We start from the raw sequence: 110,296 nt of genomic DNA, 5'->3' as shown, positions 1-110,296 counted from the left end.
GGCGGCAGATGCCGCGCCCCTCGTTCTTGGCCCGATAGAGCGCCGCATCGGCGTGGCTCAGGAGCGCGCGCTGATCCTGCGCATCCTCGGGATAGACCGCGATGCCGATGCTGGTGGCGATCACCGGGCCGGAGGCCGCCGGCACCGCCGCCAGGGTGGCCAGGATCCGCTCGGCCAGCCGCTCCGCGGCTCCCTCTGCATGAGGCGTCAGGATGGCGAACTCGTCACCCCCCAGCCGCGCCATCAGCTGCGTGCTGTCGAGTAGGCCGCCGACCCGGAGCGCGAGGTCACGCAGCATCGCGTCCCCGGCCGCATGCCCGAACAGGTCGTTGACCTCCTTGAAGCGGTCGAGGTCGAGGCAGAGAACGGCGAGGCGGGTGCCGTGCGCGTCCGCGGCGCGCATCTCCCGCTCCAGGCGCGTGTGGAAGCTCGTGCGGTTGGCGAGCCCGGTGAGCGCGTCGTGATGGGCGAGATAGTGGATCTCGCTCTCGGCGCGGCGCCGGGCACGCAGGTCGCGCACCGCCACGGCGTGGTGCGGCTGGCGCCCGTACTCGGCCACCGGGCGCATGATCACCTCTACCGGGATCGTGCCGCCGCCCGTCTGGATGAGCTCGGCCTCGATGGGCTGGTCGGTGGAGCCAGCCCCGGCGACGAGGCCCGGCAGGTAGGCGGCGAGGCTCATGCCCACCAGGGCCGCCGTCTCGGTGGCGGCGAGGCGGGCGAAGGCCTCGTTGGCGCTGACGATCTGGCCGCCCCGGCACACGACGAGGCCCTCCACGGCGGCGTTGGCGAGGCTGCGCAGGCGTTCGCGCTCGAACTCGGCGCGCTTGCGCTCCCGCAGGTCGAGCACGAGGGCGGCCCCGGCCAGCAGCAGGATCAGGCAGCTCGCGAGCGCCACGGCGGCGGCGAGCCACTCCGTCCGGATCGCGCTCGCCGGGATCCCAACGGCGGGGTCGGGCAGGACGGTCACCGCGCCCATGCCGGTGAAATGATGCCCGCAGATCGCCAGGATCAGCAGCCCGGCGCCGAGGCTTCGGCCCCGGAACGTGGCCGCCGACAGGCCGATCACCAGGGACACCGCCCCCAGCGCCGCGCCGACCGCCACCGAGATCGTCACCACCGCTGGGTTCCAGACCAGATGCCCCGAGACCTGATAGGCGGCCATGCCGGTGTAGTGCATCGCCGCGATGCCGCCGCCCACCACGGCACCGCCGATCGCGGCCCGCACCCGGCCGCCGATGGTGGCCAGCGCGAAGCCGAGCCCGGTGATCGCCACGGCATCGGCATAGGAGAGGAGCGTCAGCCCGACGCCGTATCCCGACGGCAGCCCCGGCGCGTAGGCGAGCATCGCCAGGAAGTGCGTCGCCCAGATCCCGGAGCCCCCGGCCACCGCCGCCACCGCGAGCCACGTGTAGTGGCTCCGGCCCCCGGCGCGGCCGGCATGCGCGAGCAGCTCCAGCGCCGTCGTGCTCGCCAGCGTGCAGACCAGCGCCGCCAGGGCCACCAGCCAAGGATTATGTTCCCCGACGAAACAGCCGATCACGGTCAGCATGGGGGCAACCTGAAATCGTTATTGGGTGACCTGACAAGAACGACTACCAGAGATAATTTAATATTCGGCCAACAGCTTAGGATTACCAACACCTGAAGATTATCTGGGCAAATACGAACCCAAGCTCGGTTCCGGCGGTCGAGGCCGCGGGACCGCGCCCGCGCGGCCCGTGCGCCGGGTACGAAGCTGGGCTATGGCGGTTCCCGCCGTCGCAACCGGGCGGAGTGATGGGGGAGTTCGGCGATGGCGCACTGGCTGTTCAAATCCGAGCCCGCCACGTGGTCGTGGGCGCAGCAGGTCGCGGCCGGCGAGGCGGGGACATACTGGAACGGCGTGCGCAACCACCTCGCCAAGAAGCAGCTCATGGCGATGCAGGTCGGCGAGCAGGGCTTCTTCTACCACTCGAACGAGGGCAAGGCGGTGGTCGGCATCGTGGAGGTGATCCGGCCCTACTATCCCGACCACACCGACGAGACCGGCCGTTTCGGCATGGTCGACGTGAAGGCCGTGCAGGCGATGCCGCACCCTGTGACGCTCGACGCCATCAAGGCCGATCCGGCGCTCGCCGGCATGGTCCTGGTCAACAATTCCCGCCTGTCGGTTCAGCCGGTGACCGAGGCCGAATGGGCCCGGGTCTGCGCTCTGGGCGGCCTCGGCTGAGAGGAGCTGAGCCTCGGGCCGGTCACGCGGCCCGGTTGAGCGGGCTCCGGGCCGGCGACACGGCCTCGTCGACATCGACCGGCGGCAGCGTGTCCATGACGCGGGAGGCCGGCAGCGTCACCACCACCTCGGTGCCCTCGCGGGGCCTGGAGGACAGCTGGAACTGCCCGCCATGCAGCTCCACCAGCCCCTTCACGATCGGCAGGCCGAGGCCCGAGCCCTGCTCGGCGGTCTTGATCGCCAGCGAGCCGCGGCCGAACGAGGACAGGACCGTGCCGAGCTCGTCCTCTGGGATGCCCGGGCCGCTGTCCTTCACCGACACGTACTGCCCGCCCGAGGCGGTCCAGCCGACCTTGAGCCAGATCTCGCCCCCCGGCGGCGTGAACTTCACGGCGTTCGACAGCAGGTTGAGGACGATCTGGCGCAGCGCCCGCTCGTCGGCCCAGAGTCGCGGCAGCGCGTCGTCGACGAGGTCGTGGAAGGTCTGGTTCTTGGCCTTGGCCCGAAGGGTCATCATGTGGCGGCACTCCTCCACCACATGGGCGAGCTGCACCGGCTCCTCGTTGAGTTCGTAGCGCCCGGCCTCGATGCGCGACAGGTCGAGGATCTCGTTGATCAAATTCAGGAGATGCATCCCGCTGTCGTGGATGTCGTTCGAATACTCCCGGTAGGAGGGCGCCGTGTGGGTGCCGAACACCTCGTTCTTCATCACCTCCGAAAAGCCCAGGATGGCGTTGAGCGGGGTGCGCAGCTCGTGGCTCATGGTGGCCAGGAACCGGGACTTGGCGAGGTTCGCCTCCTCGGCCCGGCGGCGGGCCTCGTCGGAATTCGCCTTGGCCTGCTCCAGCTCGCCGAACACCGCGTCCTTCTCGGCGCGTGAGCGCAGGGCGCCCACCGTCGAGGCGTAGAGGCGGCGAGACAGGCCGAGGAAGAAGAGCTGGGCGCCCCCGGCCATCACCACGAGCAGGAGCGCATCCATCCCCCGCGAGAAGGCGGCGAGCGACGCGGTGGCGAGCGCGAGCGGGACCAGGGCGGCGATCGCCGCCAGCGGCACCGTCGCGGCCAGCATGGTGGTGACCGCCGACGCGATGACGAGGCCGAACAGCGCGAAGGTCCATCCCCCGGTCGCGCCGAGCCCGATCATCGCCGACCACGAGAGGCTCTGCAGCACCTCGCCGGTCAGGAAGCGGCGGCGCCAGCGGGCAAGCGGGATCGTCGCCGGTTCGGCATGGAGGAAACGCCGGCTCAAGGTCGTATTGAGCGTGATCATGAGGAACACGCCGAGCGCCCAGATGGCGGCTACCGGCGGTCCGATCCAGAACGTCGCCGCCGTGGCGAGCGCCACGGCGAACAGGACCAGCGGGATGCCCGCCCCGGCCCGGTACTGGGCGTAGTGGCGCAGAAGCTCGTAGTCGAAGGCCCGCTCCAGGCCGGTCTGCGAGGTCAGCTTCTCGCGGGCCGAGCGGATCTCGCGGGCGACTCCGAGGCGGCGCGCCGCCTCCTCCGTCGAGGGACCGCGACCGCGCTGGACCATCTCGACGGTGAGATCGGGCATGCGCGTCTTGAAACTCGGCTCGAATCCGACGGAGGGCGACGACGGCTGAATAACGACCGCACGAGAATGCGGCGGATGTGTTAAGAAGCGGCTGCCGACACCGGTCGGATCTTAAGCATCGAGACCGTTCGGCGCCCGGATCGAAGTGCGGTATCGCACATCGTATGCATCGGTTCGGCCGCTAGGATTCGATCCGCGATTACGGTGTCCGAGCGCACCTCACGAAACGCCCCGCCGTGCCCTCGTGGCCGAGGCAGACTCCCCGGAGCGGCGGGTCGTTCGAGATGCGCCGGGCGAAGCCGTGCGCCGCGATCCGGACGTCCGGGCTCCGCGCGTCGAAGAGGGCCGCCGATCATGCCGAAGCTCACCGTCAACGGCGTCACGCACGCGATCGACGCCGACCCGGACATGCCGCTGCTCTGGGTGTTGCGCGACCGGCTCGACGCCACCGGCACCAAGTACGGCTGCGGCATCGCGCAATGCGGCGCCTGCACGGTCCATCTCGACGGCCAGCCGGTCCGGTCCTGCCAGACCCGCCTCGGCGATGTCGGCGCCGCGCACGTGACGACCATCGAGGGCGTCTCGGGCCGGGTGGCCGAGGCGGTCCAGGCAGCGTGGCGCAAGCTCGACGTGGTCCAGTGCGGCTACTGCCAGTCCGGCCAGATCATGTCGGCGATCGGCCTGCTGTCGGGCAACGCCAAGCCCAGCGACGCCGACATCGACGGCGCCATGGACGGCAACATCTGCCGCTGCGGCACCTACCAGCGCATCCGCGCCGCGATTCACGAAGCCGCGCGCAGCCTCGCCTGATCCGCCTCGGCGCCTCACCTTTCCCGCGGTCCTGACCGGAGCTTCGCCGCCATGCTGTACGCCCGTCGACCGAATCCCCTGCCCGCGCGACCCAGCCGTCGCGGCCTGCTCGCCGGCGCCGGTGCCCTCGTGGTCGCGTTCCGGCTCGACCCGAAATCCGCCCGCGCCGCCGCCGGCCCGAACCTCGCCGACGTCAAGGCGCAGCCCAATGCCTTCGTGCGCATCGCTCCGGACGATACCGTCACGGTGGTGATCAAGCACCTCGACATGGGCCAGGGGAACACGACCGGGCTCGCCACGATCCTGGCCGACGAGCTCGGCGCCGACTGGAAGAACGTCCGCACCGAATTCGCGCCCGCGGACGCGACGCTCTACAACAACAGCCTGATGGGCCCGATCCAGGGCACCGGCGGCTCCACCGCGGTGGCCAATTCCTGGTTCCAGCTGCGCAAGGCCGGCGCCGCCGCCCGCGAGATGCTGATGGCCGAGGCCGCCTTCCGCTGGAAGGTGCCGGTCTCGGAGATCACCGTGGCCGAAAGCGTGGTGCGCCACGCGCCGTCGGGCCGGCAGGCCCGGTTCGGCGAGCTGGCGGCCTCCGCCGCCGCCCTACCGGTCCCCTCCGATCCGAAACTCAAGGATCCGAGCGAGTGGCGGCTGATCGGCCAGACGGTGCCGCGCCTCGACTCGGTCGCCAAGACCAACGGCACGGCGGTCTATTCCCTCGATATCCGCCGCCCCAATCAGGTCACCGCCGTGGTGGCTCGCGCCCCACGCTTCGGCGCCACCGTGAGGAGCTTCGACGCCGCGCAGGCCCGCAAGGTCGCGGGCGTGCTCGACGTGGTCCAGGTCCCCACGGGCGTGGCGGTGATCGCCCGCGACACGTGGTCGGCCATGAAGGGACGCGAGGCGCTCGCCGTCACCTGGGACGACAGCACCGCCGAGATGCGCTCGTCGGAGGCGATCCTCGCCGAGTACCGGGAGCGTGCGAAGGGGCCCGGCCTCACGGCGTCCGAGCGCGGCGATCCGCAGGCCGCGCTCAAGGGCGCCGCCAAGGTGATCGAGGCCGAGTTCACCTTCCCGTACCTCGCCCACGCGGCGATGGAGCCGCTGAACGCCACGATCGAGCGGGCGGCCGACGGCGGCTACGACGTCTACGCGGGCTTCCAGTTCCAGACCGTCGAGCAGGCGACCATGGCGGCGATCCTGGGGGTGACGCCCGACCGGGTGCGCCTCCACTGCAACTGGGCCGGCGGTTCCTTCGGCCGCCGGGCGACGCCCACCGCCGACTATCTCGCGGAGTCGGCGACCGTCCTGAAGGCCTACGGCGAGAAGGCCCCCGTGCACCTCGTCTGGACCCGCGAGGACGACATGGCCGGCGGCTACTACCGCCCGACGGTGCTGCACAAGGTCCGTGCCGGCATCGACGACAAGGGCGCGGTGGTCGGCTGGGATCACGTCATGGTCGGCAAGTCGATCATGATCGGCTCACCCTTCGAGGCGATGATCGTCAAGAACGGCATCGACGCCACCACCGTGGAGGGCGCTTCCGACACGCCCTACGCGCTGCCGGCCTATCGGTTCGGCGTCCACAACGCCCGCGAGGGCGTGCCGGTCCTGTGGTGGCGCTCGGTGGGCCACACCCACACCGCCCACGTGATGGAGGTGATGATCGACGAACTGGCCCATGCCGCGAACGTCGATCCGGTGGCCTACCGGCTGTCGCTCCTGGCACAGGCGCCCCGGCTCGCCGGCGTGCTGCGGCTCGCCGCCGACAAGGCCGGCTGGGGCGCCAAGCCCCAAGATCAGGGGCGCGGTCTCGGGGTCGCGGTCCACGAATCCTTCGGCTCCTATGTCGGCATGGTGGCCGACGTCACCGCGCAGGATGCCGGGATCCGGGTGAACCGGATCGTGGCGGCGGTGGATGTCGGTGTCCCGGTCAACCCGGACGTGATCCGCGCGCAGGTCGAAGGCGCGGTGGGCTTCGCCCTCTCTTCGGTGCTGCGCAACCGCATCACCCTGAAGGACGGGCAGGTGCAGGAGCACAATTTCGACGCCTACGAGCCCACCCGGATGAGCGAGATGCCTAAGGTCGAGGTGCATATCGTGCCGAGCCAAATCGCGCCGACCGGAATCGGCGAGCCGGGCGTCCCGGTCCTTGCGCCCGCCATCGCCAACGCGGTCTTCGCGGCCACCGGCCGGCGCCTGCGCTCGCTGCCCCTGGACCTCTCCGGGATGAAGGGGGCGTGACGAATCGCACGTCCCGCCCGCGCCGATCGGCGTAGGAAGGACAGGCCTTCCCCCCAAGGCAGAGACTCCACTGAAGACGGCGCGGCGCGACACCGCGCCGTTTCTTTTTTCTGCCGTCCCACCCCATGTCCGGGCCATGCCCGCCTTCGACGACACCGCCGCCCGCCTGCGGGCTTGCCGCCTCTGCCGGGATACCCCGCTCTACGGCCCGCCTCTCCCCCACGAGCCCCGGCCGATCGTGCAGGGCAGCAGCGGCGCGCGCCTCTGCATCGCCAGCCAGGCCCCCGGGACTCGGGCCCACCGCACGGGGAGACCGTTCACGGACCCGTCGGGGGTGCGGCTGCGCGGCTGGCTCTGTCTCGACGAAGCGCAATTCTACGATGCCGCCAAGGTCGCGATCGTGCCGATGGGCTCGTGCTTTCCCGGTCTCGACGCCAAGGGTGGCGACCGGCCGCCGCGCCGGGAATGCGCCGAGCGCTGGCGGGCGGAGCTCTTCTCAGGTCTGCCCAATCTCGACCTGCTCCTGGTGATCGGCCAGTACGCGCAAGGCTGGCACCTGGGGAAGATGGCGGGCGGCCTCACCGGCACGGTGCGGCGCTGGCGCGAGATCCTGTCCGAGCCGCGCCGTCCCCGGGTCCTGCCCCTGCCCCATCCGTCCTGGCGCAACACCGGCTGGCTCAAGCGCGAACCCTGGTTCGAGGCGGAGCTGCTGCCGGTGCTGCGAGACGAGGTGGCGCGGGTGCTGGCGGGGTGACCTGGTCGCGTCGGCATTGACTCGCGGACGTTCCGCGTGGTCGCTGCCCCCAGCTCCAAGGACGCCCCGATGACCGAGATTGCCGACTCCCGCGACCGCCTGATCGTGGCCCTCGACGTGCCCAGCGTACCCGAGGCCGAGGCGCTGATCGACCGGATCGGCGACGCCGCCACCTTCTACAAGATCGGCTACCGGCTGGGTTACGCGGGCGGCTTGGCGCTGGCCGAGCGTCTGGCGGCACGGGGGCTCAAGGTCTTCCTCGACCTGAAGCTCCACGACATCGGCAACACCGTCGAGGAAGGAGTGCGCTCGGCCTCGGGCTCGGGCGCCACCTTCCTCACCGTGCACGCCTATCCGCAGACCATGCGGGCGGCGGTTCGCGGGCGGGGTGCGGGCCTGAAGATCCTCGCCGTGACGGTGCTGACCTCCTACGACGATTCCGACGCCGCGGAGGCCGGCTACGCCCTGCCGGTGGCGGAGCTGGTCGCCAAGCGCGCCGCCCAGGCCGCCGAGATCGGCGTCGACGGCCTGGTCTGCTCCGCGGCCGAGGCGGCCGCGGTCCGGCGCATCGTCGGGCCGGACCGGCTGATCGTCACCCCGGGGATCCGGCCCGCCGGCGCGGAGGCCGGGGACCAGAAGCGGGTCATGACCCCCGGCGAGGCCCGCAAGGCCGGGATCGACCATGTCGTGGTCGGGCGCCCGATCACCGGCGCCGCGGATCCGCGGGCCGTGGCGCAGGCGATCGTGGCCGAACTGTCCTGACATCCGTCCGGCATTGCCTTCGCGCGGATCGGATCCACTTCGCTCTCCAACGGAGGAGGCGCACGATGGCGAAGGGGTACTGGATCGCGCGGGTCGATGTTCGCGACGCGGAGGCCTACAAGGACTACGTCGCGGCCAACGGCGCCGCCTTCGCCAAGTACGGCGGGCGGTTCATCGTGCGCGGCGGCGCCTACGAGGCGGTGATGGGGCAGGCCCGGTCCCGCAACGTGGTGATCGAGTTCCCGAGCTACGCCGACGCCCTCGCCTGCTGGAACTCCGATCTTTATCAGGCCGCCAAGGCCAAGCAGCGCGGCGGGGTCGAGGCCGAGATCCTGGTGATCGAGGGCTATGATGGCCCGCAACCGAGCGCCTCGGAGCCGCCGCCGGAGGCCGGTCCGGCCTCCGAGTAGGTCGCGTTCGCCGGACCGGAGAGCTCGGTCGATCCGGGGCGGAACGCGGCGACGCAGCAGCAAACCCTCTAGATCCTCCTCCCCGGCGCGAGGCTCCGCAGCAGGAACGCCGTCATGGCCTCCATGGGCGGAACGGGCTGGAGGGGAGACTTTCCCACCAGAAGCGGGTGGGTGTAGCGGGCGATGGCGGTGTGGATGCAGGCCGCCGCCAGCCCGGGGTCCTCGGCCTCGAACTCGCCGGACGCCACCCCGTCGCGGACGATACGCTCGAACCCGGCCGTGATCCGGGCGACGTGGTGGCGGCAGACATCCCAGCTCTCGGCCATTGCGGCCTCGATCATCTCGTGGATGCGGGGAAACGTCTCACAGCGCCGGGTGCAGTCGCGGTGCAGGGCGTCGATCGCCGCCACGAGGCGCTCTGTGGCGCTGAGACCCTGTCGATCGGCGATGCCGGAAATCACCGCCTCGCCCTCGCCGATCAGCCGCTCCAGCACCGCCTCGTTGATCGCCTTCTTCGAATCGAAGAAGCGGTAGACGTTGGCCGGGCTCATCTTCAGCGTCCGCGCGATGTCCGCCACGGTCGTCTTCTGGTAGCCGATCTCGCGGAAATACGCGTCCGCCGTCGCGAGGATCCGGCTCCGCGTATCGGGCGCGCTCTCCTCCGCGGTCAGGTGGGTCGTGTCATCGGGGGACATGGATACTCACTAGGCCATGCGGGCGCGGGGCGTCAAAGACGGCAGTCCGGCGCCGGTTCCCCTGCGGCCGGTGCGTGCGGCGGGAACCGGGCCCGGCCGCACCCATTGCCCCGGCATCCGGCCGCTTTGAGCGCGGCGCGGCGGCGAGAGACGCGCGATGACCTTGACCGGGACCCGAGCCCTGATCACCGGGGCCGATTCCGGCATCGGGCAAGCGAGCGCGGAGCTGTTCGCCCGCGAGGGCGCGGACGTGGCGATCACCTACCACACCGACGAGGCGGGCATCCGCGAGACCGCCGCCCGGGTGGAGGCGGCCGGGCGCCGGGTCCTGGTGCTCCAATTCGATGTCGGCGACCCGCCGGCGGTGAACGCCGCGTTCGATCGGATCGGCAGTGAGTTCGGCACCCTCGACATCCTGGTGGCCAATGCCGGGCAGGCCATGAGCGGCATGCCGGTCGCTGAGATGGACGACGCCCTGCTGGAGCGGATCCTGCGGGTGAACCAGATGGGGCCGCTCTTCTGCGCACGTCCCTTCATCAGGATGCGCAAGGCGCAAGGCGGCAACGGCAAGATCGTGTTCGTCTCCTCCGTGGCCCAGCACCTGCCAACCCCGGAGAGCGCCCCCTACGGCATGTCGAAGGCGGGGCTCGGATCCCTGTGCCGCTCCCTGTCGCGGGAACTCGCCGAGGACCGGATCAACGTCAACAGCGTCGGCCCCGGCCTGATCGAGACACCCATGACCGCCAAGCGCTTCGAGAAGACGGAGGTGATCGAGCAGTCCCTGGAGCGGATCCCGTGGCACCGGGCCGGTCAGCCTGAGGAGATCGCCCGGGCGATCCTGTATCTCGCCTCGGACGCCTCCGACTATGTCACCGGCCACACCCTGGTGGTCGATGGCGGCCTGACGATGCAATGGGGCGGGGCCTGGACGGCGAAGCGGCGCCGGACACGCATCCGGCGCCGCTTCGCGGGTCACGGGCTGGGCGGTTGCCGCGGGCGGTTTACGATCCGAACTGCGAGCCCAGCCGCTCGAGGTACTCGGCCAAGTCGACGCCGCCGATCCGCTTGCCGTAGTCGAAGCGCATGCCCTGGCGGATGTCGATGCTGGCATCCCGCGTCGTCAGGGTGAAGGGCCGGACGCACACCCAGGCCCCGTCACGGCGGTGCTCGAAGTAGCCGAGGATCTCGTGCTTGGCCATAATCTGTCCTCCGGAACCGTGTTCGGAAACATAACGGTCCCGCTGCCTCCCGGTTCGCGCCGCGCGACTGTTTTTCGCGTTCGGCTCCGCGCCGATCGAGTGTTCGTGATCCGGGCATCGGCGGAGGTGGGTCGGCCTGATCTCCTCTGAGCTTGGCTATTACAATTCGAATGTTGGGTGCGCGGCGGCTCCGCTCAGCGCCAGAGGTCGAGGATCTCGGCGGTGGTCATCGTCTCGACCTGGTGGCTGTACCGCATCCGGTACATCAGCAGCATCGCGTCGTGGGCCTCGTCGCAGGAGCTGCAGAGGGCGTCCGTGGCCAGCACGATCCGGTAGCCGAGATCGACGCCGCCGAGCACCGCCGCGAGCACGCAGACATCCGTCTCGGCCCCGGTGACGATCAGGGTGTCGACGCCCCGTGCCTGGAGACGCGCGTCGAGATCCGTCTCGAGCCAGGGCGAGTAGACGCTCTTGTCGATGACCTCAGCGGGCGGGACGAGCCGGGCGAGGTCCGGGACGAGATCGATCATCTCCGGGGTGAGACGCTCCCGGGTCATGTCGGCCCAGCGCTCCGAATAGGTCGCCCAGGTGCCGCGTCCCTCGCCCGGCCGCGCGGCCGGGATGAAGCGGGTGAAGATGGTCCGATCGGGATGGGCGTCGGCGAGGCGGCACACATGCGGCAGGACCCGCGGCATCCACGGGGTCTGCCAGTCGGTGGACTCGGCGAACATGCGCTGCATGTCGACGCAGAGGTGGACGCAACCTCGGCGCAGCGCCTCGGTGGGGTGCCCGCCTCCCTGCTTGTGGCTGCCGGTCGGACGAACGCTTCCTGATCCCATGACCGCGCAATCACGCAGAGCCGACGTTGTTCCTGCGGCCCCGGGGTCCGGTCCGGGCGATGCGGGCGAACGCACGGGCGGGCGCCTGCCTCGGCGGGTCCGGGAGCCGGGTCATGACGAAGCCGCTGCCGATCACGACCCGATCGACAGCGGCTCCCAAGCGGATGCGCTCCGGCACCGAACCGGAGTCCCGGTCCGGCGCGGCGGAGCCTAGCGGTCGGCCTTCGCGCCGGCCGTGGTCAGGGACAGGTAGCGCTCGGTGGTCGGCCGGATCAGGTTCCGCACCGTCTCCGCCATGGTCTGCTCCTCCTTGAGCGACTGCTGGAATGCCGTCAGATGCGCCTGCTGGCCGGCCGCATCGCCGATGACGAGCAGCGATTCGTAGGCCGCGATCTCGAAATTCTCGAACGCGTGATTGGCGTAGGTGTTCTTCAGGATCTCGTCCTGGGCCGGCGTGTGACCCAGGGCCATCATGTTCCCGACGAAGCCCAGGAAGCCTTCCTTGAGGGCCGAGGGGCTCTCGGCGAGGCTCTGAAGCGCTTCCTCCAGGCGCTGGCGCTGTCCGTGCGTCTCCTCGATGTGGCGGCGCAAGGCCTGCTCCATCTCCGGATACCGCTCCAGGCGCTCGACCTGCCGCTCCATGATCTGCAGGGCCTGCATCTCGAGGGCATGAGTATTCTTCAGGGCCGTGACGTAGATCTCGCGCGCGTCCATGGCCATGGTTTTCACCTCTGCTGGGTTGCGGGCTCGATGGCCCATTCAACCCGGGAACGCAGGCGCTGTACGGCCAAGTTCCGGTCGGAAGGTCGCAGGCCTGGCGGGACGAGCCGGCGCGGGAGGCTGTGCGCACGGCGCTCGCGGAGCGCCGAACACATGAACCCATGTCACGTCAACGGGACGGCGGTGGTGGCTTCGCTGCTACACTCTCCGGTTGCCCCGCCTCCGGGAGAACTATCCGTTCTGATCGCCGGGCATCCGAGTGGCCTGCATCGCGTTGACCCGACGGGGATGCAGGTTGGATCCCGGAGGAATCGATGGAGAAGGACCGCGAGCTGTCGAAGGAGCCGCCGATCTCCGACGGGCAGAGCTACCGCCCGCGCGACGAGACCATTGCCCAGACGGGGCGCGGCCTGCCCAACGACACGGGCGAGCCGGTGGAGGTCGACGAGGCCGAGGCCGATCGGATCGAGAAGAAGATCCGCGAGCTGTAGGCCTTTCTTCCCCCGTCCCATCCCGGGCGCCGCGGTCAGTGCAGGATGCCGTCGGGTCCGGAACGCTGACGATCCGCCAAGTGCTTGCCGATTTCGAGCAGCAGGGTCTCCGTCAGTGCGATGATGTGCGCGTCGCCGAGATGCGAGACGGCATTGTGCAGGGACAGGCACAGGTCGGCCGTCCTGTTCAGGGCGTCTCCGATCTCGGTCCCGTCCCGGCGCGCGAAGGCAAGGCCGGCGGACTTGCTGTCCGAGATCTCGACGACGACACCCCGGCCCGTCGTGGGCCGGCCGCCCTCGTCGAGGTAGAAATGCCCGCGCGTGAACAGCCAGCGGAGTTGCCCCTCCTTCGAGCAAACGCGATATTCCGCCGTGTAGGAGCCGCCCGATCGGACGCAGTCGAGGATGACGTGCGACATCGGCCCCCGATCATCCGGATGAACGGCTTCCAGGATCTCGGACAGGCTGACGCCCGCCTGGGACCGGGCGGGACTGATGTTGAACAGCAGGGCCGCGACTGGGTCCGCCTGCGCACGATCGTTGATGATGTCCCACATTCAGAAGCCGACACCGCCCGATGCTTGAAGAGCCGAGATCAGGGCCGCTTCCGAAACGGCGTCGTCCGAAATTTCCATCTGGGATATATACCTGATATCAATATATCAATTAAGCGTTGTGATTTCTGATGTCGGCTGTCTACTGGTGTCGACTATACGAGAAAACGGCGGCCGAATAGGTCCTGTCGGATCTGCGGCGCATCGGGCGCGACGGTCGCCTGACCGGAGCGTCCCGATAGCGGGATGGCGGTCCTCCGGGAGGGTACGGGATCGGCGCGCGGGAACGGTCAGGCCCTGCCCATTCCGGGCCCTATCCGCGTTCAAGCCGGCGCATGTCGGCCGAGTCCGGCCTGGGTGTCGGGCCAGGCGCCGCCGGTATCGGATCCGAGGGGATGGCCGCCCGCACGCGCATCCTGGCTTGCGAGGAGCGGATCAGGCTGCGCGCAGCGCCTCGATCTCGGCGACCACCTCGGCGGCCCGGGCCTGGAGCGTGCCGAGCAGGGGCCCGATCTCGTCGCCGGCCCGGCAGCCCGCTTCCACCGCCCGGCACGTCTCGGCGAAGGCCGTGAAACCGACCATGCTGGCTGCCGACACCATCGCGTGCGCATCCAGCATGAGCCGCTCGCGGCTGGCCTCCGGCGCCGCCCCCCCGAACCGCTGGACAAGCTCCTTGGCGAGCATTGCCAGGAGGTGGCGCATCCGTTCGCGGCCGACCATCTCGGTCATCTCATCCAGGACGGTGCGGTCGATCGTGCGGCCGAAGCGCGGCGGCTCCGCGGGGCGGGCCGCCCAGCGATCGATCGCCGCCAGAAGCGCCTGTGTCTGGAACGGCTTGCCCACATGGTCGTCCAGGCCCGCCGCGCGCAGCTCGGCGATCTGCTGCGGCAGGACGTTCGCGGTCATGGCCACGATCGGCACCCGGCTCGCCGGGCCCTCCAGCGCCCGGATCCGCCGGGTCGCCGCGAGGCCGTCCATCATGGGCATCTGCACGTCCATGAGGACGAGATCGTAAGGCCGCGCCTGAACGGCCGCCACCGCCGCGGCTCCGTCGGCGACGACATCCACCCTGTGGCCGGCCCTCTCCAGGATCGTGCGGGCGAGGTCCTGGTTGAGCGGCACGTCCTCCGCCAGCAGGAGATGCCGGCCCGTCGGGTGAGCGCTCACGGCAGCCTGGGCGTCGATCCGAACTTCCGGAGCGGCGGTGGCGAGCGTTACCTCGAACCAGAAGGTCGAGCCGCATCCCACCGCGCTCTCGACGCCGATCGTTCCGCCCATCAGCGCGACGAGGGATTTCGAGATCGCCAGGCCCAGGCCGGTGCCGCCGTACTCGCGGCTGATGGAGCCGTCGACCTGCGAGAAGCGTCGGAACAGGCGGTCGCACTTGTCCGCCGGGATACCGATGCCGGTGTCGCGGACCTCGAAGCGCAGCGTCCGGGCGCCGGGGGCCGCCAGGATGGCGAGATCGATGCGCCCCGCCGGGGTGAACTTCACGGCGTTGTTGAGCAGGTTGAGGAGGATCTGGCGGAGCCGGTCCTCGTCGCCCTCGATCCAGTCCGGCAGGCCGGGCCCGCGGGCGACGGCGAGGTCGAGCCCCTTGCGCTCCGCCGACGGGCGCACGATCGACACCGCGTTGTCGATGAGCGCTTCGAGGGCGAAGGGCCGGGGCACGATCTCGATCTGCCCGGCCTCGACCTTCGAGAAATCCAGGACGTCGTTGACCACCGTCAGGAGCGCGGCCCCCGCGGTGCGAATGCGGTCGGCGTGCTTGCGCGCCACCGGGCCGAGATCCGCCTCGTCGAGCAACAGGTCGGCGTAGCCGATCACCCCGTTCAGCGGCGTGCGGATCTCGTGGCTCATGGCAGCCAGGAATTCGCTCTTGGCCGCGCTCGCCCGCTCGGCGTCCAAGCGCGCGGAATCCGCCGCGGCCTTGGCGGCAAGGAGGGCCGTCTCGGCGCTCTTGCGGGCGGTGACGTCGAGGTTGAGGCCCATCATCCGCCGGGCGCGCCCGTCCGGTCCGGGAGCGCCGCGCCCGACGCTGTTGATCCAGCGCACGCCGCCGTCCGGGGCGGGGACCCGGAACTCGATCGAGAAGGTCTCCCCCGCCTCCGCGGCCGCCGCGGCGATCCGGAGCGCGCGCTCGCCGTCCTCCCGGTCGATCAGGGTGAGCCAGGTCTGCGCGTCGAGCGCGTAGTCCCGGTCGGTCTCGATCCCGTGCAGGCGCGCGCTCTCGGCCGACCAGTCGATCCGGCCGCTGTCGAGGTCGAGGTGCCACGTCCCTGCCTTGGCGGCCTGCTGGGCGAGGTGCAGCAGGCTGCTCGCCTCCTCCACCTCGCGCCGGGCGGCCACGATCTCGTCGATGTCGAGGGCGGTGCCGAGCATGCCCACCATGGTCTCCCCCTGCCAGATCGGCAGGAGCACGAGCTTGTGCCAGCGGTAGATCCCGTCGTGCCGTTGCAGCCGCCCCTCGACCTCGTAGGCGGTCCGCCGCTCGCGCGCCACGCACCACAGGCGCTCCATCCGCTCCGCGTCCTCGGGATGGTTGCGGGCGATCCGGGCGGCGCGCGACGAGCCGATCGGGCCGTAATAATCCTCGAAGCGCCGGTTGACGTAGGTCGCCTCGCCGGTCTCGATGGCGGCAATCCAGACGAGCTGCGGGAGCGCGTCCGCCAGGGCGCGGTAGCGGGCCTCGCTGAATCGGAGGGCCTCCTCCGCGGCTTTGCGGGCGCTCACGTCGCGCAGCGTGGCGACGTAGCCGTCCGGGGCGCCGGTCGCCCTGTCGTGGGTCAGGCTGAACGAGATCTCCAGCCACACCCAGTGGCCGTCCCGGTGCCGGTAGCGCTGGCAGGTCAGGGCGCGTGCCGTACGCCCGCCGGTCAGGTCGTCGAGGACGCGGCGATACGCGGCCACGTCATCGGCATGAACGAAGTCGAGGGGCTGCGTGCCGACAAGGTCGCCCGGATCGTAGCCGAGGACGGCCCGCACGGCCGGCGAGACGTAGCGGCGGCAGGTGGTCAGGTCGGACCAGATGATGATGTCGGTGGCGTTCTCGGCGAGCAGCCGGTAGCGGCGCTCGCTCTCCTCCATCGCCTGCTCGGCGATCCGGTGCAGCGTCACGTCGCTGAAGGTCAGGACCGACCCGCCATCCGCCAGCGCCGAGCGGCGGACCTCCAGGGTGACGCCGCCGGGCAGGCGCCAGTCGAAGACCGGCGGGCCGGCGGGCATGTCGCGGCCGATCATCCCGAGCCGCAGGTCGGATTCTGCCGTGGCGAAGTCTCCCCGCGCGCGCTGGTAGGCCTGGATCTCCGGGAAGGCGACCCCCTCGCGCAGGACGTCGTCCGGCAGATCGAGCAGCTCCGCGGCGCTCCGGTTGAACACGCGCACGCGCTGCCCGGCATCGAGCACCACCAGGCCCTGATCCATGTTGTCCAGGGTCCCGTGCAGGAGCGTGTCGGTCTCGTGTGCGCGCTGCTCGGACCGCACGAGATCGGTCACATCGAGCAGCATGCCGTGCAGTGCTAGCAGCCTGCCGTCGGGGCCTAACTCGGGAACGCCCTGGATGATCACGTTGAGGACGGCCCCGTCCGGGCGCACGATGCGGCTTCGCGCTTGGTACGGAACCGGAGCTTTGCGTCCGTCCAGGACGGCCTCGATGCGGGCGAGCACGGCCGGGCGATCGTCCGGGTGGTAGCAGGCGACATGCTCCTCGAGGGCGAGGCCCCGCTCCGCGGGAGACTCGCCCAGCACGCGGCCCAGGCTCGCCGAGCGGACCACGCGGCGCGTGAGCGGGTCGATGCGCCACTGACCGAACCCGGTGGCGACGCCCCATGACGCCCGGTCGCCGTCGACCGGGCCCGACGCGGAGCCTGGAAACGCGAGCGGTGGACATGCGTCTGTGTGCATCTGCGCGAACGGATCCGACTGGTCTTGCGCGAGACGCGCCCGGAGCACCACCGGTACTCCCCGGCCACAGCCTTCTCAGCCGACGGTTGCGGATTTCTTGCCGACCGCGTGCGACCTTCGCGCCTCACGCCCCAGCGGTGGCCGCAGACCGGATTTTCCGGTCGATGGTGCGACGCAACGATTTGCCTTCCAGGGATCAAACCTTTATAAACTCATGGATCTTCCTTAAAAGTAATACAGGTCGAGTATGGCGATTCTGCGATATGTATTGCTTGGATTTTCGGCTTTGGCGTTGGCCCTGGTGATGGTGTTCTGGACCATCAGCGGCCAGGCCAGCGATTTCGTCGTGTTTTTGACGGCGGCATTTCTGATCGCAAATATCGTATATATCTTATTATCAAGGCCGAATATTAAAGTAAGCTCGATATTCGACCGTGCGGCGTCAGGACTTGCTTTCGCTTCGCTCGAACTGCAGCATCACGCCAAGGCGGCCAAGATCCGGGAGGCGGAGGCGGAGCGGATCCGAGCGGAGGAGGCCGAGCATCGTCGGCACAAGTTGAAGGCCGCCGAGGAATTCATGACCTATCTCCGGCAGAATCCCCTCGCCCGCATCAAGCACCCTCCGGAGGCCCGGCCTATTGCCCTGCGCCACGATCCGAACGGAATCGCGTTCCCGGCCTTGGAGATGGCGCGTTCACCGCAAGCCGATGGCAACGGCCGGCTCCGCGGTGAGGCCGCCCTGCGGGACGATGCCGGCGCCGCGCCGACCCCGGGGGCCGCGACTCTGCTCGAAGGCCAGCACACGAGATAGGCGCGGCACTCGCACGGGCGGGGGCGTCGGAGATGCAGAGGCTTGGCATTCGTCTGGGCGTCGAGACGCTGACCTCGCGTGGCCTTGAAGCGCGCCGCTAGGCCCGCGATGACGGTGCGGGTTAGGCCGACGGCGGGGCGGCCGGAAACGGTATCGGACCAAGGATCGGGAGCCTTGCCCCAGCGCGGCGGCCCGACTGGGTGCCGTACCGGCGCGGTTTTCGCCGCCGAGCCGGTCGGCACTCCGGCGGATGGTGCATCGCCCGGCATCCGAGCGGGTCCGACCGGCGCGGAGGGTCAGTCCTTTCGCAGGAGGGCCAACGGGGCATCCGACCCGCCGAGACCGAGATCCGACAGTTCATAGGAAACCTGCACGAAGCCGTCTGCATCCGCCAGTAGCGCCCGCCGACGCCGAGGCTCACGCCGGGCGTCAGGTCGTAGGAGATGACACCCTCGGCGAAGTAGCCGTCCCCCGGCCCCGCTGCGGCAGCGGATTGATCTCCGGCCGGAACCAGTGGCGGTCGACACCGTCCAGCGCCGCCACGGGCAGATAGGCGCCTTCCAGGCTCACTCGGAGCCGGTCGAACCGCGCTTCGCCGATCAGTCCGACGCGGAGCGCGTTCCATCGTGCAGTCTCGCCCAGACCTTTGATCTGAGCCGGGACGGCGTCTCCACCCGCGCAGATGTCGCCTCCGCCCGCCTGCCGGCAGCCGTAGTCGTTGAGCAATGCGGCGTCGTACTGATAGCCGAGGAAGCCGCCGAGCTTGAATCCGCTGCCGTGCAGCACGTGGTAGCCGAAATCGACGACGCCGTAGCTGATGTCGCCGTCCTTGATCGGCGAGAGCGTCTTCGAATAGGGCCTCATAGCGGGCGGGAAGTCCTCGTCCGAGAGGCGCCCGGCCGTTATGCCGCCCGCTCCGAGGAAGCCCTTGGCAAATAGGCCTGTGGGCGTGTGCTCCACCCGCGCGAAGCTCTCGCCGGCATGAGCCTCGGACCCATCATAGATCAGGCGGGAATTGACTTGGCCCGGCACGCGAGAGCTGCCGAGGGTGTAGCGCGGGCCGCCGGAGCTGTAGAAATAGCGCAGGCCGCCCTCGAGGGCCCAGGCGTACGGATCGTCTGGGACGGCCGGCGGCAGGTCCGGCAATCCGGCTCCGAACCGATAGTTGAGGCCGACGCGGGTGAGGAAACCGTCCGCCGCGATGCGGGCGCCGGCGCGATGCCCGGGCGGCACGTAATCGATCGATGGCGCGAGAACCGAGGGGCTGCCGAGATCGTAGTACAGGCCCTCGACCTTGGCCGAGAGAGTCCGGCTGAACGCGTGCTCAATGCCGGCACCGGCCACGTAGCCGACCCGGAGATCGCCTTGGCGGCCGTCGAACGTTGGCCAGTTGAAAAGCGACATGTTCGTGTCGACGCGGTCATTGCCGACCGCGAGACCGCCGGTGCCGTAGACCAACGTCCAGCCAAAGCCGAAGCCCACCTTCCCGCGCAGTGTCGCGAACTGATCCAGGCACGCGCCCGGCTCTGTGGAACCATCTGGGCGGCCGGCGGCTTCTTCGGCGAGGTCGTAGGAGGATCCACTCCAGTCGCGGCCTCATGGGAAACGCCTGCCTCCCCAGGCGGCGAGAGAGGACATATTCTGTGCGTACAACGATCATCACCGCCGCCCTGCTCGCCGCCCTCGGCGTCGCCGCGATGCCGGCTTCCGCCGCTCCGATCGGACCCGGCGCGGCCGTCGCGGCACCGGCCGACATGATCTCGACCGTCCAGATGGACCGGATGGAGCGTCACATGATGCGGCGTCGCATGGAGCGCCGGATGATGCGCCACCGCATGGAGCGTCACATGATGCGCCATGAGATGCGGCGCGAGATGCGCCACCGCATGATGCGCCGGGAGATGATGCACCGCATGTGATTCCGAAGCGTGTGCGGCCGGCTCGCCCGGCCGGCACTGCGTGCGGCCCGGCGCGGATGATCCCGCGGCCGGGCCTTTTGCCGCGTCCCCAGCCCGGCGCTGCGTCATCGCGGTGGCCGGTCGGATGCCGCCGGATCGAACCATCCGGCGCGCGGGGCGTTTCAAGCCACCGATCAGGAGCTTCTCGCAGAGGCTTCGCTGTGCCGGCCCGCGCAGACGGAGGCCGCCCGATGAGCGGGCGTGTCGCGGGACGCTGGTAAGGAGGACAGTACGATGAAGGCGTTTCTGGCAGTGGCCGCGGTGGGTCTCGGAGTCCTGGGTGTGATCGGCCCGGTCTCGGCACAGCCGCGCCCCGACTACGACGATTACGGCTACCGCGATCGCGGGTACCGGGACCGCGGCGATTACGACGATCGGGGCCGCGGCTACCGGGGTCGCGACGATTACCGCGGTCGCGCCGCCTACGGTTTCGACGAGCGCGAGTACCTGCGCTGCAACCCGGACGTCCGCCGCGCCGTCGCCAACGGCCAGATGGAATCCGGTGCCGCGCATTACCGGGTGTTCGGCCGTCGCGAGGGTCGCCGGCTCAGCTGCTGAGCAGCCCGGGCGCGCCGGTCCCGCGCGGCGCGCCTTTCGCGACCGCGCCCGGTCGCGCAGCCGGTTGAGGACCCGCGCCGTCGAGCCGGTCGGCTCTGTGGGGCGGTCACCGGTCTCGCGGGCTGCGCACGGTCACATCGCGACCGGCCGCAGCCTAGCCAAATTGGATGAGGTCGGCCGCCGGGACGCGTCGGCCGCCGAGGCACTATGCTCCCCGTCCGCGTCGCGGCGTGCAGGGGAGAATCGATGTTCGACTTCAGCCAGCTCCGGTGCTTCGCCGCGGTGGCGGAGGAGCTGCATTTCGGGCGCGCCGCCGCCCGGCTGAACATGACGCAGCCGCCCCTGTCGCGGCAGATCCAGGTGCTGGAGCGCATCCTCGACGTTCAGCTTCTGGAACGCACCAGCCGCTCCGTCCGGCTGACCGCGGCGGGGCGCAGCTTCCTGCCCGAGGCGCAGCGCATCCTACGCCTCGCCGAGACTGCGACCCATCTCACCCGCCAGGTCGCGGCTGGGCGGGCGGGGGTGCTGAAGCTCGGCTTCACGGCGGCCTCGGCCTACGACTTCCTGCCGCGTTTGATCACAGCGCTCCGGCGGGCGCTGCCGGACGTAACACTCTCCCTGCGCGAGATGGTGAGCAAGGATCAGATCGAGGAACTGCTCGCCGGGCGCATCGACGCCGCTTTGGTGCGGCCGCCCGTGACACATCCGGAGCTGATCGCCATCCGGGCCCTGGCCGAGCCGCTCAAGGTCGCTCTGCCGGCGGACAACCCCCTGGCAGCCCGGAACGAGCTCGCGCCCCGCGATCTCGGCAGCGAGCCGCTGATCGCCTACGCGCCGAACGAAGCCCGCTACTTCCACGACCTCGTCCAGGATCTTTTCGCCGAGGCCGAGATCCAGCCCCGGATCGTGCAGCAGCTGACGCAGATCCACGCGATCCTGGCCCTCGTCCGGGCCGGCCTCGGGATTGCCCTGGTGCCGGCGGCGGCCGAGCGCCTGCGCTTCGAAGGCGTCGTGTTCCGTCCCTTGGCGCTCCCCGCTCCGCGCCCGGCGGAGCTGCTCCTGGCCTGGCGGCGGGCCGCGGACGATCCGCTGATCGCCCGGCTGGTCTCGATCCTCACTGAGCTGACGCCGGGCTGAACCGATGCGCGTGGTGCATCAATTGATCCAGTTTTTGGCTTTGACCCGGGGCGGGAAGGCTGCACGTATGGCGGCGAGCAGCCCGTAGGGAGGGATCGCGATGGACAGCCTCACCAACCGGTTCAAGGCGGCGCTCGGCGCCGGGCGCCAGCAGATCGGCCTCTGGTGCAGCCTCGCGAGCCCCATCTCCACCGAGGTGGTCGCGGGGGCCGGGTTCGACTGGCTGCTCCTCGACATGGAGCACTCGGCCAACGACCTCCGGGACATCTACGCCCAGCTCCAGGCGATGATGGAGGGTACCACCCACCCGATGGTGCGGGTGCCGAGCGACGATCCCATCACCATCAAGCGCATCCTCGACGCCGGCGCGCAGTCGCTGATGATCCCCAATATCGACGATGCCGAGCAGGCCCGGCGGGTGGTCGCGGCGACGCGCTACGCTCCCCGCGGCATCCGCGGCTTCTCGCAGGCGCCTCGCGCCGCCCGGTTCGGCCGCATCCCGGACTACCACACCCGCTGCGAGGCCGAGATCTTCGTGGCGGTGCAGGTCGAATCGCGCCGCGCCCTCGACAATCTGGACGCGATCGCCGCCGTCGAGGGCGTGGACGGCGTCTTCATCGGCCCCGGCGACCTGTCCACCAGCCTCGGCTATGTCGGCCAGCAGGGCCACCCGGAGGTGGTCCGCACCATCGAGGAGGCGGTCGCCCGGATCGTGAAGGCCGGCAAGCATGCGGGCATCCTCACCCCGAGCGACGAGCTGGCCCGCCGCTACATCGCCGCCGGCACCCGCTTCACGGCGGTCGGCTCCGACATGGGCCTGCTCGCGCGCAACGCCGAGGCGCTCGCCGGCCGCTTCCGCGCCTGAGCGCCGCAGTCCGGACTGAGGCTATGAACATCGGCTACCTCGTCCAGGCCTCGGGTTCGTTGGACACGGCCATGGTCTTCGTCGGGCTGAACGCGCTGGTGGCGATGGTGGCCTACCTGTTCGTCGTCGGAGATATTCGACGGGTCGAATTGCGCGCGGCCTGAGATTGGTCCGCAAGGCTGGGACGGGGCCGGCGGCAACATCAGGAGGAAACATCCGATGCAGGCCGAGATCGAAGCCCTGACCTGTCCGCGCCCGGCCGGCGACGAGCCGCGCACGATCCGCCTGAGCGCGCGCGACAACGTCGCGATCGTGGTCAACGCCTTCGGGCTGCCGGCCGGCACGGTCTTCCCGGACGGGCTGGAACTCGTCGAGTTCGTGCCGCAGGGCCACAAGGTCGCGCTCACCGACATCCCGGAGGGCGGCGAGGTCCGCCGCTACGGCGAGGTGGTGGGCATCGCCACCCAGGCGATCCGGCGGGGCGCCTGGGTGGAGGAATCCCGCGTCGCGACCCCGCTCGCCCCCGCCCTCGACGCCCTGGAGCTCGCCACCCGCGTGCCGGTCCCCCTGCCCCCGCTGGACGGCTACACCTTCGAGGGCTACCGCAACCCGGACGGGTCGGTGGGCACCAAGAACATCCTGGCGATCTCGATCAGCGTGCAATGCGTCGCCGGCACCCTCGACGTGGCGATCCGGCGGATCAAGCAGGAGCTGCTGCCGCGCTATCCCAACGTCGACGACGTGGTCGGCCTGACCCACGCCTACGGCTGCGGCGTCGCCATCAACGCCCCCGAGGCGGTGGTGCCGATCCGCACCCTCCAGAGCCTCGCGCAGAACCCGAATTTCGGCGGCGCGGTCATGGTCGTCGGGCTGGGCTGCGAGAAGCTCGTCTCGGAGCGGCTCCTGCCCGACAGCGGCGCGGCCGGCGACGGCGTGGTGCGGCTGCAGGACGAGCGCCACCGCGGTTTCTCGGCGATGATCGACAGCATCCTGGCGATGGCGGAGGCGCGCCTGGCGGTGCTGAACCGCCGCCGCCGCGAGACCTGCCCGGCCTCCGCGCTGGTGGTCGGCCTGCAATGCGGCGGCAGCGACGCCTTCTCGGGGGTGACCGCCAACCCGGCGCTCGGCTTCGCGGCCGATCTCCTCGTGCGCTGCGGCGCCACGGTGCTGTTCTCGGAGGTGACGGAGGTGCGCGACGCGATCCACCTCCTGACCCCGCGGGCGAAGACCCCCGAGGTCGCCCGGGCGCTGATCCGCGAGATGGCGTGGTACGACGCCTATCTCGCCAAGGGCGAGGCCGACCGCCGCGCCAATCCCTCGCCGGGCAACAAGAAGGGCGGGCTCAACAACATCGTCGAGAAGGCGCTGGGCTCGGTGGCCAAGTCCGGCACGAGCGCGATCTCCGGGGTTCTGGCCCCGGGCGAGCGCGTGCGCGAGACGGGGCTGATCTTCGCCGCGACCCCGGCCAGCGACTTCGTCTGCGGCACCCTGCAGCTCGCCTCCGGCATCACCCTGCAGGTGTTCTCCACCGGCCGCGGCACGCCCTACGGGCTTGCCCAGGCCCCGGTGATCAAGGTCGCCACCCGCACGGAGCTGGCCGAGCGCTGGTCGGACCTGATCGACCTCGATGCCGGCCGCATCGCCACAGGCGCGGCCACGATCGAGGACGTGGGCTGGGAGCTGTTCCACCTGATCCTCGACGTGGCGAGCGGGCGCAAGCGCCCCTGGTCCGACCAGTGGGGGCTGTTCAACGATCTGACCCTCTTCAACCCCGCCCCGATCACCTGAGGCCGGCAGCCGCCGCGGAGACAGGCGTCCCGCGGCGTCGTCACCCTGGCCGGACTCTGCTAGGCAGCGGCTCTGCCATGCCGTTGCCGATTCCCTCCCTCCGGACCGTTCTCTTCCGCCTGCACTGGGCGCTTGGGCTTACCGCCGGTCTCATCCTCGCCTTGATGGGCCTCACAGGGGCGCTCATGAGCTACGAGGAGGCCGTCACCGCCTTGGCCAACCGCGATCGGCTGGCGGTAAGTGCGGCCGAGCGTCAGGCACTTCCTCCCACGGCCCTGGCTGCCCGCATCGGCGCGCAGGCGGGCGGACGGAAGGTCGAAGCGCTGACCCTGTCGACCGATCCGGGCACGAGCGTCCATGTCCGCTTCGCCCGCGATCCGGAGACCCGCGCGCGGCCGCCCTCGGTCTATGCCGACCCTTACGACGGCACGGTGCTCGGCCTGGTGCGGCTGGAGGCGGCCTTCGCGACCGTGCGGGAGCTGCACCGCTGGCTGCTGATCCCGGGCGGCTCCAAGGGCTGGGGCCGCACGATCACGGGCGCCTGCGTGTGGGTGCTCCTGGCCTTCCTGGCGACCGGCCTGTACCTGCGCTGGCCCCAGGTTCACCGCTGGCGGATCTGGCTGAAGCCGAGCCTGTCACGGCCGGGTCGGGCGCGCTGGTGGTCGCTGCACGCGGTGGCGGGGACGTGGCTCGTGCCGGTCTATCTCGTGACCGCGCTCACGGGCCTGACCTGGTCCTATCCGTGGTTCAAGGACGGTATCACGGGGCTGCTGGCGGGCAGCCCTGAGGCGGCGAAGCCCGCGCGCGCGCCGGGCCGCCAAGAGGGCCGTGGGCGGCCTGCCGACGAGGATGCTACGGCGTCCGGGCCGTCCCTCGACCGCGCCTGGGCGGCCTTCCGCGCCGACGAGGGCCGCGAGGCCGGATCCGTGACCCTGGTCGTCCCCGGGGCCGACGCGAAGGCGATCCGCATCCGCTGGCTTCCGCGGGGCGTCGACGCGCCGAGCGCCCGCAACGAGGCGCGCTACGACGCCGCCACCGGCGCCCTGGTGTCGGCCGAGCACGCCGCCGACCTGCCCCTCGGGCGGCGCCTCGTCGAGAACATCCTGGAGGTGCATCGCGGCCGCTTCTTCGGCGACCTCTTCGCCCTGCTGTTCTGCCTCGCGGCGCTGGCCATGCCGGGCTTCGCGGCCACCGGCCTGACCCTCTACGTCCTGCGCCGCCGCGCGGGCGCCCGCCGGAGGATCGCCGAGGCCCCAGGCGTAACGGTCAGCTCGGTGAACCCCTGAGCGCCAGTCCGAGATGGGGTTTCCGACCCTCGGCCTCATCCTGAGGTGCCCGCGTCAGCGGGCCTCGAAGGAGGATTCTAGGGATCGCGGCGCTGTCTTGAGGCCGCCTTCGAGGCCTCCGCTGCCCTCCGGCACCTCAGGATGAGGGTGAGGTTGGGAGGTCGGTCTCCTCGCGGTGCGTGCGACCGCCCTGGTGCGCTCAAGCCGGCTCCGAGCCGAGCCCGCCGCCTGTCGCGGGATGCGGCCCGCCTGGCTCAGAGCCGGGTGGTGACTGTGGCCAGCACCGAGAGCGGCGCGCCGGGCTGGTTGTTGAACGGGTTGAAGGACTGCTCGATGGAGCGGCGTTCGGTCAGGTGGCGCGCGTTGATCGAGAACCGGGCGTGCTCGTTGAAATCGTAGAACACGGCCGCGTCGAGCCGCGCGGAGCCGCTGCTGACCGGTGATCAGCGAGTCGTTGGCGTTGTCACGCCCGGTCACGACCGGCCGGCCCGCATGAGGGGGGATTGCGGACCGGCCGGCGTACCGCGCGCCGTGGCCGACGCGCGATCGGGGAATGGGTCGTCTTCGGCTCTGCGGATCGCAGATTGGCCACCGCCGACTCCGCGCTATCGCGTCTTCCGGTGGCGAAGCATCAACCGGACCGGGCGCGGATCAGCGGGCCGCAGACGAGCCCGCACACGTCGGGTGCGGCAGGCGGCCGTCGAGCCCCGCATCCAGCAACGCGTGGAGCTGGGTGACGGCCGCGGCAACGTCGTAATCGGGCAGCGCGGCGCGGCCGACCACGATCCCCCGCATCAGCGGCGCGAGTAGCGCGTAGAGCGCCGCCGGGTCGCAATCCGGGGCGGTGGCGAGCGCTGACAGCGTCGCCACGAACCAGTCCCGGGTCTCGGCCTCCGTCCGCGCCGTCATGGCGGCGATGGCGGGATTGCGCGTCGATTCCGACCAGATCTCCACGCGCAGGATCGCGGCCTCGCGGGTGATCGACACGAAATAGCGCGCGATGAGACCCAGCAGCGCCGCGCGCCGATTACCGCTGCCCTCCATCTCGGCCACGAGGTGAGTCCCACGCTCGCGCTCACGCTCCACCAGCCCGAGGACCAGCGCCTCCTTGGATTCGAAGTAGCGATAGAAGTTTCCGGGACTCATCGCGGCCTCGCGGGCGAGGTCCTGCATGGTCGTGCGATGGAAGCCGTTGCGCGCGAAGCAGGCCTCGGCGGCATCGAGGATGTGCTCGCGCCGAGCGGACTGGCCGTCGCGCGCAGCCGCGGTGCTGTCGGTCGGGACCGTCACCGCGTGGGCTGCGCCGCGGAGGCGACCGGCACGATGCGGCTCTGATCCTTCATGGCGCCGGTGACCGCGCAGGATTGCGGCCCCTGATGCAGGTCCGCGCAGAGCCGGGCCTGCCAGCCCTCCGGACCGGCCCCGGTCCAGCCGATCAGCGCCAGCCAGGCGAGCGCCAGCACGGCGCCGAAGGTCAGGTTGGCGGGCGTGCAGACCGCGCGGACGAGGGCGAGAACGCCTGGACCGCGAGCGCCGAAACGCTCCGCATCGAGATCGGACCAGCGGCCTTCGAACGTGATAGCCATCGCGCGCTCCTGCTTTCCCGATGGTTGTAATGAACGTTCATTCTCGTGTCAATGAACGTTCATTCTCATCGGGGCCGGAAGCGGGCACGGCGATGGAACGCGGTTAGCGCTCTGAGCACTTCGTGAGACGCGGGCGTGATCCAGGCCGGGACGATAGCGCCGTTCAGGGTGTCGCCGGTACCGTCTGCAGCGGATGGGGCGGATGAGATGGTCCTTTCCGGGTACCTCGATCCATCCCCCTCGTCCTGAGGTGCTGCGCGGCAGCCTCGAAGGAGACCTCAAAGGGGCGCGGGGCTGACTGGAGGTCTCCCTCGAGGCCTCCGCTGCGCGCCGGTACCTCAGGACGAGAGGCGGCCGGAGTGTGTTGGAACCGGCTCGTCTCCGGTCTGCCGCGGCAAACTCTTGGCCTCGGCGCATCCGGAGCCCTGCCCCGGACGCGCGAGGCCGACGGCCTCAGCCCTGCACGGCCGGCTTGAGGGCGCCGGTCCGATCATGGAAGTCCGGACCGTTGACGGTCCGGGCCACGTGGCCGGCCCGGATCAGGTAATCGCCGAAATGCTCACCGGGCTTGCGGCCCTTCGCATAGTCGGCAAACAGCGGGTCGAGGGTGTCGCGGATCTCGGAGGCCGCCACGTCCTCCTTGTAGAGCTTACCCAGACGCGAGCCATCGAAGGCGGCACCGAGATAGAGGTGGTAGCGCTCGGGGCCGCGGCCCACGAGACCGATCTCTGCGATGAACGGCCGGGCGCAGCCGTTCGGGCAGCCGGTGGATCGGATCGTGATCTCCTCGTCGGCCAGCCCGTGGGCGGCGAGGCTCTCCTCCAGCTCGGTCATCAGCTCCGGCAGGTAGCGCTCGCTCTCGGCGAGCGCCAAGCCGCAGGTCGGCAGCGCCACGCAGGCCATCGAATTGCGCCGAAGCGCGCTTGCGCCCCGGGTCAGGCCGTACTCGTCGACGATCGCGTCGATCTCTGCGCGCTTCTCGGCCGGGACGTTGGCGATGATCACGTTCTGGTTGCCGGTGAGGCGAAAGTCGCCCTGGTGCACCTCGGCGACGCGCCGAAGCCCCGAGAGGAACTGCGGACCGCCCGCGATGTCCTTGATTCGGCCCGAGGGTATGTAGAGGGTCAGGTGGTGGCGCCCGTCCTCGCCCTCGACCCAGCCATAGCGGTCACCGTTGCTGGTGAACGCGAAGGGCTTCGGATCGGCCAGCTTCTTGCCGACGCGCTTCTCCACCTCGGCCCGGAAGGCCTCCAGCCCGTAGCGCTCGATCGTGTACTTGAGCCGGGCGTTCTTCCGGTTCTTGCGGTTGCCCCAGTCGCGCTGGACCGTCATCACGGCCTCGGCGGTCTTGAGGGCGTCCTCGGGCTTCACGAAACACATCACGTCCGCGGTGCGCGGGAAGGTGTCGGTCTCGCCATGGGTCATGCCCATGCCGCCGCCGACCGTGACGTTCCAGCCGGTCACCTGGTTCTTCTTGTCGAGGATCGCGATGAAGCCGAGGTCGTGGGCGAAGATGTCGACCTCGTTGGAGGGCGGCACTGCCACGACGGTCTTGAACTTCCGCGGCAGGTAGGTCCTGCCGTAGATCGGCTCGACCTCCAGCCCGTCCTCGCCGCCGACCACGCGCTCGCCGTCGAGCCAGATCTCCCGCCAAGCGCTGGTCTTCGGCAGCAGCGTGTCGGAGATCTCCTTGGCGAGCTGGTAGGCGGCCTTGTGGGCGCCGACCTGGGCCGGGTTCGTCGCCGCCATGACGTTGCGGTTGACGTCGCCGCAGGCCGCGATCGTGTCGAGGAGCGCCGAGTCGATGGCGGCCATCGTGCGCTTCAGGTTCGACTTGATCACGCCGTGGTACTGGAAGGTCTGGCGCGTCGTGGCCCGCAGCGCGCCGCCCGCATAGGTGCGGGCGATGTCGTCGAGGATCAGCCACTGCTTCGGGGTGATGACGCCGCCGGCGATTCGCAGGCGGATCATGAAGCTGTAGGCCTTGTCGAGCTTCTTCTTGGTCCGCTCGGGCCGCAGGTCGCGGTCATCCTGCAGGTACATCCCGTGGAACTTCACGAGCTGCCCGTCATCCTCCGAGATTGCTCCTGTGGCGTGCTTCAGGAGACCGTCCGCCAGGGTGCCGCGGAGATAGCCGCTGGCGATCTTGATGTGCTCGTTGGCGGCGAGCTGGGCTGCGCGGGCGGCCTCCGCATCGGTGATCGGCCGGTCGACGGGCGGGGTTTCGTAGACGCGCTTGGCCGGGGTGGCGGCCGGAGCCGGGGTCTCGGCGGCGTCGCGGGGGCTGTGGTCGTCCATAGGGTGAATCCGTCTATCTGAACGCATCTCCCGCCCCTGGGCGAAGGGGCCGGGCGGAGCGACGCGGGTGCCGGTGCAGGACTGGAACCGGATTCGCGGCCGCCCCCTCCCCCGCACGGGAGAGGGGACCCGCGTCCCACCTGTCTCTGCCGCATCTCGTTGAAGGCCCCCGCGGAGCGGGGATCAGTGTGTCCTTAGTAAACGTCCTGCTGGTAGCGGTGGCTGCGCTCCAGCGCCGCGACCTGCGCCTCGGCGTCGGCGGCGCTCAGGCCCTTGGCGGTCTCGTAGGCCTTCACCAGCGCGGCGCGCACGTCCTTGGCCATGGCTTTGGCATCGCCGCAGACGTAGAAGTGCGCGCCCCCGTCGAGCCAGGAGACCAGCTCCTCGGCGTTCTGGGTGATGCGATCCTGCACGTAGATCTTCTCCGGCTGGTCCCGCGAGAAGGCCACGTCGATCTTCGTGAGCGACCGATCCTCCAGGGCGTCCTGCCACTCGAGCTGGTACAGGAAGTCGTGGGTGAAGTGCCGGTCGCCGAAGAACAGCCACGACCGCCCGGGCGCCTCGACGGCCCGGCGCTCCTGCACGAAGGCGCGGAACGGCGCGACGCCGGTACCCGGCCCGACCATGATGATGTCGGTAGCCGGATCCTGCGGCAGGCGGAAATGCCGGTTCGGCTTCAGCCGTACCCGCAGCTTGGCGCCGTCGCGGATGCGGTCGGCCACGTGGACGGAGGCGACACCCGAGCGGGCGCGGCCGTGGGTCTCGTAGCGCACCGCCGCGATGGCGAGGTGGACCTCGTCGCCCACCTCCTTGCGCGAGGAGGCGATCGAGTAGGCCCGCGGCGGCAGCGGCCGGGTGATCGTGTTGACGTGCTCGGCCGTGAGCTTGGCCGGGTAGGTCTCCAGCAGGTCGATCAGGTGCCGGCCCTCGATCCAGGCCTTGGCCTCGCCGCTGTCGATGAGCTTGCGCGCCTCCGCGTGTCCGGTGGCCTTCGCGAAGCGCTCGACGGTGGCGGCCGACAGCGTGGTGATGTCCCGCTCGGCCAGCAGCGCCTTGCGCAGGGCCTCGTCGCCCGAAAGCCCCGCAGCCTTCAGGATCTCGTCCACGAGCTGCGGATCGTTCTCGGGGAAGATCTCGAGCGAATCACCCGGCTCGTAGGCCGGGGCCCCGTCCTCGAAGGCCAGCGCGAGATGGATCGTCTCCTTGTCGGAGCGCGAGGAGTTGAGGTTCACGTGCTCGACGACCTCGACCACCACGGGCTCGCGGCTCGGCTCGGCCTCGTCGTCCTCGCCGGCACTGGCGCGGGCGAAGTCCACCGCCACCACGTTGTCGGATGTTTCCGCCGGTGCAAGCGCCTTCAGCGCGCCCTTGATCCAGTCGGCGGCGGGCTTCTCGAAGTCGAGGTCGAGGTCGGCGCGCTCGGCGGCGCGCTTGCCCCCGAGCGCCTCGAAGCGCGCGTCGAGCGCCTTCCCGATGGCGCAGAACTCCGCGTAGGACGTGTCGCCGAGCGCCAGGACGGCGAACTCGACGCCGTCGAGGCGCGGCGCGCCGTCCCCCATCAGCTCGCCATAGGCCCGGACGGCCCGGGCCGGCGGCTCGCCCTCGCCCCAGGTGGCCGCGATGGCGATGAGCTTGCCGGCCCGGGGCAGGGTCGACACGTCGAGGTCGGCGAAGTCCACGACCTTCGGCTTGAAGCCCTGCTTGCGCGCCAGCTTGGCGACGTTGCCGGCGAGCGCCTCGGAGTTCCCGGACTCGCTGGCGTAGACCACCGTCAGCGGCGCGGCGGCCTTGGGTGGGGCGGCCGGCACGGCGGCCGGCTGGCCGCCCGCGGCATCGAGACCGGCCAGGAAGCCCGCCAGCCACGCGCGCTGCGTGGGACTGGCGGTGCCGAGCACTGCGTCGAGACTGGCGCGCTCGCCGTCCCCGAACGGGGCGGTGCGCGGAAGGAGATTTTGGCGTGACATCAGGAGACCATGTCGTGGCCTGCGAGGCCGGTGTCAATCGAGAAACGTTCTTTTTGCAGAACGGGCGGAGTTTAGGACATCACATTCGTTGCGCTGCGAAAGAAGAGAAGATCATTCTCCAACCACGGCGAGGACCGGCCCCGTCCCGGGCAGATGGCGCCCGTTCTTCGGCGGGGCCGGCAGCGGCAGGGCGGTGGTGGATTTCACCTTCTCCATGGCGAAGCGGGAGGTGACATTCTTGAGGGGAAGCACCGCGATGAGGTGCTTGTAGAAGCTGTCGTAGGCCTGCATGTCGGCGACGACGACCCGCAGCATGTAGTCCACGTCGCCGGCCATCCGGTAGAATTCCAGCACCTCCGGCATGGCCGAGACGGTGGCGGCGAAGCGCTGCAGCCACTCCTGAGAGTGGTCGGCCGTCTCGATGGAGACGAACACGGTCAGCCCGAGGCCGAGCTTGACCGGATCGAGCACCGCCACCCGCCGGTCGATGACGCCGTCGGCCTCCAGCTTCTGGATGCGCTTCCAGCACGGGGTCTGCGACAGGCCCACGCGCTCGCCGATCGCCGCGATCGAGAGCGTCGCGTCGGTCTGCAGCAGGGCGAGAATCTTCAGATCGATCGCGTCCAAAGCTGTCTCCGTGGGCTTCTTCCGCGCGGGCCGGCGCGGAGGCGATATAGGCGCTACACGATAACTTTAAGAAGAATTTTTTACCCGGCGCATCGTCCGCCCCTGTCGGGCACTGTGCGCGGCCGCACGCCGAACCACGCCCTCACCCCCGACAAGCGCGCCGAAGCGCCTTGACTTCGTTCGGTATAGCGAACATTTCGACCGCTCGACAACAGGGTGCGGGCCTGCCCGTGCCATTTCCACCACGCAACCCGGGACATGTCGCGATGACCCGTCCGGACCGACAGACGGCCGAATCCCTCGCGGAACGGCTGTCCGGGCTCGATCTTTCAGGCCGCCTCCACCTGATCGCCGACGCGATCCCGGGGCGCCTCGTCTTCACCACGAGTCTCGGCGTCGAGGATCAGGCGCTCACCCATGCGCTGGCCATGGCAGGACTGGCGAAGGGCCGCGTCGAGATCGTCACTCTCGATACCGGCCGCCTCTTCGCCGAGACCTACGACACCTGGACCGAGACCGAATCGGCCTACGGCATCCGGATCACCGCTTACGCGCCCGAGCGTGCGGCCGTGGAGGATTTCGTGCGCACGGAGGGCATCAACGGCTTCCGGCGCTCGGTGGCCGCCCGGCAGGCCTGCTGCGGCTTCCGCAAGGTCGAGCCGCTGGGCCGCGCGCTCGCCGGAGCGAGCGGCTGGCTCACCGGCCTGCGGGCCGGCCAGTCGGAGAACCGCGCCGAGACACCGCTCGCCGCGTTCGACGCCGGCCGCGGCCTGATCAAGCTCAACCCGCTGGCCGACTGGTCCCGGGCGCAGGTCGACCGCTTCGTGCGCGACAACTTCGTTCCCTACAACGTTCTGCACGACCGCGGCTTCCCGTCGATCGGCTGCGCCCCCTGCACCCGCGCGGTGAAGCTCGGCGAGCCGGAGCGGGCCGGCCGCTGGTGGTGGGAGCAGGAAGAGAAGAAGGAATGCGGCCTGCATGTCGGGCGCCCGACGGCGTCGGTGCAGCCGGGCCAGGAGCCCGACGCCTTCGAGACCACCCCGAATCAGACATCCCGCCAGCCGGAGTTCGCCCGATGAGCGCCGCCCTCGCCGCCGCCGTGCAGCCGAGCGCCCCCGCCGACCGCCTCAGCCACCTTAAGCGGCTGGAGGCCGAGGCCATCCACATCTTCCGGGAGACGGTCGCCGAGACCGAGAATCCGGTGATGCTCTACTCGATTGGCAAGGATTCGTCCGTCCTGCTGCACTTGGCGCTCAAAGCCTTCGCGCCCGGCCGGCTGCCGTTCCCGTTGCTCCACGTCGACACCACGTGGAAGTTCCGCGAGATGATCGCCTTCCGCGACGCCCGCGCGAAGGCGCTCGGCCTCGACCTTCTGGTCCACACCAACCCGGACGGTCTCGCCCGCGGCATCGGGCCGGTGAGCCACGGCTCCGAGGTCCACACCGACGTGATGAAGACCCAGGCGCTGCGCCAAGCGCTGGACAAGCACAAGTTCGACGCGGCCTTCGGGGGCGCCCGCCGAGACGAGGAGGCGAGCCGCGCCAAGGAGCGGATCATCTCGCTCCGCACCGCGCAGCACCGCTGGGACCCCAAGCGCCAGCGCGCCGAGCCCTGGCACCTCTACAATCTCAGGAAGAAGCGCGGCGAGTCCCTGCGGGTCTTCCCGCTGTCGAACTGGACCGAGCTCGACATCTGGCTCTACATCGAGCAGGAAAACATTCCGATCGTGCCGCTCTACTTCGCCAAGGAGCGGCCGGTCGTCGAGCGCGACGGTCAGCTCATCATGGTCGACGACGAGCGCCTGCCGCTCGCGCCGGGCGAGACCCCGCAGCAGCGCCTCGTCCGCTTCCGCACGCTCGGCTGCTACCCGCTCACCGGCGCGGTGGAGAGCGACGCCACGACGCTCCCCGAGATCATCGGCGAGACGCTCGCCGCCCGCACCTCGGAGCGCCAGGGCCGGGTGATCGACAAGGACGGGGCCGGCGCCATGGAGCGCAAGAAGCAGGAGGGCTATTTCTGATGACGCTCCACCAGGCTCCCACGGCCTTCACCGACCGGGCCTCCGGCTACGCGGCGTTCCTGACCGCCCACCGCAACAAGGCGGTGCTGCGCTTCATCGCCTGCGGCTCGGTGGATGACGGCAAGTCGACCCTGATCGGGCGACTCCTTCACGACACCAAGCAGATCTTCGACGACCAGATTTCGGCGCTCCAGCGCGATTCGCGCAGGCACGGGACGCAGGGTCAGGAGATGGATCTCGCGCTCCTCGTCGACGGCCTCCAAGCCGAGCGCGAGCAGGGCATCACTATCGACGTCGCCTACCGGTTCTTCTCCACCGACAAGCGTTCCTTCATCGTGGCCGACACGCCCGGCCATGAGCAGTACACACGCAACATGGCCACCGGCGCCTCGACGGCCGACGTGGCGGTGATCCTGGTGGACGCCCGCCAGGGCCTGACCCGGCAGACCCGGCGCCACGCGCTGCTGGTCTCCAATCTCGGGATCCGCCGGGTGGTGCTGGCGGTGAACAAGATGGACCTCGTCGGCTGGGCGCAGGGCACCTTCGACGGCATCGTGGCGGGTTTTTCGGACTTTGCCCGCGGGTTGAATTTCTCCGAGGTCAAGGCGATCCCGCTCTCGGCCAAGAACGGCGACAACGTCGTGGAGCCGGGCATCGCGGCGCCCTGGTACACGGGCGGCCCACTACTCTCCTACCTGGAGACCGTGCCGGTCCACGCCGAGGCGCTGAACGCGCCGTTCCGGATGGCGGTGCAGTGGGTCAACCGGCCGAATTCCGAGTTCCGCGGCTACAGCGGCCGGATCGCGAGCGGCCGAGTCCGCCCGGGCGATCCCGTGACGGTCCAGCCCTCCGGCCGGACCTCCACGGTGGCGCGGATCTACACTGCCGATGGCGACCTGCCGGAGGCCGGCGAGGACGAGTCCGTCACCCTTGTGCTGGCCGACCAGATCGACGCCTCCCGCGGCCAAGTGATCGTGGCGACGGAGGCCCCGATGCGGGTCGCCGAAGCGCTCGACGCCCGCCTGTTCTGGGCGGCCGAGGCCGATCTGGTGCCGGGGGCGAGCCTGTTGGCCAAAATCGGCACCGCCACGGTCACGGCGACCGTGGAGCGAATCGCCTCGCGCATCGATCCCGAGACCGGCAAACCGGGTCCAGCCGAGCGCCTGTCGGCCAACGACATCGCCGACGTGTCCCTGCGCCTCGACCGGCCGGTAGCGGTGGACGCCTACGCGGAGAATCGCGAGACCGGCAGCCTGATCCTGATCGACCGCGAGACCACCGACACGGCGGCGCTCGGGCTGATCCTGGCGAAGGCGGAGGCCGTGAGGGCGGCGTCCGATGCGAAGCCTGCGGAGGGATCCGGCTTCCTCGCGCGCCTCGGCCGCCTGTTCGGGCGCTGAGGCCGGCCCGAATGCGCGACGCGCTCCCTCTCCCGCACAGGAGAGGGGGCCCGCGTCCGATCCCCGGATCGCGCGCGGTGCGCGTCGACCGGACTCCGGTCAGACCAGCCGGAAGCGCAGCTCCCCGAGCCCTTCCAGCTCGGACACCACCTCGTCGCCGGGCTTCAGCCAGGCCCGGTCCTTGCGCGGGATCTTCTCACCGAAGATCACTCCCTGCGGCGTGCCGGTGTAAAAGATGTCTCCCGGCTTGAGGGTCATCACCTTCGAGGCGAAGCTGATCAACTGCCGGCAGTTGAAGATCATGTCATTGGTGCTCCAGTTCTGGCGCACCTGTCCGTTCACCAGCGTCTTGAGCTTCAGGTCGTTCGGGTCCTTCACCCGGTCGGCGGTGACGAGGTAGGGGCCGAGCGGCGCGAACCCGTCCGAGGTCTTGCCGATCATGAACTGCGAGGTCAGGGTCTGGAGGTCCCGGGCACTGAAATCGTTGCCCGTGCAGTAGCCGGCTACGTAGTCGAGGGCGTCCGCCTCGGACACGTTCCGGCACTCCCGGCCGAACACCATCACCAGCTCGGTCTCGTAGTCGAATTCCCGCGCCGCCTGGGTCGGCAGCGTGATCGTGCCGCCGTGATGGTTCAGGGCGTTGTTGTACTTGTTGAACAGCGGCGGATCCTTGGGGACCGGCGTGCCGGTCTCCTCCGCGTGGCGGCGGTAGTTGAACCCCATCATGATGATCTTCTCGGGCCGCGTGACCACCGGTCCGTAGGCGATGCCGGATTCCTCCAGCATAAAGCGCCCGTCGGGGGCGGCCTCGACCGCATCGATCAGCGCCCGCAGCGCCGGGCCTCGGCCGTTCTGGAGGAGGTCGTCCATGTCGGCCGGGACCGGCATCCCGAGCGTCCGGCCGGCGGCGGCGACGTCGAGCACGCCGCCCTTCGTCATCACGCCGAGGGCGTAGCCATCGCCGCGGCGCATGTTGATCAGCACCATGTCGCGGGGCATGCCGAACGGCGCGGGCGCGCCTGCCGGGGCGGTCTTCGGCGCCGTCGTCCGTTCTTCGGCGGCCCGGGCCGGTGCCGCGGCGGCGGCGAGGCCCGCGGCCGTGGCGGTCAGGAATTCGCGTCGGCTGCCCATGCTGCATCTCCTCCGGTCGGCCCGTCTCGCGCGGACGTGATCCGGTCGGGACCCTGCACGGCCGCCGCCGTCGCCGCCAGGGTCTGGCCGGTGCGGCGCGTGACGGCTCAGGCGGCCTGTGAGGCGCTGCCGAGGCCCCAGGCCTGGGCCAGCAGCGCGTAGGAGTCGCGCCGTGCCGCCTGATCGGGGATCGCCGAGACGATCATCAGCTCGTCGGCCTGCGTCCGCGCGACCATCTCGGAGAGGCGCGCCCGCAGGGTCTCCGGGCCGCCCACATGAAGCCGGTCGCGGCCGCGCTCGATCTGCATCCGCTCGGATTCGGAATACGGGTAGGCCAGCGCCTCGGCGAGGCTCGGCAGTGGCCGGTACTCGCCCCGCTCCCGCCGCAGCGTCGAGAGGCGCGCGCTCGCGGCCAGCCGCTCGGCCTCGGCATCCGTCGGCGCGCAGATCGCCGCTACCGCCAGAATCGCGTGGGGCGTCTCACCGAGCCGCGTCGGCCGGAACCGGCGGCGGTAGTCGAGCATCGGTGCCTCGGCCGGCATCCCGGAGAAGTGCTGCGCGAAGCCGAAGCCGCAGCCGATCTCGCCGGCGAGCCGGGCGCTGTAATCGGAGGAGCCGAGCAGGAAGATCGGCGGCAGCGGGACGTCCGCCGGGCTCGCCGTGATCCGGGCGAACGGGTGCCCCTCCGGGAAGCCGCCATCCCAGAACAGAAGCTCCTGCAGGCGGTCGAGGAAGTCGTCGCCCCCGCCCTCCCCCGGGGCCTCGCGGCGGCGCAGGGCCCGCGCGGTGAGGCCATCCGTGCCGGGCGCCCGCCCGAGACCCAGATCGATCCGCCCCGGGAAGAGCGCCTCCAGCACCCGGAAGCGCTCGGCCACCATCAGCGGCGGGTGGTTCGGCAGCATGATCCCGCCCGAGCCGACCCGCAGGTTGCGGGTCGCGGCGGCGATCTGGCCGATCATGATCTCGGGAGCCGGGCTCGCCACGTTGGGCAGCGCGTGGTGCTCGGCCAGCCAGTAGCGCCGGTAGCCGAGACCGTCGACGTGGCGGGCGAGCGCCAGGGTGTCGTGCAGCGCCTGTGCCGGTGTCGAATCGGCGCTGACGAAGGAGAGGTCGAGGACGGAGAGTGGGGTCATGGGCAGGATCTGGTATCGCGGCGCCGGCAAAGCGAGGGCGATGGCGTGGGTGAGACCTGCGCCGCTCGCCGGACACGAGACCCTGCTCCGTGCCGCGCACCGCCTTGCCGGCCCAGCGTCCCGGGCCTAGGGTCCGCCGCGCCGCAAGACGGGCGGCGCACGGGTGGCCCCTGCCCCCGCAGATCTGGAGCACCGCACGCCATGGCCTTCCTCGCCGACGTCCTCTCGCGGGTGAAGCCGTCCGCGACCATCGTGATGACCCAGAAGGCCCGGGACCTGAAGGCGTCCGGCGTCGACGTCATCAGCCTGTCGGTGGGCGAGCCGGATTTCGACACGCCCGAGCACATCAAGCAGGCGGCGATCGCCGCGATCCACCGGAACGAGACCCGCTATCCGCCGGTCTCCGGCATCGTGCCCCTGCGCGAGGCGATCGTGCGCAAGTTCAAGCGCGAGAACGGGCTCGACTACAAGGTCTCGCAGACCATCGTGGGTACCGGCGGCAAGCAGGTGCTGTACAACGCGTTCCTCGCCACCCTGAATCCGGGCGACGAGGTGGTGATCCCCCGCCCCTACTGGGTGTCGTACCCGGAGATGGTCGGGCTGTGCGGCGGCACGCCGGTCTTCGCCGACACCGACATGGAACACGGTTTCAAGCTCCAGCCCGAGGAGCTCGACCGGGTGCTGACCCCGAAGACCAAGTGGATCGTCCTCAACTCGCCGTCGAACCCGTCGGGCGCCGCCTATTCCCGCGACGAGATGAAGGCGCTCACCGACGTGCTGCTGCGCTATCCCGATGTGCACATCCTCACCGACGACATCTACGAGCACCTGACCTACGGCGACTTCGAATTCGTCACCCCGGCCCAGGTCGAGCCTGCCCTGATCGAGCGGACGCTGACCATGAACGGCGTCTCGAAGGGCTATGCCATGACCGGCTGGCGCATCGGCTATGCGGCCGGGCCGGAGAAGCTCATCAAGGCGATGGACTTCGTCCAGGGCCAGCAGACCTCCGGGGCGACGACCATCGCGCAATGGGCCGCGGTGGCCGCCCTCGACGGGCCGCAGGACCACTTGGCGAGGTTCCGCGCGGCGTTTCAGGGCCGGCGTGACCTCGTCGTGTCGATGCTCAACCAGACCAACGGCCTGACCTGCCCGACGCCCGAGGGCGCGTTCTACGTCTACCCGTCCTGCGCGGCGCTGATCGGCAAGAAGACCGAGGCCGGCAAGACCATCGAGACGGACGAGGATTTCGTCATGGAGCTGCTCCAGGCCGAGGGCGTGGCCGCGGTGCACGGCTCGGCCTTCGGGCTCGGCCCGAACCTGCGCATCTCCTACGCGACCGCGAACGCGGTGCTGGAGGAGGCCTGCCGGCGCATCCAGCGGTTCTGCGGCTCGCTGCGGTAGGAGCCCTGGTTCAGGGTTTCGGACGCGTCCCGGGCTTCCGGTGCGCTGATACGCTTCGCCGCGGGTATGGTGCGAGGCTGATGGCCGCGGAAGTTGCAGAAACGAGCTTGGCTCTGTTGCCGGCTCGGCTGCCACCCTCTACACGGGCTGTCCCCAGCGGCCGATGCGCCTGAAGGTTTCGCGAGCCCGCTCGGGCCTGCATGGTAGCGGGGCCGGCAGTGACGGGGTGGTCCGGACCAGTTCTCTGGGCCATTCCTGTGAGGCTCAGTGGGCCGAGTTGCTGCAGGAGTGTCGGGAGCGCGGGGAACAGGAACCGCGGGTCCGGCGCAAGGCCCACATCGATTTCGCCTCTTCCCGCCCCGCCTCTTCGGATGCGCAGACCTGCCCCGTTCCGGGACAGGTCCGACCGCGGCGGTTGCGGCTTCGTTCACGCTCCCGCGCGATGATGCGACAGGGCCGGGGATCCGGTTCCGCGCAACCGCGTTTTCTCGGGCCTGACGACCATGCGAGCCCTGCTCACCGGCGGCATCAAGGCGATCCTCGGCATCGCCGCGCTCTCCACCGCCGCCCATTGGACCCTGCGCGTGCAGCGTGAGTCCGCGACACCCGTCGCTGCGGCGGCGAGCTTTCCCGATCCGACCGTGACGGGCTCCATCGAGCCGCACCGGGTTGAGCGCCAGGTTGATCGCCAGACCGAGCGCCAAGTCGCGGCCGCGAGCGCGCCGGTCCCGGCAGCGGCCCCGGCGGCTCTGCGCGCCTCTTCGGGTCTCGACCAATCCCACCTCGCCGCCCTGATCGCGGGCGCGACACCGCCCAAACCCAAGGTCGCCAAGACGGCGACCAAGACCGCGTCCGCCGAGAAGGGCGCGCCCAAGCGCTGAGCCTCACGGTTCGTGAGGCGTGCCGGCTGCATGGTTCCTCTGCGCCGGACCGGATACCGCAGCGACGTCGGGCATGACAGGAATACAGGCCTTCACCGAGATTGGGCAGGCATGAGCACCCGGGTCGCGACGTCCGCCACCGATGATCTCGTCGCCACGCGCGCCGCTCCGGAACCGGATCTCGCTCGCCGCAGCCGGATGGTCGGCATCGCCCTGATGTGCGGCGCGGTGGCGTTCTTCGCGAGCCTTGATGCCTGTGGCAAGACGCTGGCGCGGGCCGGCGTCGACCCGCTCGTCACCACCTTCATGCGCTACGCGGCGAGCGTCGCGATGATCTCGCTGTTCATCAATCCCATACGCACGCCGGGGGTGGTGAAGAGCCGGCGGCTGCCGTTGCAGATCGCGCGCTCGCTTCTGCTCTTCGCCTCCACGGCGCTGAACTTCCTGGCCCTGCGCTACCTGCAGCTCGCTGAGACGATCTCGATCCAGTTCGCCGCGCCGCTGACGGTGGCGCTGCTCGCCGGGCCGTTGCTGGGCGAGTGGTCGTCGCGGGCGCGGCTGGCGGCGATCGGTGTGGGCTTCCTGGGCGTGCTGGTGATCGTGCGTCCCGGCGTCGGCGGGATGCACCCGGCCGCGCTCCTCTGCGTGGCCAACGTGATCGTCTACGCCTTCTACGCGATCATCACGCGCAAGCTCGCAGCCTACGACTCCACCGCCACGACCATGTTCTACACGGGGCTCGCGGGCCTCGCCCTGATGGCCCCGCTCCTGCCCTGGATCTGGACGAGCCCGACCAGCCTGACCCACTGGGCGCTGCTGTTCGGGGTCGGGCTGTTCGGGACCCTCGGCCACTGGCTCTTGGTGATGGCGCATGCCCGCGCGCCCGCCAATGTGCTGGCGCCGTTCATCTACACGCAGCTCCTCTGGTCCGTGACGCTGGGCTTCCTGCTGTTCGGCGATGTGCCGAGTCGCTGGACCGTGGCGGGCGCCATGATCGTCGTCGGCTCAGGCCTGTACCTCCTGGCTCAGGAGACCATCCGCCGGGACGCGCGGCCGTCCGCCTGAGGCGGCCGGCCCGTCCGGATCAGCGGCCCAGGCGCTCCTGCCGCTCCATGCGCTCCTCGCGCCGGTTCTCACGGGCACGCCGGGCGGGATCCGGATCGGTGCCGAGCACGCCGCCGACCGTGCCGGTGGCCGCGCCCACCGCGCCGCCGACGACGCCGCCCACGGGACCGGCCGCGGCCGTGCCGTCCTCGACGCCGCGCTGGGCGCCGCGGACCGTGCCCTGGGCCTGGGCTTGGCTCGCCAGCGCGAGCGGCGCGAGGGTCAGGGTGGCGATCAGAAGTCTCATCATGGTCAGCTCCCGGAAATGGATCGGGTTCGACCCGGCGCCGCTGCCGGGGGGTATCCACCAACGGTCCGGGCGCCGAAAAGTCTCATCCGGACTCACGGGCGCGTGATCCGCTCTGCCGCTGGCCTCGGGCCGGAGCCGCTGATAGAGAACGCGTCATGCACGCTTCGCGCGCCCTGCGCGGCTTCGGCCGCCCGATTCGAATTACCGGCCCGGCCTCCGCCTGAGGGCCCGCTCCGGCGCGGCCGCGCGGAGGTCCGGGATCCTCCTGCCGCCTGACCCGATTCCGCCGGCCTCATCCCGCCGGCCCGACCGCCGATGCGAGATCCGATGACCACCCCCGAGACCGCGCCCGCCCGCGACTATTCCAAGACCCTGTTCCTGCCGCAGACCGAATTCCCGATGCGCGCCGGCCTGCCGGTCCGCGAGCCGCTCTTCATCGAGCGCTGGAAGCAGATCGACCTCTACGGGAAGCTGCGCGCCCGCGGTCAGGGTCGGCCGAAATTCGTCCTGCACGACGGGCCGCCCTACGCCAACGGCAACATCCACATCGGCACGGCGCTCAACAAGATCCTCAAGGACGTGGTGGTGCGGTCGCAGACCGCCCTCGGCTTCGACGCCAACTACGTTCCGGGCTGGGACTGCCACGGCCTGCCGATCGAGTGGAAGATCGAGGAGCAGTACCGCGCCAAGGGCCGCAACAAGGACGACGTGCCGGTGATCGAGTTCCGGCAGGAATGCCGGACCTTCGCGGCTCACTGGCTCGACGTCCAGCGCGAGGAGTTCAAGCGCCTCGGCGTCACCGGCGACTGGGACCATCCCTACGCCACCATGGCCTTCCCGGCCGAGGCCGTGATCGCCGACGAGCTGATGAAGTTCTCGATGAGCGGCCAGCTCTATCGCGGCTCGAAGCCGGTGATGTGGTCGGTGGTCGAGAAGACCGCGCTGGCCGAGGCGGAGGTCGAGTACGAGGAGCACGTCAGCGACACGGTGTTCGTGGCCTTCCCGATCCGCTCCGGCGCCGAGGGCGACCTCGCGGCGGCCCGGGTGGTGATCTGGACGACAACCCCCTGGACGATCCCCGGCAACCGCGCCGTCGCGTATTCCAAGAAGATCGCCTACGGCCTGTACCGGGTCACGGAGGCGCCTGCCGACAACTGGGCGACGCCCGGCCAGACTTACGTGCTCGCCGACAGCCTCGCTGCGACCGTGTTCAAGGCCGCCCGCGTCGAGGCGTTCGCGCGCGTGGGCGACGTGCGTCCGGAGGCGCTCGCCGGTCTCACCCTGGCGCATCCCCTGGCCAAGCTCGGCTACGGCTTCGCCGTGCCGATGCTTGAAGGCGACCACGTCACGGACGAATCCGGCACCGGCTTCGTCCACACGGCGCCGAGCCACGGCCGCGAGGATTTCGAGCTCTGGATGGCGAGCGGCCGGCTGCTGCGGGAGCGCGGCATCGACACGACCATCCCCTACACGGTGGATGCCGACAGCGTGCTCACCGCGGCGGCCCCGGGCTTCACCGGCACCCGCGTGCTCACCGCGAAGGGCGAGAAGGGCGATGCCAACAAGGCGGTCATCGCCGCCCTGACCGAGGCCGGGGCGCTGATCGCCCGCGGCGTGCTGCGCCACCAGTACCCGCATTCCTGGCGCTCCAAGAAGCCGGTGATCTTCCGCAACACGCCGCAATGGTTCATCGCCATGGACAAGCCGGCGGAGACCCTGGGCAACCGGACGCTCCGCGAGGTCGCGCTCAAGGGCATCGACGATACGCAGTGGGTGCCGCCGCAGGGCAAGAACCGCATCACCGGCATGGTCGCCAACCGGCCGGACTGGGTGGTCTCGCGCCAGCGCGCCTGGGGCGTGCCGATCACCGTCTTCGTCCACCGCGAGACCGCCGAGATCCTCAAGGACGAGCGGGTCAACGCCCGCATCCGCGACGCCTTCGCGACCGAGGGCGCCGACGCGTGGTTCCGCGACGACGCCGCGCAGCGCTTCCTGGCGCCCGACCACGACCCGGCGTCCTACGAGAAGGTCACCGACGTCCTCGACGTCTGGTTCGATTCAGGCTCGACCCACGCCTTCGTGCTGGACGATCCGGAGGCCTTCCCGGGGCTGGCCGGCGTCACGCGCGTCCGCGACGGCGGCCAGGACCGGGTCATGTACCTGGAGGGCTCCGACCAGCACCGCGGCTGGTTCCAGTCCTCGCTGCTCGAATCCGCCGGGACCCGCGGCCGGGCGCCCTACGACATCGTCCTGACCCACGGCTTCGTGCTCGACGGCAAGGGCCTGAAGATGTCGAAGTCGAAGGGCAACGTCGTCGCGCCGCAGAGCGTCATCAAGGATTCGGGCGCCGACATCCTGCGCCTGTGGGTCGCCGCCTCCGACTACACCGACGACCTGCGCATCGGACCGGAGATCATCAAGACCTTCGCGGAGACCTACCGGAAGCTGCGCAACTCCCTGCGCTGGATGCTGGGCTCCCTGGCCCACCGGGTCCAGGGCGACGACGTGGCGTACGCCGACATGCCCGAGCTGGAGCGGCTGATCCTGCACCGGCTCGCCGAGCTCGACGGCGAGATCCGCGAGGCCTACGCGGCCTTCGACACCAAGCGGGTGGTGGCGCTGCTCAACGGCTTCATGACCGGTGACCTGTCGTCCTTCTACTTCGACGTGCGCAAGGACGCCCTGTACTGCGACCCGATCTCCTCAATCCGCCGCCGGGCGGCGCTCCAGGTGATCGACGAGGCCTTCCGGCGGGTGGCGATCTGGCTCGCCCCGGTGCTGGCCTTCACGGCCGAGGAGGCGTGGCTCGACCGCTACCCGTCCGAGGACGGCTCGGTGCATCTCCAGACCCTGCCGGAGACCCCGACGGACTGGCTCGACGCCGCCCTCGCGGAGCGCTGGCACAAGATCCGGCGGGTCCGGCGGGTGGTCACCGGCGCCCTGGAGATCGAGCGCGCGGCCAAGCGCATCGGCGCGAGCCTAGAGGCGGCGCCGACGGTCTACGTCGCGGACCCGGAACTGCTCGCGGCGCTCGAGGGCTGCGACTTCGCCGATACCTGCATCACCTCCGACATCACGGTGGCGGCGGGCGAGGGACCGGCGGAGGCCTTCCGGCTCGACGAGGTGCGCGGCGTCGCCGTCGTGCCGAGCCCGGCAGAGGGCCGCAAATGCGCCCGCTCCTGGCGGGTCAGCCCGACCATCGGCAGCGATCCGGATTACCCGGACGTGACCCCCCGCGACGCCCAGGCCCTGCGCGAGTGGGACGCGGCGCATCCGGAGGCGAGCGCGGCGTGAGAGCGTCCCGCACCTTCTTCGGTGTCGCGATTTCCTCTCCCCGCGTGCCGGGAGAGGGGGCAACGCTCCCCATCCGCCGGCCCAGTCCATGACCCCCGCCCGTGCCGGCCTCCTGGCCCTCCTCCTCACGCTGATCTTCGACCAAGCTTCCAAGCTCGGCCTGTATTTCGGCACCGACCTCGTGCTCACACAGCCCTGGCGGCTGGCGCCCTTCGCCGACTTCGTGGTGGTCTGGAACCGGGGCGTCTCGTACGGCCTGTTCCAGCAGGAGAGCGGGCTCGGGCGCTGGTTCCTGGTGATCCTGTCGCTCGCTGCGGCGCTGGGCCTCGGGATCTGGATGCGTCGAGCGGGCTCGCGGCTCCTCGCGGTGGCGCTGGGCCTCATCGTGGGCGGCGCACTGGGCAATGCCATCGACCGGGCCGTCTACGGCGCGGTCTTCGACTTCGTCCACCTGCATGCGGGCCGTTGGTCCTGGTACGTGTTCAACGTGGCCGACGCCGCGATCGTGGCGGGCGTGATCGGCCTGATCCTCGACAGCCTCTCCCCGGCCGCACGGAGAGGACAGAAGGATCCCGTGCAGGGCGACCCGGCGCCGCGCCTGTGATCCGCGCAACACACAGGTACACCTGCATTCCCGCCCTGGCACGACGTGGTCAAGGCGCCATACGATCGCCGGAAACCGGCCTCAGGCCGGGACCTGTCGGATCGGACCGCGCCGCGGCGATCCCTGAACCGGACATTCCGTCCGGAACCCGTGAGGCAGCATGACCGGGCATCGCAGGCTTCGTCTCCTCCTTCCCGCCGCGGTCGCGCTGGCGCCGATGCTGGCGTGCGGCGCACAGGCACAGGAGCGCGGCGAGTTCATGCGCGATGCCCTGTCGGGTATCGGCCTCCTGGAGAAGCGCCAGGATCCGATCGACTATCATGAGCGCCCGCCGCTGGTGATGCCGCCCAAGCTCGACGGCAAGGCCCTGCCCCAGCCCCGGGCCCGTTCCACCAGCACCGCCTGGCCGAAGGATCCCGAAGTCGCCGAGCGCGAGCGCGCCGCCGCCGAGCGCCGCCGGCCCAAGGGCAGCCAGGCGCGGGGGCGCTACGACGACAACAACGCCACGCTCTCGGTGGACGAGATGCGCAGCGGCCGCCGCGCCGGCGCGAACGTGACCACCGAGGCCGAGCGCAAGCCCGGCGAGCACAACCGCGACGACAGTCTGCTCAGCCCGTTCGATCTCCTGAAGGGCAAGAGCGCCAATGCCGAGCCCTCCGACGTCGAGCCGAGCCGCGACGTCCTCACGGATCCGCCCACCGGTTACCGGCAATCGCCGAAGAAGCTGGCGCGCCCACCGTCGAGCGACCCGATCAACAATGCCAGCCGCGAGCACGAGGAGGCCGATCCCGGGGCCTATCTCCGCCAGCGGGCACAGCAGTAGCGGGGGCGCCGTGTCGCCGTTGCAACGGCGGCCCGGCATGGCAACATGAGATGTTCGTCCCGGTACGGCTCTTGCCCGCCGGTGACCAGGACGGTTCCGATCTGCGCGTGTGTCCCGACATGAGGCGCATGGATGCGGGGCCGGCAGAAGGAAAGCGGAATGCACCTGTTCAGGAAGGCGACGCCCCCCCTCTTCCCGCTGCGTCCGGGCTCGCCCTTCGGCGGCAGCGCCGGCCGGGGCGAGGCCGCGCCGTTCGGGCGTTCCGAGGCGGGCGGACCGGAGGTGACGGCCTTCACCCTCGACAACGGTCTCGACGTGGTGGTCGTCCCGGACCACCGGGCCCCCGTTGCGACCCACATGATCTGGTACCGCAACGGGTCCGCCGATGATCCGCTCGGCCAGTCGGGCATCGCCCACTTCCTCGAGCACCTGATGTTCAAGGGCACCGAGAAGCACCCGGTGGGCGCCTTCTCGAAGGCGGTGTCGGGCCTCGGCGGCCAGGAGAACGCCTTCACCAGCTACGACTACACCGCCTACTTCCAGCGGGTGGCCCGTGACCATCTCGGCACGATGATGGAATTCGAGGCCGACCGCATGAGCGGCCTCGTCCTCGACGATGCCGTCGTCGCCCCCGAGCGCGACGTGGTGCTGGAGGAGCGGCGCATGCGGGTCGAGACCGACCCGTCGGCCCAGCTCTCCGAGGCGATGGCGGCCTCGCTGTTCGTGCACCACCCCTACGGCATCCCGATCATCGGCTGGATGCATGAGATCGAGGGGCTGAACCGCGAGCACGCGCTGGCCTACTACAAGCGCTTTTACACGCCGGAGAACGCCATCCTGGTGGTGGCCGGCGACGTCACCCCGGACGAAGTCCGCCGTCTCGCCGAGAACACCTACGGCCGCGTCGCGCCCCAGGGCGCCCGGCCCGAGCGCCTGCGGGCGCGGGAGCCGGAGCCGAAGGCGCTCCGCCGCGTCGCCGTGGCCGACCCGAAGGTGGAGCAGCCGACTCTGCAGCGGCTCTACCTCACCCCCTCCTGCATCACCGCCCGCGACGGTGGCTGCCACGATCTGGAGTTGCTCGCCGAGGTGCTGGGCGGTGGCTCGACCTCGTACCTCTACCGCAAGCTGGTTCTGGAGACCGGCCTCGCGGTAAATGCCGGCGCCTGGTACATGGGCTCGGCGATCGACGACACCCGCTTCTCCGTCTACGCGGTGCCCGCCGAGGGCGTGGCCCTGGAGAAGCTTGAGGAGGCCGTCGACAGGATCCTGCGCCGCGCCCCCGCGGAGGCTCTGGACGCCGAGGCGATCGAACGAGCCAAGACCCGCCTCGTCGCCGAGACGGTCTACTCCTCCGACAGTCAGTCGTCGCTGGCGCGCATCTACGGCTCGGCGCTCGCGATCGGCGAGACCATCGAGGAGGTCCGCCGCTGGCCGACCGATATCGAGGCGGTGACGCAGGATCGCCTCAAGACGGCTGCCGAGCGCTGGCTGACGCCGGCCCGCTCGGTCACCGGCTACCTGACCAAGGCGCAGGATTCCGACGCCCCGGTCGCGATGGCCGCCGAGTAGCCCGGGCGCTTCCCGACGGCCCGGTTCCGGGTTCATGATCGGGAGGCGCGCCGAAAGGGAGCCTTGGCCCGCTCCGCCGTCGCCCGTGACAAGAAAAGAGGTTCCCATGAGCTTGGCCGAGAATCTGGTCGAGACCACTGCTCCCACCGTCAGCTCGCCTACGACGGCGCTGTCGGTGTCGACCGCCGCCGGTATCGAGGCGTGGCACGTCGAATCCCCGGTGGTGCCGATGATCGCCCTGGCCTTCACCTTCGAGGGCGGTGCGGCCCAGGATCCGGCCGGCAAGGCCGGTTGCGCGCAGATGCTGGCGCGGCTCCTCGACGAGGGCGCCGGAGACCTTCCGTCCGACGTGTTCCAAGAGCGGCTCGCCGCCCGGGCCATCGAGCTGTCGTTCCATGCCGGGCCCGATGCGATCGGCGGCTCGCTCAAGATGCTGGTCAAGCATGCCGACGAGGGCATCGCGCTCCTCGCCCTCGCGCTGGCCAAGCCCCGCTTCGATCCGGACGCGATCGAGCGGGTGCGGGGCCAGGTCATCGCGGGCCTGCGCTACCAGCAGAACGATCCGGGTGTCCTGGCCTCGCGCCGCTTCTTCAAGGAGGCGTTTGCCGGCCACCCCTACGCCCGGCCCTCCTCCGGCACCGTGGAGAGCGTCGCGGCGATCACCCGCGACGACCTGCTGGAGATGCATGCCCGCATCATCGGACGTGGCCGGATCAAGGTCGCCGCCGTCGGCGCCATCGGGGCCGAGCAACTCGCCGAAGGCCTGAACCGCGCCTTCGGGGCGCTCCCCGAGGCCGGCGCGCTGAAGGCGGTGCCGCGCACGGAGGTTCAGGATCTCGGCCGGCGCGTCGTCGTCGACCTCGACGTGCCGCAATCGGTGATCCGCTTCGGCATGGCGGGCGTGCCGTGGCGCGACCCGGACTTCATCCCCGCCTACGTGCTGAACCACATCCTGGGCGGCGGCGCCTTCACGTCGCGCCTGTTCCAAGAGGTGCGCGAGAAGCGCGGCCTCGCCTACTCGGTGGGGACTTCGCTGGTCAGCCACCGATCGGCCGCGATGACCTGGGGCTACACCGCCACCAAGAACGAGCGCGTCGGCGAGGCGCTGTCGGTGATCGGCGACGAGATCGGCCGGCTCATCGCCGACGGGCCGGACGACGACGAGCTGCAGAAGGCCAAGGATTACCTGACCGGCTCCTACGCGCTCGGCTTCGACACCTCGACCAAGATCGCGCACCAGCTGGTGCAGATCGCCTTCGAGGAGCTGGGCATGGATTACATCGCCCGGCGCAACGCCATGGTCTCGGCCGTGACCCAGGCCGATATCCGCCGCGCCGCCGCCCGCACCTTCGCGGATGGCAAGATGCTGGTGGTCGCCGCCGGCCGGCCGGTCGGGCTCTGAGCCTTCGACTCAGGCTGTTCGGGCGACCGGTCGCGCACTTATCCGATCCAAACCCCTCATCCTGATGCGGGCGCCTCAGGATGAGGCCGCGCATGGAAGAAGCCGTTTCCGGCCCGATCCCGATCGGCCTGGAAGGCTCTTCGCTCGCAACGGCGGCGGGGATCCCTACCTGAGGCGCATCGGCGCCAACCCCCGGACCGACATGCAGCTCACCGGCATCCATCACCTCACCGCGGTGACCGCCCGCGCGGCGGAGAACGTCGCGTTCTACACCGGCACGCTGGGCCTGCGCCTCGTGAAGAGGACGGTGAACCAGGACGACGTCTCGGCCTACCACCTGTTCTACGCGGATGGTCTGGCGAGTCCCGGCACCGACCTCACCTTCTTCGACTGGCCGGCGCCCCGGGAGCGGCGCGGCTCGAACAGCATCACCCGCACCCATCTGCGCGTGCCCGGGGAGGGCGCGGTGGCGTGGTGGCACGCGCGCCTGCGGGAGGCCGGGATCGTCGAGGCCGAGCCCGTCCTGCGTGACGGGCGCCTCTCCCTGGATTTCGAGGATCCGGAGGGTCAGCGCCTCGCCTTGGTGGATGATGGCGGGACTGGGCCGGAGCATCCCTGGGCCGGCTCGCCGGTGCCGGCGGCCTATCAGATCCGCGGCCTGGGGCCGATCCGGCTCTCGGTGCCGGCGCCGGCCCGTACGGCGGCCGTGCTGACTGAGGTGCTCGGCATGCACCGGGCCCGTGCCTTCGAGACGAGCGACGGCCCGGTGGAGGTCTACGCCATGGGCACCGGCGGCCCGGCCGCCGAGGTTCAGCTCCTGGCCGACACGGCCGCACCCGCCCGGCAGGGTGCCGGCGCCGTCCACCACGTCGCCTTCCGCATCCCGGACGCGGATTACGGTGCCTGGGCCGACCGGCTGACGGCCGCCCGGGTCCCGACCAGCGGTCCGGTCGACCGCTACTACTTCCGCAGCCTCTACTTCCGCGAGCCCAACGGAATCCTGTTCGAGATCGCAACCGACGGGCCCGGCTTCACCGCCGACGAGCCGCTGGAGACCCTCGGCGAGCGCCTCGCCCTGCCGCCGTTCCTGGAGCCCCGCCGGGCCGAGATCGAAGCTGGCCTGAAGCCGCTTAGGCCCGACAGCGCCGCCTGAGCTGGCTCCGCGGGAGGCCTGGTCCCCGGCAACCCTCCCATGTCCGCGACGCGGCTGCAGGCGTTGCGCTGGGACGCTAAATATTCGAACGATTCCAGGCCGTTCACTTCTTTCGCGGGTGTGATCCCGGCGCGCCTTGACGGGTGTGCTGCAACTGCGAAAGAAGCGGCACGCGTGTGTTGATCATCCGGATCCGGGCGGGCCCTCTCGCCGAGGGTCCACCCCCGCCCGGGCGGGGCGGCGGGGATCCGCCGAACCATGCCGTCCGAATCGTCGGGGGCATGAGCCGAGCATCAGAGGATTCGAGGACTGATCCGTCGATGAGCAAGTTCTACGAGGAGCGCGTTCTCTCGGTCCACCACTGGACCGACAACCTGTTCTCGTTCCGCACGACCCGCGATCCGTCGTTCCGGTTCCGCAACGGCGAGTTCACCATGATCGGCCTCGAGGTCGACGGCCGGCCGCTGCTGCGCGCCTACTCGGTGGTCTCGGCCAATTACGAGGAGGAGCTGGAGTTCTTCTCGATCAAGGTCCAGGACGGCCCGCTGACCTCCAAGCTCCAGCACCTCAAGGTCGGCGACCCGATCATCGTCGGCAAGAAGCCCACCGGCACGCTGGTGCTCGACAACCTGCTGCCTGGCAAGAACCTCTACCTGCTCGGCACCGGCACGGGGCTCGCGCCGTTCCTGTCGATCATCAAGGATCCGGAGACCTACGACCGGTTCGAAAAGGTCGTGCTGGTCCATGGCTGCCGGCAGGTGCAGGAACTCGCCTACGGCGAGACCATCACCGAGACGCTGCCCAAGCACGAGTTCCTGGGCGAAATGATCTCAAGCCAGCTCATCTACTACCCGACCGTGACCCGCGAGCCGTTCCGCAACCGCGGCCGGATCACCGACCTGATGGTCTCGGGCAAGCTGTTCGAGGATATCGGCCTGCCGCCGATGTCGATCGAGAACGACCGCTTCATGCTCTGCGGCAGCCCCGACATGATCCGCGACACTCGCGAGCTTCTGTCCTCGCGCGGCTATGAGGAGGGCAACCACGGCGAGGCCGGTCACTACGTGATCGAGAAGGCCTTCGTGGAGAAGTAGGCTTTTTGGGCTGCGGCTTTCAGCCCGGTGCGGTCCCCGCACCGGGTGTTTTGCGCCATCGCGGTCGTCGCCTTTGCAAGCGAAGGTGCCGATCGTCGGCTACTCGCCGCCCTGAGACACGTTGCTGCGCTCGTGATGACGGCGCGGGCAGCACCGGCCTCATCGTTCAACCGGGAACCGCTCCGTACGATCCGCCCGTCACGCGGCGCCCGCCCTACTGCGGCACCCCCTGCATCCCGTCCGCGAACGGGCCACCGCCCGCGCTGAACAGCTTGCGCAGGAAGCCCGGGGCGATGGCCGAGAGCGGGTTCACGCTCACGTCCGGCGAGGTGAGCTTGCCGACGACGCGGAAATTGACCGCGAACAGCCCCTCGTTGTGCCCTCCACCGAGGAGCGGCCCGAGCAGCGGCAGCTGTGAGGCCACGTTGTTCAGCCCGTAGAGCGGCACGAAGGTGCCGTTCATGTCGGTGCGCTCTCGGCCGGTATCGAGCCAGCCCGACAGGGTGAAGCCCATGGCGGCGTTGGAGATCGCCGCATCACTGAAATCGACCCGGGTCCCGGTGCGCACGAAATTGGCCCGCATCCGGTCGAAGGTCACGTCGCCCGCCGCCCGGCCCGGGGCGACCCGGCGCCCCCGCGCCGCGTCCGTATCCGCCGGCTCCGGCCCCTGCGCCATGATGCTCGACAGAGCCGGCTCGTTGCGCAGCGTGAAGTCGCGGATCTGTACGACGCCGGATTGTGGCCCGTCATTGAGACCGATGCCGGCATTGAGCCGTCCCCCATGCATCCGCCGGTATACGTCGACGAAGCGCAGGGTCGCGCCGGCATCGGCCGCATCCACGGCGAGGGTGGGCACGCCGCGCTCCCCGCGGGTGACGGAGGCGGCGAATGGCGCAGACCGGAAGCGCCCGGTGATGTTGGCGGCGCGCAGGGTTTTGCCGTGCATCGAGAGGCGCAGGCTGGCGTTGGTCAGCGCCTCGTCGTTGAAGCCCGTGACGATCGGCACTTGGATATCGGCGTCGATATCCTTCGGGTTCGTCTCCCGGGCCTCCCGGCCGCCCTTGGCATCCGGCGCGCCCAGGGATTTCAGGAACGGCCGCGCATCCACCACCGCGCCTCGGACCACGACCTTGTAGCCGCTGCCGGTCCGGTCGAGGCTGACCCGCAGATCGTCGCCGGGCGAGAGCTTGACGTTCGTCAGGTCCGCACGCTCCAGGCCACCCTCCGGGGTGATCGTCACGCTTCCGCGGGCGGCGGCCGGGGCCGCGTCGAGGGCGAAGTCGCGCAGCTCCAGGGCTTGGCCGCTATCCACGAGGGTGAAGGTGAGCCGCCCGGGCCTGCCGGCGGGCTTCGTCAGCCCCGGCAGCAACCCGTCGATCCCGGCCTTGGCGAGGTCCGCCTCGACGCGGATCGGCGGCTTGCCGGATCCCGGCCGGCCGATCGGCACCACTGCGCGGACCGGGATCGTTCCGGTGAGCTGCGGCGCGGTGGGCAGGCCCTTCCGGCCCCGGACCGCGTCGTCGAGCAGGAGGTTGACCACCGCCTCGCCCGGCTGGCCGACCTTGGGCTGGCGCAGGTCCACGGAGACGGGCGCGCCCGCGACCCGGCCGTCGCCCTTCAGCCCGAAGGCACCGCGATCGTACGACAGGGAGAACTTGCCGGCTTCCAGCCGGTCCTTGCCCATCACCTTGTCCACCGACAGGTCGGCCAGCGTGCCGGTCAGGGTCACGGGCAGGTCCGGCAAGTCGGGGATGTGCTTGAGGTCGAGGGGGAAGTCGACGCGCAGGTCGGCGTTGCCCTTGATCGTGGCCGGGTCGAGATCGACGCTCATCACGCTCTTGAACAGCTTCGCCTGGAGCACGGACGCCATCCCGTCCGCGCCGCCGGAGAGCCGCATGCCGATCTGCGCGACCACCCGGTCCGGGGTGATCTGCGGGATGACGAAGCTGCCGTCCGAGATCGCGAGCCCGCGCCCGTCCGGCCCGTGCACCTCGGCCGTCACGTTGCGCACCGTGGTCGAGCGCCCGGTGATCACCCCGACGACGTTGCCCTTCGTCACCGGCGGCGCGTCGGCGTTGACGTCGATGGCGGCGTCCGAGACGTGGAAGTCGATACGGACTGCGTCGTCGGGGGCGGGATCGCCCCGGGTCGCGGCGGCCAGCACGGTGCCGGACATCTTCACCCGGATGTCGACGGAATCGACCCGCCCGTGCCGGAGCTGGTCCACCAGATAGGTGCGGGCCGGCGGCGCGATATGCTCCGGCCAGAGGCGCAGCCCGGTCCGGACCTCGCCGTCATGGCCGACGATGTGGAGATTGAGGCCGCCCTCGTCGGCCGTGGTGCCGATCGTCCCGGTGATCGTCCCCGTCACGCCCGGGGCGGACAGGTTGAGCGCGTCGATGACGATGCCGCCGTCGCGGCCCGAGAGCTGCGCGTCCATCGCGTCGATCTTCACCGGCGCATCGTGCGGCGTCGCCCCGCGCAAGACGGCGTCGCGGCTCGCCAGCGTCGCGGTCCAGGCCGTCTGCGCATCCGGGGGGCTGCCCTTCCACGCGCCCGTCAGGTGCACGGCGTTGCCGGCCCCTCGGTAGTCCAGGCCGGTGAGCGCCATCACGCGGCCGGCCTCGTCCCAGTCCACGGCGGCGTCGAGACTCTCGACGGTGACCGGGTTGAAGTCCTTCTCCTCGATCAGGAACGTGCCGTCGCCGGTGTGGAGCTTGGCGCTCATCGTCTTGATGCGACCGGCCGCCAGGCTGACATCGGCGCGGGCCGAGACCTTCAGGTCCGTGGTCAGCGGCAGGCCCGACTGGCCCGACAGCAGCAGGAGGTCGGTCACCGGCAGGTCGTCCAGGGTCATGACGCCCGAGCGTTCCTGCCCGTCACCACCATCGCGCAGCGAGCCGCCGAAGCGCCATTCTCCGTGCGGCCCGTCGAGCCGCAGCTCGAAATTGCGGGTCCCGTTGACCGGATCGCGCCCGAACAGGCCGTTGACCCGGGCGAAGACCGCGCGCTCGTGGCCATCCTCGTCGATCAGCCGCAGGCGCGCATCCGTGATGCGGGCGCGGTCGAGGGCGCCGACCACGCCGCTCGAATCGAGGACGACGCCGAAGATCGACGCGATGGCGGCCGAGAGCGGCGAGACGCTGCCCCGGATTCCGTCAACGCTCGGCGGCGTATGCGGCGCGATGTCGACGGGGTGATTGGCCTCCGAGGCCGCGAAGGCGATGGAGCCGTCCCGGTGCAGCAGCGCGGTGGTCTGCGTCTCGCGGAACTCGATGGAGCGGGGCTGGAGGTTGAGGCGCAGGAGCCCCCAGAGGTCGAGGCTGACCAGCGCCAGGGGCGCGCGCACCACCAAGTCGCCCTGCGGATTGCGGATGTCGAGGCCCGAGAAGCGCAGTCTCAGCGCGTTCTCGCGGTCGAGTTCGAGGCTGCTGCCGCGGATGCCGATGCTCCAGCCGGGCCCGATCCGCTCGGCCACCGCGGCGGCGACGCGGCGCGAGAGGCCGTCGATCTGCAGCGGCCCGTTCGACAGGCGCAGGGCCACGAGGCCGAGCCCGGCGCCGAGGAGCAGCACCAGGGCGAGGGCGCTCACGAGGCAGAAGCCCCCGACGCGTCGCGCCTTCCCCCGAGGCCTGCATGCCGACGTTGTCTCGTCCGCCATCGGGACCCTTGTTCCGGGGGCTCTGCGCGCGGGCCGTCAGGCGCCGCGGCCGGTGGATCGAAGCGCGCCCGCGCTTTACAGCGGCCGCGACTCCGGTTTTGGCTCGGACGTGCCCGGTGCAACTTTGTGCTGCCCGGCACGCAATCGATTGCACATCATCAATCGGCCGAAAGGAAGGCACGATGTCCTTGTCCGAGGGTGACTTCGCCCCCGATTTCGACCTGCCCGCCTCTGCGGGAGGGCGCGTCGGCCTGTCGGCGCTCAGGGGTCACAAAATCGTGCTCTATTTCTACCCGAAGGACGACACGAGCGGCTGCACCCTGGAGGCACAGGACTTCAATGGTCTCCTGCCGGCCTTCGCGGAGGCCGACACGAAGGTCATCGGTCTCTCGCCCGACCCGGTGAAGAGCCATGACAAGTTCTGCGGCAAATATGGTCTCTCCTTCCCGCTGGCCTCGGACGAGGACAAGAGCGTGCTCGAGGCCTACGGCGTCTGGGTCGAGAAAAGCATGTACGGGCGCAAGTACATGGGCGTGGAGCGCACCACCGTGCTGGTCGACCGCGAGGGACGCATCGCGAAGATCTGGCCGAAGGTGAAGGTGCCGGGCCATGCCGAGGCGGTGCTCGAAGCGGCGCGCGCGCTCCCCTGACCGGACCGACTTGCATCGCGGACCCGCGACGGATCTTTAACCTTACTGAGGACTGAATACGGCTCCCGCGAAGCCGTCCCGATGCACGCTCCGAAGATCCTCACGCGTTTCATCCCGCGCCGGCCCACGCCCTGGCTCGCCGCCGGCTTCGCCCTCGCGCTCCTCTGGGCGCTCGGGGCCTCCTACCTGGTCGTGTTCCACGACGACGTGCTCGCCGGGTTCGTGGCTCGCCAGGGCGCCATGCGGGACGCCTACGAGACGCGGCTCGCCGAGCTGCGGGACCTGCTGGACCGCGACCGGCGCGACCTGGCCGGGACCGCGGAGAGCTTGGCCGACCGGGTCTCGGCGGCGTTGGAGCGTCAGGCCGAGCTGGAGCGGCGCACGGCGGCCCTGGCGGCTCTCGAACGGCAGGGCCTGACCGATTCGATCGCCACCGGCGCGCTGCCGCCGCGCCCCGATGCGGTTCAGGACGAGGCCGGCGACGGGCTCCTCCTGCGCCCATCGGACGGGGCCGCCCCGTTCCGGTCCGCCACCCGGCCCCTCCCCCGCCGGAGCGCACGCGATGCCGAGACCGGGCTGATCCGCCTGGAGGCGCGCCTCGACGGCCTGCAGGCCGCCCAGGGCGAGCGCCTCGCCCGTCTGGCCGCCCGGGCCGGGGACGAAGTCCGGCGGCTGCGCGGCCTGATCGGCCGCACCGGTCTCGACCTCGGGCGATTCGAGGCCCCGACACCGTCCGCGGGCGTCGGTGGACCGCTGGTTCCGCTCGCCCCCCGTACACTGGACGGAAGCGGGTTCGACGCCGGCCTGGCGCTGGCTCGCCGGGCGCTCGGCGACGGCGAGCGCCTGCGCCGGCTCGCCGCGGCGCTGCCGCTGGGCCGGCCGATCCGGGGCGAGGCGGCCGTGTCGAGTCCATTTGGCGCGCGCCTCGACCCGTTCACCCGCGGGCTCGCCCTGCACACGGGCCTCGACCTGAAAGCGGATTACGGTGAGCCCGCCCGCGCCACCGCACCCGGTCGGGTGATCGCCGCGGAGCCCGCAGGCGGCTATGGCAACATGGTCGAGATCGACCACGGCCACGGCCTGACCACCCGGTTCGGCCATCTCGCCCGTATCGCCGTGCGCCCGGGCCAGCGTGTTGCGGCGGGCGACGTGATCGGCTCCGTCGGCTCGACCGGACGCTCTACGGGGGCGCATCTGCACTACGAGACCCGCATCGACGGCGAGCCGATCGACCCGCAGCGCTTCCTGGATGCCGGCGCGGTGCTGGCGACGGCGCAGCTCGGAGCCGACTGAGCCCGTCGCGGCGATCCTCCGGCCTGTGCTATCATCGAATCGCGATCGGAGGCCGGCATGGCATGGGCCGCGAAGCGCGACGCGTCCATGAGCGTCGCCGAATACAGGCGCTGGGCGGAGACGCGTCCGGAGCACGAGCGCTGGGAGCTGCTCGACGGCGCGCCGGTGCTCATGCCGCCGCCGCGGGAGCGGCATCAGCGGATCGGCATGAATCCAGCGGGACGGCTCGATTCCCTGGCAGGGCCGCGGGGGGCGGTCCTGCCGATCGTCCATTCCGACGAGGCGCGAGTCGAGGTCTGCGGCGCGGAGGGGACGACTGGGGCGTGGCGGCATTCCGGTTCGACGGTTCCGTGACGCTCCCGGAGCTTGATGGCGCCGTGCCGGTGGGCGACATCTATCGCGGTCTCACCTTCTGAGCCGCACCCGATCGCAACGGCCGGCTGTCCCGGCCCGGCAGAGCATCAAGGCATCGACTTGCCCCATTTCGAAGACTTCTACGCGGCCAAGCTGCGCGGCTCCCTCGGTGTGACGGACGCGGAATCGGTGCTTGACCTGCGCGGTGCCAATCGGGCCACCGCCGAGGCCTCGCTGAAGGACATGCTGGAGCGCAGCCGCTTCGCCAAGGGCAAGACCGTGGCGATCCGCCTCGATCCGCCGCCGGAGGGCGGCGGCGAGACCCTGTTCCAGCCGGCCGGGCGCCTGCTCCTCGACGCGAAACGGCGCGGCCTGATCGAGCGCCTGCAGACCCTCCCGGCCCAGGACGGGCTCGGCTTCTACGTGGCGCTCGCCGGCCGGACCGAGCGGACACCGATGTAGCGGTAGCCGGATCGTTGTGCCGGCAAGGGATCGAGTCCGGGCCGCTGGGCGTTGGCCGGTCCCGCTTGCCTGGATCCTGCCTGTGACGAACATCGAAGCCCACGCCTCCCGGGGTCGCCCATGAGGCAGCTCCCGGGCGGACGCAACACGATCGAGCGCATCGCCCGCCTCGGCTACGGCGCGCGCGGGGCGGTCTACATCGTGGTGGGCGCCTTGGCGCTGCTCGCGGCTCTCGGGCATGGGGGGCGGGCCGGCGACAGCAAGGATGCCCTGCGCTTCGTGCTCGCCGGGCCGTTCGGTGTGGTTCTGGTGGGGCTCATCGCGCTGGGCCTGCTCGGCTTCGCGCTCTGGCGCCTCGTCGAGGGGATCACGGATGCGGACCGGCGTGGTACCTCGGCCAAGGGGCTGGCGGTGCGCGGTGCCCACCTGATCAGTGCGGTGCTCTATCTCGGTCTCGCCGCGAGCGCCGCCTCGCTCAGCCTCGGCCTCGGGATGAGTGGCGGCGACGGCATGCACGACGGGACGGCTTGGCTTCTGGCCAAGCCCTTCGGCCGCTGGCTCGTGGCGCTCGGCGGCCTCGCGATCGTCGGAGGCGGATTCGGCTTCATCGGCAAGGCGTGGCGCGGTGACGTCACCGACCGGCTCGCCCTGGATGCCACGGCGCGCGAGCGCTGGGCCGGCCCGATCGGCCGCTTCGGCTACGCGGCGCGGGGCTTGGCGTTTCTGATCATCGGCGGGTTCCTCGTTGCGGCGGCGTGGCACCAGCGCTCCTCCGATGCCAAGGGGCTGGCCGAGGCCTTCGCGCTGCTGCGCGCCCAGCCCTATGGCTCGATTCTCCTCGGCCTCGTTGCGGCGGGCCACGCGGCCTTCGGAGCCTTCGGATTGATCCAGGCCCGCTACCGGCGCATCGACGCCCCGGATATCGACCGGGTCGACGACGCGGCGGGCGCCGCGGCCCGCGCACTGACCTGACAAGATTCGTTTGTAATCCGTCGCCCGCGCCCCAAGTAAAGGAGACCCTCCGCGCAATCCTGTGCCCTGGGCGACATTGCGGAGGTGACGATGGCACGGACCCTGATAACCGGTCGGGCCCAGACGGTGACGACCGAAGATTTCAACGAGCGCGTCCGGCTGCTGCTCGTCGACAAGGTTTATCCGCTCAAGGCGCGAGCCTACCAGAAGAATTTCAAGACCGGCTTCTCGGGCGCGATCGTGAAGTAGGGGACTGTCGGTCGCACGTCCGTGTGGCGCGCGGCGGCTGCCTCGCGTTGACAGGGCGGGTGCCGCGGCGGATACCCCCGCCACCCCATCCGGCACCCGATGCAGCAGCGCCTCTACAAGACCGCGGTGATGGTGGCCCACGACCTCGCGGCGACCGCTGCCGCCGTGGTGCTCACCTTCCTGTTCCGTTTTCAGGGCGGCATGCTCGCCGAGCGCCTGCACGCCCTGCCCCTGCTGCTGCCGCCGTTCCTGGTCTTCGCGGGACTCGTCTACGGCCACTTCCGGCTTTACCGGACCAAGTGGCGCTTCGCATCGCTGCAGGATCTCGCCGGGATCGTACGCGCGGCCAGCGTGCTGGCGCTGGCGCTGCTGGTGATCGACTGGGTCCTGGTCTCGTCCGACCTGTACGGGTTCTATTTCTTCGGCAAGATCGCGATCCTGCTCTACTGGGTCCTGCAGATCTTCTTCCTGGGCGGCACGCGTCTCGCCTTCCGCTACCTCAAGGACACCCGATCCCGGCAATCGAGCGCCCGGGCCGCCACCGTTCCGACCCTGCTGCTCGGGCGCGGGGCCGACATGGACGTGCTGATCCGGGCGATCGAGGCGGGATCGGTGAAGAAGCTGGCGCCCCGGGGCATCCTCTCGCCCCGGGCAGACGAGCGCGGCCAGTTCATGCGCGGCGTGCCCGTGCTCGGGGGCTTCCCGGATCTCGAACGGGTGGTGGCCGACCTCGGTACCCGGGGCGAGCCGGTGCGGCGGCTGGTCGCCGCGCCGAGCGCCCTCGTCCCGGAGGCCGCGCCCGACGACCTCATCGCCCGCGCCCGACGGCTCGGCCTGCCGCTGGCCCGTGTGGCCGGCCTCGGGGAGGGCGCGCAGGGGCCGGAACTGGCGCCCCTGGAAATCGAGGACCTGCTGCTGCGCCCGACGGTCGCCATCGACCGGGCGCGGCTGGAGGCGTTCCTCACCGGCCGCCGGGTGGTGGTGACGGGCGGCGGCGGCTCGATCGGCTCCGAGATCTGCCTGCGGGCCGTGGCCTTCGGGGCCGCCGCGGTTCTGGTGCTCGAATCCTCCGAGCCGGCGCTCCACGGCATCCTCAGCCATCCCGCGATCCTGGCCGCGGAGGCCGCGGTGACCGGCGTCCTGGCGGACATCCGCGACCGGGAGCGGACGCATCAGGTGATCATCGCGTTCAGGCCGGATTTCGTGCTGCATGCCGCCGCGCTGAAGCAGGTGCCCTACCTGGAGCGGGACTGGCAGGAGGGCATCAAGACCAACGTGTTCGGCTCGATCAACGTCGCCGAGGCGGCGGTGGCGGCGGGCGCCCGGGCCCTGGTGATGATCTCCACCGACAAGGCGATCGAGCCGGTCTCGCAGCTCGGCGTCACGAAGCGCTTCGCCGAGATGGTTGCTCAAGCCCTCGACGCCGAGCAATCCACCAGGCCGGACCACCCCACACGGCTGATCGCCGTGCGCTTCGGCAACGTGCTCGGCTCCGTGGGCTCCGTGGTGCCGGTGTTCAAGGCGCAGATCGCCCGCGGCGGCCCGGTCACGGTCACGCATCCCGATATGGTCCGCTACTTCATGACCGTGCGCGAGGCCTGCGACCTCGTGCTCACGGCCGCCTCGCACGCCGACGGCGAGGGGCGCGCCGTCGCGGAGTCCGAGCGTGCCGCGGTCTACGTGCTCAAGATGGGCCAGCCTGTGCGGATCGCGGATCTCGCCGAGCGGATGATCCGGTTGGCGGGGTTCGAGCCCGGCACCGAGATCGAGGTCGCCTTCACGGGCGCCCGGCCGGGGGAGCGGCTCAACGAGATCCTGTTCGCCCGCGAGGAGCCGCGCGTGGCCCTGCCGGGCATCGACGGGGTGATGGCGGCCCGGCCGGTCTTCGCCGACCGGGTGCGGCTCGATGGCTGGGTGTCGCAGCTGCGGTCCGTCGTGGCGGCGGGCGACCGGGGGGCCGCCGAGGCGGTATTCGAGGCGGCGGTGCCGCATTTCCGGGAGCGCGCGGCGCAGCGGGCGGAGCGCGTGCCGGCGGCGGCCGATGGGGCTACGGCCGAGGGGCCGCCGCTTGCCAGAGTAACACCCGCGGTCATTGGCTGATGCGTTCGGCCGTCCCGGTCGACGGCCTGCGTCATCCCATCCATCCCCCATCCTGAAGTGCTGCGACGCAGTCTCGAAGGAGCCATCCAGAGAGCGCCGCGATCCCTGGAGGTCTCCTTCGAGGCCTCCGCTGCGCTCCGGCACCTCGGGATGAGCGGTGGATGGAAAGGCCGGTCCGGTGAACTCACGCTCCGTTGCGTGCCAGTCGCGCCAGCCCATCCCGGGTCGATCCGGCCGGCCGCCAGCCGAGCGCCGCGAGGCCGTCGGCGCGGGCCACCAGCCCCTCCGCGATGCGGGTGAACTGGGCCTCCCGCCCGGTCATGCGGCAGGCCAGCTTGAGCAGCCCGGCCGGCACCGGCATCAGCCCCGGGCCGCGGCCGAGTCCCTGGCGCAAGGCCGCGATCATCTCGGGCAGGCTCAGCGGGTCCGGATCGGCCGCGATGAGGGCCCGATTCAACGGGGCTGGTGCCCGCAGCACCGCATCCACGGCGCCTGACAGGCTCTCCAGCGCGATCAGCGATCGCCGCGCGGCGAGGCCGCCCAGCGGCAGCGGATAGGGGCTGCGGGCGAGCCGCAGGAGTGCGGCCATGTTGCCCTTCACCCCCGCCCCGTAGACCAGCACCGGGCGGAGCGCGACCCAATCGAGCCCGGTCTCGGCCAGCGCCCGCTCAGCCTCCAGCTTGGAGCGGCCGTAGGCATCGGTGGGCCGGGCGGGATCGCCCTCCCCGACCACGCCCGGTGCGCTCGCGCCGACCTGGGCGCGGATCGAGGACAGGAACACGAATCGGCGCACCTTCGCCCGGGCCGCCGCCTCCGCGAGCTTACGCGTCGCCTCGGTGTTGAGGGTGCGGTAATCGTCCTCGGGGGCGCCCGACATCGCGTGGGCGAGGCCGGCCGAATGCACCACCGCGTCGACGCCGGCCAGCGCGGCCGCCATGTTGATCGGGCGGGTCAGGTCGCCGACCACCGCGCTCGCGGCCCCCTCGGGAAGGGCCGTCGGGCGGCGCAGCAGCACCCGGACCCGGAAGCCGCGGGCCGTGAGATCGGCGAGCAGGTGGCGGCCGATGAATCCGGTCGCCCCGGTGAGCGCGATGAGTCCGGTCACGGCTGAGCGGCACCTTCGGCTGGGGCCCGCGCCGGGGCGCGGGCGAAGCGGCGGAGCAGGGCGGCGACCAGGGCGAGCCCGGCTGCCAGGGCCGCGAGGGTGACCGGCCAGGACGGCCAAAGCAAGGTCGCGGCGGCGAGCGCCGCCAGCGCGCAGTTCACCCCGAACACCCGCGTCACGATGCCCGGGACGCTCAGGCCGTTGAGGGTGGCTCGTTGGTAGTAGTGCCCCCGATGCGCCTCCCAGACCCGCTCGCCCCGGGCGGCGCGGGCGATGAGCGTCAGGCTGGCATCGGCGAGGTAGACGAGCGGCAGCAGCAGGGCGGCCGCGAAGCCGCCCGCCAGGGCGAGCTGGCAGAGCAGCCAAGCGGTGACGAGCCCGATCGGCAGCGAGCCGACATCTCCGAGAAAGAGTCTCGCGACCGGACGGTTGAACGGCGCGAAGCCCAGCACTGCCCCCAGGAGGCAGGCCGCCACCAGCGCCGGCAGCGGCGGCAGGGAACCGGCGAGGCCGAGCAGCATCAGGGCGCTGGCCACCGGAACGGTCTCGGCCACCGTCATCCAGTCGAGCCCGTCCATGAAGTTCGTCAGGTTCACGAACCACACGCCGGCGAGCAGGGCGAGGCCGCGCTCGAGCCAGAGAGGGGTCCCGGGCAGGAGCCGCCCGTCGAGGTGCCAGACCAGCAGGCCGACCGCCACGGCGTGCACGGCGAATCGGAACGCGGCCGGCAGGGGGCGCACGTCGTCCACGGCGCCGAGCACCGCCAGGGCCAGCGTGCAGCCGGCGAGCCAGAGCCAGTCCGGCCGGCCGCCGATCTCGGGGGCCGCGATGAGAAGGCCCGAGACCGTGACCACCGCCGTCACCACGGCGATCCCACCCCCCTGGGGTGTCGGCACGGTGTGGCTGGAGCGGGCGTTCGGCCGAGCCAGGGCGTAGCGCTGCAGGAACGGGCGCAGGCGCAGGATCAGCCCGGCCGACAGGGCCGCGGCGAACGGGACGGCGAGGAGGATGATCGTAGACAGCGCGGACGGCATCGCGCCGTCCTACGCGATCCCGCGGGTGATCGTGAGGGGGATCAGCCGGGGGGGCGCCGCGTACCTGCCGCGACACCCCGGATGCGGGACCCGGACCGCCGGCTCAGTAGACCTGCGCTCCCTCATGGGGGCGATCCGACGCGCCGTTCCGACGGTCCAGGCTCTTCTCCACGACCTTGGCGAGCCCGACCATGATCTGGTCGATGGCGTAGTCCTTCGGCGTGTAGACGGCGCGCACGCCCATGTTCTTGAGGACCAGTTCGTCCTCGGGCGAGATGATGCCGCCGACCACGACGGGAACGTGATCGAGCCCTGCCTCCCGCATCTTGGCCCGGACCTCGCGCACCAGCGGCACGTGGCTCCCCGACAGGATCGACAGGCCGACCACGTGGGCGCCGGTCTCCTTCGCCTTGGCGACGATCTCGGCCGGCGTCTGGCGGATGCCGTCGTAGGTAACGTCGAAGCCGACATCCCGGGCGCGGAGCGCGATCTGCTCGGCGCCGTTGGAATGTCCGTCGAGGCCGGGCTTGCCGACCACGAGCTTCGGCGTCTCGCCCAACCGCTCGCCGAGATCGGCGATCAGGAGCTTGGCTTCCTCGGCCGCCCCGCTGGAGACCGTCTCCACGGTGACGCCGGTGGGTGCCCGGTACTCGCCGAAGACCGCGCGCAGGCGCGCGCCCCACTCGCCGGTGGTGACCCCGGCCTTCGCGGCCGCGATCGAGGGCGGCATGATATTGGCGCCGGAACGCGCCGCCTGCTCGAGGGCGTCAAGGGCCTGGCCCACGGCGTTCTCGTCGCGGCGGCCGCGCCACTCGCGGATCCGGCTCTGCGCCTCCATCTCGACGGTCTCGGAGACGGAGAAGATCGCCCCCTCCCCGGCGGTGAGCGGTGACGGCTCGCCCTGCTGCCACTTGTTGACGCCGACGACGATCTGCTCGCCGGCCTCGATGGCCGAGATCCGCCGGGCATTGGACTCCACCAGCGCGCGCTTGAGCGCGCCGGTCTCGACGGCGGCGACCGCGCCGCCGATGCCGCCGATCCGCTCCAGCTCGGCGCGGGTCTGCGCCTTCAGCTCCTCGACCTTGGCCTCAATCACGTGGCTGCCGTCGAAGATGTCGTCGTATTCGAGCAGGTCGGTCTCGAAGGCCAGGATCTGCTGCATGCGCATGGACCATTGCTGGTCCCACGGCCGCGGCAGGCCGAGCGCCTCGTTCCAGGCCGGGAGCTGCACCGCGCGGGCGCGGGCGCGCTTCGAGAGCGTCACGGCCAGCATCTCGATCAGGATGCGGTGGACGTTGTTCTCGGGCTGCTGCTCGGTGAGCCCCAGGGAATTCACCTGCACGCCGTAGCGGAAGATGCGCTTCTTCGGATCGTCGATGCCGTAGCGCTCCCGGGCGATCTCGTCCCAGAGCTCGGAGAACGCCCGCATCTTGCAGATCTCGGTGACGAACCGGAGCCCCGCATTCACGAAGAACGAGATCCGGCCGAACACCTCGGGGAAGCTCGCGGCGTCGAATTCGGGATCCTCGCGCACGGTGTCGAGCACCGCGATGGCGATGGCCAGCGCATAGGACAGCTCCTGGACCGGCGTCGCCCCCGCCTCCTGCAGGTGATAGGAGCAGACGTTCATCGGGTTCCACTTCGGCACGTTCTTGGTCGTGAACAGGATCACGTCCTTGGTGAGCCGGAGGGACGGCGCGGGCGGGAACACGTAGGTGCCGCGCGACAGGTACTCCTTGATGATGTCGTTCTGGGTCGTGCCCTGGAGGGCGGCGATCGGCGCGCCCTGCTCCTCGGCCACCGCGAGATAGAGCGCCAGCAGCCAGGGGGCCGTGGCGTTGATCGTCATCGAGGTGTTCATCTGGGCGAGCGGAATGTCCTGGAACAGGGTCCGCATGTCGCCGAGATGCGCGATCGAGACGCCGACCTTACCGACCTCGCCGCGGGACAGCTCGTGATCGGGATCGTAGCCCGTCTGGGTCGGCAGGTCGAAAGCGACCGAAAGACCGGTCTGGCCCTTGGCGAGGTTGCCCCGATAGAGCTTGTTGGACTCCGCCGCGGTCGAGTGCCCCGCATAGGTGCGGATGATCCACGGCTTGTCGCGGCTAGACTTGTCGCTCTTGGTCTCCGCGACGCTCGCGCCCATCCCTCGCCTCCATATGATCTTTCTATCCGCGCGCCGGGCGCAGCCTTGCGGGCACCGTAGCGAAGGCTTGGGCACGCGTCATCCGGGACAGAAGTGCAAGGGGGCCCTGGTGGGCCTCAAGCGGCGTTTAAAAAACTTGCCCGCCGGGACAGCCCGATTTGACGGAGGCGCCGATCCAGCCCGGCGCCCGCGTGCCAGCTCCGCTCACCGAAGGAGGCCTACATGAGGCCGGTCCGAAATCCTGCCTGGCCCCCTGGTATAAAGTCTACCGAGACTACGCCCGCGGAGTCGAGAAAGGTCTCGTGATCGACACCCGCAGGGCGGCCGCCGAATAATACTTGGTCTGCCGGAAAGGCGAATTTGAATACGCGGGCGCCGGCCGAGTGCGAGCGGCTTTTTCATGCCGGGAACGATCGGGTTTCGACTTTCGGCCCACTTGGACGGCTCGATCATCGCCGCTATAGCGCGGAAGAGAACCGCGGCCGTGAGAACCACGCGGGACGAGAGGAGAGCGAGATGGCTGCGAGCACTGCGGTCCCCACGAACGGGGAGGTCAAGGACCTCTACGAGATGGGCGAAATCCCGCCGCTGGGTCATGTGCCGGCCAAGATGTATGCCTGGGCGATCCGGCGCGAGCGCCACGGACCCCCGGAACAGTCCCACCAGCTCGAAGTGCTGCCGGTCTGGGAGATCGGCGACGACGAGGTGCTGGTCTACGTCATGGCGGCGGGCGTCAACTACAACGGCGTCTGGGCCGGCCTCGGCGAGCCGATCTCGCCGTTCGACGTGCACAAGGGCGAGTATCACATCGCCGGTTCGGACGCGTCCGGTATCGTCTGGAAGGTCGGCGCCAAGGTGAAGCGCTGGAAGGTCGGCGACGAAGTCATCGTCCACTGCAACCAGGATGACGGCGACGATGAGGAGTGCAACGGCGGCGACCCGATGTTCTCGCCGACCCAGCGGATCTGGGGCTACGAGACCGGGGACGGTTCCTTCGCGCAGTTCTGCCGGGTGCAGTCGCGCCAGCTGATGCACCGCCCGAAGCACCTCACCTGGGAGGAGGCTGCCTGCTACACGCTCACCCTCGCCACCGCCTACCGCATGCTGTTCGGCCACGCGCCGCACACGGTCCGGCCGGGCCAGAATGTGCTGATCTGGGGCGCCTCGGGCGGTCTCGGCGTGTTCGGCGTGCAGCTCTGCGCGGCCTCCGGCGCCAACGCCATCGCGGTGATCTCGGACGAGTCGAAGCGCGACTACGTGATGAGCCTCGGTGCCAAGGGCGTCATCAACCGCAAGGACTACAATTGCTGGGGGCAACTCCCGAAGGTGAACAGCCCTGAGTTCCACGCCTGGACCAAGGAGGCGCGGAAGTTCGGCAAGGCGATCTGGGACATCACCGGCAAGCAGGACGTCGACATCGTCTTCGAGCATCCCGGCGAGGCGACCTTCCCGGTCTCGGCGCTGGTGGTAAAGCGCGGCGGCATGGTGGTGTTCTGCGCCGGCACGACCGGCTTCAACATCACCTTCGACGCCCGCTACGTCTGGATGCGGCAGAAGCGCATCCAGGGCTCGCACTTCGCCCACCTCAAGCAGGCCTCGGCGGCGAACCAGTTCGTGCTCGACCAGCGCATCGACCCGTGTATGAGCGAGGTGTTCCCCTGGGACAAGATTCCCCAGGCCCACACCAAGATGTGGAAGAACCAGCATCCGCCGGGCAACATGGCCTGCCTGGTCAACTCCCCGCGCGCCGGCCTGCGCACGGTCGAGGACGTGATCGAGGCCGGCCCGCTGAAGCGGTAAGGCGCTCGGTCGGGCCGGCCCCACCGCTCTCGCGCGGGGCCGGTCCGATCGGTTAAGCTCGGGGCGTCCCGCGCCGACTCCGCGACGAGTTCGATGCGCCGGGACGCGCGCGGATGACGGGCCTGCGAGATCCTGACCGGACCCGGCCCCGATCCGAACCGGGGGCTCAGGATTTGAACGGCGACGACGAGGCTTACGTCTACGACGAGGCGACGGGCGAGTGGCTCCCGCCCGGGGCGGCGGGCGCGGCTCCCGAGAAGGCGGCGGTCCGCGACGCAGCCGGCAACGTCCTCGCCGACGGCGATTCGGTGACGCTGATCAAGGACCTGAAGGTCAAGGGCGCGAACCAGACCCTGAAGCAGGGCACGGTCATCCGGTCGATCCGGCTCACGGACGACCCGGAGGAGATCGACTGCCGCCACGACACCATCAAGGGCTTGGTCCTGCGCACCGAGTTCGTGCGGAAGCGCTGATCCGAGGGTGCGGCGGCGCTGTGCCCTACCGGCGCCGCGTCTCGTCCTGCGGCAGGTGGCGGCCGTAGGCCTCCTGCTTCTCGGCGCGCTCCCGGATCAGGTCGGCATAGGCCTGCCGCATCTCGGGAGAGACGCTGACGCTCTTGCCCTTCGAGGGCTTGCGCTTGGGCGCCTTCTTGAAGGTGTTGCTGCTGTCGCTCATGCCGGGCTCCGCGTCGGACCATGGCGGCATCGCATGGCCGCAAGGCCGAATCGGGCGCCCGGCCGCCGCCGGAGGCCGGACCCCTGCCCTGTAGCGCATCGCGCGCGCAGGTGCACGGCGGCACGACAGCGCTCAAAGCCGAGCGGGGCTTTCATCTGGCTTGCGATAGAGGGCTCTGCCAGGATCGGTCCCGCAGGTCGGGGGGCGTAATGGATTCGCGTGAGTCGTCGCCGAGCGGGTTCTCGCGGGGATCGCCTCCCTACGGCCGGCGCACGGCCCTCCTCGTCGCCCTTCTCGTCACAGCCGGGGGCGCGCGCGCCCAGGATCGTCCGGTGCCGCCCCGCCCCGGCGCGAAGGAGCCACCGGCCGCCGAAGCGCCCGCCGATCCCGCCTTCGCGGGCACCAAGACGGCCTTCGAGGCGCTGCCCGAGGCGGAGCGCAAGGCGATCCAGGACGCGCTGGTCTGGACCGGCGATTTCAACGCCATGGCCTCGGGCGCGTTCGGGCGCCGGACCTTCGAGGCGCTGGCGGCCTACCGGGCCCGGACCGGCGGAGCCGATCCCCTCGATCCCCACGGGCGGGCGGCGCTGCTGGCCGCCGGTGCGGCGGCCAAGGCGGCGGCGCGCTTCCGGGTTGCCGCCGATCCCGGTACCGGCGCCGTGATCGGCGTGCCCGAGCGCCTGCTCGCAAAACGCACCGCCCTCCCCTCGGGGACCCGCTGGCAGAGCCAGGACGGGCGCGTGACCCTGGAGACCCGTGCGTTTCCGCCGGGGAGCGAAACCCTCGATGCCCTGTACGAGAAGGCCACGGCGCCGCTTCCCAGCCGCAAGGTCACCTACAAGCTGAGGCGGCCGGATACCCTGGTGGTCACCGCCGAGACAGGGGCCGGGCTGTCCTACACCCGGTACAATGCCGGGCCCCAGGGCGTGCGCGGTTTCCTGATCGGCTACGACCGGCAATCGGCGCCGGAGGTCAACCGCTTGGTGATCGCGATCGCAAATGCCTTCGAGCCTTTTCCCGCGCCCGCCCCGCCCCCGCCTGCGGCCGCAGCGCCGCCCGAAGCGGACGCCCCGGTCGCGGAATCCGCCGTCGCATCCGCGTCGGTTGCGGGGACCGGTCTTGCCGTGGCGCCGGGCCGCGTCCTCACGGCCGCGGCCGCGCTGGAGGGCTGCGGCGCGCCGCGGATCGGCGGCGCGCCGGCCCGGATGCTCGCCGGCGATCCGTCCGGGCTGGCGCTCTTGGAGGCGCCCGGCGCCCCTGCCCCCGTCCGGCCCCCTGCGCGGACCGAGCCGGTCACGGCCGAGGACGGCCTGATCGCCCTGGCGCCGGGCGGTGAGGGCGTTTCGGCCGCCCCGGTGAGCGCAGTGTCGGATGGTGTGGTCGGGCCGCTTCAGCTTGGATCGGCCGGCGCGCCCGTGCTCGATCGATCCGGGCGGATTGTCGGGCTCGTCGCCCGTTACCCGACGATGCCGCGCCTGATCGCCGGCGTCGTGCCGCCGCTTCGCGTGCCGCTGGTGCCGGCGGAGGCGGTCTCGGCCTTCCTCGCCGCACAGCGCGTCGCCGACGCGAAGCCGCTGTGGGATGGCGGCCCCGGGGCGGTCGCGCCGGCCATCGTGAGGATCCTATGCCGATAGAGCGCGCCGGCGAGATGGAGGCCGGTTCATCGGCGCCCGCGCGGGCCTGAAGCCGTGCCCGACGGCGACGCGATCGAGCACGGCGCGAACGGTCGGCGACGGTTACAGCCGGCCGGTGACCAGAAGCACGATCAGCACGATGAGCAGGATTCCGCCCAGGCCGAAGCCGGGGCCACGATACGCACCGCCGCCGTAGAAGCCGCCGCCGCCGAAGGCCAGGATGATCAGGATGATAAGCAGGATGGTGACGAGGGACATGGATCGGCTCTCCGAACGGTCGCGCTGGTGCGAGCGTGACCGTTCAAACGCTGCGACAATCCGTTCCGTTCAACGCAAAGCCACGCTTTTGCGCGGAAAGTGCCGGATGACCGCCCGGGCCTCAGGCGTGCCAGTCCGGTAGCGCGCCCTCCGGCTCCGTGAGCCAGTTCGGCACCGGTAACCCGCGCTCGGCGAGGAAGGCCGGGTTGAACAGCTTCGAGGCGTAGCGCGCCGCCCCGTCGCACAGGATCGTCACCACCGTGTGGCCGGGCCCCAGCTCCCGGGCCAGCCGAACCGCCCCGGCGACGTTGATGCCGGACGAGCCGCCGAGCGACAGCCCCTCCTCCCGCATCAGGCCGAAGACGGTGTCGAGGGCCTCGCGGTCGGGGATACGGAAGGCGCGGTCGGGCGTGAAGCCCTCGAGATTCTTCGTGATGCGGCCCTGGCCGATTCCCTCCGTGATCGAGGAGCCCTCGGCCTTCAGCGTGCCGGTGGTGTAGTGCGCGTAGAGGGCCGAGCCCTCCGGATCGGAGAGCGCGATCCGCACCTGCGGGTTCCGGGCGCGCAGGGCCGCGGCGGTGCCTGCCAGGGTGCCGCCGGTTCCGGCCGCGCAGACGAAGCCGTCGACCCGGCCCCCGGTCTGGTCCCAGATCTCGGGGCCGGTCCCCTCCACGTGGGCCTGCCGGTTGGCGACGTTGTCGAACTGGTCGGCGAAGAAGGCGCCTTCCGGCTGCGTGGCGGCGAGCTTCTCCGCCAGCCGCCGGGCCACGTGGACGTAGTTGTTGGGATTGGCGAAGGGCACGGCCGGAACCTCGACCAGCCGGGCGCCGGCGAGCCGCAGGGTCTGCTTCTTCTCCTCGGACTGGGTGACCGGGATGACGATCAGCGTCCGGTAGCCGCGCACGGAGGCCACCAGGGCGAGGCCGATGCCGGTATTGCCGGCGGTGCCTTCCACGATGGTGCCGCCCGGCCGGATCAGGCCGCGCGCCTCCGCGTCCCGCACGATCGAGAGCGCGGCGCGGTCCTTCACGGACAGACCGGGGTTCAGGAACTCGGCCTTGCCGAGAATCTCGCAGCCAGTCTCCTCGGAGGCCCGGCGCAGCCGGATCAGCGGCGTTCGGCCGATGGCGGACAGGACATCCGGGAGGACGGTGCGATTCGATGCGGTCATGAGCGAGAGCCTAGGCGGGTGCGCGGCGGCTGACGAGCCTTACCCGAACACGTGCCCGCCGTTGATCCGCAGGCCCACCGGGTGTCCGGGGGCGTAGCGGACGCCGTCGAAATCCTCCACGGCCAGCACGCGCCCCTCGGCGTCGACCACCTCGATCCGCTGGCGCCCCTGGCTGCGGTACGAACTGCGCACGATGCCGGAGAGGTGTGCGGCTTCGGGCTCGGCGAGCTGCAGCTGCCAGGGCCGCACGTAGAGCTTGACCGGACCGATGATCCCGGCGGGCGCGACCACCGGCGCCTCCCGGCCCCGCACCAGAACCCGACCCCCCTCGGCGATGGCCTCGACCTCGACGGAATCGCCGAGGAACTTCGTGACCGTGGCGGAGGCCGGGTGCTCCTGCACCTCGTCCGGCGTGCCGACCTGCTCCAGCCGGCCGCGGTCCAGCACCGCCACGCGGTCGGACAGTTCCAGCGCCTCGTCCTGGTCGTGGGTCACGAAGATCGTGGTCTGGCCGGTGCGGTCGTGGATCTCGCGCAGCCAGCGGCGGAGATCCTTGCGGACCTGGGCGTCGAGCGCCCCGAAGGGCTCGTCGAGAAGCAGGACCCGCGGCTCGACGGCGAGCGCCCGGGCCAGCGCCACGCGCTGGCGCTGGCCGCCCGAGAGCTGCGACGGGTAGCGATCGCCGAAGCCCGAGAGCCGGATCAGGTCGAGCAGGTCGCCGACCCGGCGGCGGATCTCGGCCTTGGCCGGCCGGTCCGCCCGGCGCCGCGCGTTCAGCCCGTAGGCGATGTTGTCGGCGACGCTCATGTGCTTGAACAGGGCGTAGTGCTGGAACACGAAGCCCACGGCTCGCTCCTGCACGGCGAGCCTGGTCGCATCGTCGTCCCCGAACAGGATGCGGCCCCGATCCGGTGCGTCGAGCCCGGCGATGATGCGCAACAGCGTCGTCTTGCCGGAGCCCGAAGGCCCCAGCAGGCCGATCAACTCGCCCGCCCGCACGTCGAGGGAGAGGTCGTGCAGCACCGCCGCCGTATCGAAGGTCTTGGAAACTGCCTCGACGCGGATTGCCGTGGAGGGCCGCTCAGTGAGCCCGGCCGCCCGCGAGGTCGCCTGCGAAGCGCCATTCGAGGACGGATTTGAGGACGAGGGTGATGAGGGCAAGGACGGCGAGGAGCGAAGCGACCGCGAAGGCGGCGACGAAATTGTACTCATTGTAGAGGATCTCCACGTGGAGCGGGATGGTGTTGGTCAGGCCGCGGATGTGGCCCGACACCACCGACACCGCCCCGAACTCGCCCATCGCCCGGGCATTGCAGAGGAGCACGCTGTAGAGCAGGCCCCAGCGGATGTTGGGCAGCGTCACCGTGCGGAACGCGTGCAGGCCCGAGGCGCCCAGCGTCAGCGCCGCCTCCTCCTCGGCGGTGCCCTGCTCCTGCATCAGCGGGATCAGCTCGCGGGCGACGAACGGGAAGGTCACGAACACCGTCGCCAGCACGATCCCCGGCAGCGCGAACAGGATCTGGACGCCGTGGTCGATGAGCCAGGTGCCGAACAGGCCCTGGGAGCCGAACAGCAGCACGTAGATCATCCCCGAGACCACCGGCGAGACCGAGAACGGCAGGTCGATGAGGGTGATCAGCAGCGACTTGCCGGGGAACTCGAACTTGGCGATCGCCCAGGAGGCCGCCAGCCCGAACACCACGTTGAACGGCACCGCGATCGCCGCCACCGTCAGCGTCAGGCGGATCGCGCTCCAGGCGTCGGGCTCCCGGAACGCGTCCAGGAAGGCGTCGATTCCCTTCGAGAAGGCCTGGATGAACACCGCGAACAGCGGCAGAACCAGGAACAGCGCCAGGAAGGCCACGGCGATCCCGATCAGGACGGCGCGGACGACGGCGCCCTCCGAGGCGACCGGTCCCGGCTTGGCGGCCGGCACGAAGGCGGGCGAGAAGATCTCAGACATAGCCGAACCGCCGCCGTGACCAGGCCTGGATGAGGTTGATGGCGAGCAGCGTCAGGAACGAGATCCCGAGCATGATCGTGGCGATGGCGGCCGCGCCGCCGTAGTCGAACTCGGAGAGCTTGATGACGATCAGCAGCGGCGCGATCTCCGACACGTAGGGCAGGTTACCGGCGATGAAGATGATCGAGCCGTACTCGCCGACCCCCCGGGCGAAGGCCAGCGCGAAGCCGGTGAGCACCGCCGGGATCAGGGGCGGCAGCACCACCTTGGTCAGGGTCGCGAGGCGGCTGGCCCCGAGCGTGGCGGAGGCCTCCTCGATCTCCTTGTCGATCTCGGCGATCAGCGGCTGCACGGTCCGCACCGCGAAGGGCAGACCGATGAACACCATGGCGATAAAGATGCCCACCGGCGTGTAGGCCGCCTGGATGCCGAGGCGGGCGAGCGGCGCGCCCAGCAGCCCGTCCGGGGCGTAGAGCGAGGCCAGCGCGATGCCGGCGACCGCCGTGGGCAGCGCGAAGGGCAGATCGACGGCGGCGTCGACGAGCTTGCGGCCCGGGAAGCGGTAGCGGGTCAGGACCCAGGCCACCAGGAAGCCGAAGGCCGAGGCGACGAGCGCCGCGATGGCCGAGACGCCGAAGCTGATCCGCAGGGCGCTCGCCACCCGCGGATCGGTGGCGACCTCCCAGATGCCCGACAGGCCGAGTCCCGACGCCTTCACCACCAGCCCGGCCAGCGGCAGCAGGACGATCAGGCCGAGGCAGGTCAGCGTGTAGCCGAAGCTGATCCCGAAGCCCGGGATCACGCTCGGTCGGCGGAAGGTGCGCCTGCGGCGCGGCGTCTCGACCATGGTTCTACACCTCAGCGGCCGGCGCGGCTCAGGCGGTCGAACAGGCCGCCGGCATCGAAGTTCCGCTTCTGGATCGCGTCCCAGGAGCCCTGCAGATCCTCGATCTTGAACAGCTTGATGTCGGGGAGCTGCGCGAGGTCGGCCTGCGCGGCCGCCTCCCGGCGGATCGGGCGGTAATGGTGCTTGGCGAAGATCGCCTGGGCGCGGTCGGTGTAGAGAAAATCGAGATAGGCCTGCGCGGCCTTCGTCGTTCCTTTGCGTTCGGCATTGGCGACCACAAGGGCCGCCGGCGGCTCCGCGTAGATTGAGGTGGGCGGCGAGACGATGTCGAACTTGTCGGCGCCGAATTCCTGAAGCACGAGGTAGGCCTCGTTCTCCCAGGTGGGGAGCACGTCGCCGAGTCCGCGCTGCGCGAAGGTCACCGTCGAGCCGCGGGCCCCGGTGTCGAGCACCGGCACGTTCTTATAGACCTGCCCGACGAAGGCGTCGGCCTTGGCGGCATCCTTGTCCTGGCCGTAGGCGTAGCCCCAGGCGGCCAGGAAGTTCCAGCGCCCCCCTGCCGAGGTCTTCGGGTTCGGGGTGATCACCTTCACGTCGGGCTTGATCAGGTCGGCCCAGTCCTTGATGCCCTTCGGATTGCCCTTGCGGACGAGGAACACCACCGTCGAGGTATAGGGTACGCCCTCGTTCGGCAGCTTGCTGCGCCAATCCTCCGGGATCTTGCGGGTGAGCTTGGCGATGGCGTCGATGTCGGAGGGGATGCCGAGCGTGACCACATCGGCGTCGACGCCGTCGATCACCGTCCGCGCCTGCGCACCCGAGCCCCCGTGCGAGGCCCGCACCATGATCGCTTCGCCGGTCTTGGCCTTCCATTCCTCTGCGAAGGCCGCGTTGATCTCCCGGTAGAGTTCGCGGGTCGGATCATACGAGACATTGAGGAGCGCGGTCTCGGCCGTTGCCGGCAGCACGCAGCCCCACAGGCCGGCACCGGCCAGCAGAGACAGCCCGATCGCCCGGGCCATTCGGCCGCGACCTGCAGCGTTCTTCATCACGTCCGATCCCCAGCAATCCGCGGTTGCGACGCAGGGGCTGGCGCCCCCTTGGATCCGGGAAATCGTTCGTTTTATCGAACGAAGTCAAGCCTCAGGCGCTGGATCGCGTGGCGCAGCAGCGGGTGCAGGATCGACAGAATCCGCTGGAACGCAAGTTATGTCAGGGGTGTAGCGCGTGAGAATGCATGGATCTTCTCCCGGGCTGCTCCGGCGTAGAAGAAACTCAGCACCTTCGAGGGTTTCTCAGAACGAACAATCTTCTGTGTGCTGGCGCACATATTCGGACGCGACGGCGTTGCCATGAGACCACTTGGCTGGCGGCAGTTCGCTCCGGCGGTGACCGGCCCGTCGCTCTCTGAGAGCGCACCGGTTCCGCGTCGAAGCGGCAGGGGCTCGGTCTGGTCGCTCCTCGCGGCTCGGCTCAGCGTTTCTGCTTCGCGAGTTGGGCAGCCAGGGCTTCGATGCGCGGGTTGGCCGGCGCCGACAGCGTATCGGCGTAGAGCGCGCGCAGGTTCTGGCCGAGGTGGCGACGGATGTCGGCGCTCAGGGGCGGTGTGCCCGTCGCCGGTTCGGCCCCGGAGGGACGCTCTGGATGCGGTTTCGACATGACCGGAACACCCTCGCATCGACCTGCAGAGAGCCTTGCAAGGTTTAGTTAACGAGTCGTCACCGCGTTCAATGCAGGGCCCGCATTCCCATACTCGGCGGTTGCTGGACCGGTCGATAAAGCCCATGACGATTCACAGCGACATCCGGGACCGCGATTCCCGCCTCCTGCACCACGCCGAGTCCGGCGCGCCGGGCTGAACCTGCTGTTCGTGATCCAGGCCGGGCTGCCGCGGGGCATCCGATACGGGCGACGACACCGCGGCTGGTTCGACACATCCAACGCGCACCCTCATCCTGAGGTGCCCGCGTCGGAGAGGCCTTCAGGGATCGCAGGGGTGACCGGAGGCCACCCTCGAGGCCTCCGCTGCGCTCCGGCGCCTCAGGATGAGGGTGCGGGTTCGAGGGCACCGAGAGGACCGGAAAACGCTGTCCTCATACGCGGGTGGAGCCGAAAGGTCCCGCTCAGCGGTAGCCGTACCGGCTCTTGGCGGCGGCCAGCAGGTGCAGGGCTTCGCCGGACTTGCCGGCCGAACATTCCGCGGCGGCGTGGGCGAGGTCGGCGTTGAAGCGATCGCCCACCGGCTTGTTGAGGTTGCCGGTCGCCACGTCGCTGTCGACGATCGCCTTGGTCCGCGCGATCTCCGGGCCGCAGCCGCTGCCCGTGGGCAGGGCCATCGGGGCCGGGACGACGGGCGAGGGCTCCGCGACCGCGGGCGCGGCGGCGCGCTGCTGGCAGGCGCCGAGCGCCGCGACGGCGAGGACGGCGAGGCTGAGGCGCATCGGAAGACGGGACGCGGGCACGGCGATCATCCTGTTGGGGCGCACGGGCTGCGCCGCCGGGGTTTTGAGCCGAGCTTGGCAGTGGGTCAATCGCCGCCGCGGCATGCCGACGGAGCGCAGGACGCGGGGCGGCGGACGCAGAGACTGCGTGATTCCGATAGCGTCTCAAAGGTTTGGCGCGCGCTGCTGCCATCAGGAATTAGCAGCGCGCTCCGATTCGTGACGGCCTCTACTTCGCCTTGTCGGCGAGCGCCTTCAGGCCGGAATCGTAGATCCCCTGGATTGCGTCGGTGGCGACCGTATCCGGCGCGCCCTTGGCGTTGAAGGTCCCGGTCCAGGTCACCTTCGAACCCGACCCGTCGGGGGCGACCGACAGCGTCGACTTGTAGTCGGAGACCGGCAGGGGGCTCTCCAGGATCGTGTAGGTGTAGCTCATCACCTTGTCGTCGCGGGAGACCTGCTCCTCCTTGATGGTGCCGCCGCCCTTCAGGCTGAGGGTGCGGACCTTCATGCCGTCCTTTTCGGACAGGGCGCATTTCTCCACCGCCGGGTGCCAGTCGCCGATGCCGCAGAACTCGCCGATCGTCTGCCAGACCTTGGCCGGGGGCGCGGCGATGTTGGCCGAGCGCGTGACCTCCAGAGCGTAGCCCGGCACGGTGGCCGCGGCGAGCGCCAGGGCGGCGAGAGGAAGGGACCGGCAGAAAGCGAAGGGCATCTCGGGGGTGTCTCCATCCGTCTAAGATCGCAGCGTCGGCTGCGCGGGCTCTGTGGCCGCGGGGGAGCTAGGCCGAGAGGCGCTGTTCGGCAATGGGTTGCGACCGCGGAGCGTGACGTCCGCGCTCAGACGACGCGATCCATGATCGTCTGAGCGTAGGGGTTCGGGGTGGCGCTAATCAGCCGGTACACGCGGGACCGCCTACCAGCTGTCCATCTCGTCCGCGTCGGCCGGATAGCCGTAGCCCGCGGCCGGCGCGTAGGCCGGCCGAGCGGCGGGCCGGTAATAGGCCGGCAGTGAGCGCCGACCCATCTGGTCGCTGTCCGCCAGCAGGTCGTCCGACCCGTAGGGGCGGCGGTGACGGGCGACGCGGAAGCCGCGTTGTCCGCGCTCCGCCACCGGGGCATCCGCGCCCTCGATCACCACGCGGGTGCGGCCCATGCCCTCGGCCTTGACCAGGTTGAACAGGGTCGCGGCGTTGCGCACCGACAGGCGCACGCAGCCATGCGAGGCCGCCCGCCCGAGGCTGCGGACGTGGTTGGTGCCGTGAATGGCGTGGCCCTGGCCCGTGAAGAACATCGCGAAGGGCATGGGCGCGTCGTCCCACTCCTTCGAGAAATGCGTCCGCTCCATCCGGAACGGGCGGTAGGACCCGGACGGGGTGTCGTAGCTCTCGACGCCCGTGGAGACGGGCCAGGAATAGCGGGGCTGCCCGTCGACCGAGACCTCCATGCGCTGCGCGCCCTTGTCGACGCTGACGAGCACGTCCGCGCTGGCCGCGCCCGGAGCGGCGGCCCACAGGAGGATGCCGGACAGGACCGAGATCAGACCGATACGCATGCATGACTCCGACTGGGAAACCGCGACGGTTTTCGACAGGCTAAGCCGGTGACGACAGCGCGGTTCCGGCCGGTCCCGGCGCTGCGTAGTCACGCTTTGCTGAGCGGTCGCCCGGGGCGCCGTGACGCGTCGCGCAGAAGATCTGCCGCGAGACGCCGGGACTTCGGCACGAACGATGCCCTCGACAACCGCCGGTTGACAGCTGCCCGGGCCCGGGCGCTTCCTCCCGGCCGCAACCGGTTCGGAGTTCCCATGGCCCTCGACCCCACCCTCGCCGCCGAGATCGAGGCCTCCGTGGCGGAGGGCTTTTCCGATCAGGTCGCCCACACGCAGGCGCTGGTCCGGTTCGCCTCCCTGCGGGGCGAGGAGCATGCCTGCCAGGACTACGTGTTCGAGCAGTTCCGCGCTCGCGGCTACGCCACCGAGCGCTTCGCCATGGACCGCGCCGCCATCGCGGCGCATCCGGGGGGCTCGAAGATCGATGAGGCCCATCATTCGGATGCGCCGATCGTCGTCTGCCATCATCGGCCGAACACCGAGACCGGACGCTCCCTGATCCTGCAGGCCCATGTCGACGTGGTGCCGCCGGGGCCCCTCGACCTCTGGACCCATCGGCCCTTCGATCCGGTGATCGAGGGCGACTGGATGTACGGCCGCGGCGCCGGCGACATGAAGGCCGGGCATGCCGCCAACCTGTTCGCCCTCGACGCGCTGGCTCGCCTCGGCCTGCAGCCGGCGGCCTCCGTGACGGTGCAGTCCGTGGTCGAGGAGGAATCCACCGGCAACGGCGCCCTGATGACCCATCTGCGGGGCTACCGGGCTGACGCCGTTCTGATCCCGGAGCCCGAGGACGAGAAGCTCGTGCGCGCCAATACCGGCGTGCTCTGGTTCACCGTGGAGGTCCGGGGGGTGCCGGTCCACGTGCGCGAGATGGGGACCGGCGCCAACGCCATCGACGCCACCTACCGGGTGATCGGGGCGCTGCGCGCGGTCGAGGCCCGCTGGAACGCCGAGAAGGCCGCGCATCGCCACTTCGAGGGTGAGGACCACCCGATTAACCTCAATATCGGCCGGATCGAGGGCGGCGACTGGGCCTCGTCGGTCCCGGCCTGGTGCCGGATCCACTGCCGCATCGCGATCTACCCGGGCGTTTCGGCCGCGCAGGCCGCCGCCGAGATCGAGGCCGCCGTCTCCGACTTCGCGCGGCGCGACCCGTTCCTCGCCAACAGTCCGCCGCGGGTGGTGTTCAACGGCTTCTTCGCCGAGGGCTACGTGCTGGAGGAGGGCTCGGAGGCCGAGGCCGTGCTCGGCCGCGCCCACGAGCGGGCGGTCGGCTCACCGCTCCAGAGCTTCATGACGGCGGGCTATCTCGATACCCGCGTGCACGCCCTCTACGACCGGGTGCCGGCCCTCTGCTACGGCCCGACCTCCCAGAACATCCACGGCTTCGACGAGCGGGTGAGCCTCGCCTCGGTGAAGCGCTGCACCACCGCCATGGCGCTGTTCGTGGCCGAGTGGTGCGGTACGGAGCGCAAGGTCGCCTGATCCGCCGCCTTCGTCCTTGCAAGCGGGGCGAAGCAACCCGGGGCGGGTCGCGACTCAGGGGATCAGCCGGTCCGCGCGGAGCTGGCCGAACAGGTCGAAGAAGGCGTCGTCGGTGGGCTGATAGGCGGTGAAGCCGAGGCGGCGGCTCTTGCTCATGTCGGTGACGACCTCGATCGGCCGGCCGAGATCGGCATCCGTGTGCCAGGCCGAGGCCAGCTTGGTGAGATCCGGCTCGGCGAGGCCGTGGCGCCGCGCGATCTCCGCCCATGCCGAACCGTCCTGCGCCATCCGGGGTTCGAGGGGCCGGTGCGTGCCGTCGAACGGCACCGCCTCGATCCCGAACCAGTCGGCGATCCGGCCCCACATCCAGCTCCAGCGGAAGACATCGCCGTTGACGACGTTGAACGCCTCGTTTGCGGCCCTCGGCTCGGTGGAGGCCCAGAGCAGGTGACGGGCGAGAAGCCGCGCGTCGGTCATGTCGGTGAGACCGTGCCACTGCGCGGCCGAGCCCGGGAACAGGAAGGGCCGCCCGAGTTCCCGGCACAGGGTGGCGTAGCAGGCGAGCGTCGTGCCCATGTTCATGGCGTTGCCCACCGCCTTGCCGATGATCGTGTGCGGGCGGTGGACGCTCCAGGTGAAGCCGTCCCGATCGCTCGCGGCGACGACCGCGTCCTCCTGAGCGTAGTAGAAATTCTCGATGTCGAGCCGGCCCTGGTCCTCGCGGAAGGGCGTCTGCGGCAGGGTTCCTTTGCCGTAGGCCTCGAACGGCCCGAGATAGTGCTTCAGCCCGGTCACCAGGGCGACGTGGCGGACGCTGCCCTTCGGGCGGAGCGCATCGAGCAGGTTCTCGACCATGGCCTGGTTGACGCGGATCATCTCCGCCTCGGTAGGGCGCCGCTGCCAGGTCGCGAGGACCACGTGGGTCGGGGTGAGGTCGGCGAGCGCGCGCTCGAGGGAGGCCGGATCCTGCAGGTCACCGGCGACCGGCGCGACGCCGTCCTGCGCCACCGGACGACGCGCGAGGCCGGCGACCCGCCAGCCCTCTTGGTGGAGCAGCGCCGCGGTGGCGCTGCCGACGATCCCGCTGGCGCCGACGATCAAGGCGGTGTTCGACATGGAAGCCCTCGCACCCGGTGCCCGGCCCATCGCCGGGTCCGGGGCAGATGCGGCGCACGCACCTCGCTTCAAGGCCCGGCCGCGCCGGTCTTCCCTGCGCGCGGCTCAGGCGACCCGGTCGATCGCCGCGCCGAGGACGTCCACGATCTCGCCGATCTGGCCGCGCTCGATGATCAGCGGCGGCGACAGCGCGATGATGTCGCCGGTGACCCGGATAAGGAGGCCGCGGTCGAAGCAGTCGACGAACACCTCGTAGGCGCGCTTGCCCGGCGCGTCCGACCGCGGTGCCAGCTCGATGCCGGCGATAAGCCCGATGGTGCGGATGTCGATGACGTTTTTGCGCCCGCGCAGGTCGTGCATCGCCGACGCCCAATCGTCGGCGACGTCGGCGGCGCGGGTCAGCAGCCCCTCCTCCCGGTAGATGTCGAGGGTCGCGATGCCGGCCGCGCAGGCGATCGGGTGGCCGGAGTAGGTGTAGCCGTGGAACAGCTCGATCCCGTCCGGGCCCTGCATCAGCGCGTCGTGCACCGCGCGGCTCGCGAAGACCGCGCCCATCGGCACCGTGCCGTTGGTTAGGCCCTTGGCGCTGGTCACGAGGTCCGGGACAACGCCGAAATAATCCGTGGCGAAGGGCGCGCCGAGGCGGCCGAAGCCCGAGATCACCTCGTCGAAGATCAGCAGGATGCCGTGCTTCGTGCAGATCTCGCGCAGGCGCTCCAGGTAGCCCTTCGGCGGGATCAGCACGCCGGTCGAGCCCGCCACCGGCTCGACGATGCAGGCCGCGATGGTCTCGGCCCCGTGGAGCGCCACCAGCCGCTCCAGATCCTCGGCGAGCTCCGCCCCGTGCTCGGGCTGGCCCTTCACGAAGGCGTTGCGGGCCGGATCGTGGGTGTGGCGGAGGTGGTCTGTGCCGTTGAGCTGCGGGAAGACCCGCCGGTTCGACACGATGCCGCCCACCGACAGGCCGCCGAAGCCGACGCCGTGGTAGCCGCGCTCGCGGCCGATCAGCCGGGTGCGGGTCCCCTGCCCGATCGCCCGCTGGTAGGCGAGCGCGATCTTGAGAGCGGTGTCGACCGATTCTGAGCCGGAATTGGTGAAAAACACCCGGTCGAGGCGCTTGTCGGGGCCGCCCGGCGCGACCTCGGCGAGCCGCTCGGCGAATTCGAAGGCGATGGGGTGGCCCATCTGGAAGGTGGGGGCGAAGTCGAGCGTCGCCAGCTGGCGCTCCACGGCCGCGGTGATCCCCCGGCGGCCATGCCCGGCGTTGACGCACCAGAGGCCCGCAGTGCCGTCGAGGACCGCGCGGCCGTCGTCGGCCGTGTAGTGCATGCCCTTCGCGGAGACGAGCAGGCGCGGGGCCGCCTTGAACTGGCGGTTGGCGGTGAACGGCATCCAGAAGGCGTCCATCGCGGGCGCATTGCGGAGCGGATGGTCGGTCATGGCGGCAGTTCTCCGGAGTCGGGCGACCGGATCAGGGGACACCTTCGCCGAACGGGCAACAAGTCCTTTTCTGGTCGCCGCCAACCCCTTGCAGAATCAAGGTCGCGAGCGGCACCGTTGCGGGATCCGCAACACCTGAAACGGGACTCCGTGGGATGAGCATCGATGTCGGCGCGCGGCTGCGCTTCGTGCGGGCGCGCCACGGCCTGTCGCAGCGGACGCTGGCCAAGCGGGCCGGGGTGACCAACTCGGCGATTTCGCTGATCGAGGCGAACCGGGTGAACCCGTCGGTGGGTGCCCTGAAACGCATCCTCGACGGCGTTCCGATCGGCATGGCCGAGTTCTTCGCCCTGGAGCCGGAGCCGGAGCGCAAGGCGTTCTTCGCCGCCGACGAGCTCACCGAGATCGGCCGCCGGGCCGCCAAGGGGGCGATCTCGTATCGTCAGGTCGGCGACAGCCTGTTCGGGCGCAAGCTCCAGATCCTCAAGGAGCGCTACGAGCCGGGCGCCGATACCGGCCGGGTGCCGCTGTCGCACGAGGGCGAGGAGGGCGGCATCGTGCTCAGCGGCCGCCTGGAGGTCACGGTGGACGCGGAGCGCCGGATCCTCGGCCCCGGCGACGCCTACAGCTTCGACAGCCGCCGCCCGCACCGCTTCCGCTGCGTCGGGCCAAACCCCTGCGAGGTGGTGAGCGCCTGCACGCCGCCGAGTTTCTGAGGCCGCGTGCAGGCTTTATCGCGGGGGTGGCTGGCGTCGACCGGGTCCCCCAGCCCATCCCCCTCATCCTGAGGTGCGGCGTGAGCAGCCTCGAAGGAGCCCTCCAGCTGGCCGCGCGATCCCTGGAGCCCTCCTTCGAGGTCCGCTGACGCGGGCACCTCAGGATGAGGCTGTGACCGGGGTAGAGCCGGCGGATTGTCGTACCCGCTACCCGAAACCGTAAAGCCGCCGCGGATTGTCGACGAAGACGAGCTTGCGCCGGCCTTCGTCCGGAACCCAGTCGGCCATCAGGTCGAGAAGGGTCGTGGTCCGGGGCGGTCCGTCCCAGGCGGCCACATGCGGCCAATCCGAGCCCCAGACGCAGCGCTCGGGAGCGGCGTCGTTGAGCGCCCGGGCGAAGGGAATCGTGTCCGCGTAGGGCGGACCCGTTACGGAATCCCGGAAGGCGCCCGACAGCTTCACCCAGTTGCCGTCGGCGACGAGGCCGAGCAGCGCCTGGAAACCCGGATGGTCCACGCCGGCCGAGGTCGGCATGTGGCCCATATGGTCGAAGACCAGCGGCACCGGCAGCCGCGACAACCGGCCGGCGATCGGCTGCAGTTCCCGGGCATCGAGCAGGAACTGGAGATGCCAGCCCATCTCGCGGGCCAGCGCCCCGTAGGATTCCACTTGGTCGAGGCCGACCCCGCCGCCGAACAGGACATTGAGGCGCAGGCCGACCACCCCGGCCTCTTTCAGGGCGGCAAGTTCCGTGTCGGGCAGGCCCAGCGGGATCACCGCGATGCCGCGTAGGCGCTGCCGGTTGGCGCGCAGCGTCTCCACCATCAGCCGGTTGTCGGTCCCGTGGACGCTCACCTGGACCAGCACGCCGTTGGCCATGCCGGTCCCGTCGAGCATCGCGAGATACCGGTCGGCAGGGGCGGCCGGGGGCGTGTAGCTGCGGTCCGGCACCAGCGGGTAGTCCGGCGGCAAGCCGATGACGTGGGCATGCGTGTCGACCGCGCCGGCCGGCACGGCGTAGCGGGTCGGGCCGCCGGGATGCGGGTCCGGGGCGGGGCAGTCTCGAATCTCGGGCATGATCAGGAATCCGCGTGCAGAACCTTGCCGCGCGTCTCGGGCAGCGCGAACGCCGCCAGGAAGAAGATCCCGTAGGCAACGGCCGCGAAGATCGCGATGGCGGAAGCGAGGCCGGCGCGCTCCGCGAGGTAGCCGACGAGGGCCGGGAACAGGGCGCCGATGCCCCGGCCGAAATTGTAGCAGAACCCCTGGCCCGAGCCGCGCAGGCGGGTCGGGTACAGCTCGGTCAGGAAGGCGCCCATCCCCGAGAAGTAGCCCGAGGCGAAGAAGCCGAGGGGGAACCCCAGCAGCCAGAGCACCTCGTTCGAGAGCGGAAGCTGCGTGTAGGCGACGATGACCGCGATGGCGCCCAGCGAGAAGATCAGGAACAGCGGCCGCCGCCCGAGCCGATCGGCAAGCCAGGCCCCCACGAGGTAGCCGGCGAACGAGCCGATGATCAGCGCCGAGAGGTAGCCAGTGGAGGAGACGATCGACAGGTGGCGCTCGGTGGTGAGGAAGCGCGGCACCCAGGTGGTGATCGCGTAGTAGCCTCCCTGGCAGCCCGCCGCCGCCAGGGAGGCGAGCAGCGTCGTCTTCAGGATCGGCCCGGAGAAGATCTCCCAGATCTGCGGCCGGTCGCCGGCGGCGGCCGCCCGGGCGCGGGTTTCGGCGGCGACCTGCGGTTCCTCGACGTAGCGGCGCAGGTAGAAGACCAGCAGCGCCGGCAGGGCGCCCACCGCGAACATCCAGCGCCACGCGGTCTCCGGCGGCAGCAGCGAGAACAGCACCGCCTGCGACAGGACCGCCAGCCCCCAGCCGATCGCCCAGCCCGACTGGACGGAGCCGACGGCGCGGCCGCGGAACTCGGCCCGGATCGTCTCGCCGATCAGCACGGCGCCAGCCGCCCACTCGCCGCCGAAGCCGAGGCCGAGGATCGCCCGGGCGACGAGAAGCTGCTCGAAGTTCTGCACGAAGGCGCAGAGCAGCGAGAACAGCGAGAACCAGAGGATCGTGATCTGGAGTGTCAGCACCCGGCCGATCCGGTCGGCGATGAAGCCCGCGAGCCAGCCGCCCAGCGCGGAGGCCAGCAGCGTCACCGTGGCGGCGAGACCGGCCGTGCCGGAATCCACGTGCCACAGGCTCATGATCGTCCCGATCACGAGCGGGTAGATCATGAAATCCATGCCGTCGAGGCACCACCCCGCGGCGCAGGCCCAGAAGGTGTGCCGCTCCGGCGGCGTCATCGAGCGGTAGAAGGCTGTGAGGCTGGCGTCGTGGATCTCGACCGCGTCCACGCCCGCAGGCCCCTGTCCGGTTGCCGTACTCATCACTACCTCCCGTCGTCGATACCAGTATCAGCGTCCTAGGCTGAGCTGTCCAACGCTGCGAAGGGCTAGGCAAGGAAAAGGCCGCCCGAAGGCGGCCTGTCCCGGTCTTTTCGATGCCGGAGGGCGCTCAGTAGCACCGCTCGACCAGCACCCGGCGGTAGCCGTAGGGCGTCCAGCGGACCCGCGGGACCGTGTAGCAGCCATAGCCGTAGCCGTAATCGCCGTAGCCGTAGCCGACCGGCGCGTAGTAGCCGCCGTAGCCGTAGCCCGGATAACCGTATCCGTAGGCGCCGTAGAGGCTGCCGGCCGCGAGACCCAGGCCGACGCCAAGACCCAGGCCGCCGAGGCCGTAGCCGTAGCCGCCGCGCCAGCCATAGCCGCGACCGTAGAAGCCACGGCCGTAGCCGAAGCCGCCCGGACGGAAGCCGGCGCCCCGGAAGCCGCCGAAGCCGCCGTGAAAGCCGCCACCGCGGAAACCACCGAACCCGCCGCCATGGAATCCGCCGCCATGGAACCCGCCGCCGCCGAAGCCGCGGGCATCCGCGCTGGCCGGCGCCAGCGCCAGGGCACCCGCCGCCAGCAGGGCCGAGCCGAGCACTGCACCCTTCATCGCACCATCTCCGTGGATAAAACCGCCCTCTGGCGCAAGAAACGCCCGAGGCTTTGAAACAGTTCAGGCGCGGCCCGCGGCGCGCCGCCGCTGGCCCGCGCCCGCAAGCCTCAGGCTGGCTCCGGACTCGAAAATCGCCGCTTTCCAAGGCGAGAGGCGCCGCGACCGCCCCTCGCCGCCACCTTGAGCGGCATGAACGAGTGATGATGATGCGCCCGGCTCACGCCCTGTTGATCGCGCTCTTTACGCTGGCTCTCCCAACCTGCGCCGCGGGGGCGCCGGCCGGTCCGCAGCCCTGCCGTGCCGTCGAGGCCCAGGGCGAGACCTTCACCGTCTGCACGATCGACCTGCGGCGGCAGCGACTGCGGCTGTTCTGGCTCCAGCAGGACGGGCGACCCTACGGCTCCCTCGGCACGCTGGCCGAAGCGCAGGGCAGCCGTCTCAGCTTCGCGATGAATGCCGGCATGTACGACAAGGATCAGACCCCGGTGGGCCTCTACGTCGAGGACGGGCGCGAGATGAAGCGGGTCTCCACGGCGGACGGCCCGGGCAACTTCCACCTCAAGCCCAACGGCGTCTTCTGGGTGAAGGGCGAGCGAGCGGGCGTCCTCGATACCGCGCGCTATCTCCGGGCGAAGATCCGCCCGGACTACGCCACGCAATCCGGTCCGATGCTGGTGATCGACGGCCAGATCCACCCGAAGATCGCGGCCGACGGTCCGAGCCAGAAGATCCGCAACGGCGTCGGCGTGACGGAGGACGGGCACGTGGCGCTCTTCGCCATTTCCGAGCGCCCTGTGACGTTCGGGGCCTTCGCCCGGCTGTTCCGGGACGATCTCGGCTGCCGCAACGCCCTGTTCCTGGACGGGTCGGTCTCGAGCCTCTACGCGCCGAATCTCGGCCGCTCGGACATCAGCCGGCCCCTCGGACCCCTGGTCGGGGCTGAGCCGCGCTGACGCGCCCGCTCACCGCTGCCCGAAGGCCGTGCCCTTGAACAGGTCCTTGAACTCCCGCGGCTGGGAGCGCCAGTACTGCTTGGGTGCCCGCGCCGAGGCGCCGAGCTCGGCGGCCGCGTGCCAGGGCCAGCGCGGATCGTACAGCATGGCACGGGCGAGCGAGATCGCGTCCGCCCGGCCCTCCTGCAGGATCGTCTCCGCTTGGCGGGGTTCCGTGATCAGGCCCACCGCGATGGTGGTGAGCCCGGTCTCGGCCTTGATCCGCTCGGCATAGGGTACCTGATAGCCCGGCCCGAGCTTGATCGCCTGTTTCGGCGAGACGCCGCCCGTGGAGACGTGGATGGCCGGCGAGCCCGCCCGCTTGAGGGCCCGGGCCAGTTCCACGGTCTCGTCGAGATCCCATCCGTCCTCGACCCAATCGGTGGCCGAGACGCGGAGCCAGACGGGGCTGCCCGCCGGGACAACGTCGCGCACCGCGTCGTAGACCTCCAGGGGGAAGCGCATGCGGTTCTCGAGGCTGCCGCCGTAGGCGTCGGTGCGCTTGTTGGCGATCGGCGACAGGAACTGGTGCAGCAGGTAGCCATGGGCGCCGTGCAGTTCCACGGCCTCGATGCCGAGCCGAACCGCGCGCTTGGCGGTGGCCACGAACTGGTCGCGGACGCGCTTCAGGTCGGCGGCGTCGAGGGCGTGGGGCGGGACCTCGCCCTCCCCGTGGGCGACCGCCGACGGGGCCTCCGTGCGCCAGCCGTAGGGATGCTCCGGCGGGATTTGCTGGCCGCCGGCCCAGGGCGCCTCGCTCGACGCCTTGCGGCCGGCATGGGCGATCTGGATGCAGATCGGGATCGGCGTGTATTCGCGCACGGCGTCGAGCACGCGGGCCAGCGCCCGCTCACAGCCGTCGTTGTAGAGGCCGAGGTCCCAGGCGGTGATCCGCGCCTCGGGAGAAACCGCCGTGGCCTCCAGCGTCAGGAGGCCGGCCCCCGAGGCGGCGAGCTGCCCGAGATGCATCATGTGCCAGTCGGTGGCCTCGCCGTCGCGGGCCGAATACTGGCACATCGGCGCGATCAGGATCCGGTTCTCGAGCGTGAGCGCGTCGAGCGTCAGCTTTTCGAACAGGCGTGCGGATGTGACTTCGGTCATGGGCGGCTCCGGATGCGTGCCACCAATGTGGCGCAGGACGGACCCGGCGGCCAGCGCGGCAGGGCGGGGCCGCCATGTTGCACCACCATGCTGCACTGCCGCGCCGGGCGGGCATGCGGGAACCCGTCGGTCGGCCGGTCCGTTTTCCGGCCTGTCACCGCTGCTTGGCGCCCGACGCGAGCCGCCTGAGGGGGCGAGATCGCCCGAGGTCCTGATCATGATGCTCACGAGACTTGCCGCCCCGTTCATCCTGGCCGCCGGCTGCGCCGCTCTCGCGGCCCCGTCCTACGCCCAGCCGGCCGCCTTCGGCGGACCGAAGATGCTGATCCACGGCAATTATTGCGGTCCGGGCAACAACGCTCCGCTCCCGCCGATCGATGCCCTGGACGCAGCCTGCGCCCGCCACGATGCCTGCACGCCGCAGGGCGGCCTGCCGTCCCAGGCCTGCAACCTGCGCCTCCAGCGGGAGGCGACGCTGATCTCCCGCGATCCGCGCCAACCCGGGGACGTGCGCTCGCTCGCCGGCCTCGTCGCGGCCACCGCGACCCTGATCCCCTCCGAGCCGAACGCGCAGCGCCTGCCGGCTTCGGTCTCCACGGATCCGGCCCCGGGCGCCTACGCGCCGGCTCTGTCGCGGCCCGTGCCGGCCGTCGATATGGACGACGAACAGGGCGACGCCGACGTCGAGTAGGCGGTGCGCCCTCTCGGCGCTGGCCGGCCGCAGCCGGCCCGCTAGAGCATCGTCCCGAAAGGCGGCTGCCGGCTTTCGGGTAGGACGACACGCCAGAGCGCGCTGCGTCTCATAGGAACAGCAGCGCGCTCTTCATCTGAATCGTCGCATCACGGTTTCGGAAAACCGGATCTCACCTTTTGCGCACCCTGCGCTAGTCCGCACCGATCCCCCGCTCCTTCAGGCTCTCGCCGATCTCGTCGAGGGCCGCGGCATCGTCGATCGTCGCCGGCATGGTCCAGGGCTCGTGGTCGGCGATGCGCTTCATGGTGGCGCGCAGGATCTTGCCCGAGCGGGTCTTGGGCAGGCGGGGCACGGTGAGGGCCAGCTTGAACGCCGCCACCGGGCCGATCTCGTCGCGGACCTTGGCGACGAGCTCCCGCTCGATCGCCTCGGTAAGTCGGTCGACGCCGGCCTTGAGCACCACGAAACCGCAGGGCACTTCCCCCTTCAACGCGTCGCGGATGCCGATGACCGCGCATTCCGCCACGTCCGGATGGGCGGACAGCACCGCCTCCATGCCGCCGGTGGACAGACGATGGCCCGCGACGTTGATGATGTCGTCGGTCCGCCCCAGAACCGTGATGTAGCCGTCCTGATCGATCACCCCCGCATCCGAGGTGTCGTAGTAGCCCGGAAACGTGGTGAGGTAGCTCGACCGCATGCGCGCGTCCGAGCCCCAGAGCGTCGGCAGGCAGCCGGGCGGCAGCGGCAGGCGGATCGCGATGGTGCCCATCGTTCCGGCCGGGACGGGCTTGCCGCCCTCGTCCAGCACCTCGACCCGGTAACCCGGCATCGGCACGCAGGTGCTGCCGTGCTTCACCGGCAGGAGGCCGAGCCCCAGCGGGTTGCCCGCGATGGGCCAGCCGGTCTCGGTCTGCCACCAATGATCGATCACCGGCCGGTTCAGCACCCGCTCGGCCCAGGCGACCGAGTCCGGGTCGGCGCGCTCCCCGGCCAGGAACAGGCTGCGGAAGGTCGAGAGATCGTAATCGGCGATCCGGGCGCCCGCGGAATCCTCCTTCTTGATCGCCCGCAGGGCCGTCGGCGCCGTGAACAGGCACACCACCCCGTACTCGGAGACGACCCGCCAGAAGGCGCCGGCGTCGGGCGTGCCCACCGGCTTGCCCTCGTACAGAACCGTGGTGCAGCCATGCAGCAGCGGCGCGTACACGATGTAGGAATGGCCGACGACCCAGCCGATGTCGGAGGCGCAGAAATAGGGCTCGCCGGACTGGACGCCGTACAGGTTTGGCATCGACCAGGCGAGGGCCACGAGGTAGCCGCCCGTGTCGCGGACCACGCCCTTCGGCTTTCCCGTCGTGCCCGAGGTGTAGAGGATGTAGAGCGGGTCGGTGGCGGCGACCGGCACGCAGGCCGCCCGCTGCCCCGCCGCCCTGGCGGAAGCGACGGCCTCGGCCCAGTCGCGATCGCGGCCCGGCACCATCGCGGCGGCGGCTTGCGGGCGCTGGAGGATCAGGCAGGATTCGGGCTTGTGGCTGGAGGCCGCGATGGCCGCGTCGAGGAGCGGCTTGTAGGCGACCACCCGGTTCGGCTCGATCCCGCAGGAGGCCGCCAGCACCACCTTCGGGGCGGCGTCCTCGATCCGCACCGCCAGCTCGTTGGCGGCGAAGCCGCCGAACACGACGGAATGGACGGCGCCGAGCCGGGCGCAGGCCAGCATCCCGAACAGGGCCTCGGGCACCATCGGCATGTACAGGATCACCCGGTCGCCCTTGCCGACGCCGAGCCCGGCGAGCACGGCGGCGAGCACCGCCACCTCGTCGCGCAGATCCCGGTAGGTGATGCCGCGCTTCGTGCCGGTGACGGGGGAATCGTAGCGGATCGCGACCTGATCGGCCCGCGCCCCGTCGGCGTGGCGGTCGACGGCGTTGTGGCAGGCGTTGAGCGATCCGTCCGGGAACCAGCGGCCGTAGGGACCGGATTCCGGCGCGAAGGCCCGCTGCGGCGCCTGCGCCCAGTCGAGGGCCCGGGCTGCGTCGAGCCAGAACGCTTCCGGATCGCGGCTGGCTGCCTCGTAGATGCCGGGATAGCGGCCGGGAAGGCTGGCGTTCGTCATCGGTTGGGCGTTCCCTCGGGGCCGCTCTCCGGCGGCAGGGGCAGATTAGCCCATTCTCGCGCCCAGGGGAGACGGGGCCGTCACGCCCGGTGGCGATTGTCTTCGTAAGACGGACCGCGCCGGCCAGGGCGCGCCGCCGTCCGCGCGGATCGCAAGAAAGCCGCCGCCCCGGGGCTCCCGGGGCGGCGGCTTCCGTCATGCTGGGTTTGTTGGCTGTGGGACGGATCCGAGGGTCAGTGCAGCGTGGCGCCGTTTGCCTGGAGCCTGTTGATTTCGTCCTTGAGAAGGAGTTTCCGTCGCTTCAGCTCGGCAATATGGAGGTCGTTTGCCGAAGGCCTGTGGATCGCTTCCTGAATCTCACGCTCGAGGGCTTCGTGCTTCCGGGCGAGTTGGTTCAGATGCGTCTGCAGCGACATGAGCCGAATCTCCTGTCATCGTTTCGACATGTCGAGATTGGCACAGGACGCCGGACCTGTCGAAACGTTTTCTGCGGCTAAGTCTCACGAATGCTTACCGCGCCGGCTTGTCCGGCGCCTGGGCGTGACGCATGCTCTCGGGCAATGAACGGTCTTCGGATCCGCAGGTGACGATGGCGGAAGAGTCGGGTGAGAGCGGGCAGTCGGACCTCCTGGCCGAGCTGGCTCGGCTGCGCGAGGAGCACCGGGACCTGGACAGCGCCATCGAGGCGCTGGAGCGCAGCGTCGCTGGGGACCAGCTCCAGATCCAGCGCCTGAAGAAGCGCAAGCTCACGCTGCGCGACCGCATCTTCCATATCGAGGATGCGCTCACGCCGGATATCATCGCCTGATGCCGGTGGACGTCCCCGGGCGGTGCCTTGCAGCCGGCCCGCACCGCCTGTAAGCGGCCTCTTTTGCCGGGATCAACGATGACGTCGCCTCCGGTCGCGATCATCATGGGCAGCCAGTCCGACTGGGCGACCATGCGGCACGCCGCCGAGACGCTCGACGCGCTCGGCGTGCCCTACGACGCGCGCATCGTGTCGGCCCACCGCACCCCCGACCGCCTGGTGGCCTTCGCCAAGGGCGCGGTGGCGGCCGGCCTCAAGGTCGTGATCGCGGGCGCGGGCGGCGCCGCGCATCTGCCCGGCATGGCGGCGGCGATGACCCGCCTGCCGGTCTTCGGCGTCCCGGTAGAATCCAAGGCCCTCTCCGGCCAGGACAGCCTGCTCTCCATCGTCCAGATGCCGGCCGGCATCCCGGTGGGAACCCTGGCGATCGGCCGGGCCGGGGCGGTCAACGCGGCGCTCCTCGCCGCTTCGGTTCTGGCGCTCTCCGACCCGCAGCTGGCGGAGCGCCTCGATGCGTGGCGCGCGGCCCAGACCGCGTCGGTGGCCGAGCGGCCGGAGACGGAAGCACAATCGTGACGGACAAGACTCTCGGCCCCGGCTCCACCCTCGGCATCGTCGGCGGGGGGCAGCTCGGGCGCATGATCGCGCTCGCGGCCGCCAATTACGGCCTCAAGGTGCATGTCTACGCGCCCGACCAGGACAGCCCCGCCTTCGACGTGGCTGCCCGGACCACCTGCGCGGCCTACGACGACGCCGAGGCGCTCGCGGCCTTCGCGCGGAGCGTCGATGTCGTCACCTACGAGTTCGAGAACATCCCGCACGCCACTGCCGACATCCTGGCCCGGCACGCCCCCCTGCACCCGAACGCGCGGGCGCTCTCCACCACGCAGGACCGCCTGTCCGAGAAGGAGTTCGTCAACGGGCTGGGCATCCCGACCGCGCCGTTCCGGGCGGTGGACACGCCCGACGACCTCGACCGGGCGATCGAGGCGATCGGCCTGCCGGCGGTGCTCAAGACCCGCCGCTTCGGCTACGACGGCAAGGGCCAGCGCATGCTCCGCGAGCGGGCCGAGGGTGACCGCAACGCCCTGTTCGCCGAATTCGGCGGCGCGCCGCTGATCCTGGAGGGATTCGTGCCGTTCGACCGCGAGGTCTCGGTGGTCGGCGCCCGCGCCCGCGACGGCAGCTTCGCGGCCTTCGACCTGTGCGAGAACGAGCACCGCGACCACATCCTGGCGCTGACGCGCGTGCCGGCCCCCGGCGTGGCGCCCGAGACGGCCCGCGCCGCCCTCGACATCGCCAAGAGCATCGCCGACGCGCTCGACTATGTCGGCGTGCTCGCCGTGGAGATGTTCCTGGTGCGCGCGGACGGCGCCGAGCGCCTCGTGGTCAACGAGATTGCGCCCCGGGTCCACAATTCCGGCCACTGGACCATCGAGGGGGCGCTGACTTCCCAATTCGCCCAGCATGTCCGCGCCGTCTGCGGCTGGCCGCTGGGCGATCCCGCCCGGGTGGGCGACCTGCCGGTGGAGATGCGCAACCTGATCGGAGCCCAGGCCGACGACTGGCACGCGCTGCTCGCCGAGCCCGGCGCCCATCTGCACCTCTACGGCAAGGGCGAGGCGCGGCCCGGCCGCAAGATGGGGCACGTCACCCGGTTGGGCACCGCCCCGGCCGGCGCCTGAGGCTTCCAGGGCACACCTGCGCCGCCGCGTGCCGAGGCAAGGCCCCGGCGCGGCGCCGGGATACCGTCGAGCCATACCTTCGCCACATCCCGCCGCTTCCACCACGTCGTGGTCGGTGCCGAATGCGGTCGATCGATTCCGTCCGCGCCGTCCTTGTCCTGCCGGGACGGGCGACAGGCCGGGTCGCGACGGGGCGCTTCTTAAGCCGGCCTTCACCGTGATGCGCGACGGTGCCCCGGATCGGGTGTGCCCGGCGCGCGGCGCGGGCTCTTGGAAGTGAGGGGCGGGGCGGGCACGCAGGCTGCGGGCCGCGCTTCGGGGAGAGTGGGGCGATGATCGTACGCAACGGGCTGGTTCGGACGACGGCACTGGTCGGCGTGGCCGTGATCGCGGCCGCGGGTCTTGCCGGCTGCGAGACCGTGGGGAGCGCGGCCGGCCCGCGGCAATACGCGGTGCTGGAGACGGACACCACGGGCGCCACGAACGTCAACATCGCCTCGCTGACCGAGGTCGTGCAGCGCAACCCGAACGACGCGGCGGCCTACAACACCCGCGGCGCCGCCTACGCCCGCGCCGGCCAGTTCAGTGACGCCATCGCCGACTTCACCAAGGCGATCCAGATCGACCCGAACTCGGCCTCGGCCTACAACAACCGGGCGCTCGCCAGCCGTCAAGTCGGCCGCGACGGCGCCGCGCTGCAGGATTTCACCAAGGCGATCGGCATCGATCCGAATTACGGCCCGGCCTATATCGGTCGCGCCAATGTCGAGCGTGCGCAGGGCAACCTCGACCAAGCGTTGAACGATCTCAACGTCGCGATCCGGCTGATGCCCGAATCGGCCGAGGCCTACCATGCCCGCGGCCTCGTGCGGCAGAAGCAGGGTCAGGAGACCCAGGCGATCGCCGATTTCGACGCCGCCATCGACCGCAACCCCTTCGTGGCCGCGCCCTATGCGGCCCGTGGCCAGAGCCTGATCGCCACCAACCAGTACGCGAAGGCGATCGAGGACTACAACGCGGCGCTCAACGTCAACAACAAGGACGCGACCTCCTGGGCCTATCGCGGCCTGGCCTACGAGAAGCAGGGCCAGCGCAAGGAGGCGATGGAGAATTACCAGCGCGCCTCGACGATCGACCCGAACAATTCCGTCGCCCGGGCCGGCCTCGGCCGTGTGCAGGGCGGGGTGGGCTCGCTGTTCAACTGATCCCGGTCATCCCGCCCTCGCCCTCATCCTGAGGCGCCGGCGCGCAGCGGAGGCCTCGAAGGAAGCCTCCGGCCGGCCGCACGATCCCTGGAGCCCTCCTTCGAGGCTGCTTCGCAGCACCTCAGGATGAGGGCGTGGGTTGGAAAGAGGTCTCCTGCCTTCAGGCTGCCAGCAGCCCGTTCTCGTCCTGCGTGATCCGCCGCAGGTGATGGGCGGTGTCGCCGAACTGGTACTCGATCATGGCGAGCCGCTTGAAGTGGTGGGCGCCGAGATACTCCATGGTCATGCCGATGCCGCCGTGGAGCTGAACCGCCTCCTGGCCGACATATCGGCAGGCCTTGTTGATCTGCACCTTCACGGCCGACAGGGCCGCCGCGCGCGCCGTCGCATCCGCCGTGTCCACCATCATGGCGGCGTAGAGCGCCATCGAGCGGGCCTGTTCCAGCTGGATCAGCATGTCCACGGCCCGGTGCTGGAGCGCCTGGAACGAGCCGACGCTGACGCCGAACTGCTTGCGGGTCTTGAGGTACTCCACGGTCAACTTGTGGAGCGCGTCCATGGAGCCGACCGCCTCGGCGGCCAGCGCCGCGATGCCGTGCTCCACCACCCGCTCCAGGAGCGGCAGGCCGCCTTCCGGATCGCCCAGCGCCGCGTCGGCCGGGAGCTGCACCTCCGAGAAGGACACTTCCGCGGCTCGGCCGCCATCCTGGGTCGGATAGGCCTCGATCGCGACGCCGGCTGCGTCGGCCGGGACCAAGAAGAGGCCGATCCCGCTCGGGTCGCGCCGCTCCCCGGACAGGCGGGCGGAGACCACAATCAGCCCGGCCGCGTCGGCGTTGGGCACGACGCTTTTGGCCCCGCTCAGCACGAAGCCGTCACCGGAGCGCCGGGCCGTGGTGGCCACGTCCGCGAGGTCGTAGCGGGATTGGCGCTCGGTGTGGGCGAGGGTCAGGCGCAGGTCGCCGGCGACGAGGCCCGGGACGAGCCGCTCCTTCTGCGCCGCGCTGCCGCCGAGCCGCAGGGCGGTCGAGCCGAGAACGAGGCTTGCCAGCAACGGCTCGACCACGAGGTTGCGGCCCACCGCCTCCATCACCAGCATAGTCTCGACCGGACCGCCGCCGAGCCCGCCCTCCTCCTCAGAGAAGGGCAGGCCGGTGACGCCGAGCTCCGCGAAGGCCGCCCAGCCCTCTGCGGGGAAGCCGAGCGGCGCCTTCAGTCGCGCCTGCCGGCTCTCCAGCGACGGGTACAGATCGGCGGCGAGCCGCTCGACGCTGTCGCGCAGGAGCGACTGGTCCTCGTTCAGGTCGAAATCCATGGTGGTGTCCTCAGGTCTTTCCCTCCCCCCTCTGCGGGGGAGGGTGGCCCCTGCGTCGGCAGGGGTCGGGAGAGGGGAACCCGGCTTCCGGAGAGGGCGCGGCCTTCACGCGGCGCGGAGCCTTGTTCTGCACCGTCGCTCCCCTCTCCCGACCCCCCTTCGGGGGCCACCCTCCCCCGCAGAGGGGGGAGGGAAGGTGCGACCGGGATCGCTACGCCTTTCATACGCGCGTCAGCCCCGGGATCGTCTCACAACCCCAGAATGCCCTTGGCGATGACGTTGTGCTGAATCTCGTTCGAGCCGCCGTAGATCGAGACCTTGCGGTTGTTGAAGTAACTCGGTGCCGCCGCATCGACCCAGTCAAAGCCCCCCGGCAGGTTGTTGGCCCCTGCCCCGCGCGCCGGAGCCGCGAGCGCGAACGGCCCGGCGAGTTGCACCAAGAGCTCGGTCGCCGCCTGCTGGAGCTGCGAGCCGCGGATCTTGAGGAGCGAGGAGGCGGGGTCGGGCTCCACCGAATCCGCCCGGCCCTGCTTGGCCGCCACCCGCATCTGGGTGATCTCCAGGGCCTTCAGCTCGATCTCCACCTCCGCGACCCGGGCGCGGAAGTCGCGGTCGTCCCACATCGTGCCGGACCCGGCCGGCATCTCGCGGGCGAGGCGCTTGATGCGGGCGATCCGCTCCTTGGTGAGCCCGATCCGGGCGATGCCGGTGCGCTCGTTGGCGAGCAGGAACTTGGCGTAGTCCCAGCCCCGGTTCTCCTCGCCCACGAGATTCTCGACGGGCACGCGGACCGAGTCGAAGAAGACCTCGTTGACCTCGTGCCGGCCCTCCAGGGTGATAATCGGGCGCACGGTGATGCCCGGACTCTTCATGTCGATCAGCAGGAACGAGATACCGCGCTGCTTCTTGGCCTCGAAGTCGGTGCGGACGAGGCAGAAGATCCAGTCGGCATGCTGGCCGAGCGTGGTCCAGGTCTTCTGGCCGTCGACGACGTAGTGGTCGCCGTCGCGCACCGCCTTGGTCTTCAGCGAGGCGAGGTCGGATCCGGCGCCGGGTTCGGAGAAGCCCTGGCACCACCAATCGTCGAGGTTGGCCGCGCGCGGGAGGAAGCGTTCCTTCTGGTCCTGCCGGCCGAAGGTCGCCAGCACCGGGCCGAACATGTAGCAGTTGAACTGCTGCGGCAGCGGCACCGCCGCCTGGAACAGCTCCTCCGTGTAGATGTAGCGCTGGATCGGCGTCCAATCCCGGCCGCCCCATTCCTGGGGCCAGTGCGGCACCGCCCAGCCCTTGGCATTGAGGATCCGCTGGCTGGTGACGTAATCGTCCTTGGTGAGGCTTCGGCCTTCCGAGACCTTGCGGCGGATCTCCGCTGGGATCTCCGTCCTGCAGAAGGTCCGGACCTCGTCGCGGAACGCGATTTCCGCGTCGGTGAAGCGCAGGTCCATCGGCTCAGCTCCGGGCGATCTCGAACAGGCCGGCGCAGCCCTGGCCGCCGGCCACGCACATGGTCACGACGGCGTAGCGCGCCCCGCGGCGGCGACCCTCCAGCAGGGCGTGGCCGACGAGCCGCGCCCCCGACATCCCGAAGGGGTGGCCGATGGCGATGGCGCCGCCGTTGACGTTGACCTTCTCCGGGTCGATCCCGAGCGTGTCGCGGCAATAGACCGACTGGGACGCGAAGGCCTCGTTCAGCTCCCACAGGTCGATATCGGCGACCGTCAGCCCCTGACGCTTCAGGAGTCGCGGCACGGCGAAGACGGGGCCGATGCCCATCTCGTCCGGGCCGCAGCCCGCCGAGGCGAAGCCCCGGAAGGTGCCGAGCGGTTCGAGGCCCCGGCGCGCCGCCTCGTCGGCCGACATCAGCACGCTGGCCGAGGCACCGTCCGAGAGCTGGCTGGCATTGCCCGCCGTGATGAAGGCGCCCTCCCCGCGTACCGGCTTGAGCTTGGCGAGACCCTCCAGGGTCGTGTCGGGCCGGTTGCCCTCGTCCTTGGCGAGCTGCGTCTCCACCTCCCGGGTCTCGCCGGTGGCCTTGTCGGTCACCGCCATGACGGCGCTCATCGGGACGATCTCGTCGTCGAAGAGGCCGCGCGCCTGCGCGTCGGCCGTCCGGCGCTGGCTCTCCAGGGCGAATTGGTCCTGCGCCTCCCGGGAGATGCCGTACCGCTCCGCCACGATGTCGGCGGTCTCGATCATCGGCATGTAGATCGCCGGCAGGTGCGCCTCCAGCCACGCGTTACGGGTCAGCTCCCGCTGCACCTTCGGCTGGACGAGGCTGATCGACTCGACGCCGCCGGCCACCGCCACCGGCACGCCGTCGAGGATGATCCGGCGGGCCGCGCTGGCGATCGCCTCCAGGCCTGAGGCGCAGAAGCGCGAGACCGTGACGCCGGCCGACTCGACCGGGATCCCCGCCACGAGCGCCGCGTGCCGGGCGACGTTGCCGCCGGTCGCGTTCTCCGGATAGCCGCAGCCGAGCACCACCTCCTCGACCGCCTCCGGCTCCAGGCGCGCCCGGTCCAGGGCGCCGCGGATCGCGTGGGCCGCGAGGTCGGCGCCGCGAGTGAGGTTCAGCGCGCCGCGGTGGGCCTTGCCGATGGGCGTGCGGGCGGTCGAGACGATCACCGCGTCGGTCATGATCTCTCTCCCGCTCAGGCGTTCTTCAGGCCGGCGAAGCTGCCGCCCTCGGCGGCGAGGCGCCTCAGGAGCGGCGCTGGCACTTGGCTGTCGTCGCCGGTCTCGGCCGCGAAGCGCTCAAGCGCCTCGGCGATCGACTTCAGACCAACGCTGTCGGCCCAGTGCATCGGACCGCCGCGCCAGGCGGGCCAGTTGTAGCCGTTGATCCAGATCGTATCGATGTCGCCGGGCCGCGCCGCGATCCCCTCCTCCAGGATCCGCGCGCCCTCGTTGACCATCGGGTACATCAGCCGCGCGATGATTTCTTCCGAACTGAAGCTGCGGCGGGTTACGCCGTGCTCGGCAGCGACACGCTCGATCAGCGCCTCCACCTCAGGGTCGCGCGTGCCGGTGCGGGCGCCGTCGGGATAAAGGTAGAAGCCGCGGCCGGTCTTCTGGCCGTAGCGGCCCTGCTCGGCGAGCGAGTCGGCGACGGGAGCCCGGCCGCCGAAATCCTTGCGCGAGCGCCAGCCGATATCGAGGCCCGCGAGATCGCCCATGGCGAAGGGCCCCATCCGGAAGCCGAAACCGGTCACCGCGGCGTCGACCTCGTGGGGCAGCGCGCCCTCGAGCAGCAGCCGCTCGCCGGCCCGGCTTCGGCGCTCCAGCATGCGGTTGCCGACGAAGCCGAAGCAGACGCCGACCGTCACCGGCAGCTTGTTGAGGCGCTTGCCCAGGTCGAGGGCGGTGGCCAGCACGTCCGGGGCGGTCTTCTCGGCCCGGACCACCTCGACGAGGCGCATGACGTTGGCGGGGCTGAAGAAGTGCAGGCCGAGAACGTCCTGCGGCCGATTCGTGACCGCCGCGATGGCGTTCACGTCGAGATAGGAGGTGTTGGTGGCCAGGATCGCGCCCGGCTTGGCGATCCGGTCGAGCGCCGAGAAGATCTCGCGCTTGACGCCCATGTCTTCGAAGGCGGCCTCGATGACGATGTCGGCCTCTGCGGCGTGCTCCAGGCCGAGCGCACCGGTGATCCGGCCGATCCGCTCGTCGCGCTGGGCCTCGGTGATCGAGCCGCGCTTGGCCGAGCCGGCATAGAGGCCTTTCACCCGGTCGAGGCCGCGCTCCAGGGCGCCGCCTTCCGTCTCGATCACTGTCACGGGAATCCCGGCATTGGCGAAGCACATCGCGATGCCGCCGCCCATCGTGCCGGCGCCGATCACCGCCGCCGTCCGGATGGTGCGGCGAGGCGTGTCCTTCGGCAGGCCCGGAACGCGGGCGGCCTCGCGCTCGGCGAAGAAGGCGTAGCGCAGGGCCTTGGAGCGCGGATCCTCGACCAGCGTGCGGAACTCGGCCCGCTCCACCGCCACGGCGGCGTCGAAATCCTGCTCCAGGCCGGCGCGCACGGCCCGCGCCAGGGCGTGGACATTGGTGGCGTCGGGATCGCGCTTCACCGCCTCGGCCGCCTGCGCCTCGAACCGGTCGCGCGCCTCGGGCGTGAGCTTCTCGGACCGGTCGCGCACCCGCGGCAGCGCGCCCGAATCGGCCAGTTCCAGGGCCCGGGTCCGGGCCTCCGCCACGAGGTCGCCCAGCACAACGGCGTCGACGATCCCGAGCGCCGCAGCCTTCTCGGCGGAGACGGGCTCGCCGGTGAGCATCATCGGGAAGGCGGCGTCGGGCCCGATCAGGCGGGGCAGGCGCTGCGTGCCCCCCGCCCCCGGGATGATCCCGAGCTTGATCTCCGGCAGGCCGATTCTGGCCGACGGGGCCGCCACGCGACCGTGGCAGGCCATGGCCAATTCCAGGCCGCCGCCCAGGGCCGCGCCGCCGATGGCGGCCACGACGGGCTTCGGGCTGGCATCGAGCCGGTCCAGCAGATCCGGCAGGCTCGGCGGCTGCTGCGGCTTGCCGAACTCGGTGATGTCGGCGCCCCCCACGAACACCCGGCCCTCGGCGGCCAGGACGACCGCCCGGACCGAATCATCCGCGATGGCCTGCGCCAGGGCCTCGTCGAGGGCCGCCCGCATCGCGGCGCCGAGTGCGTTGACCGGCGGGTTGGCGAGCGTGAGCACGGCCACGCCGCCATCGACCTCGTGACGAACCACCCTGGACTTCCTCCTGTTCTGCAGTGCAGAATATTTGTCTGCAATTGGCCGGGATGTTGGGTCGACGGATCGGCCTCGTCAAGGCCATCGCCGCGACGGTTTCCGGGACCCTGTCGCTGTTCTGCATTGCAGACTTCTGTAACCGGAGCCGTTTGACCGGCTTCCGCCAACCGTGTCATCAAAACCGCTCCGGGCGGGATCGGCCACGGTCGCCGCGGATGCGGCGCCGACGGACCGGGCGCTGGGGAAGGGGAGGAGCGCGATGCACAGCATCGATCCGAGCGGGTGGACGGGCAGCGCCCGTTCGGCGCGCCAGCCGATGGCGGGGCGCGGCCGGTGAGCGACGGTCCCGAGCAGCTCCAGGCCGGACGCCTGCCCGAGGCCCTGCGCGGACGTCTTGCCCTGCCGGTGATCTGCGCGCCGATGTTCATCGTCTCCGGCCCGGAGCTGGTGATCGCCCAGTGCCTGTCCGGCGTGGTCGGCTCGTTCCCGGCGCTCAACGCCCGGCCGGCCGAGCTGCTGGACGAATGGCTCACGCGAATCACGCGCGCGCTCGCGGAGGCCCGCGCGGCGGACCCGTCGAGAAAGGTCGCCCCCTTCGCGGTGAACCAGATCGTCCACGCCTCCAACGACCGGCTGGCCCAGGACGTCGAGGCCTGCGTCCGGCACCGGGTGCCGATCATCATCACCTCGCTGCGGGCGCCGGACGCGGTGATCCGCCCGGTTCACGCCTATGGCGGCGTGGTGTTCCACGACGTCACCAACGTCCGCCACGCCGAGAAGGCGCTGGAGGCGGGCGTCGACGGGCTGATCCTCGTCTGCGCGGGCGCGGGCGGCCATGCGGGGACGCTGAGCCCCTTCGCCCTCGTCGGCGAGATCCGGCGCTTCTACGACGGGCCTCTGATCCTCTCGGGGGCGATCACCTCGGGTTCGGCGATCCTGGCCGCCCAGGCCATGGGGGCCGATCTCGCCTATATGGGTACGCGGTTCATCGCCACCCGCGAGGCGAACGCCGCCCCGGCCTACAAGGACATGATCGCCGGCAGCGCGGCTTCCGACATCCTCTACACCCCCTACTTCACGGGCGTGCCGGGCAATTACCTGACGCCGAGCATCCGCGCCGCCGGGCTCGATCCCGACGCGCTGCCCGTGCGAGACAAGACCGCGATGAACTTCGGCAGCGGCAGCGTGAAGGCGTGGCGGGACGTCTGGGGCGCCGGCCAGGGGGTCGGCACCATCGCGGACGCGCCGGCCACCGCCGACCTCGTCGCCCGGCTCGCCCGGGACTACGCGGCGGCGCGGGCGCGGGTCTCCGGCCTGTCGGCGGCCTACGCGGGCGAGGCCGTTCCGTGAGCGTCCGCATCGCCGATCCGGAGCCCGGGATCCGGTTGATCACCATCGACCGGCCGGAGCGGCGCAACGCCCTCGACCGGGCCGCCTATGCGGGCCTGACCGCCGCCTTCGAAGCCGTGTCTCACGACGACGGCGTGGGGGCCGCCGTTCTCACCGGCGCCGGCGGCTGCTTCACCGCCGGCAACGACCTCAAGGACTTTCAGGACGTCGAGACCGGAGGTGACAGCCCCGGCCTGACCTTCCTCAAGGCCCTACGCGCCTGCCCGAAGCCGGTCGTGGCGGCGGTGGAGGGCCATGTGGTCGGCATCGGCACGACGCTGCTGCTGCACTGCGACCTCGCCTATGCGGGGGACGGCGCCCGGTTCCGGCTGCCGTTCACGGCGCTCGGCCTCAGCCCGGAGGGCGGGTCGAGCTACCTGCTGCCGCTGGTGGCGGGTTCGAAGCGCGCGGCCGAGCTGCTGATGCTCGGCGAGCCCTTCACGGCCGCCGATGCCGTGTCGGCCGGCCTCGTCAACGTCGCCGTCCCGGCGGGAACGGCGCTGGAGACCGCGCTGGCGAAGGCGCAGTCGCTCGCCGCCCTGCCCCGAGCCTCCATCGCCGCCACCAAGCGGGCCCTGCGCCGCGGCCACGAGGAGGCCGTCGCCCGCGCGCTCGCCGAGGAGGCAGAGGTCTTCCACGCGCTCCGCCGCGGACCGGAGGCGCAGGCGGCCTTCGCGGCGTTCCTGCGCCGATGACGGCCGGGGAGACGATGGTGCTGCCCGAGCCCGACGCGGCCGGACCCGGCAGGGACGGCGCGAAAGAGGATCGCCACTTCGTCACGGCGCTCGCCCGGGGGCTGGCGGTGCTCGCCTGTTTCGGGCCGGGCCGGACGAGCCTCGCCAACCACGACATCGCCGAGACCTGCGGGCTACCGCGCTCCACCGTGTCGCGGCTCACCTACACGCTGACCAAGCTCGGCTACCTGCAGCACATGCCGGAGATCGGCCGCTACCGGCTCGGCACGGCGACCATCGCGCTCAGCTCGGCCGCCTTGGGCGGGCTCGACGTGCGCGCCATCGCCCGGCCGGTGCTGCGGGCGGTGGCGGAGGCGGCGAACGCCTCGGTGGGGCTCGGCGTGCGCGACCGGCTCAGCATGCGCTACGTCGATTGCCAGCGCGGGCCGGCGGCGATCTCGCTGAATCTCGATACCGGCTCGCGCATTTCGCTCGCCCGCAGCGCCATGGGGCGCGCCTACGTGGCCGTCTGCCCGGATCGGGAGCGCGAGAGCATCTACGAGGACCTGGAGGCCCTGGACCCGGTGGCCTGGCCCGCCCTGCGCGCCGGCCTCGACCGGGCGGTGGTGGAGCACCGGGAGATCGGCTGCTGCACCTCGTTCGGCGAGTGGCAGGAGACCGTCTGCGCCATCGCGGTGGGCTTCCATCCCGGGGGCGGCCTGCCGCCCATGTCGGTCAATTGCGGCGCCCCCACCGTCATCACCGACGCGCGTTTCCTCATGGAGGTGGCGCGCCCGAAACTCATCGAAGCCGTGCGCGGCCTCGACGGCGTCATGGGAGCCTGAGGATGACTTTGATGGATGCCGAACCCGCCTCCGACGACCTGCCGCTTGCCGGGATCCGCGTCCTCGACCTGTCCCGCGTCTTGGCGGGGCCCTGGTGCGCGCAGGTGCTGGGCGATCTCGGCGCCGACGTGATCAAGGTCGAGCACCCGGAGCGGGGCGACGACACCCGCGACTGGGGCGTGCCGACGAGCCCCGGCAACACCTCGTATTTCGACAGCGTGAACCGCAACAAGCGCTCGATCGGCGTCGATCTCGCCACGCCGGAGGGGCTGGCGATCGTGAAAGCGCTCGCCCGCGAGAGCGACGTGCTGGTCCAGAACTTCAAGACCGGCGGGGCCGAGAAGCTCGGCCTCGGCTACGCGGACCTGTCGGCGGAGAATTCCGGGCTGATCTACTGCTCCATCGCCGGCTATGCTTCAGACGGCTCGGAGGCCGGCCGGCCCGGCTACGACCTCGTGGTCCAGGGCGAATCCGGCGTGATGGCGCTCAATGGCGAGGCCGGCGGACCGCCCCTCAAGTTCGGGGTCGCGGCCGTCGACCTGTTCACCGGGCAGTACGCCGCCCAGGCCGTGCTCGCCGCCCTGTACCAGCGGGAGCGGACCGGGCGAGGCAAGGCCATCGACCTCGCTCTGTTCGATTGCGGCGTGGCGCTGACCTCCTATTACGGCCTGGAGGCACTGGCCCGGGGCATCGACCCGCCGCGCTACGGCAACGCCCATCCTTCGATCGTGCCTTACGGCGTGTTCGAGGCCGCCGACGGTCCCCTGGTGATCACGGTGGGCAACAACGGCCAGTACCGCCGCTTCTGCGAGCAGGTCCTGGAGCGCCCGGACTTGGTCGCCGATCCGCGCTTCGCCACCAACCTCGACCGCTCGAAGAACCGCGCCGCCTTCATCCCGGTGCTGGAGGCCGCGCTCGCCAAGTGGGAGCGCGCGCCGCTGATCGCGCGACTCCGGGCGGCGGGCATCCCCTGTGGCGAGGTGATGGGCCTGCGCGAGGCACTGACCTGCGACCGGGCCCGGGAGGCCGGGCTCGTGGTCGAGGCCCCCGAGAACGCCCGCGTGATCGCCCCGCCCTACCGGCTCGACGGACGCCGGCTGCCGGTGCGCCGCATGCCGCCGAAGCTCGGCGATTCACGCGGGGCGATCCTGGCGGAGCGGCTGGAATATTCGGACGCGGCGCAGGACGCGCTCGTGGCGAAGGGTGTGGTGCGGTAGCGGCGACGTGAAGACGAGCGACAGGGAAGAAGAACGGGGCGGGGGCCCCGTCTCCCGCACGGGAGAGGAGGCCCGCGCCTCATCCGGCGCCGCGCGAAACCCCAAGCCGCGCGCGAGCATCGTCCAGCACCCGCGTCAGTGACACGTCCCAGTCGACCCGCGGCTGCCAGCCGGTGGCGGCGTGGAGGCGGCCGGCATCGCCGGCGGCCAGCGGAATCTCGGCGGGCCTCACGCGCTCGGGAGCAATCCGGATCTCGAAGGACCCGCGCGCGCGGGCGCGCAAGTCTTCGAGCACGCTCGCGATCGTCCGCGGATGGCCCGAGCTGATGTTGAACACGCTCCCGTCCGCCAGGGATTCCGCCCGGCCGATCAGATCGGCATAGGCGCTCGCCACGTCCGCCACGTCGAGGAAATCGCGGTAGGAGGAGAGATTGCCGACTTCCAGGCAGGGCGGCACCAGCCCGGCCTCGATCCGGGCGATCTGGCCGGCGAAGGAGGCCACGACGAAGCGCTCGTCCTGGCCCGGCCCGATATGGTTGAACGGCCGCAGGACGACGAGCTTCACGCCGATCCGGGGCAGGAGGTCGCGCAGCAGCTGCTCCCCGACCCATTTCGACCTGGCATAGGTGTTCCGCGGCAGGGGTTCGGCATCCTCGGTGAGCGCGTGGCCGGCCAGGAAGGCGCTGCCGTAGACCTCGCCGGAGCTGACGAAGAAGAACGTGCAGCCCGGCACCGCCTCCACCGCCGCTACGAGGTTCATCAGACCGTTGACGTTCACCCGCCAGGTCTGCGCCGGCCCGCTGGCGGAATCCGCCACGGAGGCGAGCCCCGCGAGGTGCAGGATCGCGGTCGGCCGGAAGCGGGCCACGAAGCCGCTGAGCGCGGCCTCGTCCAGGAGATCGATGGCCTCGTAGGTGACGCCCTCCGGCAGGCTCGGCGGCATGCCCCGCCCGATCCCGGCCACGCGGCCGCCCGCCCGCGCCAGGAGCGGCAGGACGTGGCCGCCGACGAAGCCTGCGGCGCCGGTGACGAGGATGCGTCTCACGATCGGTCTGCCGATCCGTGGTTCGAGGGCGGAGCCGCCGCGCGGTCCGGGAGAAGGGCTGTCACCTAGCCCGGGTTCCGCGTGCCCCAGCGGACGCCCATGCTGCCCTGTCTCTCCCCCGGCGAGCTGCCGGCATCGGCGCCGATCGCCGGACCTGAGGCTGCCTTCGGCCTGTGCTGCGAACCCGCCGCCAGGGGCTTCGAGGCCATGGTGTCCGGCACCTCGGACAGGGATTCGGCGTCCCGGTCGGTGGCGAACTGACCCGCCCTGCGGAAGGTCCAGAGATAGCCCGGCACCACTGCCTCGGCGGCGGTCGGCGTGATTCCGAGCCCCTCGAAGGTCCGGCCCTCGGCCTTGGCGGCCTCGGAGACGACGTTGTCATTCTGAAGCAGGGTCACCTGATCGCGGGTGAGCTTCAGCGTATCGGGCAGCAGGCCGAAGGTCAGGGTATCGGCGATCTCCAGCAGGCGGGCCTGGAGCTTGGCCGCCGACAGCGGCAGGTCCACGACGGCGCGCTTCCGCTGGATGGTCTTGAGCATGTAGCGCACGAAATGCTCCAGCGTGCCCACCTCGGGGCCGCCGAGCTCGTAGACCTTGCCGCCCGGCACGGTGCCGTCGACCGCGCGGGCGATCGCCTCGGCGACGTCGCCCACGAAGGCCGGCTGGAAGCGCGACTGCCCCCCCGCGAGCGGCAGGACCGGGAGCGCCCGGGCGAGACTGGCGAAGCGGTTGAAGAAGCTGTCACCGGGGCCGAAGATCAGCGACGGCCGGAACACCACCGCGTCCGGGCAGGCGGCGAAGACCCGCGCCTCGCCCTCCGCCTTGGTGCGGGCGTAGAGCGACGGCGAGGCCGGATCGGCCCCGATCGCCGAGACATGGATCATCCGCGCGCCCTGCCGGGCGGCGGCGCGGGCGATCGCCTCGGCACCGTCGACCTGCAGCCGGGCGAAGCTCTGGGATCCGGACTCCTGCAGGATGCCGACGAGGTTGATCAGCACGTCCGCGCGCTCGGCGGCCCGGGCGACCGAATCCGGGTAGCGGAGATTGGCCTGGACGGCCACGATCTGGTTGACCTTGCCCAGCGGCTGCAGGAACAGCGCGAGGTCGGGCCGGCGCACCGCGACGCGGATCCGGTAGCCGCGCTTGGCCAGTGCCCGCACCACGTGCCGTCCCAGGAAGCCCGAGCCGCCGTAGATCGTCACCAGCTGGGATTGCGGGCGCAGCGGGCCCGGCGCGGCGACGGAGGCGGGCCTGCTGTCCGGAGGCGTGTGCGCAGTCGTATTCTCTTGGCCGGTCATCGCCGTGATCTCGGGCTCCTCGCGCGCCCCGGGGCGCCGTCACGCGGCCTACTTAGAGCGGGGGCCCTCGGCGTTGCAATCAGGCGGGGCGCGAAGATCTCGGTTTGAGGCCGATCCTGGCGCCGGATCGGCCTGCGTTCGGCGGATGCGTCGTGCGGTGACGCCGGACGGGGCGCATGCGGCGGGCGCGGGGAACGGCCGGCCGGCCCGCGCATTTCTCGGTCTCGCCGACCGCACCGAACCGCGCGCGGGATTCGCCGGGGATTTCCGATGATTGTTGGGATGTTTGTCTCTGCGGCGATCGCCGTCTTCGGACTGCTCGTCGCCCTCGGCCGCATCGGCCATCCGATCGACGCCCAGCTCGTCAGCAATTACGGCTGGAGCATCCTGATCATCGGGATCGCCCTGTTCGTGCTGTTCGCCTTCGGCCGGTACAGCCGGACGCGCAAGGCCCGCTCGATCGGCCGCTCCGCCTGACGCGCGGGATCAGGCGACCTTGACCCGGCGGCGCATCTCGCGCGCCACCGCCGGGCGGCTGCCCGACCGGCGGCTCACCGTCCGGGGGACGCCGACCGTGATGCTCTGGCATTCCCGGGCGATGAAGGCGGTGGGCATCTCGGCCTGGAGATCGGCCTCTATGTCGCGCAGCGCCGTGTCGGAATGGGCCGGATGCAGATGGATGATGGCCAGCGCCTTCACCCCCGCCGCCTGCGCCAGCTCGACGCCCTTCTGCCACGTGGAATGTCCCCAGCCCCGGCAGGTCGGATACTCGCCGTCGGTGAACATGCCGTCGTAGACCATCAGGTCGGCCCCGGCGACGAACCGGACGAGGTCCGGGTCCGGCCAGGGATCGCTGTGCTCGATATCGCTGATCAGGCACAGGCGCCGGCCGCCGTGCTCGAACCGGTAGCCCACCGAGCCCTGTGGATGGTTCAGCGGAATCGTGTCGACCCGCGCCCCGTCCGGGAAGGTCAGCGTCTGCCCCGCCTCGAAACCGTGGTGGTTGAAGGTGCAGCACAGCTTGTCGAGCGTAACCGGGAAGAGCGGCGGCGCGAACAGGCGGTCGAGGGTCGGACCGGCCGATTCGCCGCCGAGATTGCCGCAATAGGTGTTGATCACCCGGTCGCAGTCGAGGACAGCCGGCTTGAAGAAGGGGAGCCCCGCCGTGTGGTCGAGATGCAGGTGGCTGAAGAGCAGGTCGACTTCCTGCGGCAGGTCGGTCCGGTGGCCCTGGCCGAGATTGTAGATGCCCGAGCCGGCATCGACGATGAACATGCGCTGGCCGCAGCGCACCTCGATGCACGGGGTGCTCCCGCCGAACTCGGCGTATTGCGGGCCACAGACGGGGGTCGAGCCGCGGACGCCCCAGAAGCGGAGGACGAGGTCCTCGTCGGCCGCACGGATGCTCGGCTCGGAACTGTTGGACATGGCGATCACGAATCTGCGGACAGGTGGTCCCGATCCGTTATGATCGAAACCCCGTCGCCGTTCCGGGAAGGTAGCTCTGAATACGGTAGGCCGACGGAGCAGGAGTACCGCTCATCTCCTGCCGTACCATGAATTGGTGTGCCAGAGGCCGCCGTGATGTGCGGCTGCGCACACGAACCGGCCGCCGTGCGGCGCCTCTGCATGCCTAGAGGCCCTCGGCCGAGGCCAGGAGGCCGGCGGCCGATCCGTGCAGATTCGGTCGGCCGAGGATCGGGCCCCCGAGACCGGCCGCCAGCCACGAAGGCAGGCCGTCGCTGTAGCGCGCCGGGAGGGGAGCAGCCAGCCCCCCGAACGGGTTGGCGGCGCGCTCGTAGACCGGAACGAAGCCGGCCATCCGCCGCGGCGATAGGTCGGAATCGGGTGCGGCCCAGGCGGCCCAGACCGATTCGGGCACGGGGCGGGGCGCGCGATGGCCCGGCACGACCACGACCTCCTGCCCGGCGAAGGCCAGTGCCTCCGGCCGGCTGATATCCCCGACCGCGCCGCCCCGGGCCGTGTAGGCCGCCCAGAAGGCGTTCTGGCCGCCGTCGGAATAAGTGGTGCGTACGGCGGGCTCTCCCGCCTCGGCGAGCGCCGCGATCCGCGCGTCCTCCACGGCCCGGCGCGTGGCCACGGCCGCCTCGACCGCGGGATTCCGAGAAGGGGCGAAAGTGTAGTGGCCCGCGACCACCGAGACCTGAAGCTCCTCCCGGCTCGCCTCGAACCGGTCGGAGCCGGCCTTGAGTTCGCGCCAGAACGCGATGTTGGGATCGGTCCGGTGGCGGGCCATGTTCTCGGCGGTCATCCGGAACGGGTAGGACTGGAACTGGAAGGCCGCCTGCCCGCCGTTCAGCGCGTCGCGAGCGATGGCGTAGATCTCGCCGACCGTGCCGTTGGTCATCGCGAAGCAGCCCATCGACGAGCAGATGCCGTGCACCATCACGGCGGAGCCGGTGGCCCCGTGCGCCCGGTCGTAGGCGTTCGGGTAGCCGACGTCGAAGGACAGATAGTAGTGCGAGTTCGGGTTCATCTGGCGCCGGGGCACCGTGTAGAACCCTTCCGGGGTCTGCCGGTCACCGCTCTGGCGCTTGGGCCCGAGCTGGCCGGACCAGCGGCAGATCGGGAAGGTCTTGATGTACACGTAGCCGGAGGGCCCCTTCTTCCAGACCTCGATCTCCGATTCCTTCTTGTAGGCCCGGAACAGGACTGGCGCGGCGGCCGTGACGCCCTTCTGCGCCATCAGGGCGAGGGTCGCGGCCGGGATCGGCGCCTCGGCCTTTCCGGCCTGCGCCAGGCCCGGACCGGAGAGGGCCAAGAGGGTGAGGGCGGCGAGCGTGATCGAGGTCGTTCGAGGCATGAACCGTCCGCGCTGGATCGGCCGGGATGGCGCCGGACGGGCACGGCTGCTCGACGTGACGCGTTATTGCGGCGGCCGTGAGGCTGCGTCTCGAACCGAGTCCGGTGGAATTGTGCGGGTGATCGTGCCGTGAGCTTCTTACCCCGGTCCCTTTTCACGACCGATAGCCTGCCCGAGCGCGACCGCTTCGAGGCTTGGCGTGCCCTGTTCTCTGCCCATGAGCTTGATGCGGACCCGCTGGGCTTCTCGGGCACCATCGAGACGACCCTGGTCGGTTCGATGGCTCTGCGCGTCATGAACGCCGCGCCTCAGGGGCCCGGCCGGTCCAGATCTCAGATCCGGCGCGACGGCCAGGACGGCTTCGTGCTGCATCTGAGCCGGCACGCGCATAGCGTCGAGACCGAACGCGGCATGATCGACATTCCGGCGGGCGCGATCAGCCTCAACGACCTGTCGCAGCCTTATCGCCGGAGCCGCGTACCGGAGACGGACTCGCTGATCCTTGCACTTCCGCGTGCGTCCGTCGCCTCCGTGCTGCCCGACGAGGACGCGTTGCACGGACTGATCCTGCACGGCGGTGCGGGTCGTCTTCTCGCCGATCATCTGCGGAGCCTGGTCGCGAACAGCCACGCGATCGCAACGGTCGACGCTGCCCATATCGCCCAGGCCACGCTCCACATGGTCGCCGCCTGCGCGCGCCCAAGTCTGGAGCGGGTCGCACACGCAAGCGCGCCGCTCGATGCCGCCCGGCTCAGGACCGCGAAACGGTTCGTCCGCGGCCATCTCTCGGCGCCGCTTCAGGTCGACGCGATGGCGAAGGCGCTCGGCATGTCGCGCTCACAACTGTACCGCCTGTTCGAGCCGGAGGGCGGGATTGCGCGCTACCTCG

Annotated in this window: 101 protein-coding genes and 1 pseudogene (2 of these 102 running past the window's edge); 53 read left to right on the top strand and 49 right to left on the bottom strand. The window is 70.7% G+C overall.

The genetic code is table 11. The features are described from left to right. Positions 1–1,552 carry the 5' portion of an EAL domain-containing protein gene (locus ACYCO6_RS13485; protein ID WP_459772263.1) on the bottom strand. Its footprint begins 815 nt before the window's first position, so only the first 1,552 of its 2,367 coding nucleotides appear in the window; it begins with the start codon at positions 1,550–1,552; the stop codon falls past the left edge of the window. Positions 1,553–1,795: 243 nt separating this feature from the next. On the opposite strand from ACYCO6_RS13485, the gene ACYCO6_RS13480 reads away from it, so the two are divergent. After that, a complete protein-coding gene (locus ACYCO6_RS13480; protein ID WP_459772262.1) occupies positions 1,796–2,212 on the top strand; it encodes an EVE domain-containing protein in 417 nt (138 codons plus the stop codon). Positions 2,213–2,234: 22 nt separating this feature from the next. Here ACYCO6_RS13480 and ACYCO6_RS13475 read toward each other — a convergent pair whose 3' ends face one another. Then, positions 2,235–3,767, bottom strand: coding sequence for a sensor histidine kinase (locus tag ACYCO6_RS13475; RefSeq protein WP_459772261.1), 1,533 nt, complete (start codon positions 3,765–3,767; stop codon positions 2,235–2,237). A gap of 354 nt (positions 3,768–4,121) precedes the next feature. On the opposite strand from ACYCO6_RS13475, the gene ACYCO6_RS13470 reads away from it, so the two are divergent. The 5 genes from ACYCO6_RS13470 to ACYCO6_RS13450 all read left to right on the top strand — a co-directional run bounded on the left by ACYCO6_RS13470 (position 4,122) and on the right by ACYCO6_RS13450 (position 8,750). Then, positions 4,122–4,577, top strand: coding sequence for a (2Fe-2S)-binding protein (locus ACYCO6_RS13470; protein WP_459772260.1), 456 nt, complete (start codon positions 4,122–4,124; stop codon positions 4,575–4,577). 51 nt (positions 4,578–4,628) lie between these two features. Then, positions 4,629–6,824, top strand: a complete 2,196-nt coding sequence (locus ACYCO6_RS13465; protein WP_459772259.1) for a xanthine dehydrogenase family protein molybdopterin-binding subunit — start codon at positions 4,629–4,631, stop codon at positions 6,822–6,824. Positions 6,825–6,960: 136 nt separating this feature from the next. After that, positions 6,961–7,578 (top strand): uracil-DNA glycosylase family protein, encoded by a 618-nt coding sequence (locus tag ACYCO6_RS13460; protein WP_459772258.1) that lies wholly within the window; start codon positions 6,961–6,963, stop codon positions 7,576–7,578. A gap of 69 nt (positions 7,579–7,647) precedes the next feature. Then, positions 7,648–8,340: an orotidine-5'-phosphate decarboxylase gene (gene pyrF, locus ACYCO6_RS13455; RefSeq protein ID WP_459772257.1), complete on the top strand. Its 693-nt coding sequence runs from the start codon at positions 7,648–7,650 to the stop codon at positions 8,338–8,340. A 65-nt stretch (positions 8,341–8,405) separates the two neighbouring features. After that, positions 8,406–8,750: a DUF1330 domain-containing protein gene (locus ACYCO6_RS13450; protein WP_459772256.1), complete on the top strand. Its 345-nt coding sequence runs from the start codon at positions 8,406–8,408 to the stop codon at positions 8,748–8,750. Between the two features lie 68 nt (positions 8,751–8,818). Here ACYCO6_RS13450 and ACYCO6_RS13445 read toward each other — a convergent pair whose 3' ends face one another. Beyond that, positions 8,819–9,445, bottom strand: a complete 627-nt coding sequence (locus ACYCO6_RS13445; RefSeq protein ID WP_459772255.1) for a TetR/AcrR family transcriptional regulator — start codon at positions 9,443–9,445, stop codon at positions 8,819–8,821. A 157-nt stretch (positions 9,446–9,602) separates the two neighbouring features. Between ACYCO6_RS13445 and ACYCO6_RS13440 the strand changes: the two are divergent. Continuing rightward, a pseudogene (locus ACYCO6_RS13440) lies at positions 9,603–10,370 on the top strand (SDR family NAD(P)-dependent oxidoreductase); the annotation flags it as partial. Between the two features lie 76 nt (positions 10,371–10,446). On the opposite strand, the gene ACYCO6_RS13435 reads toward ACYCO6_RS13440, so the two are convergent. From ACYCO6_RS13435 to ACYCO6_RS13425, 3 genes are all read right to left on the bottom strand, one after another. Continuing rightward, positions 10,447–10,644: a hypothetical protein gene (locus ACYCO6_RS13435; RefSeq protein ID WP_305547766.1), complete on the bottom strand. Its 198-nt coding sequence runs from the start codon at positions 10,642–10,644 to the stop codon at positions 10,447–10,449. Positions 10,645–10,838: 194 nt separating this feature from the next. Next, complete coding sequence (locus tag ACYCO6_RS13430; protein WP_459772254.1) at positions 10,839–11,483, bottom strand: cysteine hydrolase family protein; 645 nt, start codon at positions 11,481–11,483, stop codon at positions 10,839–10,841. A gap of 210 nt (positions 11,484–11,693) precedes the next feature. Further along, positions 11,694–12,203, bottom strand: a complete 510-nt coding sequence (locus ACYCO6_RS13425) for a ferritin-like domain-containing protein (RefSeq protein ID WP_459772253.1) — start codon at positions 12,201–12,203, stop codon at positions 11,694–11,696. Positions 12,204–12,517: 314 nt separating this feature from the next. Here ACYCO6_RS13425 and ACYCO6_RS13420 point away from each other — a divergent pair, with 314 nt between their 5' ends. After that, positions 12,518–12,694, top strand: a complete 177-nt coding sequence (locus ACYCO6_RS13420) for a hypothetical protein (RefSeq protein WP_459772252.1) — start codon at positions 12,518–12,520, stop codon at positions 12,692–12,694. Positions 12,695–12,729: 35 nt separating this feature from the next. Here ACYCO6_RS13420 and ACYCO6_RS13415 read toward each other — a convergent pair whose 3' ends face one another. Both ACYCO6_RS13415 and ACYCO6_RS13410 read right to left on the bottom strand, forming a co-directional pair. Then, positions 12,730–13,251, bottom strand: coding sequence for a PAS domain-containing protein (locus ACYCO6_RS13415; RefSeq protein ID WP_459772251.1), 522 nt, complete (start codon positions 13,249–13,251; stop codon positions 12,730–12,732). A 432-nt stretch (positions 13,252–13,683) separates the two neighbouring features. Then, positions 13,684–17,151 carry a PAS domain S-box protein gene (locus ACYCO6_RS13410; RefSeq protein ID WP_459772250.1) on the bottom strand — a complete coding sequence of 1,156 codons (3,468 nt, stop codon included), beginning with the start codon at positions 17,149–17,151 and terminating at the stop codon, positions 13,684–13,686. 247 nt (positions 17,152–17,398) lie between these two features. Here ACYCO6_RS13410 and ACYCO6_RS13405 point away from each other — a divergent pair, with 247 nt between their 5' ends. Further along, positions 17,399–17,962: a hypothetical protein gene (locus ACYCO6_RS13405; protein ID WP_459772249.1), complete on the top strand. Its 564-nt coding sequence runs from the start codon at positions 17,399–17,401 to the stop codon at positions 17,960–17,962. 429 nt (positions 17,963–18,391) lie between these two features. On the opposite strand, the gene ACYCO6_RS13400 is transcribed toward ACYCO6_RS13405, so the two are convergent. Continuing rightward, positions 18,392–19,444, bottom strand: a complete 1,053-nt coding sequence (locus ACYCO6_RS13400; RefSeq protein ID WP_459772248.1) for an outer membrane protein — start codon at positions 19,442–19,444, stop codon at positions 18,392–18,394. 161 nt (positions 19,445–19,605) lie between these two features. Between ACYCO6_RS13400 and ACYCO6_RS13395 the strand changes: the two genes are divergently transcribed. From ACYCO6_RS13395 to ACYCO6_RS13365, 7 genes are all read left to right on the top strand, one after another. Next, positions 19,606–19,881, top strand: coding sequence for a hypothetical protein (locus ACYCO6_RS13395; protein WP_459772247.1), 276 nt, complete (start codon positions 19,606–19,608; stop codon positions 19,879–19,881). 273 nt (positions 19,882–20,154) lie between these two features. Beyond that, positions 20,155–20,478, top strand: coding sequence for a hypothetical protein (locus ACYCO6_RS13390; RefSeq protein WP_459772246.1), 324 nt, complete (start codon positions 20,155–20,157; stop codon positions 20,476–20,478). 246 nt (positions 20,479–20,724) lie between these two features. Continuing rightward, positions 20,725–21,615, top strand: a complete 891-nt coding sequence (locus tag ACYCO6_RS13385) for a LysR family transcriptional regulator (RefSeq protein ID WP_459772245.1) — start codon at positions 20,725–20,727, stop codon at positions 21,613–21,615. 100 nt (positions 21,616–21,715) lie between these two features. Beyond that, a complete protein-coding gene (locus tag ACYCO6_RS13380) occupies positions 21,716–22,480 on the top strand; it encodes an HpcH/HpaI aldolase family protein (protein WP_459772244.1) in 765 nt (254 codons plus the stop codon). 23 nt (positions 22,481–22,503) lie between these two features. Then, a complete protein-coding gene (locus ACYCO6_RS13375; protein WP_459772243.1) occupies positions 22,504–22,644 on the top strand; it encodes a hypothetical protein in 141 nt (46 codons plus the stop codon). Positions 22,645–22,699: 55 nt separating this feature from the next. After that, positions 22,700–24,268, top strand: coding sequence for a galactarate dehydratase (gene garD / locus ACYCO6_RS13370; protein WP_459772242.1), 1,569 nt, complete (start codon positions 22,700–22,702; stop codon positions 24,266–24,268). Between the two features lie 77 nt (positions 24,269–24,345). Then, positions 24,346–25,554, top strand: a complete 1,209-nt coding sequence (locus tag ACYCO6_RS13365; RefSeq protein WP_459772241.1) for a PepSY-associated TM helix domain-containing protein — start codon at positions 24,346–24,348, stop codon at positions 25,552–25,554. 254 nt (positions 25,555–25,808) lie between these two features. Here the strand turns inward: ACYCO6_RS13365 and ACYCO6_RS13360 are convergent, their stop codons facing one another. From ACYCO6_RS13360 to ACYCO6_RS13335, 6 genes are all read right to left on the bottom strand, one after another. Then, complete coding sequence (locus ACYCO6_RS13360; RefSeq protein ID WP_459772240.1) at positions 25,809–25,958, bottom strand: hypothetical protein; 150 nt, start codon at positions 25,956–25,958, stop codon at positions 25,809–25,811. 247 nt (positions 25,959–26,205) lie between these two features. Continuing rightward, positions 26,206–26,844 carry a TetR/AcrR family transcriptional regulator gene (locus ACYCO6_RS13355; RefSeq protein ID WP_459772239.1) on the bottom strand — a complete coding sequence of 213 codons (639 nt, stop codon included), beginning with the start codon at positions 26,842–26,844 and terminating at the stop codon, positions 26,206–26,208. Continuing rightward, positions 26,841–27,140 carry a hypothetical protein gene (locus ACYCO6_RS13350; protein ID WP_459772238.1) on the bottom strand — a complete coding sequence of 100 codons (300 nt, stop codon included), beginning with the start codon at positions 27,138–27,140 and terminating at the stop codon, positions 26,841–26,843. The genes ACYCO6_RS13355 and ACYCO6_RS13350 overlap by 4 nt, the downstream gene beginning before the upstream one ends. Before the next feature lie 453 nt (positions 27,141–27,593). Then, the gene (locus ACYCO6_RS13345; protein ID WP_459772237.1) at positions 27,594–29,438 is read right to left on the bottom strand and encodes an NADPH-dependent assimilatory sulfite reductase hemoprotein subunit; all 1,845 of its coding nucleotides are present in this window, start codon (positions 29,436–29,438) and stop codon (positions 27,594–27,596) included. Positions 29,439–29,632: 194 nt separating this feature from the next. After that, the gene (locus ACYCO6_RS13340; RefSeq protein WP_459772236.1) at positions 29,633–31,402 is read right to left on the bottom strand and encodes a diflavin oxidoreductase; all 1,770 of its coding nucleotides are present in this window, start codon (positions 31,400–31,402) and stop codon (positions 29,633–29,635) included. A gap of 111 nt (positions 31,403–31,513) precedes the next feature. Beyond that, positions 31,514–32,029: an Lrp/AsnC family transcriptional regulator gene (locus tag ACYCO6_RS13335; RefSeq protein WP_091716811.1), complete on the bottom strand. Its 516-nt coding sequence runs from the start codon at positions 32,027–32,029 to the stop codon at positions 31,514–31,516. A gap of 266 nt (positions 32,030–32,295) precedes the next feature. On the opposite strand from ACYCO6_RS13335, the gene ACYCO6_RS13330 reads away from it, so the two are divergent. The 3 genes from ACYCO6_RS13330 to cysN are packed head-to-tail and all read left to right on the top strand — an operon-like array spanning position 32,296 to position 35,449. Beyond that, positions 32,296–33,108 (top strand): phosphoadenylyl-sulfate reductase, encoded by an 813-nt coding sequence (locus ACYCO6_RS13330; RefSeq protein WP_459772235.1) that lies wholly within the window; start codon positions 32,296–32,298, stop codon positions 33,106–33,108. After that, positions 33,105–34,049 (top strand): sulfate adenylyltransferase subunit CysD, encoded by a 945-nt coding sequence (gene cysD, locus ACYCO6_RS13325; protein ID WP_459772234.1) that lies wholly within the window; start codon positions 33,105–33,107, stop codon positions 34,047–34,049. The genes ACYCO6_RS13330 and cysD overlap by 4 nt, the downstream gene beginning before the upstream one ends. Then, positions 34,049–35,449 carry a sulfate adenylyltransferase subunit CysN gene (cysN, locus tag ACYCO6_RS13320; protein ID WP_459772233.1) on the top strand — a complete coding sequence of 467 codons (1,401 nt, stop codon included), beginning with the start codon at positions 34,049–34,051 and terminating at the stop codon, positions 35,447–35,449. Before cysD ends, cysN begins: the two co-directional genes overlap by 1 nt. Positions 35,450–35,548: 99 nt before the next feature. Here cysN and ACYCO6_RS13315 read toward each other — a convergent pair whose 3' ends face one another. Together ACYCO6_RS13315 and ACYCO6_RS13310 are read right to left on the bottom strand one after the other, a co-directional pair. Beyond that, complete coding sequence (locus ACYCO6_RS13315; protein ID WP_459772232.1) at positions 35,549–36,580, bottom strand: fumarylacetoacetate hydrolase family protein; 1,032 nt, start codon at positions 36,578–36,580, stop codon at positions 35,549–35,551. Between the two features lie 107 nt (positions 36,581–36,687). Then, positions 36,688–37,713, bottom strand: coding sequence for an LLM class flavin-dependent oxidoreductase (locus ACYCO6_RS13310; RefSeq protein WP_459772231.1), 1,026 nt, complete (start codon positions 37,711–37,713; stop codon positions 36,688–36,690). A gap of 201 nt (positions 37,714–37,914) precedes the next feature. Here ACYCO6_RS13310 and ACYCO6_RS13305 point away from each other — a divergent pair, with 201 nt between their 5' ends. The 3 genes from ACYCO6_RS13305 to ACYCO6_RS13295 all read left to right on the top strand — a co-directional run bounded on the left by ACYCO6_RS13305 (position 37,915) and on the right by ACYCO6_RS13295 (position 41,063). After that, positions 37,915–39,117 carry a pyridoxal phosphate-dependent aminotransferase gene (locus ACYCO6_RS13305; RefSeq protein WP_459772230.1) on the top strand — a complete coding sequence of 401 codons (1,203 nt, stop codon included), beginning with the start codon at positions 37,915–37,917 and terminating at the stop codon, positions 39,115–39,117. A gap of 503 nt (positions 39,118–39,620) precedes the next feature. Further along, positions 39,621–39,998, top strand: a complete 378-nt coding sequence (locus tag ACYCO6_RS13300; protein WP_459772229.1) for a hypothetical protein — start codon at positions 39,621–39,623, stop codon at positions 39,996–39,998. Positions 39,999–40,109: 111 nt separating this feature from the next. Then, on the top strand, positions 40,110–41,063 hold the full coding sequence (locus ACYCO6_RS13295; protein WP_459772228.1) for a DMT family transporter: 954 nt from the start codon (positions 40,110–40,112) through the stop codon (positions 41,061–41,063). A 19-nt stretch (positions 41,064–41,082) separates the two neighbouring features. Here the strand turns inward: ACYCO6_RS13295 and ACYCO6_RS13290 are convergent, their stop codons facing one another. Next, the gene (locus ACYCO6_RS13290) at positions 41,083–41,352 is read right to left on the bottom strand and encodes a hypothetical protein (protein WP_459772227.1); all 270 of its coding nucleotides are present in this window, start codon (positions 41,350–41,352) and stop codon (positions 41,083–41,085) included. A 327-nt stretch (positions 41,353–41,679) separates the two neighbouring features. Between ACYCO6_RS13290 and ileS the strand changes: the two genes are divergently transcribed. The 7 genes from ileS to ACYCO6_RS13255 all read left to right on the top strand — a co-directional run bounded on the left by ileS (position 41,680) and on the right by ACYCO6_RS13255 (position 51,291). After that, positions 41,680–44,646, top strand: coding sequence for an isoleucine--tRNA ligase (ileS, locus tag ACYCO6_RS13285; protein ID WP_459772226.1), 2,967 nt, complete (start codon positions 41,680–41,682; stop codon positions 44,644–44,646). Positions 44,647–44,734: 88 nt separating this feature from the next. Further along, positions 44,735–45,250 carry a signal peptidase II gene (gene lspA, locus ACYCO6_RS13280; RefSeq protein WP_459772225.1) on the top strand — a complete coding sequence of 172 codons (516 nt, stop codon included), beginning with the start codon at positions 44,735–44,737 and terminating at the stop codon, positions 45,248–45,250. A gap of 160 nt (positions 45,251–45,410) precedes the next feature. Beyond that, positions 45,411–46,073: a hypothetical protein gene (locus ACYCO6_RS13275; protein ID WP_459772224.1), complete on the top strand. Its 663-nt coding sequence runs from the start codon at positions 45,411–45,413 to the stop codon at positions 46,071–46,073. Positions 46,074–46,232: 159 nt separating this feature from the next. Continuing rightward, positions 46,233–47,642, top strand: a complete 1,410-nt coding sequence (locus ACYCO6_RS13270; protein WP_459772223.1) for a M16 family metallopeptidase — start codon at positions 46,233–46,235, stop codon at positions 47,640–47,642. Between the two features lie 106 nt (positions 47,643–47,748). Next, the gene (locus ACYCO6_RS13265; protein WP_459772222.1) at positions 47,749–49,044 is read left to right on the top strand and encodes a M16 family metallopeptidase; all 1,296 of its coding nucleotides are present in this window, start codon (positions 47,749–47,751) and stop codon (positions 49,042–49,044) included. 202 nt (positions 49,045–49,246) lie between these two features. Beyond that, a complete protein-coding gene (locus ACYCO6_RS13260) occupies positions 49,247–50,197 on the top strand; it encodes a ring-cleaving dioxygenase (RefSeq protein WP_459772221.1) in 951 nt (316 codons plus the stop codon). A 320-nt stretch (positions 50,198–50,517) separates the two neighbouring features. Next, entirely contained in the window at positions 50,518–51,291 is a 774-nt protein-coding gene (locus ACYCO6_RS13255) for a ferredoxin--NADP reductase (RefSeq protein ID WP_459772220.1), read from the top strand. Between the two features lie 214 nt (positions 51,292–51,505). Here the strand turns inward: ACYCO6_RS13255 and ACYCO6_RS13250 are convergent, their stop codons facing one another. Continuing rightward, on the bottom strand, positions 51,506–54,952 hold the full coding sequence (locus tag ACYCO6_RS13250) for a YhdP family protein (RefSeq protein WP_459772219.1): 3,447 nt from the start codon (positions 54,950–54,952) through the stop codon (positions 51,506–51,508). Between the two features lie 182 nt (positions 54,953–55,134). Here ACYCO6_RS13250 and ACYCO6_RS13245 point away from each other — a divergent pair, with 182 nt between their 5' ends. The 7 genes from ACYCO6_RS13245 (at position 55,135) to ACYCO6_RS13215 (ending at position 61,032) form a co-directional block, all read left to right on the top strand. After that, positions 55,135–55,602, top strand: a complete 468-nt coding sequence (locus ACYCO6_RS13245) for a peroxiredoxin (protein WP_459772218.1) — start codon at positions 55,135–55,137, stop codon at positions 55,600–55,602. 81 nt (positions 55,603–55,683) lie between these two features. Beyond that, positions 55,684–56,895 carry a M23 family metallopeptidase gene (locus ACYCO6_RS13240; RefSeq protein WP_459772217.1) on the top strand — a complete coding sequence of 404 codons (1,212 nt, stop codon included), beginning with the start codon at positions 55,684–55,686 and terminating at the stop codon, positions 56,893–56,895. A 57-nt stretch (positions 56,896–56,952) separates the two neighbouring features. Further along, positions 56,953–57,249, top strand: a complete 297-nt coding sequence (locus ACYCO6_RS13235; protein WP_459772216.1) for a hypothetical protein — start codon at positions 56,953–56,955, stop codon at positions 57,247–57,249. A 120-nt stretch (positions 57,250–57,369) separates the two neighbouring features. Beyond that, positions 57,370–57,711 carry a hypothetical protein gene (locus ACYCO6_RS13230; protein WP_459772215.1) on the top strand — a complete coding sequence of 114 codons (342 nt, stop codon included), beginning with the start codon at positions 57,370–57,372 and terminating at the stop codon, positions 57,709–57,711. A gap of 120 nt (positions 57,712–57,831) precedes the next feature. Further along, entirely contained in the window at positions 57,832–58,683 is an 852-nt protein-coding gene (locus tag ACYCO6_RS13225) for a DUF1206 domain-containing protein (RefSeq protein ID WP_459772214.1), read from the top strand. Positions 58,684–58,773: 90 nt separating this feature from the next. After that, on the top strand, positions 58,774–58,932 hold the full coding sequence (locus ACYCO6_RS13220) for a hypothetical protein (RefSeq protein WP_459772213.1): 159 nt from the start codon (positions 58,774–58,776) through the stop codon (positions 58,930–58,932). 99 nt (positions 58,933–59,031) lie between these two features. Further along, positions 59,032–61,032, top strand: a complete 2,001-nt coding sequence (locus tag ACYCO6_RS13215; protein WP_459772212.1) for an SDR family NAD(P)-dependent oxidoreductase — start codon at positions 59,032–59,034, stop codon at positions 61,030–61,032. Positions 61,033–61,216: 184 nt separating this feature from the next. Here ACYCO6_RS13215 and ACYCO6_RS13210 read toward each other — a convergent pair whose 3' ends face one another. The 3 genes from ACYCO6_RS13210 to ACYCO6_RS13200 form a co-directional block, all read right to left on the bottom strand. After that, complete coding sequence (locus ACYCO6_RS13210) at positions 61,217–62,137, bottom strand: NAD-dependent epimerase/dehydratase family protein (protein WP_459772211.1); 921 nt, start codon at positions 62,135–62,137, stop codon at positions 61,217–61,219. Beyond that, the gene (locus ACYCO6_RS13205) at positions 62,134–63,171 is read right to left on the bottom strand and encodes an MraY family glycosyltransferase (protein WP_459772210.1); all 1,038 of its coding nucleotides are present in this window, start codon (positions 63,169–63,171) and stop codon (positions 62,134–62,136) included. The genes ACYCO6_RS13210 and ACYCO6_RS13205 overlap by 4 nt, the downstream gene beginning before the upstream one ends. A gap of 103 nt (positions 63,172–63,274) precedes the next feature. Continuing rightward, positions 63,275–65,317, bottom strand: a complete 2,043-nt coding sequence (locus ACYCO6_RS13200; RefSeq protein ID WP_459772209.1) for a protein meaA — start codon at positions 65,315–65,317, stop codon at positions 63,275–63,277. A 516-nt stretch (positions 65,318–65,833) separates the two neighbouring features. Between ACYCO6_RS13200 and ccrA the strand changes: the two genes are divergently transcribed. Both ccrA and ACYCO6_RS13190 read left to right on the top strand, forming a co-directional pair. Then, complete coding sequence (ccrA, locus tag ACYCO6_RS13195) at positions 65,834–67,117, top strand: crotonyl-CoA carboxylase/reductase (protein WP_459772208.1); 1,284 nt, start codon at positions 65,834–65,836, stop codon at positions 67,115–67,117. A 173-nt stretch (positions 67,118–67,290) separates the two neighbouring features. Beyond that, on the top strand, positions 67,291–67,590 hold the full coding sequence (locus ACYCO6_RS13190) for an alkylphosphonate utilization protein (protein ID WP_459773558.1): 300 nt from the start codon (positions 67,291–67,293) through the stop codon (positions 67,588–67,590). A gap of 25 nt (positions 67,591–67,615) precedes the next feature. Here ACYCO6_RS13190 and ACYCO6_RS13185 read toward each other — a convergent pair whose 3' ends face one another. After that, a complete protein-coding gene (locus ACYCO6_RS13185; protein ID WP_459772207.1) occupies positions 67,616–67,792 on the bottom strand; it encodes a hypothetical protein in 177 nt (58 codons plus the stop codon). Between the two features lie 209 nt (positions 67,793–68,001). Here ACYCO6_RS13185 and ACYCO6_RS13180 point away from each other — a divergent pair, with 209 nt between their 5' ends. Then, complete coding sequence (locus ACYCO6_RS13180) at positions 68,002–69,426, top strand: serine protease family protein (protein ID WP_459772206.1); 1,425 nt, start codon at positions 68,002–68,004, stop codon at positions 69,424–69,426. Between the two features lie 102 nt (positions 69,427–69,528). Here the strand turns inward: ACYCO6_RS13180 and ACYCO6_RS13175 are convergent, their stop codons facing one another. The 10 genes from ACYCO6_RS13175 to ACYCO6_RS13130 all read right to left on the bottom strand — a co-directional run bounded on the left by ACYCO6_RS13175 (position 69,529) and on the right by ACYCO6_RS13130 (position 77,661). Beyond that, positions 69,529–69,684 (bottom strand): DUF3309 domain-containing protein, encoded by a 156-nt coding sequence (locus ACYCO6_RS13175; protein ID WP_459772205.1) that lies wholly within the window; start codon positions 69,682–69,684, stop codon positions 69,529–69,531. 121 nt (positions 69,685–69,805) lie between these two features. Then, positions 69,806–70,855, bottom strand: coding sequence for a cysteine synthase A (locus tag ACYCO6_RS13170; RefSeq protein WP_459772204.1), 1,050 nt, complete (start codon positions 70,853–70,855; stop codon positions 69,806–69,808). Positions 70,856–70,894: 39 nt separating this feature from the next. Continuing rightward, positions 70,895–71,878, bottom strand: coding sequence for a sulfate/molybdate ABC transporter ATP-binding protein (locus ACYCO6_RS13165; RefSeq protein ID WP_459772203.1), 984 nt, complete (start codon positions 71,876–71,878; stop codon positions 70,895–70,897). A gap of 58 nt (positions 71,879–71,936) precedes the next feature. Next, a complete protein-coding gene (gene cysW / locus ACYCO6_RS13160) occupies positions 71,937–72,818 on the bottom strand; it encodes a sulfate ABC transporter permease subunit CysW (RefSeq protein ID WP_459772202.1) in 882 nt (293 codons plus the stop codon). Then, positions 72,811–73,665 (bottom strand): sulfate ABC transporter permease subunit CysT, encoded by an 855-nt coding sequence (gene cysT / locus ACYCO6_RS13155; RefSeq protein WP_459772201.1) that lies wholly within the window; start codon positions 73,663–73,665, stop codon positions 72,811–72,813. Before cysT ends, cysW begins: the two co-directional genes overlap by 8 nt. Before the next feature lie 11 nt (positions 73,666–73,676). Then, the gene (locus tag ACYCO6_RS13150) at positions 73,677–74,714 is read right to left on the bottom strand and encodes a sulfate ABC transporter substrate-binding protein (protein WP_459772200.1); all 1,038 of its coding nucleotides are present in this window, start codon (positions 74,712–74,714) and stop codon (positions 73,677–73,679) included. A 424-nt stretch (positions 74,715–75,138) separates the two neighbouring features. Beyond that, the gene (locus ACYCO6_RS13145; protein WP_459772199.1) at positions 75,139–75,324 is read right to left on the bottom strand and encodes a hypothetical protein; all 186 of its coding nucleotides are present in this window, start codon (positions 75,322–75,324) and stop codon (positions 75,139–75,141) included. 464 nt (positions 75,325–75,788) lie between these two features. Further along, positions 75,789–76,136 carry a hypothetical protein gene (locus ACYCO6_RS13140; RefSeq protein WP_459773556.1) on the bottom strand — a complete coding sequence of 116 codons (348 nt, stop codon included), beginning with the start codon at positions 76,134–76,136 and terminating at the stop codon, positions 75,789–75,791. A 199-nt stretch (positions 76,137–76,335) separates the two neighbouring features. Beyond that, a complete protein-coding gene (locus ACYCO6_RS13135) occupies positions 76,336–76,821 on the bottom strand; it encodes an SRPBCC family protein (protein WP_459772198.1) in 486 nt (161 codons plus the stop codon). Between the two features lie 201 nt (positions 76,822–77,022). Then, positions 77,023–77,661: a L,D-transpeptidase gene (locus ACYCO6_RS13130; RefSeq protein WP_459772197.1), complete on the bottom strand. Its 639-nt coding sequence runs from the start codon at positions 77,659–77,661 to the stop codon at positions 77,023–77,025. Positions 77,662–77,913: 252 nt separating this feature from the next. On the opposite strand from ACYCO6_RS13130, the gene ACYCO6_RS13125 reads away from it, so the two are divergent. Continuing rightward, the gene (locus ACYCO6_RS13125) at positions 77,914–79,206 is read left to right on the top strand and encodes an ArgE/DapE family deacylase (RefSeq protein ID WP_459772196.1); all 1,293 of its coding nucleotides are present in this window, start codon (positions 77,914–77,916) and stop codon (positions 79,204–79,206) included. 54 nt (positions 79,207–79,260) lie between these two features. Here the strand turns inward: ACYCO6_RS13125 and ACYCO6_RS13120 are convergent, their stop codons facing one another. Then, the gene (locus ACYCO6_RS13120) at positions 79,261–80,322 is read right to left on the bottom strand and encodes an SDR family oxidoreductase (protein ID WP_459772195.1); all 1,062 of its coding nucleotides are present in this window, start codon (positions 80,320–80,322) and stop codon (positions 79,261–79,263) included. Between the two features lie 105 nt (positions 80,323–80,427). Further along, complete coding sequence (aptA, locus tag ACYCO6_RS13115) at positions 80,428–81,762, bottom strand: omega-aminotransferase AptA (protein ID WP_459772194.1); 1,335 nt, start codon at positions 81,760–81,762, stop codon at positions 80,428–80,430. A gap of 155 nt (positions 81,763–81,917) precedes the next feature. Here aptA and ACYCO6_RS13110 point away from each other — a divergent pair, with 155 nt between their 5' ends. Further along, positions 81,918–82,478 carry a cupin domain-containing protein gene (locus ACYCO6_RS13110; RefSeq protein WP_459772193.1) on the top strand — a complete coding sequence of 187 codons (561 nt, stop codon included), beginning with the start codon at positions 81,918–81,920 and terminating at the stop codon, positions 82,476–82,478. A 207-nt stretch (positions 82,479–82,685) separates the two neighbouring features. Here the strand turns inward: ACYCO6_RS13110 and ACYCO6_RS13105 are convergent, their stop codons facing one another. From ACYCO6_RS13105 to ACYCO6_RS13095, 3 genes are all read right to left on the bottom strand, one after another. Continuing rightward, positions 82,686–83,555, bottom strand: a complete 870-nt coding sequence (locus ACYCO6_RS13105) for an amidohydrolase family protein (protein ID WP_459772192.1) — start codon at positions 83,553–83,555, stop codon at positions 82,686–82,688. Between the two features lie 2 nt (positions 83,556–83,557). Then, positions 83,558–84,862: an MFS transporter gene (locus ACYCO6_RS13100; protein WP_459772191.1), complete on the bottom strand. Its 1,305-nt coding sequence runs from the start codon at positions 84,860–84,862 to the stop codon at positions 83,558–83,560. Between the two features lie 127 nt (positions 84,863–84,989). Continuing rightward, entirely contained in the window at positions 84,990–85,472 is a 483-nt protein-coding gene (locus ACYCO6_RS13095) for a hypothetical protein (protein WP_459772190.1), read from the bottom strand. Between the two features lie 209 nt (positions 85,473–85,681). Between ACYCO6_RS13095 and ACYCO6_RS13090 the strand changes: the two genes are divergently transcribed. Next, entirely contained in the window at positions 85,682–86,428 is a 747-nt protein-coding gene (locus ACYCO6_RS13090; RefSeq protein ID WP_459773555.1) for a phosphodiester glycosidase family protein, read from the top strand. A 9-nt stretch (positions 86,429–86,437) separates the two neighbouring features. Here the strand turns inward: ACYCO6_RS13090 and ACYCO6_RS13085 are convergent, their stop codons facing one another. Next, positions 86,438–87,568, bottom strand: coding sequence for an NADH:flavin oxidoreductase/NADH oxidase (locus ACYCO6_RS13085; RefSeq protein ID WP_459772189.1), 1,131 nt, complete (start codon positions 87,566–87,568; stop codon positions 86,438–86,440). Between the two features lie 217 nt (positions 87,569–87,785). Between ACYCO6_RS13085 and ACYCO6_RS13080 the strand changes: the two genes are divergently transcribed. Then, a complete protein-coding gene (locus ACYCO6_RS13080) occupies positions 87,786–88,259 on the top strand; it encodes a hypothetical protein (RefSeq protein WP_459772188.1) in 474 nt (157 codons plus the stop codon). A gap of 193 nt (positions 88,260–88,452) precedes the next feature. Here ACYCO6_RS13080 and ACYCO6_RS13075 read toward each other — a convergent pair whose 3' ends face one another. After that, positions 88,453–90,378 carry a propionyl-CoA synthetase gene (locus ACYCO6_RS13075; protein ID WP_459772187.1) on the bottom strand — a complete coding sequence of 642 codons (1,926 nt, stop codon included), beginning with the start codon at positions 90,376–90,378 and terminating at the stop codon, positions 88,453–88,455. A gap of 233 nt (positions 90,379–90,611) precedes the next feature. Continuing rightward, positions 90,612–90,794 carry a YdcH family protein gene (locus ACYCO6_RS13070; RefSeq protein ID WP_459772186.1) on the bottom strand — a complete coding sequence of 61 codons (183 nt, stop codon included), beginning with the start codon at positions 90,792–90,794 and terminating at the stop codon, positions 90,612–90,614. 173 nt (positions 90,795–90,967) lie between these two features. Between ACYCO6_RS13070 and ACYCO6_RS13065 the strand changes: the two genes are divergently transcribed. From ACYCO6_RS13065 to ACYCO6_RS13050, 4 genes are all read left to right on the top strand, one after another. Continuing rightward, on the top strand, positions 90,968–91,186 hold the full coding sequence (locus tag ACYCO6_RS13065; protein WP_459773553.1) for a YdcH family protein: 219 nt from the start codon (positions 90,968–90,970) through the stop codon (positions 91,184–91,186). Positions 91,187–91,264: 78 nt separating this feature from the next. Then, complete coding sequence (purE, locus tag ACYCO6_RS13060; protein WP_459772185.1) at positions 91,265–91,762, top strand: 5-(carboxyamino)imidazole ribonucleotide mutase; 498 nt, start codon at positions 91,265–91,267, stop codon at positions 91,760–91,762. Continuing rightward, on the top strand, positions 91,759–92,871 hold the full coding sequence (locus ACYCO6_RS13055) for a 5-(carboxyamino)imidazole ribonucleotide synthase (RefSeq protein WP_459772184.1): 1,113 nt from the start codon (positions 91,759–91,761) through the stop codon (positions 92,869–92,871). Before purE ends, ACYCO6_RS13055 begins: the two co-directional genes overlap by 4 nt. A 332-nt stretch (positions 92,872–93,203) precedes the next feature. Continuing rightward, complete coding sequence (locus ACYCO6_RS13050; protein ID WP_459772183.1) at positions 93,204–94,076, top strand: tetratricopeptide repeat protein; 873 nt, start codon at positions 93,204–93,206, stop codon at positions 94,074–94,076. Positions 94,077–94,236: 160 nt separating this feature from the next. Here ACYCO6_RS13050 and ACYCO6_RS13045 read toward each other — a convergent pair whose 3' ends face one another. From ACYCO6_RS13045 to ACYCO6_RS13030, 4 genes are all read right to left on the bottom strand, one after another. Continuing rightward, the gene (locus tag ACYCO6_RS13045; protein ID WP_459772182.1) at positions 94,237–95,391 is read right to left on the bottom strand and encodes an acyl-CoA dehydrogenase family protein; all 1,155 of its coding nucleotides are present in this window, start codon (positions 95,389–95,391) and stop codon (positions 94,237–94,239) included. A 248-nt stretch (positions 95,392–95,639) separates the two neighbouring features. Then, entirely contained in the window at positions 95,640–96,836 is a 1,197-nt protein-coding gene (locus ACYCO6_RS13040) for an acyl-CoA dehydrogenase family protein (protein WP_459772181.1), read from the bottom strand. A 4-nt stretch (positions 96,837–96,840) separates the two neighbouring features. Beyond that, positions 96,841–98,028: an acetyl-CoA C-acyltransferase gene (locus tag ACYCO6_RS13035; protein WP_459772180.1), complete on the bottom strand. Its 1,188-nt coding sequence runs from the start codon at positions 98,026–98,028 to the stop codon at positions 96,841–96,843. A 14-nt stretch (positions 98,029–98,042) separates the two neighbouring features. Further along, entirely contained in the window at positions 98,043–100,112 is a 2,070-nt protein-coding gene (locus tag ACYCO6_RS13030) for a 3-hydroxyacyl-CoA dehydrogenase NAD-binding domain-containing protein (RefSeq protein WP_459772179.1), read from the bottom strand. 336 nt (positions 100,113–100,448) lie between these two features. Here ACYCO6_RS13030 and ACYCO6_RS13025 point away from each other — a divergent pair, with 336 nt between their 5' ends. The 4 genes from ACYCO6_RS13025 to ACYCO6_RS13010 are packed head-to-tail and all read left to right on the top strand — an operon-like array spanning position 100,449 to position 104,240. Beyond that, positions 100,449–101,465: an NAD(P)H-dependent flavin oxidoreductase gene (locus tag ACYCO6_RS13025; protein WP_459772178.1), complete on the top strand. Its 1,017-nt coding sequence runs from the start codon at positions 100,449–100,451 to the stop codon at positions 101,463–101,465. Further along, positions 101,462–102,199, top strand: a complete 738-nt coding sequence (locus ACYCO6_RS13020; protein WP_459772177.1) for an enoyl-CoA hydratase/isomerase family protein — start codon at positions 101,462–101,464, stop codon at positions 102,197–102,199. The genes ACYCO6_RS13025 and ACYCO6_RS13020 overlap by 4 nt, the downstream gene beginning before the upstream one ends. 14 nt (positions 102,200–102,213) lie before the next feature. Continuing rightward, positions 102,214–103,023 (top strand): IclR family transcriptional regulator, encoded by an 810-nt coding sequence (locus ACYCO6_RS13015; protein WP_459772176.1) that lies wholly within the window; start codon positions 102,214–102,216, stop codon positions 103,021–103,023. A gap of 11 nt (positions 103,024–103,034) precedes the next feature. Further along, entirely contained in the window at positions 103,035–104,240 is a 1,206-nt protein-coding gene (locus ACYCO6_RS13010) for a CaiB/BaiF CoA transferase family protein (RefSeq protein WP_459772175.1), read from the top strand. A 79-nt stretch (positions 104,241–104,319) separates the two neighbouring features. On the opposite strand, the gene ACYCO6_RS13005 is transcribed toward ACYCO6_RS13010, so the two are convergent. Both ACYCO6_RS13005 and ACYCO6_RS13000 read right to left on the bottom strand, forming a co-directional pair. After that, the gene (locus tag ACYCO6_RS13005; RefSeq protein WP_459772174.1) at positions 104,320–105,285 is read right to left on the bottom strand and encodes an NAD-dependent epimerase/dehydratase family protein; all 966 of its coding nucleotides are present in this window, start codon (positions 105,283–105,285) and stop codon (positions 104,320–104,322) included. A 65-nt stretch (positions 105,286–105,350) separates the two neighbouring features. After that, positions 105,351–106,583: a complex I NDUFA9 subunit family protein gene (locus ACYCO6_RS13000; protein ID WP_459772173.1), complete on the bottom strand. Its 1,233-nt coding sequence runs from the start codon at positions 106,581–106,583 to the stop codon at positions 105,351–105,353. A gap of 282 nt (positions 106,584–106,865) precedes the next feature. Between ACYCO6_RS13000 and ACYCO6_RS12995 the strand changes: the two genes are divergently transcribed. Continuing rightward, the gene (locus tag ACYCO6_RS12995; protein WP_459772172.1) at positions 106,866–107,060 is read left to right on the top strand and encodes a hypothetical protein; all 195 of its coding nucleotides are present in this window, start codon (positions 106,866–106,868) and stop codon (positions 107,058–107,060) included. A 9-nt stretch (positions 107,061–107,069) separates the two neighbouring features. On the opposite strand, the gene ACYCO6_RS12990 is transcribed toward ACYCO6_RS12995, so the two are convergent. Further along, a complete protein-coding gene (locus ACYCO6_RS12990; protein ID WP_459772171.1) occupies positions 107,070–108,011 on the bottom strand; it encodes an MBL fold metallo-hydrolase in 942 nt (313 codons plus the stop codon). A 205-nt stretch (positions 108,012–108,216) separates the two neighbouring features. Continuing rightward, a complete protein-coding gene (locus ACYCO6_RS12985) occupies positions 108,217–109,407 on the bottom strand; it encodes a L,D-transpeptidase family protein (protein ID WP_459772170.1) in 1,191 nt (396 codons plus the stop codon). A gap of 129 nt (positions 109,408–109,536) precedes the next feature. Here ACYCO6_RS12985 and ACYCO6_RS12980 point away from each other — a divergent pair, with 129 nt between their 5' ends. Beyond that, a protein-coding gene (locus ACYCO6_RS12980) for a helix-turn-helix domain-containing protein (RefSeq protein WP_459772169.1) crosses the window boundary here: on the top strand, positions 109,537–110,296 show its 5' portion. It continues 176 nt past the right edge of the window; only the first 760 of its 936 coding nucleotides appear in the window; its start codon is at positions 109,537–109,539; the stop codon falls past the right edge of the window.

This window comes from Methylobacterium sp. CM6257 (assembly GCF_054611515.1).
This window is presented reverse-complemented; position numbering and strand designations above follow the sequence as displayed.

Excerpts from the sequence above, each read along its gene's own strand:
- ACYCO6_RS13470 (WP_459772260.1), top strand. The coding sequence starts at position 4,122 with ATGCCGAAGCTCACCGTCAACGGCGTCACGCACGCGATCGACGCCGAC.
- ACYCO6_RS13065 (WP_459773553.1), top strand. The coding sequence starts at position 90,968 with ATGGCGGAAGAGTCGGGTGAGAGCGGGCAGTCGGACCTCCTGGCCGAG.
- ileS (WP_459772226.1), top strand. The coding sequence starts at position 41,680 with ATGACCACCCCCGAGACCGCGCCCGCCCGCGACTATTCCAAGACCCTG.
- ACYCO6_RS13045 (WP_459772182.1), bottom strand. The coding sequence starts at position 95,391 with ATGGATTTCGACCTGAACGAGGACCAGTCGCTCCTGCGCGACAGCGTC.
- ACYCO6_RS13145 (WP_459772199.1), bottom strand. The coding sequence starts at position 75,324 with ATGTCGAAACCGCATCCAGAGCGTCCCTCCGGGGCCGAACCGGCGACG.
- ACYCO6_RS13265 (WP_459772222.1), top strand. The coding sequence starts at position 47,749 with ATGAGCTTGGCCGAGAATCTGGTCGAGACCACTGCTCCCACCGTCAGC.
- ACYCO6_RS13130 (WP_459772197.1), bottom strand. The coding sequence starts at position 77,661 with ATGCGTATCGGTCTGATCTCGGTCCTGTCCGGCATCCTCCTGTGGGCC.
- ACYCO6_RS13255 (WP_459772220.1), top strand. The coding sequence starts at position 50,518 with ATGAGCAAGTTCTACGAGGAGCGCGTTCTCTCGGTCCACCACTGGACC.
- ccrA (WP_459772208.1), top strand. The coding sequence starts at position 65,834 with ATGGCTGCGAGCACTGCGGTCCCCACGAACGGGGAGGTCAAGGACCTC.
- ACYCO6_RS13275 (WP_459772224.1), top strand. The coding sequence starts at position 45,411 with ATGACCGGGCATCGCAGGCTTCGTCTCCTCCTTCCCGCCGCGGTCGCG.
- ACYCO6_RS13180 (WP_459772206.1), top strand. The coding sequence starts at position 68,002 with ATGGATTCGCGTGAGTCGTCGCCGAGCGGGTTCTCGCGGGGATCGCCT.
- ACYCO6_RS13305 (WP_459772230.1), top strand. The coding sequence starts at position 37,915 with ATGGCCTTCCTCGCCGACGTCCTCTCGCGGGTGAAGCCGTCCGCGACC.
- ACYCO6_RS13465 (WP_459772259.1), top strand. The coding sequence starts at position 4,629 with ATGCTGTACGCCCGTCGACCGAATCCCCTGCCCGCGCGACCCAGCCGT.
- ACYCO6_RS13215 (WP_459772212.1), top strand. The coding sequence starts at position 59,032 with ATGCAGCAGCGCCTCTACAAGACCGCGGTGATGGTGGCCCACGACCTC.
- ACYCO6_RS13075 (WP_459772187.1), bottom strand. The coding sequence starts at position 90,378 with ATGACGAACGCCAGCCTTCCCGGCCGCTATCCCGGCATCTACGAGGCA.
- cysN (WP_459772233.1), top strand. The coding sequence starts at position 34,049 with ATGACGCTCCACCAGGCTCCCACGGCCTTCACCGACCGGGCCTCCGGC.
- cysT (WP_459772201.1), bottom strand. The coding sequence starts at position 73,665 with ATGGTCGAGACGCCGCGCCGCAGGCGCACCTTCCGCCGACCGAGCGTG.
- ACYCO6_RS13340 (WP_459772236.1), bottom strand. The coding sequence starts at position 31,402 with ATGTCACGCCAAAATCTCCTTCCGCGCACCGCCCCGTTCGGGGACGGC.
- ACYCO6_RS13315 (WP_459772232.1), bottom strand. The coding sequence starts at position 36,580 with ATGGGCAGCCGACGCGAATTCCTGACCGCCACGGCCGCGGGCCTCGCC.
- ACYCO6_RS13170 (WP_459772204.1), bottom strand. The coding sequence starts at position 70,855 with ATGACCGCATCGAATCGCACCGTCCTCCCGGATGTCCTGTCCGCCATC.
- ACYCO6_RS13295 (WP_459772228.1), top strand. The coding sequence starts at position 40,110 with ATGAGCACCCGGGTCGCGACGTCCGCCACCGATGATCTCGTCGCCACG.
- ACYCO6_RS13110 (WP_459772193.1), top strand. The coding sequence starts at position 81,918 with ATGAGCATCGATGTCGGCGCGCGGCTGCGCTTCGTGCGGGCGCGCCAC.
- ACYCO6_RS13480 (WP_459772262.1), top strand. The coding sequence starts at position 1,796 with ATGGCGCACTGGCTGTTCAAATCCGAGCCCGCCACGTGGTCGTGGGCG.
- ACYCO6_RS13250 (WP_459772219.1), bottom strand. The coding sequence starts at position 54,952 with ATGGCGGACGAGACAACGTCGGCATGCAGGCCTCGGGGGAAGGCGCGA.
- ACYCO6_RS13415 (WP_459772251.1), bottom strand. The coding sequence starts at position 13,251 with ATGTGGGACATCATCAACGATCGTGCGCAGGCGGACCCAGTCGCGGCC.
- lspA (WP_459772225.1), top strand. The coding sequence starts at position 44,735 with ATGACCCCCGCCCGTGCCGGCCTCCTGGCCCTCCTCCTCACGCTGATC.
- ACYCO6_RS13080 (WP_459772188.1), top strand. The coding sequence starts at position 87,786 with ATGATGCTCACGAGACTTGCCGCCCCGTTCATCCTGGCCGCCGGCTGC.
- ACYCO6_RS13425 (WP_459772253.1), bottom strand. The coding sequence starts at position 12,203 with ATGGCCATGGACGCGCGCGAGATCTACGTCACGGCCCTGAAGAATACT.
- ACYCO6_RS13260 (WP_459772221.1), top strand. The coding sequence starts at position 49,247 with ATGCAGCTCACCGGCATCCATCACCTCACCGCGGTGACCGCCCGCGCG.
- ACYCO6_RS13050 (WP_459772183.1), top strand. The coding sequence starts at position 93,204 with ATGATCGTACGCAACGGGCTGGTTCGGACGACGGCACTGGTCGGCGTG.
- pyrF (WP_459772257.1), top strand. The coding sequence starts at position 7,648 with ATGACCGAGATTGCCGACTCCCGCGACCGCCTGATCGTGGCCCTCGAC.
- ACYCO6_RS13000 (WP_459772173.1), bottom strand. The coding sequence starts at position 106,583 with ATGACCGGCCAAGAGAATACGACTGCGCACACGCCTCCGGACAGCAGG.
- ACYCO6_RS13090 (WP_459773555.1), top strand. The coding sequence starts at position 85,682 with ATGCGCCCGGCTCACGCCCTGTTGATCGCGCTCTTTACGCTGGCTCTC.
- ACYCO6_RS13405 (WP_459772249.1), top strand. The coding sequence starts at position 17,399 with ATGGCGATTCTGCGATATGTATTGCTTGGATTTTCGGCTTTGGCGTTG.
- ACYCO6_RS13390 (WP_459772246.1), top strand. The coding sequence starts at position 20,155 with ATGAAGGCGTTTCTGGCAGTGGCCGCGGTGGGTCTCGGAGTCCTGGGT.
- ACYCO6_RS13435 (WP_305547766.1), bottom strand. The coding sequence starts at position 10,644 with ATGGCCAAGCACGAGATCCTCGGCTACTTCGAGCACCGCCGTGACGGG.
- ACYCO6_RS13085 (WP_459772189.1), bottom strand. The coding sequence starts at position 87,568 with ATGACCGAAGTCACATCCGCACGCCTGTTCGAAAAGCTGACGCTCGAC.
- ACYCO6_RS12985 (WP_459772170.1), bottom strand. The coding sequence starts at position 109,407 with ATGCCTCGAACGACCTCGATCACGCTCGCCGCCCTCACCCTCTTGGCC.
- cysW (WP_459772202.1), bottom strand. The coding sequence starts at position 72,818 with ATGTCTGAGATCTTCTCGCCCGCCTTCGTGCCGGCCGCCAAGCCGGGA.
- ACYCO6_RS13200 (WP_459772209.1), bottom strand. The coding sequence starts at position 65,317 with ATGGGCGCGAGCGTCGCGGAGACCAAGAGCGACAAGTCTAGCCGCGAC.
- ACYCO6_RS13040 (WP_459772181.1), bottom strand. The coding sequence starts at position 96,836 with ATGGACCTGCGCTTCACCGACGCGGAAATCGCGTTCCGCGACGAGGTC.
- ACYCO6_RS13380 (WP_459772244.1), top strand. The coding sequence starts at position 21,716 with ATGGACAGCCTCACCAACCGGTTCAAGGCGGCGCTCGGCGCCGGGCGC.
- ACYCO6_RS13135 (WP_459772198.1), bottom strand. The coding sequence starts at position 76,821 with ATGCCCTTCGCTTTCTGCCGGTCCCTTCCTCTCGCCGCCCTGGCGCTC.
- ACYCO6_RS12990 (WP_459772171.1), bottom strand. The coding sequence starts at position 108,011 with ATGTCCAACAGTTCCGAGCCGAGCATCCGTGCGGCCGACGAGGACCTC.
- ACYCO6_RS13270 (WP_459772223.1), top strand. The coding sequence starts at position 46,233 with ATGCACCTGTTCAGGAAGGCGACGCCCCCCCTCTTCCCGCTGCGTCCG.
- ACYCO6_RS13120 (WP_459772195.1), bottom strand. The coding sequence starts at position 80,322 with ATGTCGAACACCGCCTTGATCGTCGGCGCCAGCGGGATCGTCGGCAGC.
- ACYCO6_RS13015 (WP_459772176.1), top strand. The coding sequence starts at position 102,214 with ATGGTGCTGCCCGAGCCCGACGCGGCCGGACCCGGCAGGGACGGCGCG.
- ACYCO6_RS13225 (WP_459772214.1), top strand. The coding sequence starts at position 57,832 with ATGAGGCAGCTCCCGGGCGGACGCAACACGATCGAGCGCATCGCCCGC.
- ACYCO6_RS13350 (WP_459772238.1), bottom strand. The coding sequence starts at position 27,140 with ATGGCTATCACGTTCGAAGGCCGCTGGTCCGATCTCGATGCGGAGCGT.
- ACYCO6_RS13460 (WP_459772258.1), top strand. The coding sequence starts at position 6,961 with ATGCCCGCCTTCGACGACACCGCCGCCCGCCTGCGGGCTTGCCGCCTC.
- ACYCO6_RS13105 (WP_459772192.1), bottom strand. The coding sequence starts at position 83,555 with ATGCCCGAGATTCGAGACTGCCCCGCCCCGGACCCGCATCCCGGCGGC.
- ACYCO6_RS13450 (WP_459772256.1), top strand. The coding sequence starts at position 8,406 with ATGGCGAAGGGGTACTGGATCGCGCGGGTCGATGTTCGCGACGCGGAG.
- garD (WP_459772242.1), top strand. The coding sequence starts at position 22,700 with ATGCAGGCCGAGATCGAAGCCCTGACCTGTCCGCGCCCGGCCGGCGAC.
- ACYCO6_RS13245 (WP_459772218.1), top strand. The coding sequence starts at position 55,135 with ATGTCCTTGTCCGAGGGTGACTTCGCCCCCGATTTCGACCTGCCCGCC.
- ACYCO6_RS13010 (WP_459772175.1), top strand. The coding sequence starts at position 103,035 with ATGGATGCCGAACCCGCCTCCGACGACCTGCCGCTTGCCGGGATCCGC.
- ACYCO6_RS13430 (WP_459772254.1), bottom strand. The coding sequence starts at position 11,483 with ATGGGATCAGGAAGCGTTCGTCCGACCGGCAGCCACAAGCAGGGAGGC.
- purE (WP_459772185.1), top strand. The coding sequence starts at position 91,265 with ATGACGTCGCCTCCGGTCGCGATCATCATGGGCAGCCAGTCCGACTGG.
- ACYCO6_RS13240 (WP_459772217.1), top strand. The coding sequence starts at position 55,684 with ATGCACGCTCCGAAGATCCTCACGCGTTTCATCCCGCGCCGGCCCACG.
- ACYCO6_RS13310 (WP_459772231.1), bottom strand. The coding sequence starts at position 37,713 with ATGACCCCACTCTCCGTCCTCGACCTCTCCTTCGTCAGCGCCGATTCG.
- ACYCO6_RS13410 (WP_459772250.1), bottom strand. The coding sequence starts at position 17,151 with ATGCACACAGACGCATGTCCACCGCTCGCGTTTCCAGGCTCCGCGTCG.
- ACYCO6_RS13100 (WP_459772191.1), bottom strand. The coding sequence starts at position 84,862 with ATGAGTACGGCAACCGGACAGGGGCCTGCGGGCGTGGACGCGGTCGAG.
- ACYCO6_RS13445 (WP_459772255.1), bottom strand. The coding sequence starts at position 9,445 with ATGTCCCCCGATGACACGACCCACCTGACCGCGGAGGAGAGCGCGCCC.
- ACYCO6_RS13175 (WP_459772205.1), bottom strand. The coding sequence starts at position 69,684 with ATGTCCCTCGTCACCATCCTGCTTATCATCCTGATCATCCTGGCCTTC.
- ACYCO6_RS13385 (WP_459772245.1), top strand. The coding sequence starts at position 20,725 with ATGTTCGACTTCAGCCAGCTCCGGTGCTTCGCCGCGGTGGCGGAGGAG.
- ACYCO6_RS13140 (WP_459773556.1), bottom strand. The coding sequence starts at position 76,136 with ATGATCGCCGTGCCCGCGTCCCGTCTTCCGATGCGCCTCAGCCTCGCC.
- ACYCO6_RS13185 (WP_459772207.1), bottom strand. The coding sequence starts at position 67,792 with ATGAGCGACAGCAGCAACACCTTCAAGAAGGCGCCCAAGCGCAAGCCC.
- ACYCO6_RS13365 (WP_459772241.1), top strand. The coding sequence starts at position 24,346 with ATGCCGTTGCCGATTCCCTCCCTCCGGACCGTTCTCTTCCGCCTGCAC.
- ACYCO6_RS13220 (WP_459772213.1), top strand. The coding sequence starts at position 58,774 with ATGGCACGGACCCTGATAACCGGTCGGGCCCAGACGGTGACGACCGAA.
- ACYCO6_RS12995 (WP_459772172.1), top strand. The coding sequence starts at position 106,866 with ATGTTTGTCTCTGCGGCGATCGCCGTCTTCGGACTGCTCGTCGCCCTC.
- ACYCO6_RS13235 (WP_459772216.1), top strand. The coding sequence starts at position 56,953 with ATGGCATGGGCCGCGAAGCGCGACGCGTCCATGAGCGTCGCCGAATAC.
- cysD (WP_459772234.1), top strand. The coding sequence starts at position 33,105 with ATGAGCGCCGCCCTCGCCGCCGCCGTGCAGCCGAGCGCCCCCGCCGAC.
- ACYCO6_RS13290 (WP_459772227.1), bottom strand. The coding sequence starts at position 41,352 with ATGATGAGACTTCTGATCGCCACCCTGACCCTCGCGCCGCTCGCGCTG.
- ACYCO6_RS13420 (WP_459772252.1), top strand. The coding sequence starts at position 12,518 with ATGGAGAAGGACCGCGAGCTGTCGAAGGAGCCGCCGATCTCCGACGGG.
- ACYCO6_RS13330 (WP_459772235.1), top strand. The coding sequence starts at position 32,296 with ATGACCCGTCCGGACCGACAGACGGCCGAATCCCTCGCGGAACGGCTG.
- ACYCO6_RS13475 (WP_459772261.1), bottom strand. The coding sequence starts at position 3,767 with ATGCCCGATCTCACCGTCGAGATGGTCCAGCGCGGTCGCGGTCCCTCG.
- ACYCO6_RS13205 (WP_459772210.1), bottom strand. The coding sequence starts at position 63,171 with ATGCCGTCCGCGCTGTCTACGATCATCCTCCTCGCCGTCCCGTTCGCC.
- aptA (WP_459772194.1), bottom strand. The coding sequence starts at position 81,762 with ATGACCGACCATCCGCTCCGCAATGCGCCCGCGATGGACGCCTTCTGG.
- ACYCO6_RS13375 (WP_459772243.1), top strand. The coding sequence starts at position 22,504 with ATGAACATCGGCTACCTCGTCCAGGCCTCGGGTTCGTTGGACACGGCC.
- ACYCO6_RS13125 (WP_459772196.1), top strand. The coding sequence starts at position 77,914 with ATGGCCCTCGACCCCACCCTCGCCGCCGAGATCGAGGCCTCCGTGGCG.
- ACYCO6_RS13070 (WP_459772186.1), bottom strand. The coding sequence starts at position 90,794 with ATGTCGCTGCAGACGCATCTGAACCAACTCGCCCGGAAGCACGAAGCC.
- ACYCO6_RS13300 (WP_459772229.1), top strand. The coding sequence starts at position 39,621 with ATGCGAGCCCTGCTCACCGGCGGCATCAAGGCGATCCTCGGCATCGCC.
- ACYCO6_RS13150 (WP_459772200.1), bottom strand. The coding sequence starts at position 74,714 with ATGAAGAACGCTGCAGGTCGCGGCCGAATGGCCCGGGCGATCGGGCTG.
- ACYCO6_RS13035 (WP_459772180.1), bottom strand. The coding sequence starts at position 98,028 with ATGACCGACGCGGTGATCGTCTCGACCGCCCGCACGCCCATCGGCAAG.
- ACYCO6_RS13345 (WP_459772237.1), bottom strand. The coding sequence starts at position 29,438 with ATGGACGACCACAGCCCCCGCGACGCCGCCGAGACCCCGGCTCCGGCC.
- ACYCO6_RS13095 (WP_459772190.1), bottom strand. The coding sequence starts at position 85,472 with ATGAAGGGTGCAGTGCTCGGCTCGGCCCTGCTGGCGGCGGGTGCCCTG.